General features: G+C 50.3%; 98 protein-coding genes, 1 tRNA gene and 1 pseudogene (1 of these 100 running past the window's edge). 56 read left to right on the top strand and 44 right to left on the bottom strand.

The features are described 5' to 3' along the window. From DU481_RS01890 to DU481_RS01865, 6 genes are all read left to right on the top strand, one after another. Positions 1-496, top strand: the final stretch of a protein-coding gene (locus DU481_RS01890) for a malate--CoA ligase subunit beta (protein WP_317531994.1). 683 nt of this gene lie to the left of the window's left edge; 496 of the gene's 1,179 nt are visible here — the last part of the coding sequence; its start codon lies off the left edge, out of view; it ends in the stop codon at positions 494-496. Between the two features lie 9 nt (positions 497-505). Further along, on the top strand, positions 506-1,393 hold the full coding sequence (gene sucD, locus DU481_RS01885) for a succinate--CoA ligase subunit alpha (protein WP_090314913.1): 888 nt from the start codon (positions 506-508) through the stop codon (positions 1,391-1,393). Positions 1,394-1,561: 168 nt separating this feature from the next. Then, positions 1,562-2,101, top strand: a complete 540-nt coding sequence (locus DU481_RS01880; RefSeq protein ID WP_350131860.1) for a hypothetical protein — start codon at positions 1,562-1,564, stop codon at positions 2,099-2,101. 141 nt (positions 2,102-2,242) lie between these two features. Beyond that, the gene (locus tag DU481_RS01875) at positions 2,243-2,773 is read left to right on the top strand and encodes an REP-associated tyrosine transposase (RefSeq protein ID WP_350131857.1); all 531 of its coding nucleotides are present in this window, start codon (positions 2,243-2,245) and stop codon (positions 2,771-2,773) included. 70 nt (positions 2,774-2,843) lie between these two features. Then, positions 2,844-3,278 carry a hypothetical protein gene (locus tag DU481_RS01870; protein WP_350131854.1) on the top strand — a complete coding sequence of 145 codons (435 nt, stop codon included), beginning with the start codon at positions 2,844-2,846 and terminating at the stop codon, positions 3,276-3,278. A gap of 228 nt (positions 3,279-3,506) precedes the next feature. After that, positions 3,507-4,124 carry a YqhA family protein gene (locus tag DU481_RS01865; RefSeq protein WP_350131852.1) on the top strand — a complete coding sequence of 206 codons (618 nt, stop codon included), beginning with the start codon at positions 3,507-3,509 and terminating at the stop codon, positions 4,122-4,124. A gap of 18 nt (positions 4,125-4,142) precedes the next feature. Here DU481_RS01865 and DU481_RS01860 read toward each other — a convergent pair whose 3' ends face one another. Then, positions 4,143-4,625 carry a CinA family protein gene (locus tag DU481_RS01860; protein ID WP_350131924.1) on the bottom strand — a complete coding sequence of 161 codons (483 nt, stop codon included), beginning with the start codon at positions 4,623-4,625 and terminating at the stop codon, positions 4,143-4,145. Positions 4,626-4,856: 231 nt separating this feature from the next. Between DU481_RS01860 and DU481_RS01855 the strand changes: the two genes are divergently transcribed. After that, positions 4,857-5,426, top strand: a complete 570-nt coding sequence (locus DU481_RS01855) for a hypothetical protein (protein ID WP_350131849.1) — start codon at positions 4,857-4,859, stop codon at positions 5,424-5,426. An 18-nt stretch (positions 5,427-5,444) separates the two neighbouring features. Here DU481_RS01855 and DU481_RS01850 read toward each other — a convergent pair whose 3' ends face one another. The 4 genes from DU481_RS01850 to DU481_RS01835 all read right to left on the bottom strand — a co-directional run bounded on the left by DU481_RS01850 (position 5,445) and on the right by DU481_RS01835 (position 10,677). Then, on the bottom strand, positions 5,445-6,263 hold the full coding sequence (locus tag DU481_RS01850) for an alpha/beta hydrolase (protein WP_350131846.1): 819 nt from the start codon (positions 6,261-6,263) through the stop codon (positions 5,445-5,447). 10 nt (positions 6,264-6,273) lie between these two features. Next, a complete protein-coding gene (locus tag DU481_RS01845; protein WP_350131843.1) occupies positions 6,274-6,786 on the bottom strand; it encodes a DUF2141 domain-containing protein in 513 nt (170 codons plus the stop codon). A gap of 70 nt (positions 6,787-6,856) precedes the next feature. Further along, on the bottom strand, positions 6,857-10,045 hold the full coding sequence (locus DU481_RS01840) for a DUF748 domain-containing protein (RefSeq protein ID WP_350131840.1): 3,189 nt from the start codon (positions 10,043-10,045) through the stop codon (positions 6,857-6,859). Between the two features lie 179 nt (positions 10,046-10,224). Further along, entirely contained in the window at positions 10,225-10,677 is a 453-nt protein-coding gene (locus tag DU481_RS01835; RefSeq protein ID WP_350131837.1) for an FKBP-type peptidyl-prolyl cis-trans isomerase, read from the bottom strand. Positions 10,678-10,848: 171 nt separating this feature from the next. Between DU481_RS01835 and DU481_RS01830 the strand changes: the two genes are divergently transcribed. The 4 genes from DU481_RS01830 to DU481_RS01815 all read left to right on the top strand — a co-directional run bounded on the left by DU481_RS01830 (position 10,849) and on the right by DU481_RS01815 (position 15,248). After that, positions 10,849-11,316 (top strand): YbaN family protein, encoded by a 468-nt coding sequence (locus tag DU481_RS01830; protein WP_350131834.1) that lies wholly within the window; start codon positions 10,849-10,851, stop codon positions 11,314-11,316. 306 nt (positions 11,317-11,622) lie between these two features. Then, positions 11,623-13,152 (top strand): methyl-accepting chemotaxis protein, encoded by a 1,530-nt coding sequence (locus DU481_RS01825; protein ID WP_350131831.1) that lies wholly within the window; start codon positions 11,623-11,625, stop codon positions 13,150-13,152. 245 nt (positions 13,153-13,397) lie between these two features. After that, a complete protein-coding gene (locus DU481_RS01820) occupies positions 13,398-13,757 on the top strand; it encodes a DUF3135 domain-containing protein (protein ID WP_350131828.1) in 360 nt (119 codons plus the stop codon). Positions 13,758-13,790: 33 nt separating this feature from the next. Then, positions 13,791-15,248 (top strand): DUF4139 domain-containing protein, encoded by a 1,458-nt coding sequence (locus tag DU481_RS01815; RefSeq protein ID WP_502889901.1) that lies wholly within the window; start codon positions 13,791-13,793, stop codon positions 15,246-15,248. A 45-nt stretch (positions 15,249-15,293) separates the two neighbouring features. On the opposite strand, the gene DU481_RS01810 is transcribed toward DU481_RS01815, so the two are convergent. The 11 genes from DU481_RS01810 to DU481_RS01760 all read right to left on the bottom strand — a co-directional run bounded on the left by DU481_RS01810 (position 15,294) and on the right by DU481_RS01760 (position 23,919). Next, positions 15,294-16,322 (bottom strand): VanZ family protein, encoded by a 1,029-nt coding sequence (locus DU481_RS01810; RefSeq protein WP_350131825.1) that lies wholly within the window; start codon positions 16,320-16,322, stop codon positions 15,294-15,296. 275 nt (positions 16,323-16,597) lie between these two features. Continuing rightward, positions 16,598-17,197 (bottom strand): DNA-deoxyinosine glycosylase, encoded by a 600-nt coding sequence (locus DU481_RS01805; protein WP_350131822.1) that lies wholly within the window; start codon positions 17,195-17,197, stop codon positions 16,598-16,600. Positions 17,198-17,212: 15 nt separating this feature from the next. Continuing rightward, a complete protein-coding gene (locus DU481_RS01800; RefSeq protein WP_350131820.1) occupies positions 17,213-17,938 on the bottom strand; it encodes a 2,3-bisphosphoglycerate-dependent phosphoglycerate mutase in 726 nt (241 codons plus the stop codon). Between the two features lie 4 nt (positions 17,939-17,942). Further along, positions 17,943-19,013 carry a fatty acid desaturase family protein gene (locus DU481_RS01795; protein WP_350131817.1) on the bottom strand — a complete coding sequence of 357 codons (1,071 nt, stop codon included), beginning with the start codon at positions 19,011-19,013 and terminating at the stop codon, positions 17,943-17,945. A gap of 20 nt (positions 19,014-19,033) precedes the next feature. After that, positions 19,034-19,486 (bottom strand): HIT domain-containing protein, encoded by a 453-nt coding sequence (locus DU481_RS01790; protein WP_350131814.1) that lies wholly within the window; start codon positions 19,484-19,486, stop codon positions 19,034-19,036. Then, positions 19,483-20,241, bottom strand: coding sequence for a phosphocholine cytidylyltransferase family protein (locus DU481_RS01785; protein WP_350131811.1), 759 nt, complete (start codon positions 20,239-20,241; stop codon positions 19,483-19,485). The genes DU481_RS01790 and DU481_RS01785 overlap by 4 nt, the downstream gene beginning before the upstream one ends. Positions 20,242-20,326: 85 nt before the next feature. After that, the gene (locus DU481_RS01780) at positions 20,327-21,484 is read right to left on the bottom strand and encodes a cysteine desulfurase family protein (RefSeq protein WP_350131808.1); all 1,158 of its coding nucleotides are present in this window, start codon (positions 21,482-21,484) and stop codon (positions 20,327-20,329) included. A 322-nt stretch (positions 21,485-21,806) separates the two neighbouring features. Then, entirely contained in the window at positions 21,807-22,466 is a 660-nt protein-coding gene (locus DU481_RS01775; protein WP_350131805.1) for a hypothetical protein, read from the bottom strand. Between the two features lie 157 nt (positions 22,467-22,623). After that, positions 22,624-22,938: an addiction module antidote protein gene (locus tag DU481_RS01770; RefSeq protein ID WP_350131802.1), complete on the bottom strand. Its 315-nt coding sequence runs from the start codon at positions 22,936-22,938 to the stop codon at positions 22,624-22,626. Beyond that, entirely contained in the window at positions 22,935-23,237 is a 303-nt protein-coding gene (locus DU481_RS01765; protein ID WP_350131799.1) for a type II toxin-antitoxin system RelE/ParE family toxin, read from the bottom strand. The genes DU481_RS01770 and DU481_RS01765 overlap by 4 nt, the downstream gene beginning before the upstream one ends. 64 nt (positions 23,238-23,301) lie before the next feature. Then, positions 23,302-23,919, bottom strand: a complete 618-nt coding sequence (locus DU481_RS01760) for a DNA-3-methyladenine glycosylase family protein (protein ID WP_350131796.1) — start codon at positions 23,917-23,919, stop codon at positions 23,302-23,304. Positions 23,920-24,235: 316 nt separating this feature from the next. Between DU481_RS01760 and mraZ the strand changes: the two genes are divergently transcribed. The 16 genes from mraZ to ftsZ all read left to right on the top strand — a co-directional run bounded on the left by mraZ (position 24,236) and on the right by ftsZ (position 41,951). Next, entirely contained in the window at positions 24,236-24,682 is a 447-nt protein-coding gene (gene mraZ, locus DU481_RS01755) for a division/cell wall cluster transcriptional repressor MraZ (RefSeq protein ID WP_121166635.1), read from the top strand. A gap of 21 nt (positions 24,683-24,703) precedes the next feature. Beyond that, on the top strand, positions 24,704-25,648 hold the full coding sequence (gene rsmH, locus DU481_RS01750) for a 16S rRNA (cytosine(1402)-N(4))-methyltransferase RsmH (RefSeq protein ID WP_350131792.1): 945 nt from the start codon (positions 24,704-24,706) through the stop codon (positions 25,646-25,648). A gap of 4 nt (positions 25,649-25,652) precedes the next feature. Next, complete coding sequence (gene ftsL / locus DU481_RS01745) at positions 25,653-25,955, top strand: cell division protein FtsL (protein ID WP_090315202.1); 303 nt, start codon at positions 25,653-25,655, stop codon at positions 25,953-25,955. Then, positions 25,952-27,676 carry a peptidoglycan D,D-transpeptidase FtsI family protein gene (locus DU481_RS01740; RefSeq protein ID WP_090315204.1) on the top strand — a complete coding sequence of 575 codons (1,725 nt, stop codon included), beginning with the start codon at positions 25,952-25,954 and terminating at the stop codon, positions 27,674-27,676. Before ftsL ends, DU481_RS01740 begins: the two co-directional genes overlap by 4 nt. Positions 27,677-27,681: 5 nt before the next feature. Further along, positions 27,682-29,229: a UDP-N-acetylmuramoyl-L-alanyl-D-glutamate--2,6-diaminopimelate ligase gene (locus DU481_RS01735; protein ID WP_350131788.1), complete on the top strand. Its 1,548-nt coding sequence runs from the start codon at positions 27,682-27,684 to the stop codon at positions 29,227-29,229. Next, positions 29,226-30,629 carry a UDP-N-acetylmuramoyl-tripeptide--D-alanyl-D-alanine ligase gene (locus DU481_RS01730; RefSeq protein WP_350131785.1) on the top strand — a complete coding sequence of 468 codons (1,404 nt, stop codon included), beginning with the start codon at positions 29,226-29,228 and terminating at the stop codon, positions 30,627-30,629. Before DU481_RS01735 ends, DU481_RS01730 begins: the two co-directional genes overlap by 4 nt. Next, complete coding sequence (mraY, locus tag DU481_RS01725; protein WP_350131782.1) at positions 30,620-31,705, top strand: phospho-N-acetylmuramoyl-pentapeptide-transferase; 1,086 nt, start codon at positions 30,620-30,622, stop codon at positions 31,703-31,705. The genes DU481_RS01730 and mraY overlap by 10 nt, the downstream gene beginning before the upstream one ends. After that, positions 31,702-33,117, top strand: a complete 1,416-nt coding sequence (gene murD, locus DU481_RS01720) for a UDP-N-acetylmuramoyl-L-alanine--D-glutamate ligase (protein WP_350131779.1) — start codon at positions 31,702-31,704, stop codon at positions 33,115-33,117. Before mraY ends, murD begins: the two co-directional genes overlap by 4 nt. A 3-nt stretch (positions 33,118-33,120) precedes the next feature. Continuing rightward, positions 33,121-34,281 carry a putative lipid II flippase FtsW gene (ftsW, locus tag DU481_RS01715; protein ID WP_350131777.1) on the top strand — a complete coding sequence of 387 codons (1,161 nt, stop codon included), beginning with the start codon at positions 33,121-33,123 and terminating at the stop codon, positions 34,279-34,281. Further along, a complete protein-coding gene (murG, locus tag DU481_RS01710; RefSeq protein ID WP_350131774.1) occupies positions 34,278-35,369 on the top strand; it encodes an undecaprenyldiphospho-muramoylpentapeptide beta-N-acetylglucosaminyltransferase in 1,092 nt (363 codons plus the stop codon). Before ftsW ends, murG begins: the two co-directional genes overlap by 4 nt. After that, positions 35,359-36,786 (top strand): UDP-N-acetylmuramate--L-alanine ligase, encoded by a 1,428-nt coding sequence (murC, locus tag DU481_RS01705; RefSeq protein ID WP_350131771.1) that lies wholly within the window; start codon positions 35,359-35,361, stop codon positions 36,784-36,786. The genes murG and murC overlap by 11 nt, the downstream gene beginning before the upstream one ends. 13 nt (positions 36,787-36,799) lie before the next feature. Further along, a complete protein-coding gene (gene murB, locus DU481_RS01700; RefSeq protein WP_350131769.1) occupies positions 36,800-37,789 on the top strand; it encodes a UDP-N-acetylmuramate dehydrogenase in 990 nt (329 codons plus the stop codon). Further along, positions 37,789-38,706: a D-alanine--D-alanine ligase gene (locus DU481_RS01695; RefSeq protein ID WP_350131766.1), complete on the top strand. Its 918-nt coding sequence runs from the start codon at positions 37,789-37,791 to the stop codon at positions 38,704-38,706. Before murB ends, DU481_RS01695 begins: the two co-directional genes overlap by 1 nt. Beyond that, positions 38,696-39,472: a cell division protein FtsQ/DivIB gene (locus DU481_RS01690; protein ID WP_350131764.1), complete on the top strand. Its 777-nt coding sequence runs from the start codon at positions 38,696-38,698 to the stop codon at positions 39,470-39,472. Before DU481_RS01695 ends, DU481_RS01690 begins: the two co-directional genes overlap by 11 nt. Before the next feature lie 20 nt (positions 39,473-39,492). Then, positions 39,493-40,731, top strand: a complete 1,239-nt coding sequence (gene ftsA / locus DU481_RS01685; RefSeq protein WP_350131761.1) for a cell division protein FtsA — start codon at positions 39,493-39,495, stop codon at positions 40,729-40,731. Between the two features lie 68 nt (positions 40,732-40,799). After that, complete coding sequence (gene ftsZ / locus DU481_RS01680) at positions 40,800-41,951, top strand: cell division protein FtsZ (protein ID WP_090315228.1); 1,152 nt, start codon at positions 40,800-40,802, stop codon at positions 41,949-41,951. Between the two features lie 558 nt (positions 41,952-42,509). On the opposite strand, the gene cphA is transcribed toward ftsZ, so the two are convergent. Both cphA and DU481_RS01670 read right to left on the bottom strand, forming a co-directional pair. Next, the gene (cphA, locus tag DU481_RS01675; protein WP_350131757.1) at positions 42,510-45,083 is read right to left on the bottom strand and encodes a cyanophycin synthetase; all 2,574 of its coding nucleotides are present in this window, start codon (positions 45,081-45,083) and stop codon (positions 42,510-42,512) included. Continuing rightward, on the bottom strand, positions 45,080-47,407 hold the full coding sequence (locus tag DU481_RS01670; RefSeq protein ID WP_350131754.1) for a cyanophycin synthetase: 2,328 nt from the start codon (positions 47,405-47,407) through the stop codon (positions 45,080-45,082). Before DU481_RS01670 ends, cphA begins: the two co-directional genes overlap by 4 nt. A 305-nt stretch (positions 47,408-47,712) precedes the next feature. Between DU481_RS01670 and DU481_RS01665 the strand changes: the two genes are divergently transcribed. The 12 genes and pseudogenes from DU481_RS01665 (at position 47,713) to DU481_RS01610 (ending at position 56,309) form a co-directional block, all read left to right on the top strand. Continuing rightward, complete coding sequence (locus DU481_RS01665; RefSeq protein WP_350131751.1) at positions 47,713-48,996, top strand: HlyC/CorC family transporter; 1,284 nt, start codon at positions 47,713-47,715, stop codon at positions 48,994-48,996. A gap of 127 nt (positions 48,997-49,123) precedes the next feature. Then, positions 49,124-49,200 (top strand) — tRNA-Arg (locus DU481_RS01660). A 168-nt stretch (positions 49,201-49,368) separates the two neighbouring features. Continuing rightward, a pseudogene (locus DU481_RS01655) lies at positions 49,369-49,437 on the top strand (TetR family transcriptional regulator); the annotation flags it as partial. 57 nt (positions 49,438-49,494) lie between these two features. Then, on the top strand, positions 49,495-49,878 hold the full coding sequence (locus DU481_RS01650; RefSeq protein ID WP_350131748.1) for a TetR family transcriptional regulator C-terminal domain-containing protein: 384 nt from the start codon (positions 49,495-49,497) through the stop codon (positions 49,876-49,878). 60 nt (positions 49,879-49,938) lie between these two features. Beyond that, positions 49,939-50,211 (top strand): DUF4242 domain-containing protein, encoded by a 273-nt coding sequence (locus DU481_RS01645; RefSeq protein WP_350131745.1) that lies wholly within the window; start codon positions 49,939-49,941, stop codon positions 50,209-50,211. 51 nt (positions 50,212-50,262) lie between these two features. Beyond that, positions 50,263-51,936, top strand: a complete 1,674-nt coding sequence (locus tag DU481_RS01640; protein WP_350131742.1) for a tetratricopeptide repeat protein — start codon at positions 50,263-50,265, stop codon at positions 51,934-51,936. 99 nt (positions 51,937-52,035) lie between these two features. Continuing rightward, positions 52,036-52,641, top strand: coding sequence for a riboflavin synthase (locus tag DU481_RS01635; RefSeq protein ID WP_350131739.1), 606 nt, complete (start codon positions 52,036-52,038; stop codon positions 52,639-52,641). A 15-nt stretch (positions 52,642-52,656) separates the two neighbouring features. Further along, positions 52,657-53,748 carry a bifunctional 3,4-dihydroxy-2-butanone-4-phosphate synthase/GTP cyclohydrolase II gene (gene ribBA, locus DU481_RS01630; protein WP_350131736.1) on the top strand — a complete coding sequence of 364 codons (1,092 nt, stop codon included), beginning with the start codon at positions 52,657-52,659 and terminating at the stop codon, positions 53,746-53,748. Positions 53,749-53,816: 68 nt separating this feature from the next. Continuing rightward, positions 53,817-54,299, top strand: a complete 483-nt coding sequence (gene ribH / locus DU481_RS01625; protein WP_350131733.1) for a 6,7-dimethyl-8-ribityllumazine synthase — start codon at positions 53,817-53,819, stop codon at positions 54,297-54,299. Next, positions 54,296-54,796, top strand: a complete 501-nt coding sequence (gene nusB / locus DU481_RS01620; RefSeq protein WP_350131730.1) for a transcription antitermination factor NusB — start codon at positions 54,296-54,298, stop codon at positions 54,794-54,796. The genes ribH and nusB overlap by 4 nt, the downstream gene beginning before the upstream one ends. 12 nt (positions 54,797-54,808) lie before the next feature. Then, positions 54,809-55,780: a thiamine-phosphate kinase gene (gene thiL, locus DU481_RS01615; RefSeq protein WP_350131727.1), complete on the top strand. Its 972-nt coding sequence runs from the start codon at positions 54,809-54,811 to the stop codon at positions 55,778-55,780. Then, entirely contained in the window at positions 55,761-56,309 is a 549-nt protein-coding gene (locus tag DU481_RS01610; RefSeq protein WP_350131724.1) for a phosphatidylglycerophosphatase A family protein, read from the top strand. The genes thiL and DU481_RS01610 overlap by 20 nt, the downstream gene beginning before the upstream one ends. Positions 56,310-56,457: 148 nt before the next feature. Here the strand turns inward: DU481_RS01610 and DU481_RS01605 are convergent, their stop codons facing one another. The 8 genes from DU481_RS01605 to DU481_RS01570 form a co-directional block, all read right to left on the bottom strand. Next, on the bottom strand, positions 56,458-56,658 hold the full coding sequence (locus tag DU481_RS01605; protein ID WP_107804532.1) for a YbdD/YjiX family protein: 201 nt from the start codon (positions 56,656-56,658) through the stop codon (positions 56,458-56,460). A gap of 12 nt (positions 56,659-56,670) precedes the next feature. After that, a complete protein-coding gene (locus tag DU481_RS01600; protein ID WP_350131721.1) occupies positions 56,671-58,746 on the bottom strand; it encodes a carbon starvation CstA family protein in 2,076 nt (691 codons plus the stop codon). A gap of 565 nt (positions 58,747-59,311) precedes the next feature. Then, positions 59,312-61,441: a hypothetical protein gene (locus DU481_RS01595; RefSeq protein ID WP_350131718.1), complete on the bottom strand. Its 2,130-nt coding sequence runs from the start codon at positions 61,439-61,441 to the stop codon at positions 59,312-59,314. Between the two features lie 214 nt (positions 61,442-61,655). Beyond that, a complete protein-coding gene (locus DU481_RS01590) occupies positions 61,656-62,936 on the bottom strand; it encodes a c-type cytochrome (protein WP_350131715.1) in 1,281 nt (426 codons plus the stop codon). Continuing rightward, entirely contained in the window at positions 62,933-63,652 is a 720-nt protein-coding gene (locus tag DU481_RS01585; protein WP_292665358.1) for a c-type cytochrome, read from the bottom strand. Before DU481_RS01585 ends, DU481_RS01590 begins: the two co-directional genes overlap by 4 nt. Positions 63,653-64,097: 445 nt before the next feature. Beyond that, complete coding sequence (locus DU481_RS01580) at positions 64,098-64,880, bottom strand: hypothetical protein (protein ID WP_350131712.1); 783 nt, start codon at positions 64,878-64,880, stop codon at positions 64,098-64,100. Positions 64,881-64,970: 90 nt separating this feature from the next. Then, on the bottom strand, positions 64,971-66,326 hold the full coding sequence (locus DU481_RS01575) for a dockerin type I domain-containing protein (RefSeq protein WP_350131709.1): 1,356 nt from the start codon (positions 66,324-66,326) through the stop codon (positions 64,971-64,973). A 40-nt stretch (positions 66,327-66,366) separates the two neighbouring features. Further along, the gene (locus DU481_RS01570; RefSeq protein WP_350131706.1) at positions 66,367-68,616 is read right to left on the bottom strand and encodes a TonB-dependent receptor; all 2,250 of its coding nucleotides are present in this window, start codon (positions 68,614-68,616) and stop codon (positions 66,367-66,369) included. 329 nt (positions 68,617-68,945) lie between these two features. Here DU481_RS01570 and zigA point away from each other — a divergent pair, with 329 nt between their 5' ends. The 3 genes from zigA (at position 68,946) to DU481_RS01555 (ending at position 71,895) form a co-directional block, all read left to right on the top strand. Continuing rightward, positions 68,946-70,148, top strand: a complete 1,203-nt coding sequence (zigA, locus tag DU481_RS01565) for a zinc metallochaperone GTPase ZigA (protein ID WP_350131703.1) — start codon at positions 68,946-68,948, stop codon at positions 70,146-70,148. A 123-nt stretch (positions 70,149-70,271) separates the two neighbouring features. After that, entirely contained in the window at positions 70,272-70,736 is a 465-nt protein-coding gene (locus DU481_RS01560; RefSeq protein WP_350131700.1) for a Fur family transcriptional regulator, read from the top strand. 40 nt (positions 70,737-70,776) lie between these two features. Then, a complete protein-coding gene (locus DU481_RS01555) occupies positions 70,777-71,895 on the top strand; it encodes a CobW family GTP-binding protein (RefSeq protein ID WP_350131697.1) in 1,119 nt (372 codons plus the stop codon). Here DU481_RS01555 and DU481_RS01550 read toward each other — a convergent pair. Then, positions 71,892-72,842 (bottom strand): histone deacetylase family protein, encoded by a 951-nt coding sequence (locus DU481_RS01550; RefSeq protein WP_350131695.1) that lies wholly within the window; start codon positions 72,840-72,842, stop codon positions 71,892-71,894. The genes DU481_RS01555 and DU481_RS01550 overlap by 4 nt on opposite strands. A 179-nt stretch (positions 72,843-73,021) precedes the next feature. Here DU481_RS01550 and DU481_RS01545 point away from each other — a divergent pair, with 179 nt between their 5' ends. Continuing rightward, a complete protein-coding gene (locus tag DU481_RS01545; RefSeq protein ID WP_350131692.1) occupies positions 73,022-74,068 on the top strand; it encodes a hypothetical protein in 1,047 nt (348 codons plus the stop codon). 61 nt (positions 74,069-74,129) lie between these two features. On the opposite strand, the gene DU481_RS01540 is transcribed toward DU481_RS01545, so the two are convergent. From DU481_RS01540 to DU481_RS01525, 4 genes are read right to left on the bottom strand one after another with little or no spacing between them, the layout of a single operon-like run. Further along, entirely contained in the window at positions 74,130-75,116 is a 987-nt protein-coding gene (locus DU481_RS01540; protein ID WP_350116611.1) for a calcium/sodium antiporter, read from the bottom strand. After that, positions 75,113-76,969, bottom strand: a complete 1,857-nt coding sequence (locus DU481_RS01535; RefSeq protein ID WP_350131689.1) for a universal stress protein — start codon at positions 76,967-76,969, stop codon at positions 75,113-75,115. Before DU481_RS01535 ends, DU481_RS01540 begins: the two co-directional genes overlap by 4 nt. A gap of 42 nt (positions 76,970-77,011) precedes the next feature. Further along, positions 77,012-79,744, bottom strand: a complete 2,733-nt coding sequence (locus tag DU481_RS01530) for a cation-translocating P-type ATPase (RefSeq protein WP_350131686.1) — start codon at positions 79,742-79,744, stop codon at positions 77,012-77,014. Between the two features lie 2 nt (positions 79,745-79,746). Continuing rightward, complete coding sequence (locus tag DU481_RS01525) at positions 79,747-79,929, bottom strand: hypothetical protein (RefSeq protein ID WP_350131683.1); 183 nt, start codon at positions 79,927-79,929, stop codon at positions 79,747-79,749. A gap of 428 nt (positions 79,930-80,357) precedes the next feature. Here DU481_RS01525 and DU481_RS01520 point away from each other — a divergent pair, with 428 nt between their 5' ends. Beyond that, positions 80,358-81,146 (top strand): YiiX/YebB-like N1pC/P60 family cysteine hydrolase, encoded by a 789-nt coding sequence (locus tag DU481_RS01520; RefSeq protein WP_121166694.1) that lies wholly within the window; start codon positions 80,358-80,360, stop codon positions 81,144-81,146. A 182-nt stretch (positions 81,147-81,328) separates the two neighbouring features. On the opposite strand, the gene DU481_RS01515 is transcribed toward DU481_RS01520, so the two are convergent. Next, positions 81,329-82,417, bottom strand: coding sequence for a calcium-binding protein (locus DU481_RS01515; protein ID WP_350131680.1), 1,089 nt, complete (start codon positions 82,415-82,417; stop codon positions 81,329-81,331). Between the two features lie 341 nt (positions 82,418-82,758). Here DU481_RS01515 and DU481_RS01510 point away from each other — a divergent pair, with 341 nt between their 5' ends. Next, entirely contained in the window at positions 82,759-86,559 is a 3,801-nt protein-coding gene (locus tag DU481_RS01510) for a bifunctional diguanylate cyclase/phosphodiesterase (protein WP_350131677.1), read from the top strand. A gap of 28 nt (positions 86,560-86,587) precedes the next feature. Here DU481_RS01510 and DU481_RS01505 read toward each other — a convergent pair whose 3' ends face one another. Next, positions 86,588-87,820 carry a multifunctional CCA addition/repair protein gene (locus DU481_RS01505; RefSeq protein WP_350131674.1) on the bottom strand — a complete coding sequence of 411 codons (1,233 nt, stop codon included), beginning with the start codon at positions 87,818-87,820 and terminating at the stop codon, positions 86,588-86,590. A gap of 3 nt (positions 87,821-87,823) precedes the next feature. Next, a complete protein-coding gene (locus tag DU481_RS01500) occupies positions 87,824-89,737 on the bottom strand; it encodes a lytic transglycosylase domain-containing protein (protein WP_350131671.1) in 1,914 nt (637 codons plus the stop codon). 44 nt (positions 89,738-89,781) lie between these two features. Here DU481_RS01500 and DU481_RS01495 point away from each other — a divergent pair, with 44 nt between their 5' ends. Continuing rightward, complete coding sequence (locus DU481_RS01495) at positions 89,782-89,946, top strand: hypothetical protein (RefSeq protein ID WP_350131668.1); 165 nt, start codon at positions 89,782-89,784, stop codon at positions 89,944-89,946. A gap of 20 nt (positions 89,947-89,966) precedes the next feature. On the opposite strand, the gene DU481_RS01490 is transcribed toward DU481_RS01495, so the two are convergent. The 3 genes from DU481_RS01490 to DU481_RS01480 form a co-directional block, all read right to left on the bottom strand. Further along, positions 89,967-90,422, bottom strand: a complete 456-nt coding sequence (locus DU481_RS01490; RefSeq protein ID WP_350131665.1) for a hypothetical protein — start codon at positions 90,420-90,422, stop codon at positions 89,967-89,969. Positions 90,423-90,532: 110 nt separating this feature from the next. Further along, the gene (locus tag DU481_RS01485; RefSeq protein WP_292665397.1) at positions 90,533-90,877 is read right to left on the bottom strand and encodes a HepT-like ribonuclease domain-containing protein; all 345 of its coding nucleotides are present in this window, start codon (positions 90,875-90,877) and stop codon (positions 90,533-90,535) included. Then, positions 90,870-91,163, bottom strand: a complete 294-nt coding sequence (locus tag DU481_RS01480) for a nucleotidyltransferase family protein (protein ID WP_350131662.1) — start codon at positions 91,161-91,163, stop codon at positions 90,870-90,872. Before DU481_RS01480 ends, DU481_RS01485 begins: the two co-directional genes overlap by 8 nt. A 109-nt stretch (positions 91,164-91,272) precedes the next feature. Between DU481_RS01480 and DU481_RS01475 the strand changes: the two genes are divergently transcribed. Continuing rightward, positions 91,273-91,518: a type II toxin-antitoxin system HicB family antitoxin gene (locus tag DU481_RS01475; protein WP_350131659.1), complete on the top strand. Its 246-nt coding sequence runs from the start codon at positions 91,273-91,275 to the stop codon at positions 91,516-91,518. Between the two features lie 63 nt (positions 91,519-91,581). Here DU481_RS01475 and DU481_RS01470 read toward each other — a convergent pair whose 3' ends face one another. The 6 genes from DU481_RS01470 to recA all read right to left on the bottom strand — a co-directional run bounded on the left by DU481_RS01470 (position 91,582) and on the right by recA (position 97,118). Continuing rightward, positions 91,582-92,103 (bottom strand): hypothetical protein, encoded by a 522-nt coding sequence (locus DU481_RS01470; RefSeq protein WP_350131656.1) that lies wholly within the window; start codon positions 92,101-92,103, stop codon positions 91,582-91,584. A gap of 205 nt (positions 92,104-92,308) precedes the next feature. Continuing rightward, a complete protein-coding gene (locus DU481_RS01465) occupies positions 92,309-92,641 on the bottom strand; it encodes a YceK/YidQ family lipoprotein (protein WP_350131654.1) in 333 nt (110 codons plus the stop codon). A 4-nt stretch (positions 92,642-92,645) separates the two neighbouring features. Then, on the bottom strand, positions 92,646-95,246 hold the full coding sequence (alaS, locus tag DU481_RS01460) for an alanine--tRNA ligase (protein WP_350131652.1): 2,601 nt from the start codon (positions 95,244-95,246) through the stop codon (positions 92,646-92,648). Further along, positions 95,243-95,608 (bottom strand): hypothetical protein, encoded by a 366-nt coding sequence (locus DU481_RS01455; protein WP_350131649.1) that lies wholly within the window; start codon positions 95,606-95,608, stop codon positions 95,243-95,245. Before DU481_RS01455 ends, alaS begins: the two co-directional genes overlap by 4 nt. Continuing rightward, complete coding sequence (gene recX / locus DU481_RS01450) at positions 95,605-96,063, bottom strand: recombination regulator RecX (RefSeq protein WP_350131646.1); 459 nt, start codon at positions 96,061-96,063, stop codon at positions 95,605-95,607. The genes DU481_RS01455 and recX overlap by 4 nt, the downstream gene beginning before the upstream one ends. A gap of 5 nt (positions 96,064-96,068) precedes the next feature. Then, a complete protein-coding gene (gene recA, locus DU481_RS01445; RefSeq protein ID WP_350131643.1) occupies positions 96,069-97,118 on the bottom strand; it encodes a recombinase RecA in 1,050 nt (349 codons plus the stop codon). Between the two features lie 216 nt (positions 97,119-97,334). Here recA and adk point away from each other — a divergent pair, with 216 nt between their 5' ends. The 9 genes from adk (at position 97,335) to DU481_RS01400 (ending at position 115,004) form a co-directional block, all read left to right on the top strand. Beyond that, positions 97,335-97,988, top strand: a complete 654-nt coding sequence (gene adk / locus DU481_RS01440; protein WP_350131920.1) for an adenylate kinase — start codon at positions 97,335-97,337, stop codon at positions 97,986-97,988. Positions 97,989-98,126: 138 nt separating this feature from the next. Then, positions 98,127-99,386: a 6-phosphofructokinase gene (locus DU481_RS01435; RefSeq protein ID WP_350131640.1), complete on the top strand. Its 1,260-nt coding sequence runs from the start codon at positions 98,127-98,129 to the stop codon at positions 99,384-99,386. Positions 99,387-99,609: 223 nt separating this feature from the next. Continuing rightward, complete coding sequence (locus DU481_RS01430; RefSeq protein ID WP_107803971.1) at positions 99,610-101,667, top strand: sodium-translocating pyrophosphatase; 2,058 nt, start codon at positions 99,610-99,612, stop codon at positions 101,665-101,667. A 395-nt stretch (positions 101,668-102,062) separates the two neighbouring features. Next, positions 102,063-108,524 (top strand): SDR family NAD(P)-dependent oxidoreductase, encoded by a 6,462-nt coding sequence (locus DU481_RS01425; protein ID WP_350131637.1) that lies wholly within the window; start codon positions 102,063-102,065, stop codon positions 108,522-108,524. Then, positions 108,517-109,851, top strand: a complete 1,335-nt coding sequence (locus DU481_RS01420; RefSeq protein WP_350131634.1) for an aminotransferase class I/II-fold pyridoxal phosphate-dependent enzyme — start codon at positions 108,517-108,519, stop codon at positions 109,849-109,851. The genes DU481_RS01425 and DU481_RS01420 overlap by 8 nt, the downstream gene beginning before the upstream one ends. A 66-nt stretch (positions 109,852-109,917) precedes the next feature. Continuing rightward, positions 109,918-112,242: an efflux RND transporter permease subunit gene (locus tag DU481_RS01415; protein WP_350131631.1), complete on the top strand. Its 2,325-nt coding sequence runs from the start codon at positions 109,918-109,920 to the stop codon at positions 112,240-112,242. Between the two features lie 34 nt (positions 112,243-112,276). Further along, positions 112,277-113,059 (top strand): outer membrane lipoprotein-sorting protein, encoded by a 783-nt coding sequence (locus DU481_RS01410; RefSeq protein ID WP_350131628.1) that lies wholly within the window; start codon positions 112,277-112,279, stop codon positions 113,057-113,059. A gap of 4 nt (positions 113,060-113,063) precedes the next feature. Continuing rightward, positions 113,064-114,302 carry a hypothetical protein gene (locus tag DU481_RS01405; protein ID WP_107803966.1) on the top strand — a complete coding sequence of 413 codons (1,239 nt, stop codon included), beginning with the start codon at positions 113,064-113,066 and terminating at the stop codon, positions 114,300-114,302. A gap of 9 nt (positions 114,303-114,311) precedes the next feature. Further along, on the top strand, positions 114,312-115,004 hold the full coding sequence (locus DU481_RS01400) for a 4'-phosphopantetheinyl transferase family protein (RefSeq protein ID WP_350131624.1): 693 nt from the start codon (positions 114,312-114,314) through the stop codon (positions 115,002-115,004). 200 nt (positions 115,005-115,204) lie between these two features. Here DU481_RS01400 and DU481_RS01395 read toward each other — a convergent pair whose 3' ends face one another. Next, a complete protein-coding gene (locus DU481_RS01395; protein WP_350131918.1) occupies positions 115,205-115,327 on the bottom strand; it encodes a hypothetical protein in 123 nt (40 codons plus the stop codon). Positions 115,328-115,343 lie beyond the last annotated feature (16 nt).

Genomic DNA, 115,343 nt, shown 5'->3' with positions numbered 1-115,343 from the left:
AATCGCCGAACTGCGCGACAACACGCAAGTCGATCATCGCGAAGTCGCAGCGGCTGAAGCCGGTTTGAGTTACGTCGGTCTGGATGGCGACATCGGCTGTATGATCAACGGCGCCGGTCTGGCGATGGCGACGATGGATATGATCAAACTGGCCGGTGGCGAACCCGCCAACTTCCTCGATGTCGGCGGCGGCGCATCCGCCGAGCGCACCGAGAAAGCATTCCGTCTGGTGCTTGCCGATGCCAACGTCAAAGCGATGCTGGTGAATATTTTCGCCGGGATTAACCGCTGCGACTGGATCGCCGAAGGCGTGGTGCAAGCCGTCAGAAACATCAATATGAAAATCCCACTGGTGGTTCGCTTGTCCGGTACCAACGTAGAAGAAGGCCGCCGCATCATTGCGAACAGCGGCCTGCCGATCATCACCGCCGAAACGTTAGCGGAAGCCGCGGAAAAAGTCGTCCGCGCCCGCAACGAAGTCGCCGCAAAAGCCTAGGAGTATAAAGTGGCCATATTAATCAACGAAAAAACACGCATCATCGTGCAAGGTTTTACCGGCAGAATCGGTACTTTTCACGCGCAAGAAATGATCGACTACGGCTCCAACGTGGTCGGCGGTGTCACGCCCGGTAAAGGCGGACAAACGCATCTGGGGTTGCCGGTATTCAATACGGTTAAGGAAGCGGTCGAGCAAGCCGGTGCGGAAGCCAGCATCGTGTTCGTGCCGCCCGCATTTGCGGCGGATTCGATCATGGAAGCCGCCGACGCCGGGATCAAATACTGTGTCTCGATCACCGATGGTATCCCGACGCAAGACATGATGACGGTGAAGAATTTCCTGCGCCGTTTCCCGAAAGAAGACCGCATGCTGCTGACCGGCCCGAACTGTGCCGGAACCATCAGCCCGGGCCGCGCCATGCTTGGCATTATGCCCGGCCATATTTACATTCGCGGCAATATTGGCGTAGTGGGCCGCTCCGGCACCTTGGGCTATGAAGCTGCCGACCAAATGCGCGCACTCGGCATTGGCATTTCCACCTCGGTTGGTATCGGCGGAGACCCGATTCCCGGCAGCTCGCACCGCGACATTCTGGAGCGGCTCGAACAAGACCCGGAAACCAAAGTAGCGTTGATGATCGGCGAAATCGGCGGCCCGCAAGAAGTCGAAGCTGGTCGATTTGCCAAGGAAAACATGAGTAAGCCGCTGGTCGCTTACATCGCTGGCTTAACAGCACCGGAAGGCCGCCGCATGGGCCACGCCGGTGCGATTATCTCGTCCGCCGGTGAAAGCGCCGCCGAAAAAGTCGCGATGCTGAAAGAACTCGGCGTCACCATCTGCCCTACTCCATCGCTGATGGGACAAACGGTCGCGGAAGTGCTGGCGAAGCTGTAATTCTGTAATTGTAGTTGTTGTTAAAATAAAAACCCGGGGACTGGTGTTTCCGGGTTTTTTATTGTCGCTAATGAAAATTTCGGTGTCATTGACAACCGAATTGGATTTTATTTTTCATGTAAGATATTGCGTCATTTCGGACGTATAATTCTAGTTAGGCCTTTGGGGATGAATGTGGACCTTTCTGCGCTGAAGGATTGGTTGGTTCCAGTCTCGACGTTTGTAACTCTAATAACCGCCTCGGTGGGTGGCTGGATGTCGTTGCGTGAGTATCGACTCAAAGTTCAAGCCGAAACACGCCTCGCTAAGAGCACGGAGCTTGAGGCCGACGTGAAGTTGCTCAAGCTATTCACCGAAATCATGAACATCGCCCATGCGCGGGGCCAAACGCAGTTGTCCGAGAAGGTGATCGAGAAAGTTTTGTCACCTGAAACCATGAAAGAACTCGGGCTTACTGTAGCCACTCTACGTCCAGCACTTGAGAGTTCGGTAATTTCACACCCTGTAGGCGTCGCGGCCCAGGACGCGGCGATTGCCGCTATTTGGGCATTGGGTATCAAACATGAGATCTTGCGGCCCGTCGCGATTCAGGCGCTTACTTCGCTGAGCGGATTCAAGGAAAAGGTTGCGCGGCCTTATCTTGACGACTTGAAATCCAAATACAGTGGTAAAGCGCTCGCCAGTGCAGAGCACGAGAAGAAGGCCTAACAGCGGCATGCAGCCGACGCCGACGAGCGGCGCGGCTGCATGCCGAACGTTAGAAGAATTAACCACATAGCCCAGTAGGATGTGCCGACTGCAAGGAGGCGCATCGATCAAGAAACGTTTCAGAACAGGAAAACAAACGCAATGACGGAATACCGGCGCGCCTATGTCCTTGGAGGCTGTTGGTTTTTTACGGTCAATCTTGCCGAGCACAAGAACAACCGCCTGTTAGCCGAAAAAATCGATTTACTGCGTGGCGCATTTGAATATACCAAACAGCGCCACCCTTTTCGCATGGATGCCGTCGTTATTTTACCGGATCACTTACACTGTATCTGGACGCTGCCGCAGGACGATGTGGATTTTTCAACCCGGTGGAATCTGTTGAAAGGCTATTTTTCCCGTCACATCGCCACAGGAGAGAGAATTTCCGTCAGCCGGAAATCCCGCCGGGAAAGAGGAATATGGCAACGCCGATTCTGGGAACATCTTTTACGTGACCAAAATGATTTTAACCGGCACGTCGATTATATTCATTGGAATCCTGTGAAGCATGGCTGGGCAAAAAGCGTCAGCGATTGGCCTTATTCCAGTTTTCATCGTTATGTTGAACAAGGTGTCTATCCCGAGCATTGGGGGGATCACGAAGGTTATGATATTGAAGGGCTTGAGTGATTTGTTCGATGCGCCTCCTTCGGTCGGCACATCCTACGTTAACTAGAAAATAACTATGTGGCGATATCTTTTGATTAAATTAATCTTTCCTGCTCTGTTGGTAGCGAATATCGCTATTGCACAAGAAAGTGCAAGTGACTGCCGGGCCTCGGATGAGGAATTTGTCAGTCAGCTTTCCACGATGAACGACTGGGAAACGATTTATAGTGTGTACAGAGTCAATCTTCCGTGTTTTCCAGATGACGGAATGTATGCCCAGGGGTATTCGGATGTTATCGTCCGGGCATTCGCAACCCAATGGGAGGATATCAAGACTTTATATACTCTCGCATCACGCGACCCTGAATTTCGGGTTTTTGTTTTTCGGCATATCAATGCCACTACCGATCCCATAGAACTTGAACAAGCGCTATCGAATGCGGAGAGCAAATGCCCTGCGGGTATCGATACTCTGTGCGAGGAGGTTGCGAAGCAGGCATCAGCGGCTCTGGAGGAAATGTTATGAGAAGATACACACTTCTCATTCCTTAGAACGAAAATACCTGGTTTCTCGTTTCCCAAGATCATTACACCCAACTACCCAGCTAGTAAAACTGGTTACCTATTGGCATCCAGGCTATTGAAATTTAGGGCTTGCAACACCAAATTCCTAGGACAATTTCTATAAAAAAGCCGGATTTTTTTAACCGCCGCTGTGCTATTCTTGCGGCATTTTTTTACAGCATAAGAAGATATGGAACAAAAAGATAACACTCGGAAAACATCGGCGCGGGGAATTCCCGCCATTGCGCATTTTCTTTTCTTCACCCGTTGGTTGCAGCTGCCTTTATATCTGGGATTGGTGTTGGCGCAGTGCGTATATGTGTTTCACTTTTGGGTTGAGTTAACCGATCTGATCGGCGCGGTGATGGGAAACAAAAATGCGCTGGAACATATCCTCGATACCGTTACGATCAAGGGTGCGGACAGACCGGCCAAGTTGACCGAAACCGCCATCATGCTGGTTGTACTCGGTTTGATCGATGTGGTGATGATTTCGAATCTGCTGATCATGGTCATTATCGGCGGGTATGAGACTTTCGTCTCACGCATGAATCTGGAAGGACATCCAGATCAGCCGGAGTGGTTGTCGCATGTCAATGCGTCGGTGTTGAAAGTGAAACTGGCCACGGCGATCATCGGCATTTCGTCGATTCATTTGCTGAAAACGTTCATCAATGCCAGCGCGTACGACGAAAAAACGCTGCTGGCGCAAACCGGTATTCATATGGCGTTTTTGTTTTCGGCGCTTGCCATCGCCTATTGCGACCGCATTATTACGCAAACCAGTCTACAATCGGACGATCACTGATCGCAACCGTTTACTGTCTCAGGCTACAGCCGTTGCATTGTCCAATATCCGCAAGATACCCTGTAACGCTGTAGCCACAGCCTGACGCCGGACGGCTTCGCGGTCGCCGCTAAAATAACACGTTTCTTGTTGTACTAAGCCATCCTGAGCCGCCCAGGCGAAGCACACCATGCCGACCGGTTTGATGGCTGTGCCGCCGTCCGGCCCGGCAATTCCAGTAATCGCTACACTGATCTGTGCATGACTGCGGTTGAGCGCGCCGATGGCCATTTCCTGCGCGGTTTGCGGGGATACCGCGCCGTATTGATCCAAAGTGGTTTGTTGTACGCCCAGCATTTCGCATTTGGCGGTATTGCTGTAGGTGATATATCCGCGTTCATACCAAGCCGAGCTGCCGGACACCACCGTGACCGCTTGCCCTACCCAGCCGCCGGTGCAGGATTCAGCGGTTACCAGAATCCAGCCGCGTTGAGCGAGGTTCTGCCCTGTTTTTACCGCCAGGTCATAAATATTGTGTTCAATATCAGAAATTTTCGGCTCCGGAATCGTACGTTACGGAAAAACAGAGCAATTTGCCGGTGATGATTATAGGTGAAGCGAATCGTTTTTAGGCATTGATTTATTTTTTACTTTTTTACGGCGAGTGCAGTACTATTCAGTCAAAAGTGTTTCCTGATAAGCTGGACGGTAAAAGGGTCGCTTCCATTTCAATCATGACTAAGAGGTATGCAGATGCGAAATTTTTTACTGGCAGTAATGATTTCAGTTATTCCGGTACCGGTATTGGCAAGTGATGTCGGGGTTACCATCAGCATCGGCCAGCCCGGGTTTTATGGTCAGATCACCTTGGGTAATCATTATCCGGTGCCGCAATTGATTTATCCGAACCCTGTTTTGGCCATTCCTCCCGCTGTCGCGGTTCAACAGCAGCCGGTTTATCTGTACGTGCCACCCGGCCATGCCAAACGGTGGGACAAATACTGTCATCGTTACAATGCCTGCTATCAACCGGTCTATTTTGTGCAACGGAACTGGTACAACGATGTTTATCTGCCGCATTATCAGAGCCAGCAGATGTATCCAAACAGACAATACGATAATCCGGGCCGCCATGATGAGGGGCGCGATTCGGATCGTTACCGCGACCGCTACGATGAATCACGCCGCTATCCGCAGGAAAATTCTCAAGGCCGGCACGGTGATCGCGATCACCCGGGCCGTGGAGATCACAAGAATCACGATAAGGATGATCGCGGAAATCGCGGCAAGAAAGATCATGATCGCGGGAATCAAAGAGATTAAGGAAGTGGAGCACCTACCCTAGCGTAAATGTTCATCCATAAAAGCGCCCAAGGTTCTTTTCCACGCCGGTTGCATAAAAATGAAGCCGGTATTATGACTGCCTTCCAGCGGTAGAAATTGCTTCGGTTCCGGTGCCGTTTGGAACAGCCGCTCACCATGATGAAATGGAACAATGTCATCCTGCGGGCTGTGCGCGATGAAAACCGGGCAGGATACCGACTGTAGCGATGCCAGCGTGTTGTATGCAAAGCGGCTGATCCATCGCACCGGCAGGAACGGGTAAATTTCTCCAGCCAGTTCGGGAACCGAGGTAAAGGTTGATGCCAACACCAGCAAACCGGGTCTTTCTCGGGCTGCCAGCCACGCTGCTACCGCGCCGCCGAGCGATTCACCAAACAGGACGATCCGTTCAAGCGCAATCCCCTTGGTTGCCGTCAAATAATGCCAAGCCGCTTGCGCATCCAGATACGTGCCGGATTCCGATGGCGTGCCGCTGCTCTGGCCATAACCGCGATAATCGAACAACAGTGTGTTATAACCCAGCCGCTTGAACATCGTCAGGTAATTGATGCGATGCGAGATATTACCGGCGTTGCCGTGGAAAAACAGCACCGTGCCTTTGGCGTCCGGCACGGGCATCCACCAGCCCTGCAATGTTTCGCCGTCGCTGGTTGGGATGTTGACGGCGCTGTAATCCAGCCCGACTGCGCCGGGGGTATTACCGAGCTGTTTTTCCGGGAAATAAACCAGGCGGGATTGACCAAAATACACCAGCAAAACAATCACTACATACGCGACAACCAGCGCGATCAGCAGATTGAGCAGCATACGCGGCATGACACGCGCACTAAGGCTGCTGCAGCTTGATCACGATATCCGCGCCGAGCTTGCCGGTGGTAAATGCGGAATCGCTGAATCTGGGAAAACCGGCAGGTTGCTCAGGATTGTTCGATAAACCAAAAGGTTCGAGCGGTAACAAATTCCAGTTCTTTTTTAATTTCCGGTCACCGTCCAAGTCCTGATAAACCGCCACGGCATAAGTGCCGGCCTGTTTAAGATTGATGCAAGCGGTTTGCTGCCCTGCGGCTGCCGGAATGCGCACTTTGCGTTTGCGCCCTTTTTTGGAGAGAAAATGATCCGGGTCATCGTACAACTCGATGTTTAAAGCACCACCGGCTATTACATTTTTTACCGTCACCCTGACTTGGGCGGTGCGTGCATTGCAGGCGTCAGGAGCATCTTGCGGATTGATACTGAGTGTTCCGGCGGATTGGGATGGCGTTGTGATCAGCAAGCCCAGCGTGAGGATGAGCAATGGACCGGACAGTTTTGCAAAAAATAGCGGGATCAGGTTTTTCATTGGGTCAGAATAAGTGATGGTTATCAAAGCGGGTTAATCGGATGCGGTTGTATGGACATTGCGCGAACGCTTATTTCAATGAAAACTCAGCCTTGCTGCCTTTCTTTTCAGCACCCTCGCCGGTTTCATGGATACCGACGACAAAAATGCGCTCACTGGAAATCTCGCCATTCTCGACCAGCCAGTTGCGCGCAGCGGTGGCGCGGTTTTCTGCCAGCGCTTGCAAGTCGCTATCGGTAACTGTGAGATGGTTCAGAATGAGTTGTTCCATTTCAGCGCTGGGAAGGCTCTTGGCCAATCCGATGGCGTTCTTGGGTTTGTCGAAAGATTCTTTTTTGTAGACAATTTCAAGGTATTTGTTGTAATCCTGCGGAGTCAATTTGATATCCGCGATGGCGCCGCTGGCGATGCCTTTTTTGGTATCCTCGGCCAATTTCTGCGCTTTGACTTTGTTTTGCAACATGGCCAGCTTGAGTCCTTCGTGATCCGCATCCGGATCGACACGGCCGGAAATTTCCAGTTGCAGCGATGAGCGGTCTTTTAAAATCCCGGCCAAGGTTTCCAGGCGCTGCGCGGATTCGGTCTCGATATCCGCGAAACCGGGTGTAAAGGAAATCTCGGATAATTCTTCACCACCTTCAAACACCGAACCAAGCAATGCGAAAGGCGAAGTGATAGCCTTGGAGATCATGTTGATAAACGCTGAAAAGACAATGTCGCCCAGATTGAAGTCGGGATCGTCGATGGAGCCCTTGAGCGGCAAATGAAGATTGATTTCCCCGCGGCGATTCTTAAGCAGCGAGATGGCGAGATCGAGCGGGAGCGATACTGCATTTTCACTTTCGACTTTCTCGCCGAGGGTGAATTGATCGAGAAAGATCTTGTTATCCGCTGTCAATGCCCCATTCTCGATCTGATAATTGACGTCAGCCGACAGTTTTCCCTTCTCGATTTCATAACCGATATATTTTCCCGAATAAGGGCTAAATGGCGGCAGATCGATACCTTTAACCTGCGCAACGATATCCAGCGGCAATTCGGCGCTGAACGGATCGACGGTTCCTTGGATATGTAAAGGCGCGGTCTTGCTGACCATGCCGCGAATATCGACTTTTCCTGATTTACCCGGATAGAGCGGACCAATCTGGCCGGTAAGCGCAGTCAGCTTGGCGCGGTAATTCGGTTTAATAAACCGGTCGTTGAAATCGATGTTGCCTTGTTGCAGGTAAATCTTGCCGATATGCACCGGTGTTTCGCTTTTTGCCCCGGTTGCGCCAAGATCCTTGGATGCCGCTGCGGTAATCGAGGCGACCGGTTCCGACGGTTTTCCGGTTTGAATGATTTGTTTCAGATTGAGCGTGCCATCCGGCTGGATGATCATGCGCGCAAAGAAATCGCTCAAATACAGTGTGTTGATATCCACCAGCAGCGGATCATTGGTGTAGTTGAGGCGGCCGATTTCCAGTTTTTTCCAACGCAGTAAATCATAGGCATTTTTGCTATCGAAGATATTGAAATTGCCCAGTTTTCCTTCACCGCTCAATTGAATTTTTAACGGATCGCCGCTGGCTTTGAAATTTCCCGCGAAAGAAATGTCTCCGCTGGTGAGCAGCGCGGTGAGTTTGTCGCCCAGCCAGCCTTGCAGCGATACCAGATCGACGGCATTGAGATTCAACAGCAAGTCCGCTGACAGCGGTGACCAAGCCAGCGCGCCGCTGGCTTTGATGCTGCCGTGTTGGTTGACTTGTCCTTGTAACGTGAGTTGCAGCGGCTCCACGCCGTCAAGATCGATGTCTTCCAACGCCAAATCTAGTGAATCGATAACCATCGGAGTGACTTTCGTGAGCGACAGATCTTCATAGCGCAGCTTGGCCGATTTGAATTGGATGCTTTTGATGTGCGGCACCCAAGGCTTACCGGCAGAGGATTTTTTCTCGCTGCTGCCATTATCCGCGCGCGCGAGTTTCTGCTGCTGCGGTTCTTTTCCGGCTGTTTGGGTAGCGTTGGCAGGACGGGCGGGTTTTCTGCCAGGAATCGGAATCAGCACCCGCTCTGCCGGTGCGCTCACGGAAGATTCAAACAATCGGGAAAGATCGAGATTTCCCTGCGCATCGCGGCGTAATGTCGTGTTAAATCCGTCCAGTGTAATGGTGCCCAAGGCAATTTTTTGTGCCGTGGTATTGATGGTGATATCAGGAATGGCCAATTTGGCGAGCGATAGCGCCGGTTCTTTTTCGCCATCGCGCGTCAGTGCGGCTTGGTCGATATGGAGTTTTATCCGCGAAGGTTGCTTTCCGGTCGGGTCGGCTTTGGTCAGCGCGATATTCAAATGTTTCAATTGCGCCTGATAAGGTGCAGCTACGGCACTATTCTTAAGGGTGAGCTGTCGCAGCGAAGTAGCGCCGGTCACTTCTATTTGCGGTTCTTTATCCGCTTCCTGGGTGAAAGAGAGATTCAGGTTACTGTCGTAAAAACCGGAAAGCAGACGAATTCCTTCCGGCAAAGTGACATAGCGGCCAAAGCGGGTTAAATCCGCATTATCCAGCTTAAAAGTCAGCGTTGCTTCCTGAGTGGCGGCAAAAGGACGCAATTTACCGTCCAGTGATAAAAGCGCGCCGTTAATTTTCGCGCTGAAATGCGGCGCTATCCAGTCGTTTTGCGTACCGCCGGTATTGGCGATGATTGGAATGCTGAAATTGATTTCACTGATGCTGTGCTCGGCATTTTCGTGCTGATCGATAAATTCAACGCGCCCGCCTTGAATAGCGATATTGCTGATTGAAAAAGGAATAACGGTTTTATTTGCAGTATCTTCCGGTTCCGCCGGTTGATTGAACCGTTCCAGCAAATCGGAGATATTCAACTGATCTTTGCTTTTCCGCACCAGATGCAGTTGCGGTTCTGCCAGGGTGATGGACGAAACCACAGCAGCGCGTTGCTTGAGCGATTCCAAACTGAGACCAATGTGCAGCGTGTTGAAGGAAAAAAGAGCCGTGTTCGCTTCAGCGTTATCCGTTTTCTCGTCAATGCGGAAACCCTGTATGTTCAACTCGAGCGTGCTCGGTTTTAGTTCAATCGATGCAACCGTTACCGGGCGTTGCAGAATTTCTGACAAGCGGATCTCGAGCTGGGATTTGGCATAGCCGGGCAACCAATATGTGCCAAGCGCAGCGAATACGGCAATCAGAACCGCAATCACGCCGAGGGTAATGCCCAGCCGTTTGTATCGAATAACACGTTGCTGCGAGGTCGGAGTCATAGCGATGCCCTGTCAATTTCTACAGCGAGTTAGCGAAGTGCTCAAAACATTTTAGATGGATATGGTGTTGATGATATAAATTTCTAACCGGGGGTAAATTGAGCTGCTCAGAAACTATTGCAGAATTAATCTGATCGCTCAATTTACGAAATTTACCGGAACCGGATAAGCGGCTTATGTTAATGATGCGCGCCTGCTTTCAGACTGATGAGCTCGACGTCAAATATCAAGGTTGCATCCGGGGGAATGACGTTGCCAGCACCGCGCGAGCCATAAGCCATTGAGGACGGAATAATGAGAGTGCGCTGCCCGCCGACTTTCATGCCTTGAACACCTTGATCCCAGCCTTTGATCACACGTCCAGCACCGAGCATGAAAGAAAAATGTTCCTTACGATCATAGGAGCTATCGAATTTCTTGCCTTTTTTGTCGGGCGCGCTTTCATCGTAGAGCCAGCCGGTATAATGTACGCTGACGGTTTTTCCAATTTCCGCTTCTTCGCCGTTGCCTGTTTTGGTATCGATTTTTTGAAACGCGGGACCATCGGACGATGCAGCGAAGACAGTCTGGGGCAGCAGTGTCAGTGCCAGCAGAACGAAACTTAAGTGAAATAGTGTTTTAATAGTACGCATGGTTTCCTCGAGAATAAATAAAATCCGGCTAATTTTAGCAATTAACGCTTGCATATTATAACTGGTAACATCAATTCTTTTTATCACTGGCTACTTGAAGGGATCGTTTTTACCAGGGTTTGATCAAAGCACATAGTGTGCAGTATTTTTACGGTAACAGCTTTTTTCTTTATGACATCCAATATGCACTTACCCGAACAACGTGAAACCCGCGGGAACGAGCAGCCGTTAGCGGAGCAACAAGCAGCCGATTTATTATGCCTGCATGATTCGCCTGTGGTGCGCGCCATGTATCTTGGCGCTGGCTTTGTGGCGTTATTTCTGGCCGTATTAGGGGCAATTTTGCCGGTATTACCAACGACGCCGTTTGTGTTACTGGCGGCGGCCTGTTTCGCACGCGGCTCCGAGCACTTTCATCGTAAATTGCTGGAAAACCGGATTGCCGGACCGATCATTCGTGAATGGACGCTCTATCGCAGTATTCCGCAGCGTGTTAAACGCTGGGTATATTTTTTGATGACATTGTCATTTGGCAGTTCAATTCTGATTGTGCCTGAACTATGGCAGAAAATAATGTTGGTTGTAATCGGCAGCATATTGGCCTTTTATATTTGGCGGATTCCGGTTAGAAAGGTCTGAATTGCAATGATGGGGTTCTAAATTTAAGATTTTATTTAAGTATTAAATGCTTGCCATCAATTTCCTCATCATGGGTGAATTTTCCTACATTGCTTAATCATTATTCGCACGATTAAGATTTCCTGAAATCAAAATATTCAGCAACGCTCACCGGCGATATAAATAAATCTCAATAAAATGATCATGGCGTATTAATACATTGTTAAATATGTGGTTTTCTGATATTTGTTGATATAACAAATCGAGCTAAAGTTATATCAATTATATCCGTAAGAAAACTCTTACTTATTTCAATGAGCGGATGCAATGAGAATTAATGAACCCGTTACCCAACGTGATATGGGAATGAATAATGATTGTGAAATAATTTCTACGACAAATTTAAAGGGAGCGCTCACTTCGGCTAATGAAGACTTTATCCGGATGAGCGGTTATACGTGGGAAGAACTCGAACATAAGAATCATAATATCATCCGCCATCCCGACGTGCCGCCGGAAGCGTATGCAATGTTATGGGAGTCGTTGAAAGCCGGTAATCCCTGGATGGGCATGGTTAAAAACCGTAACAAAAATGGCGATCACTATTGGGTGGACGCCTTTGCCAGCCCGCTCTACGAAGAAGGCAATATTGTCGGTTATCAGTCAGTCAGGGTAAAACCTGAGAAAGTTTGGGTTGAGCGCGCGGAAGCTTTGTACGCAAGTATTATGGCAAAAAAATCGCCCGACGATAAACGGCGCTCTAAGCTTGATAAAGTAAAACTTACACGATTTCCTATTAGCTTCACTGGAAAAATGGCGCTAATCGTATCAAGCATTTTTGCGCTTGTTTTTAGCGGCCTAGCCGTGGCGGAACAAATTTCATTACTTTCCGCTTTGTCCGGTGTTCTTGCCGGTAGCATGGTTAGCACGGCCGTCATCTATCAAATGTTAAGCGTATTGCGCAACTTGGCAGAAAAATCCGAGAAAGTTGCGAATGATCCATTGGCACGCTTTGTGTATACCGGAAGAAGTGACGAGTTCGGTCAGCTTGAATATGTGCAGATTTTTCTGAATGCAAAACTTCGCACCGCGATTGGCCGGGTTAAAGAATCTACTACCGTTCTGGAAGATGTTGCAGATGAATTAGCCAGTAGTAGCGTTGATTTATCAAGCCGCACCGAAAACCAAGCATCGAGTCTTGAAGAAACGGCATCCAGCATGGAAGAAATCACTTCTACCGTGCAGCAAAATGCAAGTAACGCTAAACAAGCCAATCTTCTGGTGCAGGAAGCGCGCAAACAAGCCGAGAAAAGTGGCTCTGTAGTTTCGAGCACAATGCAAGCGATGTCGCAAATTAACGAAAGCAGCAAGAAAATTGCCGACATTACCAATGTTATTGACGAAATTGCATTCCAGACCAATTTGCTGGCGCTAAATGCGGCAGTGGAAGCTGCCCGTGCCGGGGAACAGGGGCGCGGATTTGCGGTAGTAGCCAACGAAGTACGCAGTCTGGCTGGCCGCAGCGCCGAATCAGCGAAGCAAATCAAGGAGCTGATTAACGATAGCGTTACCAAAGTGGAAAATGGTACTCAGCTGGTAAATCAATCGGCTGATTCGTTAAAAATGATCACCGAGAGTGTCAGAAAGATTTCCGATATCGTCGGTGAAATTTCTCAGTCATCTGAAGAACAATCGAACGGAATAGAACAAGTTAATCAGGCGATCATGCAAATTGATCAAGTAACCCAGCAAAATGGGCAGCTGGTAGAGAAATTGACATCGTCTACTGGCGCCATGTCGCAAAAAGTCAAAATGCTTGCCGTTCTGGCAAATCAGTTCAAAATCGAAAGTAAGTAGATTATCACTACCCCAAAAAGCCGGAATTGATGCGCAGCTGATTCCGGCTTTTTTATTGATTACAGGAAAATAACTCCGCGTGGGATTTGACTGAGCGCTATAGCTCCTGAATCCAAATTTTTTGTCCGTAGCATCAGGATATAATTGGATCAGAGCGTGAAACAATGCATTTTAGTTGCCACAATTTGCATTGATTGTCAGCACATCACTCATCCGCTCTGATATCAAAGTGCTAAAATATTTTCATGGATGAAAAAGACAAAATACCGGATTTTGATTTTGACCACTGGTCCAGGATTGCTCGCGAGGAACCGGAGAAGTTTGAAGCCATGCGCCAGGACATGATCAATGAATTGATTGCACAAGCACCGGCTCATCTCAAACCGCGCATGACCGGCCTGCAATGGCAAGTCGATCAAATTCGCAAGCAGGCTGGCAACCCGATGGCCGCTTGTTTACAGATTTCGCAGAAAATGTGGGCCAATGTGCTTGGAGAAACGGGTTTGTTCAAAGCGCTTCAGGAACCTAAAGAAATACTGCATACTTTGGAACAAGCTCCCGCCGGTAAAGTCTTGTCGTTTGAACGGCCTAAGTCCGGCAAGTAAACCCGCTTTAAGCTTCTTCAAGAGGGGAATTCAATGCGTACAACGCGCCGCGCTTTTTATCCTGTGCTATTAATTGCAAGCTGCATTCTATCGTTTGGTCAGGGTGCGGTCATGGCCGGTTCTGACGAACGGCTGAGCACGCTGAATGATCAGAAAGCGGTGGCAGTAACTATCTATAACAATGACTTAGCACTGATAAAAGATGTGCGGAATGTTTCCTTGGCCAAGGGTGATTTTAATCTGGCCTGGCGCGATGTCAGCGCGCTTATGCGGCCTGAAACGGCCTTGTTAAGGAGTGTCACCAATCCGGGTAGCATTACAATTGCCGAGCAAAACTTCAATTTCGATTTGCTTACGCCGCAAAGCCTGCTGAATAAATACGTCGGTCAAACAGTGTCGGTCGTTAAAATCAATCCGGCTACCGGTGTTGAAAGCAAAGAGAGCGCATTGGTGCTGGCCGCTACTGAGGGTGTGGTGCTCAAAATGGCCGATCGTATTGAAACCGGACTGCCGGGCCGTATCACCTTTGAGAATGTGCCCGGCAACTTGCGTGATCGTCCCACGCTAGTGATTGAGGGAATTCACCATGGCCACACAGCGCAAGCGTTGGAGCTGAGTTATTTGACCGGCGGTCTGGCTTGGAAAGCGGACTATGTCGCTGAACTGAATGATGCGGATGATCAACTGGATTTATCCGGCTGGGTAACGCTGACGAATACCAGTGGTACTCGTTATGTCAATGCGAAACTGCAATTGGTGGCCGGTGATATCAACCGGGTGCAGCAAGAATTCGCGGCACCGGTAGCGATGAGAGCCAAAATGGCGGCGGATAGCGCTGTCGAGCCGATGCGCCAGGAATCGCTCATGGAATATCATCTCTATAACCTGGATAGGTTAACGACGATTGCCGAGAATCAAACCAAACAAGTCGCGCTACTGAATGCCTCCGGCGTGCCAGCCCGAAAAGAGCTGGTGCTGTCGGGCAGCGATTATTACTACGCTTCCGGTTATGGTGATCTGGGACAGAAACTGAAAGTGAGCGTGTTCATGCAGTTTGATAATAAAGAATCGGCCCGGTTAGGCATACCGCTGCCCAAAGGTATTTTACGCGCCTACAAACGTGATAAAGCCGGAAACGCTCAGTTCGTCGGTGAAGATCGCATAGATCACACACCGAAGAACGAGATCGTGCGGGTAAAGCTGGGACAGTCTTTTGATGTCACCGCGGATAAAAAACAAACCGATTTTAAGCAATTAAGCACCGGGAACAATGGCATTAACCGTTTTGAAAGCGCTTACGAAATTACGCTCAAAAATGCCAAAAAGGAAATGGCTACGGTCACTGTGCAAGAACCCATACCAGGTGACTGGAAAATAATCGAAGAAAGCCAGCCGCACCATAAACCAGCCAGTAACACGGCCGTATGGCAAGTGGCTATTCCAGCGGAAAGCGCAGTTACGCTGAAGTATCGCGTCCAGGTCAGGTTCTGATGACGGGTTTTTAACGGTTAAAAATTTTCCGCTGTGCAAGAATCATCATGCAGCGGCTTTGTTTTCATGTTGATTTGAAACAAAAGCCCTGATCAAAATCATACCGGCCACTCCTCCCGCCGCATCAATAAAGAAGTCGCTCACTAACGGAGTTCGCCCTTCAATATACAGTTGCGCGATTTCTGTGCCACCAGCCAGCAGAAGAATAATCGTCATTGTTTGCAGGATGGGCTCTTTTTTCATCATCACGCTGAGAATTAGACCGAACAGGAAAAAGAAACCGAGATGCCAGACTTTGGATAAATCCCAAGGAATGACTGTTTTAAATGATTCACTTTCGGCATCGATTTGAATTTTAACTTCGTTGGAGATCTGGTTCTTCATATCGCCCGGCAGGGTTGTCCCGGCGATGATGGCGATAAAGGCGGAAACCAGCAGGAAGCGGGCGAGAATGTTTTTCTGGTCCATGAACAGAAATGAACCGGTAAACAGCAGGAAATATCCGCCCCAAGCCAACAGAATGATATCGCGAACCCATTTATAATCCGGATTTTCGTAAGCTGGATAAACCCGCAAATTTTTAATCTGCAACGAGCCGGTGGATTGGCTCAATTGTGCGGTCAGCTGGATGTTTTGGATTCCGGATGCGATGGTGAAAGCCTTGCGGTAATTTTTCCAGTCATGGCTTCCTGTCAGGGCAACCGCCGTGTGAGGCAGATCCCAGCGGTCTTTCTTGCCATCATTTTGTGCCAATAGAAGCCGGGCGGAGTTCCAGGGTTTTATGCCCGCGATCACATTTGCGCACCGCATATCAGCGGATACTAATAAGACAGTGCCGGGTTTTACCATTGGAAGATGCTGGAGCGCGCTGGTACCGGTTTTGGCATCGCTGGAAAACAGGCTCAAGCCATTTTCCGTGACTTCGACCCGGCTGCTTTCCGTGGTCCGGAACTTCCAATCGGCGGTCTGAAGCTCGGGACCAATTTGCACATACTGTTCAAATCTGGCGTGGGATATCAGGGTGGCAATGGCCAGCAGTATGAATAAAAAGCAATTTGTTTTGAACAAAGGCATACGTCAGCCCGCTGTGCGCAGCCGGATAGAAAGATCCAATCCGCTTCCGTATTCAGGAAAAGAGATCAAAAACTTGTTCCTTCGTATCGCCGGATCATTCCGTGCGGGCTTTGTTTTGCATCGCATGTCTAAGATAAGGCGGTTTTCGCCATCAACCGCTATGGATTCTAAAAATACTGAACCATCAAGCTAACGTATCCAGCGGCAAAGATAACGAGGACAATGACAATGAGTTTTTTCATCGCGTGCATTCCTTTCAGTCGAATATTGATTAATCATTTTTGTTCCGTGCTACCAGTGCATAAGTAAAACGCATCCCGGGCTTCGCCGTCAAGCGTCTGCTTTATTTTTGGCATGGGATGGCAGGAACGCAATGCTGAGCCAATCGTTTCGTGCCAGATTCCGCATTTATCGTCAAATGATAAACGGGCATTGGCTGGGCTGGTGGAAGGCAACCGTGAGAGTTTGAGCAATCCCAAGTTATGGGCGGGCAATACATAGCGTTTAAAACAAGCCTCCGCCGTTCCGCCGTTAAAAAATACCTGTGTGATGGCGCGGTGTGTAGAAAAAAAGGACTGGAAGTCATTGCTGATTTGCGTACCAGTTTCAATCATTGAATCCAGGCTGCCGTTGCGCTTGCACGATTTGAGCACATCCCACAGCGCAATCGGCGATGATCGCAGCGCGGCAATTTTTTCCTGATACGAAGCTTCCGCATTGATTTGTAGCAGTTGCGCCATGATCGGCCAAAAAGCATTGCGGCGGTGGGCGTAATATTGTTTGGCGGCTAAAGATGCTTCGCCCGGCATGCTGCCGAGGATTAGAATTTTCGCTTCGCTGCCGGCGATGGGAGGAAAACTATAAACAGTCGGCATGCCTTTTGCAGCCGGTTAGTCGACGTAATAATGCCGCACGGCGTGACCTTGCTGATCCAGTTCGTAAACCAGCGGGCGGCCGGTAGCCAATCTTGTTTTCATGGCTTGCCCGGAGGTGAGATGCTCCAACAGCATCGTGACTACGCGCAAGGTATTGCGATGGGAAACTATCAGGATACGTTTTCCGTGCTGAATTTCCGGTTGAATGGTTTCTTCCCAATAGGGTTTTACCCGCGCCAGGGTGTTTTGCATGCTTTCTCCGAGCGGCAGCTCATTTTTATCGATACCGGCGTAACCCGGTAGATTGCCGGGAAAGCGGGGATCGTGCGCATCCAGATACGGCGGTGTTGCATCAAATTTGATCTGGCAACCCAGAATTGGCCAGATACCGAACTTCTTGATGGCTGGCCAGCGTTCCATGCCTTCCAGCGCTCCGTAATGACGTTCGTTCAAACGCCAGCTTTCATGCACCGGTAGATCCAGTTGCATGGCGGAGAGCACGATCCGCGCGGTGGTTTTTGCGCGCTGCAAGGCGGAGGTAAAACATAGGTCAAAGGTAAGACCGGCCTGTTTTAGCAAATAAGCGGCTTGTTCCGCTTCCTGCTCGCCTTTGGCGCTCAACGGAATATCGCTCCAGCCGGTGAATTTCTTGTCGCGATTCCAGATGCTTTGGCCGTGCCGCAGCAAAACAAGCTGGGTGATGTGCTGTTGGGCGTTTTGTACCGTTGGGATGGCTTTCACAGCATTAGCCGTTTTGTTGCGGTGATGTTTTGGCGGCTTCGGAGGATTCGTGCCAAATTTGTTTGAGTGCTGGCCATAAACCGCTGCGGATGGTTTTGATGTATTGCGAATTATCGGTCAGGTTATTGACCAAGCGGCGCTGCGCTTTACCGAGGTTGTGATACGGCATGCTCATGAACAAGTGATGCGTAGCGTGAAAACGCAAACCGACCGGCGCCCATAACGGCGTGATCAGAACATTACCGGGAATATTGACCGAATCCAGGTATTGCTCGGCCAATGTCATTTTGCGATCGCCTGGATTGCGGTAAGCATGCGCCGCCAATGTGCGCAGCGAATTGAGAATGAAAACGGCCACTGCGGTGAGGTACCACAACACCAGCAACGAATAAGGAAGCACACCCAATACAACTAGTGCAATGACGCTTGCGCCGAACAGGAAAGCACCAAGTTCTTGCTGGCGCCAATTGAGATCGTTGCGGACCGCATCCGGCGCGCGCCGGTAAGTGGGGTCAATCGTCAATGATGATGCGCGTTCCCAGACGATTTTGCGCAATGGCGGAATCAGATACGAAACCGGCATCAACAGCACGAAGCGCGCCGCCAGTACAATTGGAATCAAAAAAGACAGCAACACATAAACCACCATTTCCGCCGGTTTATGCGTCGCAAACGGCAGGTACTCGCCATCTGCGCTGGTGCCGTACACATCCGGTTTGTGATGGTCGTTATGCACGCCATCGTAGGTGAACGACGGAATCATGAACGGAATGCCGCAGATGATATTCCACACCAGACGGAAGTTCTTGAATGTACCTTTCTTTAAATGCGCTAGCTCATGCACAAAAATCGCCGAGCGATACAAGGCGAGTACAGCGACGATGAATCCGCCCAGTTGCCAGAGCGAGAAAAACGGTGAAAACAGCGCGGTAAAAAAAGCCGCCCAGCCCAGCGTGATATGAAATAAGAAATCCGTCCAATAAATCCACGGATTCGGCGTCATCAGGTCGCGTACCAGATGATGCGCTTCACGCAGAGGAAATTCTTTGATGTAAGGGGCTTTTTCTTCGGTCACGTGTCGTCTCGCTTTTTCGCTTAAGACCAGCAGGATTGAAGGTGATTCATGATGTGCTGATTTATAGCCGCATCGGTGATGTTGACTTGACCCAGGTTCGGCATGGCGGGCCAGCCCGCGTCGATAAATTCCATCCCGGCGAACGGCTTTGGTTGTGCATAACGTGGAATCACATGAAAGTGCACATCGGGATCGACCATCATCAGCATCAAATAATTGATTTTGTCATAGTGAAAGGCTTTTGCCAGTGCCGATTCAATTTGCCCGGTGATGCTGTGCAGTTCCGCGAAGCTGGCCGGACTCAGCTGCGAAAAGGCCTGTGCCGGTTCATGCGCGGCTAGAACCAGCGCGCCCAGTGTCGCTTGGGCCGGGCGCAACAGCACCGACCAGTATTGAAACGAACGGATAATCGTTTGCGGCGCGCCAAACTTGCGCATGGTGGCATTCAGCTCCAGCTCGGGGGTGCTGATCATGATGCGCTCTCGTCAAAGATGATACCGGCTCTGGCCAAATCCTCGATAAAATCGATTTCACACCAGCGAAATCCGTTGATCGAGCAGGAGTTCACCCAATGTTCTTTGGCCAGACGATCGATAATCGACAAATACCACGATTTCAGCTCCGCCGGATGACGCAACGCTTCTTCCACAGCTTGGCGGAATAGTGGCGCACCGTTGCCGCGAAAATAAATCAGCCCGATGGATTCCGCGTTGACTTGATGCGGCGGAACGATTTTGCTCACTTGCTGCACCCAGCCATCGGCGTTCAATTGCACTTTCATATCGTCGGCGTCGTAGCTATCCTTAAAATCCACGCTCAGTGTAATGGGCGCGGATTCTGAATTCAAGACTTTATCCAGCAACGCGGTTTCGATCACGGTATCGCCGTTCAATATCAAAAAATCGCTATCCATTTCGGTGCGCGCAATCCAGCAGCTTGCCAGATTGTCCGCTACTTCGTAAAAGGGATTGAACAGGATTTTGATCTTGGGATGATGCGCGTACCGTTGTTGCAGTAACTCCCCAATCTGCGCCACCTGGAAACCGGTGATAATGGTGACCTCTTCGACACCGGCCGCAAGCAAGGCGTCGATTTGCCAAGCCAGCACGGGTTTGCCAGCAACCGGCAACAGGCATTTCGGGGTGTTCTCGGTCAGCGGCAGTAAGCGCCGTCCCTGTCCTGCGCTCAGGATGATGGCTTTGACTGGCTTTGTGGTTTGATTCGTCATAAATGAATGGATTTAGGCAGCTTGGTATACAAAGCGATAATAGCGACGCTGCATTGTAACCAAGTTTGGATTTAGCGAGGTGTTTTTAGAAGGAGAGACTGTTGATCTGGCGCAATTCTGCAACAATGCGTTGCGTGGCGCGCAAAAAATCGTCCACTTGTTGAAGTGTGTTGTCACGGCCCAGACTGACACGCACCGCGCAGCGCGCGAGCATCGGATCAATTTGCATTGCCGCCAGCACATGACTTTGCCCCGGATTCACGCTGGAGCACGCCGCCCCGGCGGCAACGGCAAAACCAGCTTTGTCCAATTTAACCACCAGCGTATCGCCCTCGATATCCGGCAGCGCGAAATAACAGGTATTCGGAATGCGCGCCGCTTGTCCGCCGAAAATCGCCGCGCCCATGCCGGTCAACCCGGTTTCCAGCCGATCACGCAACTTGGCAACGTGCTGCGCGGTTTCCGCTAAGCGCGCGACGGCCAATTCGCACGCCACACCAAATCCCACAATCGCAGGCACATTCTCGGTGCCGGAACGCAAGCCGTTTTCATGTCCGCCGCCATATATCAATGGCTTCAACAGCAAGCGCTTGTCGACGATCAATGCCGCCGCGCCTTTCGGGCCGTAAATTTTATGCGCGGATAACGTCATCGCATGGACTTTCAGCGCAGTGAAATCGACCGGAATTTTACCCAATCCCTGAATCGCGTCGGTATGCACGTAAGCGCCATGCGAACGCGCCAGCTCGGCAATGGCGGTAACATCCTGGATCACGCCGGTTTCGTTATTCGCCAGCATCACCGATACCAATCCCGGTTTATTGGTTTGCATCGCCGCAGCGGCAGCCGCCACATCGGCTTGCCCATCCGCATTGATCGCCAATTGCTGCAACGGCCAAGGATCGCAACCGCGTCGCGCAATCGCCTGCGCCGGTTTTAGCACGCACGGATGCTCAATCGCGCTGATGAACAGATTCCCCGGCTTCAAGCTATCCACCGCGCCACGCACAAACAGATTATTCGCTTCCGAGCCACCGCTGGTGAAAACCACCTGCACCGGCTGCACCCCAACCGCCTCCGCCACCTGCTTGCGCGCCTTATCGATTGCCCGCCGGGCAACGATGCCGTAACCGTGACGGCTCGACGCATTGCCAAATTCCTGCTGGAAATACGGCAACATGGCTTCTAAAACAGCGTCGTCGACGCGGGTGGTGGCATTGTGGTCGAAGTAAATGGGTTCCATGAATCTCGTGGGTGGTCAGTTGAAAAAGAATCGTATGATAAACCTAATAGGCCGTTCCGAAATGTTTTCGAGGAAGCAGGTGCAAGGTAAAACAAGCAGTGCAAGTTAACAACTGTAGGGATATTTCTTACTGCAAAATGTTTACATCTTTAATACGGGATTAAAAATTGTAGTGGGATAAACAAAAATCTCAGCGTGCTTTTGATTTCTGCTTTTGAGCGGTAAAGTCAGCTATGTCAAGATGTGACCCTCTAGTCTGCTCGCAACAAGCTACGCTTATTGGTGTCCGCTTGACTAACCAGTTAGCCCGAGGATCGGTGAATTACTGAACATGTTGCGACTTGGCGACCTCTGGGAGGTTGCCAAGAATAGAGCGAAATTTGTTTTCAAGCTGTCGACGTGCTTCAGGAATATCGTTCTTAATCGCTTGCCAATTCTTCAACCAAGCTTCTTGTTTTTGTTTGGCTGAATCGTTGCTAAGTTTTGCGTCATTGTAACTAGCCCAAACACTAAACTCAATTACAAGGCTGCGCGTTTCTCGAAGCAACTTGTCTAATGATTCGCACAAATCTTCATCGAAGTAGATTTTGTGCTGGTCAAAGTAGCGAAAGGCATCAACAAGCTTGTTCATGGCGCTTGCGTGCTTTTCTTTCATGCTCGGTTCACCCACCCATCCAATCGGAGACAGGAAGCTTTCTGCCGCCCAAAGCGCCTCTACGATTAGGCCATAAAGCTTTGCGATTGTTTCGGCGCGGCGTTCATGAAGCCTCGAAAACCTAACCTGATGTTCAATAGATCTAATTTGTAGTTGGTTCTTAAGGCGCTCAATCTCCGCATCAGACTTGGCCTTGAGATCGCTTTCAAACTTCTTTGTGTCTCGTGTGAGCACTTTCTCGAATAGCGACTTCGCGACAAAAGCAAGTACTGCAAGCAGTGCTGTGTTGCCCCCGATTGCTAGAAGGATAGATTGCCAGATTTCCATAGTGTGAATGGTCTAACTAAAATTGGATAGATAGCTAAAAAAGCAAGCTATCTGCATAAATTCGTTAATTTTTATAGACAAATTTTTAACCGAACTCCTTCAATGTGCCACTGGCAGAGCAATCAGATCTGGATCATCCATTAACCCCAGAAGCGATCTATTGATCCGATGCCGAGGTTGCCGTTGCGTGAAGTTTGATGCCTAGTGCATGGATAACCTTCAAGATTGTATCAAAGCTGGGGTTACGCTCCCCTGAGAGCGCTTTGTACAGACTTTCGCGTGACAAGCCGGAATCGCGCGCTATTTGCGACATGCCTTGGGCGCGTGCGATGTTACCCAATGCCCGGGCAATGAAGGCTGCGTCGTCACCGGCTTCTTCAAAGCATGCTTCGAGATAAGCGGCCATTTCCTCAGGGGTTCTCATATGTTCGGCAACATCGAATGGTGTCGTATGTAGTTTGCTATCGGTCATTTGTTTTCCTGTAAGTCACGCATCAAGCGCAGAGCGGTTTTGATGTCGTTCGATTGGCTGTGTTTATCGCCGCCCGCCAGTAAAATAATCAATTTATTTCCAAAAGACTTGAAATACACCCGGTAGCCTGGGCCATAGTCAATTCGCATTTCGGAAACGCCTTCGCCAATCGGTTTGACATCACCGGGGTTGCCCATTGCCAGACGTTCAATTCGTACCAGGATGCGCGATCTGGCTCGAATATCGTGCAAGCCGTTCAGCCAATCAACAAATATCCCGGTTTTTCTTATTTCCAGCATCGGCTAAGTGTATCTATCTGGCTACAGTGCGTCAACACAATAAGAAACTTAAAATATCAAAGTATCAATACGCCACCGGCAACGGATCAAGGCTGCGCCATAAGTACCACGTGGCGACCGAGCGCCACGGCTGCCACGGTTTGGCCAGTTCGAGCATAATTTTTTTATCGACCGGTTGTTTATCGAGGTAGTGCAGGCTCATGGCGCGTTGCAGGCCGATGTCGTCGAGCGGCAGCACATCCGGGCGATGCAGGTGGAAAATCAGGAACATTTCCGCCGTCCAGCGACCGATACCTTTGACTTGTACTAATTGCTTGATGACGGCTTCGTCATTCATTTCCCCCCACGCGGTTTCGCTCAAATCCTCTTCGCGGAAGTGCCGCGATAAATCTTGCAGGTAGGTGACTTTCCTCGCGGACAAGCCGCATGTTCTCAATAAATCCTGTTCGGCCGCCGCGATGGTATGCGGGGTGATGTCCGGGATTGCGCCGATCACTTTTTGCCAGACGCTTTCGGCGGCTTTGACGGAGATTTGCTGCCCGACGATCGAGCGCGCCAGCGTCGTGAATGCGCAGCCGCGAGAGATCAATGTGGCATCGGGAAACTGCCTGATCAATTGGTGCATGACGGGATCGCATGCCGCCAATTCTTGTGTGGCTTGTGTCCAGTATTGGGGTGTCATTGCGAGGTTAAAGTGGGAAATTAAAGCCGTGCAGTGTGCAGTTTTTTGCCGGTGTAAACAAGCCTGCCTGAATTCATTTCTTCAGCAGAATTGACAGTTCACATTTCATTTTTCTTCTATCTATCTTATTTATTTGAACATTTTGCTGCCCATTTGATGGCAATCCGCATCACGTTTAAGTCTTTGTCATATAACTATAAAAACCCAATTACTTGCTTGACTAACAGGGATTTTTTGATTAAAGTGGGAAGTGGTGGGAAAATGTGGGAAAATTTGGTGAGCCTCGATGGATTTTCCCTTAATTTGAGGAGACAGCATGTTTCGTGGCGTCACGCAACTTAGTCTTGATGCAAAAGGTAGGCTTGCGATACCCGCAAGATACCGTAGCGAGCTGATGTCTACCTGCTCAGGGCATTTGATCGTCACTGTCGATCCTTCAAAGTGTTTATTGATTTATCCTCAGCCAGCCTGGGAACCGATAGAACAAAAACTCAATAATCTTTCTAGTTTTGATTCGAAGACCCGCAATTTGCAGCGGCTGCTGGTGGGTAATGCCAGTGATGTCGAGATGGATGCTGCTGGCCGCATTTTGCTGCCGCCGCCGCTGCGCCTTTTTGCCGGGTTATCCAAGGATGTGGTTTTGGTTGGCCAGGGGGCTAAGTTTGAATTGTGGGATGAAGTGCAATGGAATTTACAAATTGAAGATGCGCTGGCTTTCAAGGATGGCGATATGCCGCCTGAGCTGGATGGCTTCACGCTGTAATTGAAGCGGTAACAGCGATTCATGCACATTTCGGTGTTGTTGCACGAAGCGGTCGATGCATTGGCCATCAAACCGGAAGGTGTGTATGTGGATGCAACGTTTGGACGTGGTGGCCATAGCCGTTTGATTTTGTCGCGATTGGGTGAGCAAGGCCGGTTAGTCGCCATGGATCGAGATCCGGACGCGGTGATGTCGGGCCAAGCGATTGTGGATAAACGGTTTTGCATCCGGCATGGCAGTTTCTCGCATATGCAGCGCATATTGCAGCAGCTGGACGTTGCCAAGGTTGACGGGATTTTGCTGGATTTGGGCGTGTCGTCGCCGCAGCTGGAGGAAATTTCACGCGGTTTCAGCTTTCGCGCCGATGGGCCGCTCGACATGCGCATGGATACAACGAAGGGTCAAACGGCGGCGGAGTGGCTGGCGACAGTCGCAGAAGATCAACTGGGATGGGTGATCAAGGAATATGGCGAAGAACGGTTTGCTCGGCAGATTGCAAGAGCGATTATTGTGGCAAGAACGCGGCAGCCTATTGTTACCACATCACAACTTGCCGAGATTGTCGCAACGGTTTTGCGTTCGCGGCAGCGCCAGCGGGAAATTGTCCGGCATCCGGCGACGCGCACTTTTCAGGCGATACGGATCTATCTCAACCAGGAGCTTGAGGAATTGTCGCTCGTTTTGCCGCAGTGTGTGGAGTTGTTGAATCCGGGCGGAAGGTTGGTGGTGATCAGTTTTCACTCTTTGGAGGATCGCATGGTCAAACTATTTATGCGCAAGGCTGCCAGCATGGACGAACTACCTCGTGGCATCCCGCTGCAAGAAAAGGATCTGCTGCGGTTCAGCAATCAAACGTTGCGCGTGATCGGCCGGGCAGTGCGTCCGGGAGAACAAGAAGTGGCGGGAAATGTGCGCGCCAGGAGTGCGGTGATGCGTGTGGCTGAAAGAGTAACCATAAACGGGTAACAGAATGTTCAAACTGAACATTTTTCTAGTTTTTATATTGATCGCGAGCGCGCTGGGCGTGGTGACCTCGCAGCACATGGTGCGCAAACTGTTTATGGCGCTGGAAAATGAAAAAGGAATCGAGCGCAAGCTGGATGTGGAATGGGGAAGATTGCAACTGGAACAAAGCACATTAATCATGCACGGGCGGATCGAGCAGATTGCCAAGGACCGGTTGAATATGACCGTGCCCGCTGCTTCCAGCATACAAATTGTATCCATTAACGATGCAGAAAAACGCTTGAACACGGAAGGGTTAAAACCATGATTAAACCCGAAGTACGGCAAATCAAACTATCAGCGTGGCGCTCACGGCTGTTGTTTGGTTTCCTGGCGCTCGGTTTGATTGGTTTGGCGGGACGTGCGGCTTACTTGCAGGGAATGAATCATGATTTTCTGCAGGAAAAAGGAGAATCGCGCTATAGCCGCATAGTGGAAATGAACGCCGATCGCGGCATGATTACCGACCGCAATGGCCATATTCTGGCGATCAGTTCGCCGGTTGCCTCCGTTTACGCCGATCCGAAAGTGATCGATATCAAGCCGGAGCAATTGAAGCAATTAGCCGGTTTGCTCGAGATGGACAGTACCGAGATCAATGCTCGCATCAGCCGGGAAAACAGCCGGTTTGTTTATTTGAAACGGCAAGTAGTGCCGGATATCGCCGAAAAGATCATGAAATTGAAGATCAAAGGCATCTATTTCGCCAGCGAATCCAAACGTTACTATCCGGAAAGTGAATTTGCCGCGCATGTGCTCGGTTTTACCGATATTAACGACGAAGGCCAGGAAGGCGTGGAACGCGGCTGGCAGGATAAGCTGGCGGGTGAGTTGGGACGGCGCCGTGTGCTCAAGGATAACAAAGGACAGATCATCGAGGATGTGGAAAACATCCGTGCGCCAAAGCCGGGCGAAGATTTGGTGTTGTCGATCGATAGAAGAATTCAGTATCGCGCCCACGCGGAATTAAAAGAAGCGGTGCTGGCCAATAACGCCAAAGCGGGCAGCATCGTTGTGCTGGACGCGCAAACCGGTGAGATTCTGGCCTTGACCAATTTACCGGCGTACAACCCGAACCGACGATCATCGATTACCAATGAACGGCTGCGTAACCGGGCGCTGATTGATACGTTCGAACCGGGATCAACGTTAAAGCCATTTACCGTGGCGATTGCGATGGAGATCGGCAAAGTCAACGCCAATACGGTGCTGCAAACCGCGCCGGGAATGTGGCAAGTGGGCAGAAAAACCATTCGCGATGTCAGCAACAAAGGCGAGCTGACGGTTGCGCAAATCATTCAGCAGTCAAGCAACGTCGGAACGGCAAAAATCGCACTGTCGCTCGAATCGCAAACGATGTGGGAGATGTTTAACCGTTCCGGATTTGGCGCATTGACGAATTCCGGTTTTCCCGGTGAAGCCAGCGGCATTTTGCGGCCTTACAACAAATGGCGTCCGATCGAACAAGCCACCATGTCGTACGGTCATGGTATATCCACTAGCTTGATGCAATTGGCGCGCGCTTACACGATTTTTGCCAGCGGCGGCGAATTAAAACCGATCTCGCTCTTGAAACAAAACATGCCGGTCATGGGGCAACGCGTCATCTCGCGCGATACCGCACAAGCGATGAACCGTATGCTGGAAATGGCGACCAAGCCCGGCGGCACGGCGCCGCTAGCGCAAATCAGCGGGTATCGCGTGGCCGGTAAAACGGGGACGGCGCATAAACTGATCGATGGTCAATATGCCAATAAGCGCTATATCTCCACGTTTGTCGGCTATGCGCCAGCATCGAATCCGCGTCTGATCATCGCCGTGATGATTGATGAGCCTTCCGCCGGAAAATATTTCGGCGGCGCCGTGGCAGCGCCGGTGTTCAGTAAAGTCATGTCCGGCGCTTTACGCATCCTGAATATTCCGCCCGATGCGCCGGCCAATAATGTCGTTACCTTTACCGCAACCCCTGAAATGGGTGATGAAGGATGACTGCGATGACGATCAAGAAAAAAACATCTCAGTTATTTGATTATCATCGTTTGGATGAGCTGGGTGTTCCGATTAAAAACCTGGTCACGGATAGCCGCCAGATAAAGCCCGGCGATACATTCCTGGCCTACGCCGGTGATATCACCGATGGGCGCAAATTTATCCCGCAAGCCATTGCTGCGGGCGCCAATGCGGTTCTGTGGGATCCGCAGAATTTCACGTGGAACCACGAATGGCGGATTCCGGCATTGGCCATCGATGAACTGAAGGCTAAAGCGGGACTGATTGCTAGTTATGTTTATGATCAGCCATCGGAGAAATTATGGATGGTCGGAATTACCGGTACCAATGGCAAAACATCGTGCAGTCACTGGTATGCGCAAGCGATGACGAGTCTGGGCAAGAAGACAGCCATTCTGGGAACGCTGGGAAATGGTTTTTGCGGCGCGTTGGAAGCGGCGGGGAATACAACGCCCGATGCCGCGGTGCTGCAACGTTCGCTGGCACAATTTGTTGAACAGGGTGCGCATGGCGTCGCGATGGAAGTATCCTCGCACGGTCTGGTGCAGGGGCGGGTTAACGGCACCACATTTGCGATTGCCGTGCTGACCAATGTGTCGCGCGACCATCTGGATTATCACTTGGATATGGATGCTTACGCCGAAGCCAAGGCGCGCCTGTTTTTCTGGCCCGGATTGCGGTATGCGGTTGTCAACATGGACGATGTGCTGGGTGTCGAGCTATCGCGGCAGCTCGCCAACAAATCCATCACCTTCATCGGCTATGGATTTCACTATCCGGAAGAACGCTATGCCAGGCAACTCAAAATGGTCTACGGATCCAATTTAAAAGTTGATCTTCATGGTCTGGAGTTTGATATTGAATTTGAGGATAATCACGAACATTTGAGAATTGGCTTGCTGGGTAAATTTAATGCATCAAACTTGCTGGCTGTCGTGGCGGCTATGCTGGCAAGCGGAATCCGATTGCCGGACGCAGTCCGGGCGCTTCACAGTGTGCAACCCATTCCGGGCCGGATGGAAAAATACGAAGGGATTGACCAGCCGATTGTTATCGTCGATTACGCCCATACCCCCGATGCGTTGGAGAAAGTGCTGTGCACGTCACGCGAGCTTTTGCGCAGTGCACAATCGAAGAAACGGACATCCGGACGGAATGCGCGGCTGTTTTGCGTTATTGGTTGCGGCGGCGACCGGGATGTCGGCAAGCGCGCGATGGTGGGTGAAGTTGCTACGCGATTGGCGGACGAAGTCATTTTTACCAGCGATAATCCGCGTTCGGAAGATCCTTTGAGCATCATTAAAGATATTACAGCAGGCGCGGGTGCAGACAATTACCAGATTGAGAGCGACCGGGCGCTGGCTATATATCAGGCCATCGCCAATGCGCAGCACAACGACATCGTGCTGATTGCAGGTAAAGGTCATGAAAAGTATCAGGAAATAAAAGGCCGGAAAATTCCTTTCAGCGATGCCGACATTGTGCAGCAGGTGCTGAAAGATTTAGCCAGGAAAGTGCGGGTGCAATCATGATGACGATCCGGGAAGCCGCGCAAGTATTGCAAGCCGGATGGAACGGACAAGACGGGTTATTTACCGGAGTAAGCACGGATAGCCGCACGCTCAAGCCAGGCGATTTATTTGTGGCGTTAACCGGCGAGAGATTCGATGGCAGTGAATTTGTTCTGAGCGCTAAGGAAAAAGGCGCCGCCGCCGCGCTGGTTCCGCAAGCGACTGGGGAAAACGCTTTATCCGCCGGGATTCCATTGCTGCGCGTGCAAGATACGCGCTTAAGCCTCGGGCAATTGGCTGCGAATTGGCGCAACCGTTTTACGCTGCCGCTCATCGCCGTGACCGGCAGCAATGGCAAGACTACGGTTAAGGAAATGATCGCCGCGATATTGCGTCAAGCAACCGCAGGCGGTGAAGTCACAATGAATGCGCCAGCGGAACGGATTCTGGCCACCGAAGGGAATCTGAATAACGATATCGGTGTGCCGCTGATGTTGCTGCGTTTACGGCAACAGCATCGTTATGCGGTGATTGAGATGGGTATGAATCATGTGGGCGAGATCGGTTACCTGACTCAGCTGGCGAAACCGGGTGTTGCCGTCATTACCAATGCTGGTGCTGCGCATATCGAGGGACTAGGTTCCGTTGAAACGGTTGCACGCGCTAAGGCGGAAATATTTGCCGGATTGGATCAGCAGGGAACGGCTGTGATCAATGCGGACGATCGCTATGCTGCTTTATGGCGGGAATGCGCTGGTGCGCGCAAGATTGTCGATTTTGGTTTGCGCGAAAAAGCAGCTGTGAGTGCCGAGTATCAGGCTGACCGGTTGAGCAACAGAATTCAGTTGAAATTGCCGGATGGCATTGTGGAGGTTAAGTTACAGGCGCCCGGGGTGCATAACGTCTATAACGCTTTGGCAGCGGCGACAGCGGCTATCGCAGCGGGTATCGGGAAAGCATCGATTGCCGCTGGACTCGAATCGTTTGAGGGTGTGAAGGGACGATTGCAGAAAAAATCCGGTTTGCACCATGCGCAGCTGATTGATGATACCTACAACGCCAATCCGGAATCCGTGCGCGCCGCTCTCGCGGTACTGGCTGCCACGACAGGAAAAAAAATACTGGTGCTCGGCGACATGGGCGAATTGGGTAAATCAGCCATTGATCTGCATCGCACGATCGGGCGTGATGCGCGCAATGCCGGATTGGATCAATTATTCACGCTGGGTGAGTTGAGCGCTTACGCAGCCGAAGAATTCGGCAAGGGCGCGCGGCATTTCAACGATATCGATGAATTGCTGCATGCGACGGAAAGCTTGCTGGCGGATGATGTGACGCTGCTGGTGAAAGGGTCGCGCTTTATGCGCATGGAGCGGGTGGTGCGGCAACTGGAACAACCGGTGGAGCCATCATGCTGCTAACCCTCTCACAGTGGTTGGCTCAAGACATCCGCGCTTTCAATGTATTTAGCTATATTACCTTGCGCACCGTGATGGCCACGCTGACTGCATTAGTGATTTCCTTCATGATCGGCCCGGTGATGATCCGTAAACTGACGGCTTATAAAATCGGACAATCGGTGCGCGATGATGGTCCGCAAACGCACCTCGTCAAAGTTGGTACACCCACGATGGGCGGCGCTTTGATTCTGATGGCGATTGTTTTGACCACGTTGCTGTGGTCAGATTTGAGCAACCGCTATATCTGGGTAGTGCTGGCAACCACGCTGGGATTCGGCGTGATCGGCTGGGTCGATGACTATCGCAAAGTGGTTTACCGCAATCCGAAAGGATTGTCCGCGCGCGCCAAGTTTTTCTGGCAGTCGCTAATCGCGCTGGCGGTTGCGATGTATCTGGCATCGATCGCGGAAATCCCGGCGCAAACCGACATGATCGTGCCCTTCTTCAAGGAAGTGGCGATTCCGTTGGGTGTAACGGGTTTTGTCGTACTGACTTATTTTGTCATTGTTGGCACCAGCAATGCAGTCAATCTTACCGATGGTTTGGACGGTTTGGCCATTATGCCGACCGTCATGATCAGCAGCGCGCTGGCGATTTTTGCCTACGCCGCCGGGCACGTGGTATTCGCCAAGTATCTCGGCATCCCTTATATCCCCAATGCTGGGGAGCTGGCGGTGTTTTGCGGCGCCATGGCCGGTGCCGGACTTGCATTTTTGTGGTTTAACGCTTATCCCGCCGAGGTTTTCATGGGAGATGTCGGTGCTTTGGCGCTGGGTGCGGCATTGGGAATCGTCACTGTCATTGTACGGCAGGAGATTGTGCTGGTGATTATGGGCGGTGTTTTTGTCGTGGAAGCGCTGTCCGTGATGTTGCAGGTGGCATCATTTAAGCTGCTGGGCAAGCGGGTATTCCGCATGGCGCCATTACATCATCATTTTGAATTAAAAGGCTGGAAAGAAAATCAGGTGGTGGTCCGGTTCTGGATCATCACCTTTATTTTAGTATTGGTTGGATTATCGACATTAAAATTACGATGAATTTGCAAGATAAAACAGTTCTAGTGCTGGGGATGGGTGAGACCGGCTTGTCCATGGTGAAATGGCTGCTACGTCAGGGTGCCACGGTGCGCGCTGCGGATAGCCGTTCCGAGCCGCCCAACTGGCAGCAAATCACCGCCGGGTTTCCATCCGTGCAGCTGCATAAAGGCAAATTCACAGCATCCATTTTTAACGATATCGATATGATCGCCATCAGCCCCGGCGTTCCGCTGGCTGATCCGTGCGTGCAGCAAGCAGTGCAACGCGGCGTGCCGGTCATTGGCGATATGGTGCTTTTTTCCTGGGCGCTGGAGCAAAGCAACCGGCCCAAACCGAAAGTTGTCGCGATCTCCGGATCGAATGGAAAAACCACAGTCACGGCGATGACCGGCGCGATGTTGAAGAAATCCGGCTGGAATGTGGAAGTGGCGGGAAATATCGGCCCCGCCGTGCTGAATGCGCTGATGCAGCGGATCGACGCAGGTGATTGGCCGCAGGCTTGGGTTCTGGAAACATCCAGTTTTCAATTGGAAACGACGCACAATTTGAATGCGGATGTGGCGACCGTGTTAAATCTGAGCGAAGACCATCTGGATCGCTATACCGGCATGCGCGATTACGCAACCGCCAAAGCCAGAGTGTTTCTGCATGAGAAAGCTGGTAAAGGCATACAAGTGCTCAACCGGAACGATCCCGGTGTCTGCGCTATGGCACTACCGGACAGAAAACAAATTACCTTTGGCGTCGATGAGCCGCCCAGCCATGCCGATTTCGGTCTCATGCACGATGGAGACGATTTGTGGTTGATGGAAGGCGATGTGCAATTAATGAAAACTTCCGAACTGGTTGTCAGCGGCTTGCATAACGCGGTCAATGCGCTGGCGGCATTAGCCATGTGCCGCGCCCTGGGTGTGGCCATCGATCCGCTTTTGACCGCGTTGCGCGAATTTCGCGGCTTGCCGCATCGCATGGAAAAAGTCGCTGCGTTCAACGGCGTTACTTTCTTTGATGATTCCAAAAGCACCAATGTGGGCGCCACCGTGGCTGCACTGAGCGGCATGAAGCAAAACGTCATATTAATCGCCGGTGGCGACGGCAAGGGACAGGATTTCTCGTATCTGCGGGAAGCGGTTGCCAATAACGCCCGCGCCGTGGTGTTGATTGGCCGGGATGCAAACATAATTGCGAATGAATTGAAAGACTGCGGCGTGCCGTTGCATTTTGCTGTGACCATGGAAGAAGCCATGCAGAAGAGTTTCTTGCTGGCGCAATCCGGCGATGTGGTGTTGCTTTCACCGGCATGCGCCAGTTTCGATATGTTCAGAAACTATATTCACCGCGCGGAAGTATTTGTTGCGGCCGTCAAAGATATGGAAAACAAATTTTTCAGTTTTGGACAGAAAAAACATTAACCGATGATTTACCAGGCAAACAATCAGAAACCAAGAATGACGGCCGATTTTGACCAGGCGCTGGTATGGTCGGCTTTGCTGTTGCTGAGTATTGGTTTGGTAATGATTTATTCTGCCTCGATAGCCATTGCCGAAGCGCAATTTGGCCCCAACCGGGCCGGCCATTACTTGTTGCGCCATAGTGCCTATCTGGGTGTCGGGTTGTTGCTGGGATTGATCGCTTTTCAAGTGCCGATGCAGATGTGGCAGAAATACGTAACTTATCTGCTCATGACCAGCATTCTACTGTTGGTATTGGTACTGATTCCGGGTATCGGACATGAAGTGAACGGTAGTCAGCGCTGGATTTCGCTGTATGTAGTGAATATCCAGCCGTCCGAGTTCATGAAGTTTTGCATGGTGTTGTATGCCGCGGACTACGTCAACCGCAAGGCAGCCGACCTGAATTCTTTCTTCAAGGGGTTTGTGCCGATCGCGGTCGTATTATCCATCGTGGGCGCTTTATTGCTGCTCGAACCGGATTTCGGCGCTTTCTTCGTGGTAGCCGCGCTGGCGATGTCGATTTTATTTCTCGGCGGTGTCAGTTTGAAAATATTCGTCAGCCTGATCGCTATCCTGGCGTTTGGTTTGTATGAGTTGATTTTGAGTTCGCCGTACCGGTTGAATCGCGTGGTTGCTTTTATGGATCCTTGGGCCGATCCGTATGGCAAAGGTTATCAGCTCAGTCATGCACTGATTGCATTCGGACGCGGCGAGTGGCTTGGTGTCGGCTTGGGCGGCAGTGTCGAGAAATTGTTCTATCTGCCCGAAGCGCACACCGATTTCTTACTGTCGGTGCTGGCCGAAGAACTGGGTTTTGCCGGTGTGGCTACCGTGATCGTATTGTTTATCTGGCTCATTACCCGCGCTTTTGTCATCGGCCGCTTGGCGGCCAAATTGGGCAGTCCTTTCTCGGCGCTGGTGGCACAGGGAATCGGCATGTGGATCGGGGTGCAGGCGCTGATCAACATGGGCGTCAATATGGGTGTCTTGCCCACCAAGGGTTTAACGTTGCCGCTGCTCAGTTTTGGCGGTAGCAGCATTACAACGATTTGCATCGCGCTGGCGGTTCTGCTGCGCATCGATTGGGAAAACCGGCAGCGGCTGCGAGGGCTGAACGTATGAGCGCGCACACCATTTTAATAATGGCAGGTGGTACCGGCGGGCACGTGTTTCCGGGTTTGGCGGTGGCTGATTACCTGCGGCAAGCCGGTTGGCGCGTGGTTTGGCTGGGAACCGAAGACGGCATGGAATTAAAACTGGTGCCGCAACGAGGCTATGAAACTGAAATAATCAGTTTTTCCGGATTGCGGGGTAAGCGGTTGGTCACGTGGCTGCTATTGCCGCTGCGTTTGCTCAAGGCATTCTGGCAGAGCCTGCGGATTATTCAGCGGGTAAAACCGGATGTAGTTCTCGGCATGGGCGGTTATCCGGCTTTTCCGGGCGGCATGATGGCATCGCTGCTCAACAAGCCATTGGTGATTCATGAACAGAATTCGGTCGCAGGGTTAACCAATAAAATCCTGGCGAAGCTGGCGGATAAGATTTTTCTCGGTTTTCCCGGAGCTATCAGGAGCGATCAGGATAAAACGGTTTGTTCCGGTAATCCGGTGCGATCAGAAATTGCGCATATAGAAGTGCCGGAGAAACGTTTCCAGGAACGGCAAGGCAAGTTGAATGTGCTCGTTGTGGGCGGCAGCTTGGGGGCGCAAGTTTTGAATACTGTAGTACCGCAAGCGCTTAAATTACTGCCGGAGAATGTGCGCCCGGCAGTGGTGCATCAAACGGGGGCAGCGCAAATGGAAACGGTTAAAGCGGCCTATCAAGCACTGCAATTGGATGGCGAGGTGACAGCGTTTATCGACGATATGGCCAAACGCTACGCGGACTGCGATGTGGTGTTGTGCCGTGCCGGTGCGCTGACCGTAGCGGAATTAAGCGCGGCCGGTGTCGCCAGCATCCTGGTGCCGTATCCGCATGCCGTCGACGATCATCAAACCGGCAATGCGCAATTTCTTTCCCGCCACGGTGCTGCTGTGCTGTTGCCGCAGCATGAATTGACCGCGCAAAAGCTGGCGGATTTATTGACGGATTTAACCCGGGAAAAATTGCTCGGCATGGCGATGGCTGCGCGCAGCCAGGCAAAACCGGAAGCAACCCGGATCGTAGCTGAAGGCTGTATCGAATTGAGCGGAGCACTGCATGAAGCATAAAGTCAAACATATCCATTTTGTCGGCATCGGCGGCGCGGGCATGAGCGGTATCGCCGAGGTTTTTGTCAACCTGGGGTATCAGGTCAGCGGTTCTGACTTGATGAGTAATCCGGTGACGCAGCGTTTGGCCAAGCTCGGCATCAAGGTTTATGCGGGGCATGCCAGCGAGCAAATTGCCGGAGCGGATGTCGTCGTTACTTCCACGGCGGTGAAACCCGACAATCCGGAAGTGATTGCCGCTAAAAATAAAAATATTCCCGTTGTGCCGCGCGCCATGATGCTGGCGGAATTGCTGCGCCTGCGCAGCGGCATTGCGATTGCCGGCACGCACGGCAAAACCACCACCACCAGTTTAATTGCCAGCATTCTGGCGGCGGCAGATATGGATCCGACGTTTGTCATTGGTGGAAAACTGGAAGCAGCGGGCTGTCATGCCAAACTGGGCAGTGGTGAATTCATCGTTGTCGAGGCGGATGAATCGGATGCTTCATTTTTGTATTTGCAGCCGATGCTCGCGGTCGTGACGAACATCGATGCGGATCATATGGAAACCTACGGGCATGACTTCAGCCGGTTGAAGCAAACTTTTGTCGATTTCGTGCAGCATTTACCTTTTTACGGCATGGCAGTGGTTTGTATGGATGATGCCAATATCCGCGAAGTCATGCCGTCGATTACCAAACCGATCACCACGTACGGCCTGTCCGAAGAGGCGCAAGTGCGCGCCATCGATATCCGGCAAGATCATCACCGGATGAGATTTACTGCCGTGGTCGGTGTGAACGGCTCCGCCCGCAAACTGGATATCACGCTGAATCTGCCCGGTTTACATAACATTCAGAATGCCCTGGCGGCGATTGCGGTTGCGAATGAAATTGGCGTGCCGGATAGCGCGATCGTCAAAGCGCTGTCGGAATTCAAAGGGGTAGAAAGGCGCTTCCAGCAGTACGGTGATATCCGCTTAAGCGGACAAAAAAGTTTTACGCTGGTGGATGATTATGGACATCATCCGGCGGAAATGGAAGCGACCATCAAAGCAGCGCGCGGCGCGTTCCCAGGCCGCCGCTTGGTAGTGGTTTTTCAGCCGCATCGCTACACGCGCACCCGGGATGTCTTCGAGGATTTCACCCGTGTTTTATCTCAGGTAGACGTGTTGCTGCTCACGGAAGTTTATCCCGCGGGTGAAGAGCCGATTGTCGCGGCGGATAGCAAATCGCTGGCGCGCTCCATCCGGGTGCAGGGCAAAGTGGAGCCGATTTATATCGAGGAAGTGGATGACTTGCCGGCCGCGATACTGGATATCGCGCAGGACGGCGATGTTGTGCTGGTGATGGGCGCGGGTTCGGTAGCCAGAGTGGCGCCGCACATTGCGCAAATGGGAAAAAAGCTGACCGTGGTTAATGGCTATGAATGCTGAGGATTGATGAGACATGACCGCTTTACCGCAAAATACGAGATTTGCCATGCCAGTAACCGATCAAACAACCGGTGAGACAGGCGTGACCGCATTGCGGGGCGAAATGCGCGTCGATGAACCGATGAGCAAACATACAACCTGGCGGGCGGGCGGTTATGCGGATCGTTATTTCCAACCGGCGGATCTGGACGATTGGGCGGATTTTCTGCGTGCATCGCCGCACGAAGTCATTCATGTGATTGGGCTGGGCAGCAATTTGCTGGTCAGAGACGGCGGGCTGCGCGGCACGGTGGTGGCGTTGCATGCACGCTTAAACGACTTGCGCTTGATCGAGCAGAATCAATCCGGCGGACTCATCTACGCGAGCGCAGGTGTGGCCTGCGCCAAGGTAGCGCGGTTTGCCGCAAAACATCATCTGGCTGGTGCGGAGTTTCTGGCCGGAATACCGGGCACGGTAGGCGGCGCGCTGGCGATGAATGCCGGATGCTACGGCTCGGAAACTTGGGAAATCGTGGCGCAAGTGCAGATCATCCAACGCAACGGAGAAATCGTAATGCGCCAGCCCGGCGAGTACGCGATTGCTTATCGCAGTGTGAAACGGCAAAGCGAACCGGCTGGTACGATAGCAGCGGAATGGTTTACCGGCGCCTATTTCCGTTTGGTGCAAGGCGATCAGACGCAATCGCGGCAACGCATCAAGGAGTTGCTGGCGCAGCGGGTAGCCAGTCAACCGCTCAATATGCCGAATGCCGGTTCGGTATTTCGCAATCCGCCGGGAGATTACGCGGCGCGTTTGATCGAAGCGTGCGGCTTGAAGGGATGCCACATTGGCGGCGCGATGGTGTCGCCCAAACATGCCAATTTTATCGTCAATACGGGTAATGCCAGTGCGGCGGATATTGAAGCCTTAATCATGATGGTGCAAAGCAGGGTTAAAAAAGCAACAGGGATAGCATTGATTCAGGAAGTCCGGATCATCGGCGATGCCAGGAGGCTGACGTAATGGCCGCGCATCAATTCGGCAAAGTTGCGGTTCTGCTGGGCGGCCGGTCGGCCGAGCGGGAAATATCGCTGCAAAGCGGACAGGCTGTGCTGGATGCGTTACTGCGCAGCGGCGTCGATGCGTATCCTTTCGATCCGGCGGAACACGCATTGGAAAAACTGCTGCAACAAGGTTTCGATAAAGCTTTTATCGCACTGCACGGCCGTTTTGGCGAGGATGGCACCATTCAAGGCGCGCTGGAATTAATGGGATTACCGTATACCGGCAGCGGCGTAATGGCCAGTGCATTGGCGATGGATAAATGGCGCACCAAATTGATCTGGCAGGCAGCCGGTATCCAATCCCCGCGCTACGTATTGCTGCAAGCGGATAGCGATTTTGAACAAGTCGCCGAAACGTTGGGTTTACCGCTGATCGTCAAACCGGCGCGCGAGGGTTCAACCATTGGTTTGACTAAAGTGAAGCGCGCCGAGGATTTGGCGCAAGCGTATCAACTGGCCGCTCAGCATGATGCGCTGGTGCTCGCGGAAGAATTTATTGCCGGTAAGGAATTGACCGTGGCGATTCTGGGTGAAACGCCGCTGCCGGTGGTGCGGATTGAAATTGCGGGTGAGCTTTACGACTATGAAGCCAAGTATTTCTCGAATGAGACAAAATACTTTTGCCCGAGCGGTTTACCGGCGGAATTGGAGGCGGCGATCCAGCGGCAGGCATTACAGGCTTACCAAGTGCTGGGGTGCCAGGGTTGGGGAAGGGTCGATTTGATCTTGAGTGAAACCAATCAGTTTTATTTCCTCGAAGCCAATACTTCGCCCGGAATGACCAGCCATAGTTTGGTGCCGATGGCGGCAAGAACAGCCGGAATCCCGTTTGAGGATCTGGTTTTGAGAATATTGGATCTGGCTCATGTGGAATAACCATCACGCCTTGAATTTGTTATCCAAAATATTGCTCACTTTGGTGGCGATGGCGGTGCTGTATGCGATCAGTTTGCAACTCATCCAGCCGCCGCTGTTCCCCATCAAAGAAATTAATGTGCAAGTCATATATGGGAAAGAGAAAAATAAGGCCGAGTTACAGCATGTGGCGCGCGAGCAAATTGAACAGCTGGTCAGGGATGAAATTGCAGGAAATTTTATTTCGGTAAATCTCACTGAAGTGCGCGAAGCTTTTGTAAAATTACCCTGGGTGCGTGAGGCCAGAGTGAAAAGAGAGTGGCCGCATGGTTTGAATGTGATACTGGAAGAGCATCAAGCATTGGCTTATTGGGGCAGTCATGCCTTGGTCAATACTTACGGTGAGGTGTTCCGGGTGACGGTTGATGCTGATTTGCCGGTGTTTACCGGCCCCAACGAGGCTAGCGCGCATGAAGTGGCGCAGCAATTCCGGCGTTTTAACAAAATACTGAAGCCATTGCAGCAGCATATCGCGGAAATAAGCCTGACACCGCGCTATGCCTGGCGTTTGCAGTTAAATACCGGAACGATTCTGGAATTGGGGCGAAATGAAATTGAAGAGAGATTGGTTCGTTATGTTTCAGTATATAACCACAGTATTGCGCGGTTAAATCAGCAAGAACCATTGGCATATGTTGATTTACGTTATCCCAATGGTTTTGCCATCCGCATGCCTGAAGTGATGCAACAAGTACCACGTAAATCCGGCGCGAGGAGAGAAACGTGAGACCACGGAGATGGGATTAAATGAATAAAGCTCGAGAGAATAGAAATTTGATTGTCGGTCTTGATATTGGCACGTCGAAAATTGTTGCCATTGTCGCCGAGGTGATTCCGGAAGGCGGTTTTGAAGTGATCGGTTTGGGCAGCCATCCATCGCGCGGATTGAAAAAAGGTGTTGTGGCCAATATCGAGACGACGGTGAATGCGATTCAGCGTGCGCTGGAAGAGGCGGAACTGATGGCGGATTGCAAGATAAATGAAGTGTATACCGGCATCGCTGGCAGCCATATCAAGGGTTTTAATTCGGATGGCATGGTGCCTATCAAAGATAAGGAAGTCACCGAAAAAGATGTCGAGCGCGTCATGGAAGCCGCCAAAGCCGTGAATATTCCCGCCGATCAGCAGATCCTGCACATCCTGAATCAGGAATTCATTATTGACGGCCAGGAAGATGTGCGCGAGCCGGTGGGGATGAGCGGCATACGGCTGGAAGTGAAAGTGCATATTGTCACGGGCGCGGTCTCCGCGGCGCAGAATATCGTCAAGTGTGTGCATCGTTGCGGTTTGGAGGTGCGCGATTTGATATTGCAGCCGCTGGCTTCGGCAATGGCCGTGTTATCCGATGACGAAAAAGATCTGGGTGTCTGTTTGGTGGATATCGGTGGCGGAACAACGGATATTGCCGTGTTCACGCATGGCGCCATCCGCCATACCGCCGTGATTCCGATCGCGGGGGATCAAATCACCAATGACATTGCGATGGCCTTACGCACGCCAACCAAAAGCGCGGAAGACATCAAGTGCCGCTACGGTTGCGCATTGAGAAGTCTCGCCGACACACGCGAGATGGTGGAAGTGCCGGATGTGGGTAACCGCGGATCGCGCCAGCTTTCCATACAAACATTGGCGGAAGTGATAGAGCCTCGTGCCGAGGAACTCTATTCCTTGGTGCAAGCGGAATTGCGCCGCAGCGGATTTGAAGAATTGCTGTCATCGGGCATCGTGATCACGGGCGGATCGGCTTCGTTACGCGGCATGGTGGAATTGGGCGAGGAAATCTTTCACATGCCGGTCAGATTGGGTTTGCCGAATTATCATGGCAATTTAAAAGACGTGATTCATACACCGCGCTATTCGACGGGAATCGGTTTAATTTTGGCGGGTATCGAACAGTTGCAGCATCAGCATGGTTCAAGATTACAAGGAGGCTCTGCCAAGCAGATTTTCTCCAGAATGAAGGGGTGGTTTCAAAGAAATTTTTAATACGAAATTTCACGGGTTGTATTAGCAGTCAGGCGGCTTTAATTTCAATGTACTAAAGGAGAAACAATATGTTCGAAATCATGAATAACGAAACTCAAGAGGCAGTCATCAAAGTTGTCGGCGTTGGTGGGTGCGGCAGCAATGCTGTGGATCATATGATCCAAAACGGCATGCAAGGCGTTGAGTTCATCAGTATGAATACTGATGCCCAGGCATTGAAAAGCAATAAAGCGCCGACCGTACTGCAACTGGGTACGGGTATTACCAAAGGATTGGGCGCGGGCGCGAATCCTGAAATCGGCCGGGAAGCTGCGCTGGAAGATCGCGACCGTATTGCAGAATTGATTCAAGGCGCGGATATGTTGTTTATCACCGCTGGCATGGGTGGCGGTACAGGTACCGGTGCTGCGCCGGTGGTTGCGCAGGTCGCTAAAGAAATGGGCATTTTAACGGTGGCTGTGGTCAGCAAGCCATTTGCTTTCGAAGGCAAACGTCTGGCGGCTGCCAAGGCGGGAATGGAAGCATTGTCACAACATGTGGATTCGCTCATTGTGATTCCTAACGATAAGCTGATGATGGTGTTAGGCAACGATATTTCCATGCTGGATGCATTTAAAGCTGCCAATGACGTACTGTATGGCGCAGTAGCGGGTATCGCCGAAGTGATTAATTGCCCGGGTCTGGTCAACGTTGATTTTGCCGACGTTAGAACCGTGATGTCGGAAATGGGCATGGCGATGATGGGCTCAGCAGTCGCAATGGGTGTTGATCGTGCCCGGGTTGCAGCCGAACGCGCGGTATCAAGCCCGCTGCTCGAGGATATCTCCTTGTCCGGAGCGCGCGGCATTCTAGTCAATATCACCGCCAGTTCATCGCTGAAAATGCGCGAAGTGCATGAAGTGATGAGCACTATTAAAGATATGACCGCCGAGGATGCAACGATTATTGTCGGTACCGTCATTGATGAAAATATGGCCGATAATCTCCGCGTTACCATGGTGGCTACCGGACTTGGCAGCTTGGTCAGTCAAAGCCAAAATTCTCCGTTAACCGTGGTGCATACACGCACCGGTACCGACGACAGGGATTCTGTTTTTTCTACTGAAGAACCGGCCGTGATGCGTACAGGTAGAAGAAGTAACGCCACCGTTGCAGCGATGCGTCAATCAGGCGTTGATCCAATGGATATACCCGCTTTCTTGAGAAGACAAGCCGATTAATCAGATTTAATTTCTCAAGATTTAATTTTCCACATCTTTGGGAGTGAGAAATTGGAAATCAGAGAATTAAAGAAAGCAATGAATACCCCGCCGTATAAGGTGGGGTATTCAATCCGGCAAGTCTGTTGCGATAGTCAAGTTATAGGATAGCTTTAGATATACATTAGATTCTCAGAAGGAGAAGGTTGTGCTGGATTTTGTGGGATAGCTTAATAAAGCCGGATACCGGTTCCGGTTTGTAACGCCTAGTTACTTTGCTTGTCTCGCCAATTACCGTCATTCGACCGCACAATAGAGAAAATGCTATATTTTGCTGTGATATGGCAAGAATCGTAACCGTGCCGCGTACTTTGCCACCATTCGCCACTTGATAGCAGGTGACAAGCTTGCCGGTTAGTTGTCAATGCATAAGTATTCAGTGCGAATAATTCATTATCGCTCTTGATTTTTGAGCTTGTGGTAAGGATCGCGATAGCGTATGAGCGTTATTTATTCAAGATTCAACATTCAACATCACATGAAATTTCATAACGCTCACATCTAAAAAGTTGAGCCCGATTATCCCAATGCAATACGGTTATTAATCTGTCCCAGTGATTGCTCAACTTGATCGACCAGAATAAGACATAACTCACCATCCTGCAGATTGGACAAAGCCGCATCAATGGCAATCGCTTCTCCAACGATTTCGCTGACTTTTTGCGTGCGCTTGGCATTACCCAAACCTTCGCGCAATAAAGACAATACTTCTCCATCCGCACGACCGCGTTGACATTGATCCTGATACAGCACCACCTCATCAAATGCATCACCGAGGATTCGTGTCTGTTGACGAATATCCTCATCACGCCGGTCGCCTGCCGCACTGATGACGACTGAACGTTTCTTTGACGGAATATTATCAATTGCGCTGACCAAGGCTTGGATCGCATCCGGATTATGTCCGTAGTCGGCAATCAAGGTTGCATTGCGGTAATTAAAGAGATTAAAACGGCCCGGTGCAGTTTGCGTATTGCTGACAAAACTAGCGACACCGTCATGAATAACTGCCCATTCCAGGCCAAGTGCCCAGCCAGCCCCAATAGCAGCCATCACATTCTCAATTTGAAAATTGATACTACCGTTCTTCGTCAATGGGATTTCGTTTAACGGGATGCGGTATTCAACAGTTTCACTCGCAGCGACAATGCAGCTGCTTTCCATATAGATAACACGTTTGTGCTGCGCGCGATGCATAGCTAACACCGGGTGATGGCGGTCTTGAGCAAAGAAAATAACCGAGCTGGGGCAATGTTCAGCCATGCTGGCAACCAGCGGATCAGCCGCATTAAGCACCGCATAACCGGTTTTGGGCGCTACATTCTGCACAATAATCCGCTTAACCACAGCCAACTCTTCTGCTGTATTGATATAAGCCATACCAAGATGATCACCCATGCCAATATTGGTTACAACGGCAACATCACAACGATCAAATCCCAAGCCTTCGCGTAACAAACCGCCTCGCGCGGTTTCTAACACGGCAGCATCGACATCGGGATGAAAAAGAATGTTTCTTGCACTCTTCGGTCCGCTGCAATCTCCGGTATCCATGCACTGCTCGTCGACATAAACACCATCAGTGCAAGTAACACCAACGCGTTTCTGATCTCTCTGCAGAACATTGGCAATCAGACGAGTTGTCGTTGTTTTACCGTTGGTGCCGGTCACGGCGATCACGGGAATGCGCGCATTCTCTCCTTGGGGAAACATGTAATCAATAATGGCCTCGCCCACTGCGCGGCCTTTCCCATATGATGGCTGCAAGTGCATCCGCAAACCGGGCGCTGCATTTACCTCAATAACGCCGCCTCCTTGGTCTTCTAAAGAGCTCATGACATTGTCGCAAACCACATCAACACCGCAAATATCCAGCCCTACCACTTTTGCGGCAGCAATTACGCGTGCCGCTAATTCGGGATGTATATCGTCGGTCACATCAGTCGCCGTGCCCCCGGTTGATAAATTGGCATTCTTGCGTAACACAACGCGCATTCCTTTCACCGGAATCGATTCGGCTGTCAATCCTTGCGCAGCTAAATGTGCGATGGATATCTCATCCAGATGTATCTTGGTTAATGAGGTGACATGACCTTCGCCGCGCATGGGATCACGATTGATTTGCTCCACCAATTCATAAATGCTTTGCACGCCGTCGCCAATGACTTGCGGCGGTTCGCGCCGCGCGGCAGCAACCAATTTATTGCCGACAACCAGCATGCGGTAATCATGTCCGGGGATATAGCGTTCTACCAGAACATTATCACTGATTTCGGCTGCAATCAGATACGCCGCTTTGACTTGTTCAGCGGTGACAAGATTAACAGTGACACCTTTGCCTTGGTTACTATCCAGAGGTTTTATCACGACAGGCACACCAATCTCGCAGGCGGCTAACCAAGCATCCTCAACATCATTCACCTCTCGGCCGAGCGGTACCGGTATGCCGGCGGCATGCAGTAAAGTTTTCGTTAATTCCTTATCTTGCACAATCGATTCTGCGACTGCACTGGTACGATCGCTCTCGGATGCTTGAATACGGCGCTGCTTACTGCCCCAGCCAAACTGCACCAGACTGCCTTCAGTCAAGCGGCGAAACGGAATGCCGCGCGCAACCGCTGCTTGTACAATGGCTCCCGTGCTCGGGCCCAGACGGATATCTTCATTGAGTTCGCGCAAGCGATGCAGCGCATCCGATAAATCAAATGCGCTATCATCAATAGCCGAGGTACATAAAGCTTGCGCCAGCTCAAAAGCCAGTAAACCAACTTTTTCTTCGCTGTATCCTACGATAACGCGATAGGTATTGGCTTCCGGTGTTTGTACCGTGCGGCTGAATGTAACCGGGCAACCTGCCTGAACTTGCAATCCTAGCGTTGCAAATTCAAGAACATGGGCCATGGTGACGGCTTCATGATGCCCGGCGGGCTGGAGTAAAGAAATCTCAGGAAAACGCTCACGTAACCGTGCTTCAAAGCCGGGAATGGTATCAATACTATTTTCAGAGCCGCTACAAAAAACGGTAGCTTCAATCGAAGTATGCTGACTCCATAAATTGGGTCCGCGCAAAGCGCGTATGCGTAAAACTTTCATAACTTAATTCCTTGCGTTTGTAATTCTAGAAGATTCTGATTTTCAGGTTTGTACTTCTCTTGACTGAAACCAAATGTCTCGATTCCAACACGTATAAGATTCGGTTCAATCCCTAATGCCCAGGCAGCACCCACTGCCGCTAATATATTCTCGATTGCCTGCGCGCTTTGCGCTCCATGCTCTGACGCTATCTTACGCAGATTGATCAGTACCAATTCATTTGAACCCGATACAAGTACGACTCTGCCATTGCGTACTATCACAGCGCGTTTGCCCTGAGTAGGCCCGGTTCCGCTTGCGCAATGTTGCTTAATCACCGATAGCTCCGGTTCGATGCTGAAATAAATAACTTCACCGTGACAAAGCTCGGACATTTCAACCAGCATTTCATCGTTAGCATTGAGGATTGCTGCGCCGACCGGCAGTTTTATTTCTTTTTCCACATCGTCAATGGCCGCAGCGGTCGGTGTCACCATATCGACTTGCGAACGGAGCACTGTATAAATCTGTTTATGTGTTTCAATCCCGTGACGGCCAAAATGGTGCTCGGGATCAATATTGGTGATTACACCCACCTGGCAACTATCGTATGCCAGCCCTTCATTCAATAGCACATCAAAACCATTCTCAAAAACAGCAGCTTCAACTGTCGGGTTGAGTAATGTGCGATTAGCTGCCGCCCAATTGGCGCTGTTGTTTTTATCAATTTGCCGATAGTCCAGATACAGTCCATCGCTGCAAGCCAAACCGGTTTGCTTGCCGGACAGAACAAGCAATCTGGCAATAAGGTAAGCAACCGATGTTTTGCCATAACTTCCGGAAATTCCTACAATGGGAATACGGCCGTTTTCCTGGCCTGGAAATAAGTGATCTACAATCGCTTTTCCGACGGGCCGGGGTTTACCAACCGCGGGTTTAATATGCATCAGCAAGCTTGGGCCTGCATTGACTTCAACAATGGCACCACCTTGCTCATTCAACGGACGTGAAATATCGCTGGTGACCAAATCAATGCCGGCAATATCCAAACCGATGACGCGCGCTGCAAGTGATGCAATAGACGCCGTCGACGGATGAACCTGATCGGTTACATCAAACGCATGATTACCATTCCTTTGAATCAAAACCTTAATGCCGGCTGGCACGACGGAATCACGATGATACCCTTGGTGAGCGATTTCCATCTGTGCCGCGCTATCCAACCGGATTAAATTGAGTGGATGATCTTCTGTCGACCCCCGTCTTGGATCAGAATTAATTTGAGAGTCTATTAACTCGGCAATAGTTGAGACACCATCCCCCACGACTGATACTGAATCACCGCGCGTTGCCGCTATGAGGCGTCCACCGACAATCAACAAACGATGTTCGGTTCCGGAAATATAGCGCTCAACCAGTACCTCCGTTCCTTCTCGTAACGCCATGCGGTAAGCCGACTCGATTTCTTCACGCTGGCTTAACTCAATAAAAACGCCACGTCCATGATTTCCATCGCAGGGTTTTATAACAACCGGCATGCCAATATCATTTGCCGCTTCCCATGCAGCCTCGGCACTCTCGACAATACGACCTTCCGGAACAGGAATGCCGCAGGATTGCAGCAATGATTTTGTCAGATCCTTATCGCGGGAAATACCCTCAGCGATGGCGGATGTCCGGTCTGTCTCAGCCGTCCAAATGTGACGGCAGCGTGCGCCATGGCCCAATTGCACAAGATTTCCTTTTGCAATAAGACGAGTGGCCGGAATATTACGTGCCATTGCGGCATCTACAATGCATGCTGTGGAAGGCCCGAGCCAAAGCGAATCGACCAAATCACGAAGACGCTGGATTGCTCCCTTAACATCATAAGAGGGGTTGTCGGATTGCTGAAAATTCATGGCCGCCAAAACCAATTCACGTGCGGAATATAAAGCGGCTGTGGTGATTTCCGCTTGCCAGGCGCTTAATGCAACTTTATAAACACCGCGTACCGAAGTTTCACGCGCACGGCCAAAGCCACCGCGCATGCCGGCCAGGTTCTGGAGCTCCAGTGTGACATGCTCAAGAATGTGGCATGGCCACGTACCGTCCTTGACGCGGCGTAAAAAACCGCCGCGCTCTTCATAGCTGCAACGGTGCTCTATCAGAGACGGTAACCATTCGGATAAGCGCTCATAAAAACCTGGAATCTTATCGGAAGGAAAATCTTCCAGTTCACCAATATCCACGGTTGCTTCCAAAGCGGGATAATAAGTCCACATGTTGGGACCATTTAGGTGTTTGATTTCAAGAAATTTGATATCTTTAGTACTATTGCAGCCTAAATTTAAGGAGTCAGACATGGCATTTGAATCGGTAAGAAGAGATGCTATTAACGTTACTCAAATTGATAGGTTTACAAAAAACAAAACAATTTTTACAAACGTCATCTAGGCTACTCTCAAGGAAATTAGAGTATAACTGATTAAGTTAATTATGAATCAATTGGATGAGAGTAAAATTTAATATTTTGAATGAAGTAACCGGCATAAAATAATTATTGATTATTCGTCTCATGGTTCTTTTGGTTGACAAAAGTTTGCATAGATTCAGAATATGTAATGTTTTTATAATTCTCATTACTTGTTACAGGTGACTTTTGGAAGATATGCCGTTGCACATCATGCTGATTGCATTGGTGTTTTTGTTGATCTTGTCAGGCTTTTTTTCCCTCTCTGAAACCAGTATGATGGCGATTAACCGCTATCGCTTACGGCATCTTGCCAAGCAAGGCCATCGCGGCGCCCGGCTGACCATAAAGCTGCTCGATCATACAGACCGTTTACTGGGTGTCATTCTCCTCGGCAACAATTTACTGAACACCGCTTCCGCAACTTTGGTCGCCATTATTGTTGCGACTTTGTTTGCTCACGATGATTTTGCTTTGTTTATGGGAACAATCGCTGTGACCTTTGCTATTCTGGTATTCAGCGAGATCACCCCGAAAGTCATCGCTGCCGCTTATCCTGAACGGATTGCGTTAGCCGCCAGCTATGTATTGACACCATTGCTGATTATTTTCTATCCCATTGTATGGTTCGTTAATTTATTCGTTAGCGGATTATTAATCCTGTTCCGGTTAAAGCCGCAAAAAGGTAGCCTGGAACAGAAGATCAGCACGGAAGAACTGAAAACACTGGTGCTGGAAGGCGGACATTTTATACAGCACAAGCATCAAAGCATGCTATTGAACTTGTTTGACCTGGAAACGATCACCGTTGACGATGTCATCGTGCCGCGCAGCCAGATCGAAGCGATAGACCTGAATGCGGATGACGAAATTATTCATACGCAATTGCTGACTTGCCACCATACCCGCCTGCCGCTATACCGCGAGCGCCTGGATAATATTGTCGGCATCGTTCATGTGCGCAAGGTATTGAATCAAATGCAGGGAGGAAAAATAACCGCGGCTACGCTTGAAAAAGTCATGCGCGAGCCTTATTTCATTCCTGCCGGAACATCCTTATTTTCGCAACTGCAATTATTCCAGGAAAACCAGAAAAGAGTCGGGTTGGTCGTTGATGAATATGGCGAATGGCTGGGACTGGTTACACTGGAAGACATTGTGGAGGAAATCATCGGTGAATTCACCACGCAAGCACCTAATCTGGCCAGTACTTTCTCGAAGCAGGAAGATGGCAGTTTTATTGTTGAAGGCAGCACCTTATTGCGCGAATTAAACCGCAAGCTGGGCTTTCAATTCCCGTTGGACGGACCGAAGACTTTAAATGGTTTGATCTTGGAGTATTTCGAGGATATTCCGGAGGCTGGAACCGGTCTTAGCATTGCCGGTTATCCGATGGAAGTGATTCAAACTAAAAACCGGGTGGTAAAAACTGTTAAAATCTTTCCTGTCGCTGCAGCGGTCGAGATAAAGCATGCTGAGTAGTTAAAAAGACAAAACGGGTTATTCCTATAGCGCAATCCCTGCAAAGGTCATTAAACCGGGTTGGACGGAAATAACAAAAGCGGTTATCCTTGCGCCGCAATTGTAACTTGAAGATTTTTTCATCAAAGCGCCCATAGCTCAGCTGGATAGAGTACCGCCCTCCGAAGGCGGGGGTCGCACGTTCGAATCGTGTTGGGCGCGCCATCCATCCGTAAATCACTTGCTAATCGATAGTAATGGTTTTTTTTATTTGATCTTTGAGACAACCGGTCGTATCATTTAGGTATGCCAAAACCCAATAAAAAAGAATTCAATCGAGAAAGCCTCTTGAACCAGGGTGTTGTCTTTTTCATGAACTAAGGCTATCACGGCACCGGTTTACAGGAAATTCTTGATGCGGTTAATGTTCCCAAAGGTTCTTTTTATAACTACTTTAGCAGCAAAGAAGAATTTGGTGCGGCAGTCATCCAGCATTATATCGAGCCGTTCATTTCACGGTTGTCCCTGCATCTTCAGCAATCCGGTTCTGATGCATTGGGGGCTATCCGGCGCTATTTTGACGAGCTGATTGTGGAACTTGAAGAAAACAAGTTTAAAGGCGGCTGCTTGCTAGGCAGCCTCATGGGAGAAATCGGCAGCACCAGCGACGTATGTCAGCAATCCCTGCAATCCGCCATCGCACGATATCGCGATTTATTACAATCCGGCCTGGCTCAAGCGCAGCAACAAGGATCGGTCAGAACGGACAAAACGCCAGAGGAAATGGCTGATTTATTGATTAATACGTGGCAAGGTGCGCTGTTGCGGATGCAAATAGAAAAGTCGTCCGCGCCGGTCAAGCAATGTTGTCACGATTTACTGAATGATTTTTTTATACGGTAGTTATTTTTTTGGCATTAAGAAATACGACCGGTCGTTTTTAATGAAAATTAAAGGAGAAATATGCCTAAATACATTATCGAACGTGAAATCCCCGGAGCAGGTTCGCTCACGCCCCAAGACCTTCAAGCCATTTCGCAAAAATCCTGCGCTATTCTGAACAACATGGGATCAAGCATCCAATGGCTGGAAAGTTACGTGACCGATGACAAAGTGTATTGCCTCTATATTGCACCGGACGAGGCCGCTATTCGAACACACGCGGAACAGGGCGATTTCCCTGTCACCCGCGTTGCGCAAGTTCGATCCGTGATCGATCCCACCACGGCTGAATAGCCTCGAAAATTTTCTGTTAACCTGATCATCAACTTTTTTACGGAGGCAGTCATGCACCCTCGAGTTATTGTTTCCCTCTTTTTGATCGCAGCTCTGGACATTGCGACTCCTGCCACCTCATGGGCCACCGCTGAAAAACCCAGCAACCAATCCCCCGCGGAAGAACGCTCTGCGCCCCGGCTGCAAAACCTCGGCAAGCACGCTTTTCCGGTCAGTACCAGCAATCCATTAGCGCAGCAATACATCAATCAAGGGATCAATCTCGCCTATGGCTTCAACCATGCCGAGGCTCGTCAGGCATTCCGCGAAGCAGCCCGGCTGGATCCCGGCCTTGCGATGGCGTACTGGGGACAGGCGCTGGTGTTAGGCCCGAACATTAACGCCATGATGGAGCCGAATGAAGAGCCCCAGGCGCTGGAAATCATGCAACAGGCAAAATCTCTGATGACACGGGCTACCGAGAAGGAGCAGGCGCTTATCAACGCCCTTGAAAAACGCTACTCCGGCAAAGCCGAGCACAGAACCACCAATGATCAAGCTTATGCGGCAGCGATGCGCGACGTGCACCGGCGTTTTCTGGATGATCCGGACATTGCTATGCTGTATGTCGAATCGATGATGGATCTGCGGCCGTGGGGTTATTGGATGCTCGACGGTGTTCCTTATGAAGGCACCGCCGAAATCGTCGCGCTGACAGAAGACGTACTGCGGCGTTACCCGGAACACCCCGGCGCCTTGCATATGCATATTCACCTGATAGAGCCGACATCGACGCCGGAACGCGCCGAGAAATCGGCTGATACGCTCCTTCAATTAATGCCGGAAGCAGGACATATGATCCACATGGCATCGCATATCTACCAACGCGTCGGGCGCTACGCAGATTCGATCAAGAGCAATCAAATGGCAATCGCCGCGGACGAATCCTACATCGCGCAAGATCATGCCCACGGCTTATATCCGATGGTTTACTACCCGCACAATATTCACTTTCTGTGGTTTGCGGCGACATCGGATGGACAAAGCCAGCTTGCCATCGAATCGGCCGAAGAGACCGCCCGGAAAATCGATGACGACGTGCTGAAAGCGCTTCCACTGACCGCAGTTTTTCGCGTGACACCGTATTGGGCGCTGGCGAGATTCGGGCGTTGGCAGGAAATTCTTGACCTAGCTCCGCCGCCATCGATCAATGCTTTTCTAACGGGCAGCTGGCATTATGTGCGCGGCCTCGCACTAGTGGTCACGAAGCAGTTACTACAAGCCGAGCAGGAACTCGCGGCGCTGCGCAAAATCATGGCGGATCCCCAATTAGACCACCCATTATTGTCGAAAAATACCTCGAGCACCGTGCTTCGCATCGCTCCGGAAGTGCTTGCAGGCGAAATCGCGGCCGCGCAAGGGCAGTACGAGCAGGCTATTGCGTATCTTGAAAAGGCGGTGCGGCTGGAAGATGCGCTGACCTATACCGAACCGGCCGAATTTCATCTGTCTCCTCGGTTGGCATTGGGCGCGATTCTGCTGGAATCGGGACAACCAGCCCAGGCGGAAACGGTGTATTGGGAAGACCTGCGTCGTAATCGCAATAATGGCTGGGCACTGTATGGCCTGATGCAGGCCATGCGCGCGCAAAAAAAGGACGATCAAGCAGCCCTGATCGAAGCGCGCTTCAAAAAAGCCTGGGAACGTGCCGATGTGACGCTGACCGCATCCCGTTTCGGGCGCTAGTTCAGGTAATCAGCGCGAAGCTGCCATCCGGGCAGGTTCTTATCAACGGGTAATGTTAAACTATGCTCTTTATTGGATGATGCCACCTGGAAATTTGAATTGTTTACCGGAATCATAGAAGCTGTGGGTACCATCGCCAGTATCCAGCCTTGCACCGATAAAGGTCATGGCGGTTTATCACTGACCATTTCCACGCAACGATTGGATCTGGACGATGTCATGCCGGGCGATAGTATTGCAGTGAATGGCGTTTGTCTGACGGTAACCACGCTGACAAACGATTCGTTTGCAGCCGATGTTTCCGAAGAAACATTGAATTGCACCATTGGATTGGATCAACCTGCCGCGCACGTGAACCTGGAAAAAGCCATGCGTTTATCCGACCGTTTGGGGGGACATTTGGTCAGCGGACATGTGGATGCTGTTGGCACTGTGGTGAAGTTTGAACCTGCTGGTGAAAGCTTTGTATTGGTCATTCAGGCGCCGGAATCCATAATGCGGTTTTTAACGCATAAGGGTTCGATTACCGTCAATGGTGTCAGTCTGACGGTTAACCGGATTGAAGGCAATGTGTTTTCAGTCAATCTCATTCCGCATACGTTGGTGATGACGAATCTGAAAGAACTTGTCCCTGGCATGCTGGTAAATCTGGAAACTGATATGCTGGCCCGCTATGTGGCAAGATTATTAAATATTGAAGGCTAGCCGGAGTAGACAGATATGAGTATCAGTGCCATCCAAGACATCATTGCCGATCTCAAGATGGGCAAAATGGTCATCCTGGTGGATGAAGAAGATCGCGAGAATGAAGGCGATCTGGTGCTCGCCGCGGATTTTGTGTCGCCGGAAGCGATCAATTTCATGGCGACGCATGGGCGCGGCTTGATTTGCCTGACCTTGACCGAGGAACGCTGTCACCAGCTGGATTTGCCCTTGATGGTATCGGCCAATCGCGCGCCGCTGGGAACCAACTTCACACTCTCCATCGAAGCCGCCAGCGGTGTTACGACCGGCATTTCCGCAGCGGATCGCGCACGAACTGTCCAGGTTGCCGTCAAGCCCGATGCCAAGCCGCAAGACATTGTGCAACCGGGACATATCTTTCCGCTGATGGCGCAAAAAGGCGGTGTATTGGTGCGCGCCGGACATACCGAAGCCGGTTGCGATTTGGCCAGGATGGCCGGTTTAACCGCGGCATCGGTAATTTGTGAGATTCTGAAAGAAGACGGCAGTATGGCGCGGTTGCCTGATCTGATGGTCTTCGCGCAGAAGCATCAACTCAAAATCGGCGCCATTGCGGATTTGATTCAATACCGCAGCCAAACCGAAAGCTTGGTTACGCGTGTCGCGCAACGCACTATTCAAACGCTGCACGGCGAGTTCCTGCTGGCGGCTTACCGCGATGAAATTGCCAACACCGCCCATTTGGCCTTGGTCAAAGGCGAAATCAATCCGGCGGTCGAGACATTGGTACGGGTGCATGAACCGTTATCGGTAGTTGATTTGCTCGACATTCATGACAATACGCATTCTTGGAATATTCATGACGCGATGAAATTGATCGCCGAAGCAGGACAAGGCGTTATCGTGCTGCTGCACCGGAAAGAAAGCCCGGCAAAACTGATTGAACGTGTACAATCGCAGGACACACATGTTTCCAGCTCGCTCAAACCGGATTTACGCGACCATGGTATTGGTGCGCAAATATTGAAAGACCTCAACGTAGGAAAAATGCGGTTAATGGCAACACCCAGAAAAATGCCCAGCATGACCGGATTTGGTCTGGAAGTAACGCGTTATGTGGAAAAATAAAAACCATGATTCTCCATTCCCGGCGATCACACTACTATTGCGATTAATTAACATTACAGGAGCCGGATATGCCGTACTATGATGAAATACTTGAATTTGAGCCCAATCTGGATGGATCAGATTTGCGCATCGGCATTGTCATGAGCCGCTTTAACATCGATATCGGCGAAGGTCTGCTTGGTGCTTGTACAGCGGAACTCAAAAAAAATGGCGTGCTGGATTCCAATGTCCTGATTACGACGGTTCCAGGTGCATTGGAAATTCCATTGACGCTGAAAAGAATGGCCATGTCCGATCAATTCGATGCGCTGATTGCTTTAGGTGCTGTGATTCGCGGCGACACGTATCATTTTGAAGTAGTCGCCAACGAGTCGGCGCGCGGCATCCTCATGGTGCAGTTGGAAGCAGAAATTCCTGTGGCTAATGGTGTATTGACCACCGATGACGAGGACCAGGCGATTGCCCGGATGAGCACCAAGGGCACGGAGTCCGCGCAGGTTGCGCTGGAGATGGCCAATTTGCATATTAAAATTGATGAAATCGATTTATGAACAGCGCCGTGACAGAAACTGACCCATCCATCGGCAGCAAAACGGAAAAATACAAAAGCCGCCGCCGGATAGCGCGTGAATTTGTTGTGCAGGGTATCTATCAATGGCAAGTGGCTGGCGGTACGGCCAGCTTTATCGAGCAGCAGTTACGCGAATCCGACGAATTCAAACATGTCGACGACAAGCATTTTGTGCATGTGCTGCATGGCGTGGTACAGCATGCCGAGGAATTGGAAAAAATAATCCAGCCGCATTTGGATCGCACTTTGAAAGAACTCAGTCCGGTCGAGTCGGCGATTTTGTTGCTCAGCACTTTTGAGTTGATTCATCACCCGGAAATCCCCTACCGCGCCATCATCAACGAAGCCATTGAACTGGCCAGAACCTACGGCGGCAGTGACGGCTATAAGTATGTCAATGGCGTGCTGGACAAACTGGCCATTCAGCTGCGCGCCGTTGAAATATCGGCTCCCAGACCGGTAAAAACCCGCCTTTAGTATCACACCCGCGTGGCCTCGGAATTCGATATCATCCGCCGCTATTTCAAGCGGCCTGTAACGAATGCAATACTCGGAACCGGTGACGATGCGGCACTGATCAGTGTACCGGCCGGAGCCGAATTGGCGATATCGACCGATACGCTGGTCAGCGGCAGGCATTTCTTCGCCGATGCAGATCCTTACCGGCTCGGCTACAAATCCCTAGCGGTTAATCTGTCCGATATGGCCGCCATGGGCGCAAAACCGCGCTGGGCATTACTAGCGCTGACACTGCCGGAAGAGTTAGTCAACCAGAATACAGCATGGTTAGCAGAATTCAGTCAAGGCTTTTTCACGCTCGCTGACCGCTATCATGTCGAATTGATCGGTGGCGATACCACCGCCGGTCCATTAAATATCGGCATACAGATCATCGGTGAGGTTGCAGCCGGGAAAGCGTTACGCCGCAGTGGCGCGCAACCGGACGATGACATCTGGGTTTCCGGCAAGCTGGGCGATGCCGCGTTGGCGCTGCGCCATGAATTACAACAGATCACCTTGGAGCCTGAAGAAACCGCCCAATGTCTGCCGTCGTTATTGACGCCGGTAGCTAGGGTCGAGTTAGGGCAGCGCCTGATCGGCCTGGCGCATAGCGCCATCGACATCTCCGATGGTTTGGCAGCGGATTTGGGGCATATTCTGGCTGCCTCAGGAAAAGCCGCTTGTATTAATATAGTTGATATACCTTGTTCAGCAGTATTAAAAAAATACCGGCAGCAAGCAATTGCAATCGATTGTCTGCTGGCGGGCGGGGATGATTACGAGTTATGCTTCACGGCAGCTAAAACAAACCGCCGGGAAATTGAAAAGCTGTCCGCTGAATTAACCCTCCCGCTCACCCGTATTGGCGAAATTTATTCCGGCGCGGGATTGACGGTAAAAGACGCACAAGGCAATGCAATGACATTGGATAGCAAAGGATATGACCACTTCAACGCCTGAAACTCACGATTCACCCAGTTCTACAGCGCCGCAATTCCAGCCGAATGCGGATTTTGTCTACAGCCATGCCGCCCCTTTCATTGCATTCTCCGGCGGTGCAGGGCTCAGTCCGTTTGCTCCCGGCACGGTGGGAACACTCGCCGCCTTTCCGCTATTCTGGTTATTCAATCATTATCTGAATCCGGTTTATTTTCTCTTGCTGATCGACATCATGTTTATTGTCGGCATCTGGGCGTGCGGTCTTTGCGGCAAAGCGCTGGGTGATCCGGATCATGGCGGCATGGTCTGGGATGAAACCGTAGCCTTTCTGCTGGTGCTGTATTTCACCCCCGATCATTGGGCCTGGCAATTGGCGGCATTCGCATTGTTTCGCCTGTTTGATATCGCCAAACCCCAACCGATTCGCTATTACGATCAACATCTGCAAGGCGGGTTTGGCGTCATGTTCGATGATATGGTGGCCGCTTTCTTTACGCTACTGTGTTTAGCCGGATGGAAAGCCTGGGTTTTGTCCGAAACCTATTTCTAGCAGACCGTTGGAGAATGATCTACGTTGTCGCTACGGCGTTAAAAACAGGCTAAAAATGCTCGTTTATCACGCATAAACTACACTTTCTCGCCTGTACTTGCCTGGTTCGGCCGCCTCAAAAAAATTTTTCAACGGCCCGCTGACTGGATCAACAACACCGGTTTAATCTGCCTTTCCCCCCGTAGCGTGCTTCCTGACGTTCACGGAAGAACTCTTCATAGGTCATGATGGCCCGATCAGGGTGAGTGCTTTTCATATGATCGACATAGGTACTGTATTCAGGCATGCCGACCATTAATCGCAGGCTTTGTGTGAAATGGCGCAAAGTGAGGGTAATTTTGTTATACATGTTAAATCTCCATTATTTGTTTTCATTCGCCGCATAAACGGGCAATAACTCAAACGGCGCTTCCTGAGCCGTCGGATGGTGAACGATGCGTGCTTGCAGCACGGTCCGGATGCCAAACACCAACATGCTGATCAACACCGCCATGAATAGACCGGCCAGCGAAGTGTTGACGTAATCATTGAAAATCACCTGCTGCATCTGCTCGATGGACTTGGCCGGTGCTAATACGATGCCTTGCGCCACCGCTTCCTGGTATTTCTCCGCATGGGCGAGAAACCCGATGCGCGGATTATCGTGGAAAATCTTTTGCCACGCCGCTGTCAGCGTGCAGACGCTGACCCACACTAACGGAATGGAGGTCACCCAAGCAAAGCGATCCTGCTTCATCTTGAACAGCACGCAGGTCGCCAGAATCAATGCGATCCCCGCCAGCATTTGGTTCGCAATACCGAACAATGGCCACAGCGTATTAATACCCCCCAGCGGATCGATAACCCCTTGGTACAGAAAGTATCCCCAACCAGCGACGCAAAGACCGGTGGCAACCAGACTGGCAACGACTGAATCGGTGCGTTTCATGGCAGGAACAAATGATCCCAGTAAATCCTGCAACATGAAACGTCCGGCGCGTGTTCCGGCATCAACAGCGGTCAGAATGAACAATGCTTCAAACAAAATCGCAAAGTGATACCAGAAAGCCATCATCGCTGTGCCACCGATGACTTCCGACAAAATCTGCGCCATGCCGACCGCCAGTGTCGGCGCGCCGCCGGTACGTGAAATGATGCTATGTTCGCCGACATTTTGCGCAGTTTGGTGAATCATTTCCGGCGTTACATAAAATCCCCATTGGGTGATCGTTTGCGTTGCCGATTCCGCAGTGGTGCCGATGATGGCCGCCGGACTGTTCATGGCGAAATAAATGCCGGGCTCCAAGGTTGCCGCAGCAACCAGCGCCATGATGGCAACGAACGACTCCATCAGCATCGCGCCGTAACCGATGAAACGCGCATCGGCTTCCGACGAAATCATCTTAGGCGTGGTGCCTGAAGCAATTAATGAGTGAAAACCGGAAATTGCGCCACAGGCCACGGTGACAAACAGGAAAGGAAACAAATCGCCCGACCAGACCGGGCCGGAGCCATCGATAAACTGTGTCAATGCCGGCATTTTCAGTTCTGGCGAAATTACAATAACGCCGATCGCCAAGCCCACGATGGTGCCGATTTTCAGAAACGTCGATAAATAATCGCGCGGCGCGAGCAGTAGCCAGACCGGCAGAACCGCAGCAATAAAGCCATAGCCGATCAATAGCCAGGTCAATTGCTCGCCGCTCAACGTGAACATCGCACCCCACTCAGGATCTTCCTGCACATATTGCCCGGCAACGATAGACAACATGAGCAGCACAAAACCAATGATCGACACTTCACCGATAGCACAAGGACGGAAATAACGTGCGTAAATCCCCATGAACAAAGCAATCGGTATAGTCGCCGCTACCGTAAATGTGCCCCACGGCGATTCGGCCAGTGCCTTGACTACGATCAAGGACAGTACTGCCAGCAAAATGAGCATGATGAAAAACGTGCCGAACATGGCAATCATGCCGGGTAACTGTCCCAGCTCGGATTTGATCAAATCCCCGAGCGAGCGGCCATTGCGCCGCGTGGAAATGAACAGCACGATAAAATCCTGCACCGCACCGGCGAATACCACACCGGCCAAAAGCCACAGCATGCCCGGCAAATAACCCATCTGCGCCGCCAGAATCGGCCCCACCAGAGGACCTGCCCCGGCAATCGCCGCGAAATGATGCCCGAACAGCACATATTTATTGGTTGGCACATGATCAAGGCCGTCGTTATGCTTATACGCCGGTGTCATGCGTCTTTCATCCAGCTTTAACACCCGGTTCGCGATGAACAAACTGTAAAAACGGAAAGCGATAAGGTAAACGCACACCGCCGCGATAACAATCCAGATGGCGCCGATCGATTCACCGCGATTCAGGGCAATGACGGCGATAGCGGAAGCCCCGGCGAGCGATAGGGCTATCCAGACAAGATATTTTATTAACTGATTCATAAAGGTTCCTAATAGAAAAACTGTTCTTATTTTACTGAGAATTGTGAAACCGCGTCATTCTGATCGAATGTGACCGCTATTTCCTTAAAATTGTAAGAACTATCATTATCTTAAGATGCTGGTGCTTTGTCAGAAATTGACTGGCTTGGGTTAAGTTGTTATTTCTTGCTTAACCGGTTGTGACACAAACAGATAAAAGTAATGGAAGCACCATCAAAGCATAATTTGCTGTTATCACGGGCACGCTCCAAAAGTTTTGTGCCTACGATTATCCGGATTGCACTTTTAAATGCTAGAGGGGAAAGTCACACTAACTTAGATGAAATATTTGAATTAAGAGGAAAGTGAGTCGAACAGATTCCAGCGCTCCAGATTAGAGGTTGCTGAAATTAAGAGTTTTTTATTTTAGATTCTGCTTGTTAAGATCGGGATTACCACATCTAAAAAATTGTATCCGATCGAAAAGAACTGATCTGCACTGCACAACCGATAAAACAGACATTTTGCTAATTCCGATTAGCACCGATCACAATATATTCGGAATAAATAACAAACATTCTCTCTTCTATCCAAGAGAATGATAGTGCGCGGGATCAAAGACGATACCCGTTTCCTGTAATCCGACCAGATTAATATTGGCCAGATTGTGCGAAAGCCCTGCTGCGTAAACACCCAACTCACCTGCGGTGTATTTGCCTAAATCGGGATCATTAATGATTGACCGTACTTGATCTGCTGTAGGAGCAGAACCTGCAACGTTGTTCCACAGAAGCGCCACGACTTCCTCGGGCGTTTTTGCACCGGCAGCTCCTATGGCCAGAGCGGCGAGATCTTCATAGCTTGTATCATTGTCGAGATAGTGAAGTCCAATTGCAACATATCCTTTATTAGAAACACTTTCGGCTCCGAAAACGGCTCCAATCAATTTTGCAACCTTGCCAGCAGACCCATCCAGGTCAAGCGCTAGGCCTACGTCAGTGAAGATTAATCGCTCAATACTTTGAAGTGTATCTGTCCCATCACTGCCAGGTGCTAATTTCTGGTCGATTACTTTTAGCTTATCGGCTAAGTTCAATTGAATCACGTAAGTAGGCAAGGGGCCGCTGTATGAAGCTGTATCGATTCCACCGCCGCCGATTATGACATCGTCTCCAGCCCCTCCCAAAATCACATCATCTCCCTCCAGCGCATAGATTCGATCCGCTCCAGCTCCTGCATCTATTCTATCCGAATACTGTTTCTCAACACCTCTTAGGCCGACGATTACATCATCTCCCGAGCCAGACGAAACTTTGGGGTTAGAAAGATTATTAAGTTCATAGTACGATATTTTTTCATCTTTTTTTAGTTCTGATGTGTACCAAGTTTGCCACATAATGATGAGGTCATTGGATGATCGATCTTCTATCAGTCTGCCCGAAGTATCAATCTGTGGTTTGGGCATATAGATCACTTGGTCAAATGATCCGTGCAGATCAAGATCGAGACTGGCGAGAGAGCTAATAAATTGAGCCTGATCTGCTTGATCCAAGACTGCATTATACCCACCTCTTGCCACCTCGCCCAAGGCTGGGTCTGTCATTATTTGGTTCATCTTAATTACAGTTTCCCCTAGGTGATCAAGGTTTGGTGTCAGGTAATCTGCCGCTGTTAGGTAAGAGGCACCTTTAACCGGTACACCATTTTTATCGACAAGATCATTTGTTTTTAGAGCCCAGTGTAAAAACTCATGAAACACCTTGTGTTCAAGCGAAAATTTCTGAAGTGATCCATCAAGAGCTATGTAATACAATGGATCAAAATTAACGGTAATGTAGTGATGTATAGGATCACTCCAATTTGCCGTTGTAGCACCCGCATAGAGAGTCAAATTTTTACCTGAGGAGAAAAAATCATAAATTATTTCTCGACCGAGATCAGATTTATTGTAAATTTTGGTAAATGCACTTTTAATATTGTCTATCTCTGTTCCGTTAAGTTCTTCCGGGGAAAATTTTGGATTTAACGCATCACCAATACTTATATCAAAATCAACTTGATTGTCTAAAGCTTGTTGAATAAAAGTCGGATTAGGATTTTCTCGACCGTCTGGTTCAATACCCGAGCCATCAAGCTCGATCGTTTTATCCAAAAATTGCAATTTCTCAACATTAATATGTATCACGTTTGAAAAAGAATAGCGGTAAGATTCTGGTGCGCTGCTGAGTGCAGTAATTCGTGCCACACCGCTCAAGTAATTGATGCTGAAGTCGCTGCTGTTGGCAAAATACACAACGGTATCAATTCCAGCGCCACCATCAATCTTACTAGCAGAGCGACCATAATTCTCAATCGTATCGTTTCCACTTGTACCGAGAACCTCGCCCACAAAAGTTGACTTTAAAATTATGTTGTTAACAGGTGAGGTCAGTTCAATCGTTCTGTCTAAGAATTGCAATTTCTCAACATTGAGAAACCGTATCGGAGGATGGCCATAAGTATAAAAATCTGGTGCGCTGCTGAGTCCAATAACTCGTACCACACCACTTAAATCAATAACATTAAAAGAGCTAGAATTGCCAAAGAAAATCGCCGTATCAATACCGCTTCCCCCATTTATCACTTCTCCACTTCTGGCGCCCAAGAAAGTTTCGACGTCAATGGTGTCGTTACCACTGGTATCTTTGCCATAAGTGCTGTCTGTTATTAGAGCCATTTATTTTCCTTAATATAAAACTTGTTATCGGTTACAGTCTATAGTGTTAAAGCACTATTACTTGACGTGATTTACCGATACAACGAAAAATATCTTGCTGCTGCAATTTATAGTCTGCCCTTATATCGAGATGATGCGATCTTGTGAATATTTCACGGCATTACGTTGATTTGCTGCTTAATAATTGAAAAGTCTCTGGGAACACCGGAGCGGCTCAGAATTCGCTGCCCCGGCTGTTATCGACGTCTTCCGGACTTACCAGACTGCCGCGATTTCCCCATGCATTCCTGATATAAGACACTACTTGGGCAATCTCAGTATCGCGAATGAAATGCTGATACGGTGGCATGCCATGGGGTCTTGGATTACCAGCCGTGGCGGGAGGATATCCGCCATACAGCACGTTGCGGATGGTGTTCAGCGGGGGGCTCATGGTCACATTGCGGTTTCCAGCCAGCGGAGGATATATTTTCGGTATACCTTCGCCTGATTGACCGTGACAGTCCTGACAGTGTTTTTCATATACTTCTTGCCCGAGTGCTAGATACTGGCGCATCTGTTCCGGCATTTTGCGAGCTTTCCGGGGTGCTTTGACGTCGCCTTTCTTCTCGCCCAGGGATTGAAGGTAAACCGCTATCGAACGGATATCATAGTCCGACAGATATTGCAGACTTTGCCGGACAATCGTGGCCATAGAGCCGGAAGTTACAGCATGGCTGTTTATCCCGGTGGACAGCAGTTCGACAATATCCTCGACCGGCCATTCACTCACTCCAGCTTCCAGCGGGGATATCAACGAGGGTGCATACCAGTAGGAGCCCATGATTTTACCGCCCGTCAGCTGATCGTCCTGGCTTGCTCCCCATACATTACGCGGAGTATGGCAGGCGTTGCAGTGTCCGAGCCCCTGAACCAGATAATTACCTCGGTTCCACTCATCGCTTTTCGATTTGTCCGGCTGATAGACGCCTTCATTGAAATACCACTTCCGCCAAAGATACAGGAGCGCCTGATTATCGTAAGGTGGATTGATCTTGTGCGGGGGATTGGTTTGTGCGACGGGCGGCAGTGAACGCAAATAGGCGAAGATTGCATCGGCGTCCGGCCGGGTAACTTTGGTGTATTCGGTATACGGAAAAGCCGGGTACAAATTACGGCCATCCTTCGATTTTCCGTAATGTAGCGCCTGCCAGAAATCCTCGCCGCTCCAGCCGCCAATCCCTGTTTCTTTATCCGGCGTGATATTCGGTGTGACGAATTGACCGAAAGGCGTATTCAGCTTGCGGCCGCCCGCGTAGGGCTCGCCACCGCGCGTGGTATGACACCCCATGCAGTTGCCTGCCCGGGCGAGATACTCTCCGCGCTGGACCTGTTCCGTATCGGAGTTAGTCAGCGGCTGAGCCGATGCCACTTGCACCAGGGACAGCAAACCGCTTGCAACGCAAACAATGATCCGTCGTATGCTCGTCAATCTTGCTCCGCTTAAATTTCTCATCGTGTCACCTCCTTCCCGGACAAAATAGTCCGGCAACGCTGCGCCAATTCCGGAGTAAGTGCATCCGCTCCGGCGGATTGCCCCGATACTGGCAGCCCGGGCAGCCATTGCACCAGCGCATTAACTTCTTCCTGAGTCAGTTTCTTGGCTATTTCCGACATGCAATCCGGTATCTGCCCGCGCATGATTCCGCCATTGCGCCAGCCGCCGAATTGCGCCGCCAGATAGGCATGCGGTAAGCCCAGCAGGCCGGGAATGGCCGGTTGCACGCCCATCAGTTTTTCGCCATGACAAGCACCGCATGCCGGAAGATCGCGTTCGGGGTCGCCGGAATACATCAGTGTTTCCACGGATTTGATTTCATCCGGCGTCAGTGCGGGCACTACCGGCTCCAGATAAGCGTAGGGCTGGGCAGCAAAATAATCCGCGATTTCCCGCATGTATTCATCCGACATGTTTTCGAGCAAAATGGCCATCGGCTGATAATAGCGCCGCCCATCACGAAAATTACGCAATTGATTAAAGAGATAACCAGCCGGTTTGCCTGCAATACGCGGGAAATAGGCATCCCGGTCTATCCGGTCTGCATCTCTGTGGCAGATGATGCAGGGTTTTACCCGCTCCTCGAGGGTATCGGATAGTCCGGATGATGACGGCTCGGCAGCACTTGCCAGGCCGGGAATCATCGCTAACAAGATAAAAGCAAAAAACTTCATTGACGTGGGTCCATGAAAAAAATTAAAACACCGGTAAATCTTCAGAATGCATTTCTGAAGTTCCGTATTGACGTCAAGCTGTCTTGTGGAACGAGCGGTAAAACTGTCAACCATTCCAGCAGCCGACGTGCAGAATTTTGGTACAGTATTGCAGTGTATATCACTACCTGCAATCCAGACAACCGGGTGATATCCCTCCAGAAAACCTGGGGATACGCTGAGAAACTACTATGTCCGCGGATGCTGCCTTGAAATCAAATTGAAAACGTTTATTGATCACTCGCAAACGGTATGCTTTTTCTTCTGATTCTGCCTAGCCTGATCATCGCGCTACCTTTGCGGTTTGAGGTGACCGAGCGGCCACCTCTTGCTGCACTTGTCATCCGGCTGAGAACGCGTTCTTGACGCTATTTGGGGTTCTCTAAGCGGAAGTTAAGGGTATCTTTCATTCCTTGGTGGCGGGAATTTCCTGAACATCAATCAGTTCAAATTTGTTATCACCAAGATGTTTGAGTTTTGCTTGGTAATATGAGCCCAGTGCTTTGACTCGTTGGATAGTTAACATTCCTGTTTCCGCGACGAAAACGGAGTTGTCTCTCAGGTCTGCAGCTGCCGAGACTGCCAATTCAAACTTATCTTGCGCAAGCCCGCGATTAAAAACGATTGCGATAGGAGATGCGGCAATAGCAACCGAAGTATCGCTGTTGGCTTTAGATTCGAATAATTTGAGTTCGATGCGATATGCGCCGGTACTGCCGCCCAACGTGTTGGATGCATTGAGAATTGACATTTCCAAGTGATCGTGCAATCCGCCGTCGCTGCCAATTTTCCCGATTACTCCCGGAGTACTGCTTGTGCCATCGGCGCGATACGAAATGATATTGTCAAGCGCGTCGGTGATCTCGATCCGCTCTCCGTTTGGCATTGCCGAACTCCATTCGGTGCCATTCCAGAATAACAATTTGCCGACAGGCTGAAAACGCAGCCAGTTGCCAGGGGTAAATGCGCCTTTTTCTATGTGAACATCAAACCCTGGCTCATCTGTTGCATATAATCCTCCACCGATATCACCAAAATCGGGCTCGAATAAATTGCTGTTAACGAATATTTCCGCACCGATTTTCCAAGGTTGTATGTCACCTTCGTGATGATGTTCAACCGCGCTAGCGGATGAAAAGAACCAGCTAGCAACTAAAGTTACGAACCCAATAAGTATTTTTTTAAACATGATCAAGCCCCTTAAATTTTTTAAATTACTGTTTTGATTGATACTTGCTGCAAAATGAATTTTGTCGTTATCCTCCTGGAAAAATCAGCCTTACTTAAAAATTGTGTCAATTTCTTCAAAGTATTCCAGCCGGAACTTCGAATCCCCTATGTTGCGCAGGATTGCCCTATAATTTTTTTCGTTGATATAAACCGAAGGGACTTCCAGAATTGCCGTCTCAATGTCGTAATGTGCAGGTACGGCATAGCGTGATATATCCAACTGCGCCGAATTCAGTTCGAATAAATTGTTATCCTTTAACTGCAACTGCGCCCGATAATGCAAATTACCTACTTGAACATCGTTCAAATCCAATAGGCTGTTCTTTTCATCGTAGACCGCTGCCACATTCAAAACTGTGGCGGGAGCCAAGACCGGAATGTTGCACAGCCTCAGCGTGCATAATTGTTTAGCCAGAAATGCGTCGGTGCGATTAATAACACCGTCACGATTGACATCGAGCATGACATTGCTGGATCGCACCGGCTCATTGTTTTGTGCGGCTAGTAAAATCAACGCTACATCGAGTCGATCTACATCGCCATCGAAGTCAACATCACCAGGAATGGATACAGGAATGACTGGTTGCGGTGGGTCCGGATCAGGCGCTATGATGCCGCCAGTAAGCGCTAACAATGCTGCGGCGAATTCATCTTCACGCAAGCCTGCGTTGAATAAAATGAAAAACGGCGCTGAAGGAAAGTAACGGGCATTGGAGATAAGTTGCATTTCGATGAGATAAGCGCCTACGGGACCGCCTATTTCACCTTTCTGGTTTTCCAGGAAAAAACTCAGATGCGTGTGCAATACGCCGTTGCTTCCCGTAATATCGACAACCAGCTCCGGATTGCCCAAGATGCCATTGGCAGAAAAAATGGTGCTGCCGTCACTACCGAAGATTCCATCGCTGAAACATATTAACTGACCGGCACATTGGGATAGATCGTTGATTATGTCAGCGCTTGCTTCCAGTCCGCCAAACAGTCTGATTTGTGTGCCTTCGGGCGGTTTTCCCCAAGAAGATAAAACCGGATCCCAGTATTTGAGTGCTCCCAGCGCGCGGTAACTCAGCAATTCATTCGGTAGCAATGCATTTTGAATCGACTGGAATCCTGGGTTTTTAGTTTTGAAATCCCCGCCCGGTAGATCTTGAAAATCGGCTGGAAAAATCAGTTTCCCGGTAACAGCTTCTATCGGCAATGTTCCCGCCGGTAAATGCAATACCTCGGCTAATCCGTCCAGATCGCAACCTACCGCGCCGGGTGTACGGCAATAGCCTGTAAACAGAGCATTGCCTTGTCCCCAGACTTCAACATCCAGATGCACGGCAAAAGCTTGCCGGCCGGATAGTAAAACAATGAAGAGTAGATAAAAGCAAAGATAAGTTTTACCGGCTGATGTTTTCAATATAACGATTCCATGTCGAGATTCGGGATAGCAGCCAGTTTTAGAATGTGGCGCGCGCGCCCAAGATGAAACTTCGTCCCGGTTCCGGTGCAAAATTTCGCAAAAAAGAAACCGAATTACGTATTTCCTCGTTCAGCAGATTGTGCCCTTTGGCGAATAGCCACAAATTGCCCCATTTGCTCGTTGTGATTTGATAATCTGCCGTTGCGATCAACAAATGGTAGCTATCAGTGGGTGTTTCGTTTTTTCCCGGATAATGCTGCGCTTCGGCTCGGGTATATCGTACTGCGGTATTCCAGGTGGAGTTGCCGTAGCCCAGTTCAGCGCCGTAACGAAGTGGAGGCATACGCGGCACATCATCGCGGTCGCCAGTGACAAAACGGCCGCGGACATAATCGGAAAATAAAGTGAGCAGCAAATTGCCTTGGGGCATCTGATAAAGTGTTGCGTCAATCCTGGATTCGAAGCCGATGAACTCAGCATGCCGTTGATCATAGGCGAGGATCGATACACATTCCGCATCACTGACACAGCGCTGACGGATCACCTCGTTGTCAATTTCATACACCAAACCGGTATTTCGCAGGTAGATAAAATCGTCAGTGCGGTTGTAGTAACCGTTAGCTCGCGCGCTGATACTTCCGGACTTCCATTCAATTCCTAAATCGGCCATATTTACAGTCTCATTCTTGAGCTGCACATTGCCAATTTCAAAACTACGAGTCGACAAATGCGGGCCGAGTGCCAGTAGTTCCTGGATATCCGGAGGACGCTTGCCGCGATTTAATGTCAGCGTTAATACGGTATCTGTCCGCGGACTCCATTGCAGTGCTGAGGAAGCAGACAGTGACTGGTAGTCAAGTGAGCCGGGTAACGGCACTGGCGGCAGGGCGCTACCGCGTAATCTCAATTCGTTTACACTGGGGTCGATATGCGTGTGTTCAAAGCGGAGTCCGCCGCGCAAGATCCAATTATTCCAGGCGTAATCTTGCGTCGTGTATAAGCCCAAAGACTGTTGCTTGGTACGAGGTGCAAATGTTTCTACACCCAGCGCGGAAAAATTGCGATGTATCCAGTGTGCGCCAAAGGTGCCGGTTAGATTCGGAAACGCATGATGACGTACTTCAACACGCCCTTCACCGGTATCGTTTTTGAACTTTGTGAAAGGGGACCCGCCTTCCATCTCAGTATGCCCGTAGTCGACCAAGCCATAGCGGAAACTAACACTTTCGATGCCGCGTGCTGGCTCGTACCATTCAGACTTAAAGTCATAGCGGGTTTGCCGCATATTAAGGCGAATATTGGGAAACAACGCTTGGGGACCGAAGATATCTTCGAATCCTCTCAAATCATTGAGTTTCGGCAGGATTGTTTCCAATCCATTCAGGTGATTGGGGTCCAGATGATGACTGCCTTTAGGTACTCCATAGCGATTATCCGTGTGGCTGACCGCCATACCCGCCATGATGTTATGGCCAAGCCATGATATGCCGGCAAAACCGCCGATTCCTCTGCTATCGGTATTGGGGATTGTGCCACTAACATTTTGTATCTCTGACAGACCGAATTGTTGTTCTACCAAAGCTGCGTCAATTGCTTTTCCTGGAATTTGAGTATCACCCCGTTTGCGAAAGAATCCCCCTAAATTGAATGCCAGCCGGTCTTTTCCCAGATTCAATTTGAAGGCCGAATTTGTGCCGTCTCCGTTAGTGTCATAGCGGCTTTCAACAGAGCCGCTGATGGGTTTCGTGGTTCGCTTTCCGGGTATGCGATGATCGTTGACGTCCACAATACCGCCGATTGCGTTGCCGCCATAACGAACGATTTCCGGGCCTCGCATGATTCTGATTTCTTCGGCAAATAAGGGATCAATCGCTACGGCATGATCCGGGCTTAAGCTGGTGGCATCATGAGTGCCAATACCGTTTTGTAAAATGCGCACTCGCGATCCGGTTAAGCCACGGATCACCGGAATACCCACTCCTGGGCCAAAAGAGGCATTGCTAACACCGAGTTCCTCGTTTAAGGTCTGACCCAGTGTATTACCTTGCTGCAGGCGTAGAGAACGGCCTTTCAGTGTACTGGTATTGGGCTGAGAGGATTCATCCGGTGTAACACCGATAATATTTATCGGTGTCATTTGAACAGCGGAATTCTGCTCGTTGGCTCCGGGCCTAACTTTGATTGCTGTCGAATCCCCGGCTACTTGTTCCGCTATTACTTCGTCCATTGCACTCATCGTCATTGCCAAAATCATGCTGGCCGCTATTTGCCGCGCGAAAAGGAACATACTGAACTGTCTGTTGGCATTTGAAGCATTTTTACGATTAACCACTCGTTATTAAACCCGCTTAATTTTTGCGAATGCATGCTGGTCACTGTAATTTTTAATGGATTCATCGATTATTAATTTCAGTAATCTATTCAATTTTGTAAAAGCGCACTTCAAACCAAATCTTAAAAAAAGGCCGTTGCAAGTTACTGCTATGGCACCAATTCCTGATTGAGCCGTGCCGGAAATTGACGGATCCTTAATGGCTAGAAAAAGATTATATTGTGTTACCTTTTTGATATGTTATATCATAACAAATATCAATTCTACTAATTTAAATCAAACTGATGCCAACTGATCGATTACCGGTGACTGTGCTTTCCGGGTTTCTGGGTGCGGGTAAAACGACCGTATTGAGTCATATTCTGAATAACAGGCAAAAACTGCGTGTTGCGGTTATTGTGAATGATATGAGTGAAATCAATATTGATGCCTCCATCATCGAGAAAGAAATTTCATTTAACCGCGCAGAAGAAAAACTCATTGAGATGAGCAATGGCTGCATTTGCTGTACGTTGCGCGAAGATTTGCTCATTGAAGTACGGCGGTTAGCCATCGAGAAAAAGTTCGATTATCTGGTCATTGAATCTACAGGTATATCCGAACCGTTACCGATTGCGGAAACATTTACATTCGCTGACGAAAAGGGAATCAGCCTATCCGATATCGCCTGGCTCGATACGATGGTAACGGTTGTGGATGCGGTTAATTTCATGAAGGATTTTGAAGAAGCGAAAATGCTTCAGGAGACAGGGGAAAGCCTGGGAGAAGATGATGAGCGCAGTGTCGCTGATCTCCTGATTGATCAAGTGGAATTCTGTGATGTCATTCTGATCAATAAAATTGATTTGATCAGTCCGGGTGAGTTAATTCAACTCCAGGGTATCTTGCGCAGCTTGAATACTGAAGCTGAAGTTATTGCCATCCAAGATGGCCGAGTTGAATTGCACAAGCTTTTAAATACCGGGAAATTCAGTTTTGAGCATGCCCAACAAGCCCCCGGCTGTTTAAAGGAGATGCGCGGCGAACATATACCTGAAACGGAAGAGTACGGCATCAGCAGTTTTGTTTACACAGCCAGGAAACCATTCGATCCACAACGATTCTACGATTTTATCCATCAACCTTGGTCAGAAGGAAAATTACTCCGGTCGAAGGGATATTTCTGGCTGGCAACCCGGCCTGACTATGCGGGGCAGTGGAATCAAGCCGGTGGCATCGCGCACCATGGTTATGTCGGTATGTTTTGGAAAGCTGTGCCTAGGAATGAATGGCCAGACGATGAAGATTATTTGAAATCGATACTGGAGAAATGGGAAGAGCCGCATGGAGACCGGCGGCAAGAATTGGTTTTTATCGGTCAGAATATTGATCAACAAGGAATATGCCAATGGCTGGATGAATGTTTAGTGACCGATGAAGAATCGCAAGCAGGAGAGAAATATTGGTTAACCTTGGAAGATCCATTTCCTGCGTGGAGTGATCAATAAGAATGGCTTTGATTCTCAACTGAATTTATGGATCTGCACATAGAATTTCTCTAGCGTGATATGCTTTTACCGGTTAATCACTAGCAGTATTTCTGATCATTCCGAATACTGAAATTCTTAAAAATGTCAGTCGATATCGAACAAATCATCAAAAAATCACGGGAAGTTTGTGCGTCGGCAGGAACAAAATTAACCCACAAACGAAAGAATGTGCTCATGGTGTTGTTGGCTTCTGCTACGCCGCTTTCGGCTTATGAAATCGTGGATCGATATAAAACGCAATTCCAGGAATCGTTACCGGTGATGTCCGTTTATCGCATGCTGGATTTCCTGATTCAGGAAAAACTGGTTCATAAACTGGAAACTGCCGGCCAATATATGTCGTGTGCGCACATTGCATGCGATCATCAGCATGAGACACCGCAATTTCTGATCTGTGACCGCTGCGGCAGTGTCAAGGAAGTCGGCATCAAGAAGCGCATCATCGAGGAGCTTGAGCGTAGCATTCAAAGCACCGGTTTTATATTGGCACAAAAACAGCTGGAACTGCATGGAGTTTGTGAGCATTGCCAAAGCAATCCAGCGTGAACGGTGCCTCGTGGCTTGCTACTCAGCTTGTTGAAGGACTGTGGATACTGTAAAAAAATCATCGCCGATTCCGGTTTCGCTGCTGACTGGTTTTTTAGGCAGCGACAAAACTACGGTGTTAAATCATTTGGTTCAGCAGCCACTCTTCAGACGAACCCTGGTTGTGATTAACGAATTTGGTGCAATCAGCCTGGACCATTTACTGGTTGCGCACAGCAATGAAACGTTGGTCATGGAAGTGGGAGATGGTTGTATCTGCTGCGCGATGCGCGGTGATTTGGCCAAGGTGCTTAAAGATATCACCTGGCGTTTTTCCCGCAATGGGGTACGCAACTACGACCGGGTGATCATCGAAGCTACCGGATTGGCTGATCCGACTCCGATTTTACATACCTTAATGACGAATAAAAAAATTACCGCGCATTATCGCTTGGATGCGGTTGTCACTACCATCGATTGTATCCATGCGATGGATACACTGGATCACCATCCCGAAGCCGTAAAGCAAGCTGCGGTAGCAGACCGGATTATTTTGACCAAAAGTGATTTGATCGATGAACAGCAACGCCGTACGTTGCAACAGCGCTTGGCGATTCTGAATCCCGCCGCCATACAATTACTGGCTGTCAACGGTCAGGTGGATGGGCCATCGGTATTCAGTGCTAACTTATTTTCGATAGATCAAAAAACGCCGGATGTTGTCAGGTGGCTGAATGCGGAAGCGTTTGCCGGAAATCCTTCAAGCCGATACAAATCTGTGCGGCATGGTGCGGCGCAAACTTTGTATTCTTCCAATAGATCCATTGTTAAACAACCGGATATTAATCGCCATGATGATCATATTTTGTCTTATTGTTTTACTTTTGACGAACCGATCGATCCCGAATCGTTTGAGGGGTGGCTGGATTTTCTGATGGCGGTCAACGGCGCGGATATTTTGCGCATCAAAGGGATAGTGAATATGAAGAATCGTGCCGGTCCGATAGTTATTCATGGGGTTCAGCATATTTTTCATCCTCCGGTGGAATTGGTCGGATGGCCATCGGATGACCGGCGCACTCGCATTGTATTCATCACCCGGAATGTCCCTCGTTCCGTGATCGAGGATACATTTTCCGCGTTGACCGGATGCGCGGTATTACCTACAAACACCCATTAGCGGTTTGCGCTAACGGAAGGGGTATTTTTTGCTTGTAATGCCTGAATATGCGCGACCGCGCAACGTGCTAATGCCTTTAGATCGTACCCGCCTTCCAACGCCGAAACAATGCGGCCGTGTGTATATTGATCAGCGATGACTTTGATCTGCCGCGTGATCCAGACATAGTCTTCGTCTTCAAGTAGCAGCTGCGCCATATCGTCGTCGCGATGCGCATCGAATCCGGCGGAGACGAAAATCATCTCCGGTTTGAAGCGATCGAGTGCTGGTAACCAGTGATCGGTGACGGCTTGACGGAATGCCGCGCCGTTGCAGCCGCGCGGCAGCGGTACGTTGATCATACGCTCAGTGGCGCTGTTTGCGCCGCTGTAGGGATAAAAGGGGTGCTGAAACGTCGAGCACAGCATGACGTGCGGGTTGTCGCGGAAAATCTCCTCGCTGCCGTTGCCGTGGTGCACGTCAAAATCCAGAATCGCAATGCGCTGCAGATGATGCTGTTCAATGGCATGCGCCACTCCGACCGCGATATTGTTGAACAGGCAGAATCCCATGGCGCGGTCCGATTCCGCATGATGACCGGGCGGACGGACGGCGCAGAATGCATTGTTGACGGTACCGGCCAGAACCAGATCGGTGGCCAGTACAACCGCGCCCGCTGCGTGTAACGCGGCGCTGAGAGAAAAAGGATTCATCGCGGTATCCGCATCCAAGGCAATCAAACCGGTTGCCGGAGCAGCCTGACGGATGCTTTCAATATATTCCTGAGTATGCACGCGCGCCAATTGTTCCGTCGTGGCCAGCGGAGCCTCGTAGCGCTGCAATTGCGCCAGCAACCCGGTGGCTTTCAGCTCATTTTCAATGACGGTTAAGCGCTGCGGGCACTCCGGATGGGCCATGCCCATGTCATGCTTGAGACAATCCGGATGTGTAATATATGCTGTTTGCACGCTATTCCTTGTTACGTTGAAATTCGATGTCGAGCGGAATCCTGGGTTATGCCGGCAGGTACTGAAAGCCAAAGTTTATACAATCGAACGGCTATACCATGATAAATTATCACTATCCTGAATAATAGCTGTTATCTGTTACGTTTAATTGCATTTTTTCGTCATATGGGGAGTCGTTGATGAATGAGTTTATTGCCAAAATATTGAAGTTTGTTTCGTTTGAATCGCTGATGGAAAGAGGCTGGCTGGAAATTGCGCAAATTTTAATGCCGATTTTCCTTTTGGCTCTGGTATTTCTCGGATTGAGTTTCTATATCCAGCACAAACGCTGGAAAACGGCGGCGTCTATTGTGTGCGCTCTTCTGGCACTGGTTTATTTGCCGTACGAGTTTTATCGTCAGTCGATGGTATCCGCGAGAGCGAATGCCAATGTCAGCGAGATTCAGGGCAATTTGCAGAGTTATCTCGATTCGGCCAACTTATCGCACGCCAAGGGGATAGCGGATAAGGAAGCGGCTGCGAGTATTCTGGATGAGATGATTCATGGTCTGAATCAGGAGAAGAAAAAAGAGCTGGTGCTGATTTCCTGGTTGGTTGCGGAAAATGAAAAGTATGCGCTGAATCAGATTGACAGCAAGCAGAAATCGCTCGGCGATGACATAAAATCCAACTTGGCTGCGGCAAAAGTTGAAATTATCGACTCACGTCCGCCGGTCGATAAAATTTCCGACTCTATCGTTAAAAAACTGGATGATGACGTCAAAGTTTTAATTGAAAGAAAAATGCTGGGATTCAAGCAGGAAATCGATAGTTCACTGGATGGCTTTAAGGAAAGCATCAATACCTTCGTGCAGGGAGAGCTCAATAATTACCAAACAAGGTTAGCAGGCATTACGCAGCAGAATGTCGATGAATTAAAAAATTATTCCAGCAGAGCGAATCATGCATTTGCCGAGCAAGTCAATAAAATCAATCAGGTTTCGTTGAAAAAACTGGATGCGACCAAAGAAAGCATAGAGGGTGTTGGTGCTGCTTCAGATACAAATTTGAAGCATATCGCACAGCAGGTCAAGCAGCTGTCGGCTTCGCTCGAGACCGCGCAGAAAAAGAACGATATTTTGTTTGAATATAACGAATGCATGCGAACGAAGGGGGTGTTGGATCTGGGTGGAAAAGGCGAGCAATGCAAATCAAAGTATCAGCAGGATTTATCTGGTTTGAAATAGTCAATTGCTGCCGGTCTGATGGCAGTTATTTGAGATAACCATCAGACCGTGTCGGCCATCGTCATGTGCGCAGCATGACCAGCATGGTCAGATAGAAGATGTACGCAGTTACAAAAACAATCCCTTCATTGCGCGATACCATCCGCTCGCTGCGGAATACCGGCAGGCAAGCAACGGCGACGATTGCCGCTAGCGGCAAATCGATCCATAAAATATCATCCTCAACGCCGATTCCACTAGGGGCGGCTAGCGTAGTCAAACCCAGGATCACCAGAATGTTGTAGATACTACTGCCGATCAAGTTGCCAACCGCCACGTCCCGGTCATTCCGGTAAGTGGCTACGAGTGTCGTTACCAGTTCCGGCGCGGATGTGCCGATGGCAACGATTGTCAATCCGATGAAAGCATCGGAGACGCCGTAAGTCTTGGCAATGTTCACCGCCCCCGCGACCAGCAAATCCGCACCCAATACTGTTAGCGCCATACCTGTGAACAATAGCAATGACTGTAGAGCATATTGCGGATACCGATGTGCTTTGGGAATGGGCTTCTCACCAAATTCCTCCGAAAATTCCTTCTTGGTTGCGGCACTTTCCTTGCGGCTTTCTTTGATCAGCAAGATTGTATAAAACACCGCCGCAAATACCAGCAACATACCTTCGATCCGGGACAGAACGCCGTCAAGCGACAGCATAATCAAAATGAAAGCCGAGCCGATCATCACCGGCACATCGAGTTTGATACTCAGAAGCCGGATTGGCAGCGGGCGGATAACCGCACTCAGGCCCAGTATAAACAAAATGTTGAGGATATTGGTGCCAGCGATATTGCCGACCGCCAGCGAACCTTTATCCTCCGCGACCGCCGTGATGCCGACCGCCAGCTCGGGGGTGCTGGTTCCGATCGAAACGATGGTCAAGCCGATAACGATCGGACTGATACCGAGCATTGCGGCCACCCGGGTAGCGCTGCGCAGCAGCATCTCGGCTCCCAGGACGATGATTGTCAAGCCGCCGAGGAAGATGATGACCGGATGTAATTGGATCATCCGCTTTGCTTATCCGCTGCGGGAACCACGAGTACATCCGAAGAAATCCATTGCAAAACCCGGTTAAGGGAATTTTTGAACAATGTATCGAACAAACCGGTGTTTTCACTGGAACCCATCACGACCAGATCAATCGCGTGCCGGCGGACATACCGGGTGAGTGAAGTTTCCAATGCTTCGTCCACCGGTACGATGTGCCTGATTCGTAACCGGGGGATGCCGCTGCCGGTGACGAACCGCTCACAACGTTCATGAACTGCGGAACTGGCAAGTTTTAACGCTGCGCTTTCCGGCGCGGAACCCATCGCTTTGGGACGCTCATGTGCGTAAAACACATCCACGGCGGATTGCGGGAACCACTGCGCGGCGGCAAGCAATGCGGCACTGGAATTCCGGGATAAGTCGGTGACGGCGACAATATTGCGATATGGCCCATGGACACGATTGCGGACGATCAGCAGCGGCTGCTCCAATGTCTGCGACAATTTCTCGACAGTGGATCCTAGCAGAAAACGCCCGAGCGGTTCGTCCCGCGCTACGCCGGTTATCACTAATCCCGCGCCGGTTTGCCTGGCAACGAGGGTGATCGAATCCGCAGGCGCAGCTGAGCGGACCAACCGGATGTCGGCGCGCGATCCCATGTTCGCCAGATCCTGGTTTAACTGATGACGCGCATCGTGTTGCAAATCAAACGATTGATCGCCTGCGGCCCATGCCAGGATTTGATCCGGCGCGTCGGGAACATCGAAGACATTGAGCGCTGTCAGATGCGACTGCCAAGCCTGCGCCAGCTGGATAGACCGGTCGAGCGCGCGGTCGCAGCGCGGGCTTAGATCGGTTGCCAGCAGCAAATGCGCTGGCGGCGGGAAGGACGGTGAGGGGGGCGCATCTTTTTCCGTGCCCGGTTCGCCGGAAATGCGGCCGCCGGTTTGTATTCCGCCGAGCGTTGCCAATTCCGGAGAACGTGCATCGACGCTTACCAAGAGATCCGTTGGCGCTTCGTCCAACACTCGTTTTGTGACGCTTCCCAGCAATAATTCTTCGGTAACGTGCGTGCCATGCTTGCCCATAACGATCAGATCGCAATCTTGACGTTCGGCTTGATTGAGGATGGCGCGCGTGGCGTCGCCGCACTCCACCTGTGCGTGATACTGAACTTCCGTCAAGCCTGCATTCCGGGCCAGCTCGTGCAGTAAATGCAACGCTTTCCTGCAGGCTTCGTGCCGGTAGCGTTTAATGTCATCTTGGGTGACGCCGGCGTAATTCAACAACCCTTCGAACGGCACGTCGAAGGCATGGAACAGCACGATACCGGCATCAGGAGCGATCTCACGGGTTATCCGGAGAGCAAGTTCCGAGGCCGGCGAAAAATCGATCGCCAGTAAAGCTTTCTTGTACGAGCCGTGGACGCCGGTTTTCACAATCAATACCGGGCAATGGCATTTGCGCAGCAGATGCGAGGCGGTCGAGCCAATTAGAAGCCGGCGCAATGCGTTATCCCCGCGGGAACCGGCAATGACAAGATCCGCGCTCGTTGAGGCGGCGCAAGCCGGAATCGCCGCAGTGGGCAATCCCTCCTCGACTAGAATTTCAGCAGTTACTCCGCGGTTGCGGGAAGTATCGGAAATGATCGAGTGCAATTCATTACGCTGCTTATCGACCAGTTTGCTCGTGACGGTGGCAGCCTGGTCTCCGATAAGATCCTGCAGCGAACCCAAAGCGTTCAGCCCGAGAGCATGCATGACCGTGCAGCGGGCCGAGGTTATTCGGGAAATATCGAAGCCTCGTTCGATGGCTTGCAAGGATGGGGATGACAAATCCGTTGCAACAAAGACATGGTTAATCAGTTTCATTAATAGCGCTCCTTTGCGTATGGAATATATGCAACCGGCTTTTCACAAACGGTCGATTCTGGCGATACGCAGGAAAGTTTTTTCCGCTTCAACGCACAGGAACAATAGTAAGCCCAAGCTGAGTATAGCCGCCCAGGAATGAATATCGAGCGCGACACTTTTGAAAAGATGATGCATCGGTGCTGTGTAGGTAAAGGCGAGTTGCAGTACGATCAGAATACCAGACACCAGCAGAACCACCGGGTTGCCGCGTAGCGTTTCCAGTCTGAATGCGTGCGCCGTAAAATGACGGACATTGAATAGGTAAAACAGTTCGCACACCACAATCATATTGACTGCGGCGGTGCGTGCCGTCTCGAGGCTGCTGCCGCGTTGCAATTCCCAATTGAAGATAGCGAATGTCGCGGCTACCATCAAAACGATCACAAACAGAATCCGCAACCCGAGCGCTTGTGTGATCAAGGGCTCGCCGGGTGGGCGTGGCGCAAGCGTCATGACACCCCGCTCCGCCGGTTCAAATGCCAAAGCCAATGCCAGCGTGACCGACGTGACCGTGTTTACCCATAGGATCTGACCGGCGGTTACCGGTAGCGGCAAACCAGCAAAGATCGCCAGCAGAATGACACCGGCTTCGCCGCCATTGGTAGGCAACATGTGCATCAGCGATTTCTTGATATTGTCGTAAACCACGCGGCCTTCGCGGATAGCGCTGGCAATCGTGGCGAAGTTGTCATCCGTCAAAACCAGATCGGATGCTTCGCGGGCAGCATCGGTGCCTTTTTGACCCATGGCGACTCCTATGTCAGCCGCCTTCAATGCCGGCGCGTCGTTTACACCGTCTCCGGTCATTGCCACGAGATGGCCTTGCGACTGCAAGGCGGTGATCAGCCGCAGTTTATGCTCCGGTGTGGCGCGGGCAAAGATGTCGGTGGTGAGCGCATGTTCACGTAACGCGCTGTCATCCAGGTTTTCGATCGCATCACCCGTCAGGGTTCGTCCGGAAACCAGGCCGAGCTGGCTGCCGATCGCCGCCGCCGTGATCGCATGATCGCCAGTCACCATCTTGACCCTCACACCCGCCGAGTGGCATTCGGCGACTGCTGCAATCGCTTCTTCCCGGGGCGGATCAATGATGCCCACCAGCCCCAACAACTCAAAGCGAGGCGCGATGTCGCTGACTTCAATGTCTTGCCGGTTCTCTAACCATTGCGCTTGGGCGAGCGCTAACACCCGTTCACCTGCTTGAGCAGCGCGGGTGACGGCGGCTTCCCAGTAATCGCGATCGATAGCAGTGCCGCCGGATTGCGTTTTACAGAGCGAGAAGACGCGTTCCGGCGCGCCTTTCAAAAACAATAGGTGGCGTCCGCCGTGATCGTGATTCAACGTGACCATGTACTGACGCTCGGATTCGAACGGAATCGCGTCGACGCGAGGCCACTGCGGCGCAGCGCCGGACGGTTCCATGCCCGCTTTGTGAGCCAGCGTCATCAAGGCGCCTTCCGTCGGATCGCCGGTCAGCGTCCAGTTGTCGGCGAAATCATGATGAATCCGGGCGTCGTTGCAAAGCAGCGCGCATCGCGCCAAATCCTCGAATCCGGCAATGGCTGCCGGGTCGATACTGACGCCGTTGATGTGAAAACCGCCGTCCGGCGCATATCCGGCGCCTGACACCGTTATCTCGCAACCGGCAAATACCAGCCGGACGGCGGTCATTTCATTCCGGGTCAGCGTACCGGTTTTGTCGGTGCAGATCACCGAAACCGAGCCGAGGGTTTCGACTGCCGGCAGACGTCTGACAATGGTTTTCTTGCGCGCCATGACCCGGGTGCCGATCGCCAGCACGATTGTCACGATGGCCGGCATACCTTCGGGAATCGCGGCGACTGCCAGTCCGACAACTGCGAGAAACAAATCGAACAATGGAAGTTGAGCGATGTAATAACCGTACAATAGCGTTACTGTCGCGACCCCCAAAATGAAAGCAGTGATTTGCCGGGCGAACTGATCCAGCCGTCGTGTCAGCGGTGTCACCAGGCTTTTGACATCGCTGACCATCGCACCGATGCGTCCGATTTCCGTAAGCACGCCGGTAGCGACAACGATGCCTTGCGCTTGGCCATAGCTTACCAGCGTCCCGGAATAGCACATATTGGTCCGGTCCGCCAGATTGGCTTGCTGGGATACGGCGGCCGATTCCTTCTCGACCGGTGCCGATTCGCCCGTGAGAGCGGATTCGATGACTTGCAGATTCCGTGTATGAATCAGGCGCAAGTCAGCGGGAATTTTGTCGCCCGATTCCAGCAACACCAGATCGCCGGGAACCAGTTGTGCCGCATCGATGTGCTGGCGCTCGCCGTCGCGCACGACCGCGGCGCGTGCCGCCAGCATACCGCGGACTGCATCGAGCGCCCGCTCAGCCTTACCTTCCTGGACGAATCCGATGACGGCGTTAATGACGACAACGCCAAGAATGACCAGCGCATCGACCAATCCGCCTAATGCAAGGGTAACCGATCCAGCCAGCAGCAGAACGTAGATCAGCGGATTGTGAAACTGCAAAAGGAATCTAAGCCACGCGGCCCGGCGGACCGGTTCCGGCAGACAGTTCTCGCCGAAATCGCTCAAGCGCTGAGCGGCCTCTTGCGCCGTCAACCCCGATTGCTTGGAAGTTTTCCAGAGGGCGGCGATTTCATCGGGCGGCAATGCATGCCATGCCAATCCGTGGAGGCTTTTGCCGGTTGATTTTTCATCGTGTTTCGCTGCGTCATTTTCCATCGTTATGTTGATTCCTCACCGTTAGTACATGGAACCTCGATCAAGGCGCGGGAAACCCAATCCGTATTGTAATCCTCATCCGGCGTGGAATAGCGCTCGCGCATTGGGCAATCAGCGGAGCGAGCGGCCGTATCGGGTAAGTTTGCGGCAACAACGGTGGCAATCGTGTTCAAATCATGAAACATAAGCGCTTGTGTGATGGAAGTGCCGGCTAAAATAAAACGCTATGGTGCAGGGTTTATGCTTGCGGGTAATTTCCTGCCAAGACGGAAATACGCGAAAATTTTACTGGCAATCACTGGTAGAGTAAACCTTGGTGTGGCAATGATTCATTTAATCAATTAATTCCGAATGATAATCTCTCATCGCTGCAGGGATCGGTGTTGTTCTGACAATAAATGCTCATCAAACGGAATTGTAGCTGACGGACTCAATCAGTTGCTGTTGATGTTGCAAAGCTGATGTGGCGGTTAATCAATGGTTTAACATTATGATATTCAACAAAATCATATTTTTATGCCTGCGTAAGCCAGCCGCCGCTCATGCAAAGCTCTTTAGAGTTGATTTAATTGATGCTATGTTTCGAAAATAAATAACGATGTAAGGAAATCGCATGGGGCAGGTGACTGAAATTGTAGGCCGCGGGCTGGCGCACTTCTTAACCAAGCCGGTTCGGCAGAGTGTTCAGGTGGCGACGATCAGTCAGGAAAAACTGGCAGCCACTTTGCAGCCCGGCGACGTGCTATTGGTGGAGGGGGATACTCGCGTCAGCGTAGCCATCAAATACCTTACGCAATCTACTTGGTCGCATGCCGCGCTGTACATTGGTAACGTGCTGCCGCATAGCGCGCCCTGGCAGTTGCCCCAGGTATTGATAGAAGCTGATTTGAAGGAAGGTGTGCGCGCGATAACACTCGCTCACTATGCGCAAATGCATACCCGGATTTGCCGTCCTGTCGGTTTGAACGATGAGGATCGCAAGCGTGTGGTGGATTTTGTTATTGCGCGCATCGGCCAGCACTATGATCTCAAGCATATTTTCGATCTTTTGCGCTATTTGCTGCCGACAATGCCGGTTCCGACACGGTTCCGCAGACGTATGTTAGCCCTCGGCAGTGGAGATCCGACACGAGCGATCTGTTCGACGCTGATCGCGCAAGCGTTTGAATCGGTGCGCTATCCGATATTGCCGGAGATTCAACGTACCTGGTCGGATGATCCGAGGAATACCGATTGCTACGCGGATATCTACCACATTCGTCATTATAGTTTGTACACCCCGCGCGATTTCGACATTTCGCCCTACTTCGACATTATTAAGCCGGTGATTGAGAATGGTTTTGACTACCGCTCGCTGGCTTGGAGCGACAAAAAGAAACCCGGCTGTGAACCGGCGGAATGACAGTAATTCATCAAGAGTGCGGTATTGATATCATGAAAAAATTGCTTACTATCGGTTTGCTCGGTAGCTTTTTTGTTCCATGTGTGCGGCGGCTGTAGGATTGCAATGCCGAATTACAGGGTAATCCTGCGCGTTACCCCGCTACTTTGAAAAACCAAGACAAAGCTTGATTCGCCGAGCGATTAAGTAAACTCCACCCCGGTTTGCTGCAATCCGATTAAATCGATGTTCGTGGCATTCACCTCGGAATTGGCCGCAATTTCAAGGAGCTGCGCCTGCGATAACGTGCCGCCGCTGCCTGTGAGCAATCCGGTATATAGGTTGTGGTCTTCGGCTGACGGTGCGCTACCGGTAACGTTTTGGTACACCGTATCCACAAACGTGTCATTATCCGGATTACCCAGCACACCGATCACCAGCTGTGAAACTTGCAACATGCTTTGACCGGAATCAAACAAACCAAGCCCTATGCCGACATAGTCCGGGTGCGCCTGAATGGTTGGTGCATCGAATACCGCGCCGATCAGTCTGACCGTGTTGCTGGCAGCTTGGTCATCATTGAGGTCGATCGCAATTTTTTGATCAGCAAATTGAAAACGTTCGATGCCGGTGAGCGTATCGTTACTTTCCGTCCCGGAAACAGTCATTCCCAAACTTGTGCTGAGAACGGTGTAATTCGCACGGTTGCTGCTATAGACCGCAGTGTCGGCCCCCAAACCGCTATTCAGCGTGTCATTGCCTTCCAAGCCATTCAACGTATCGTTTCCACCGGCTGCAAGAATAAAATCATCCCCGGATGTACCCATCAAATTGTCAGAGTCATCAGTGCCGAAGAACACATTGGCAGGTACAGTACCGGTATCGCCGGAAAAATTAGCGGGGGAATTAGTCCCCGTCGAACCATCCCGGTTGAGTGACTTTATGCCATCGACCGGTAATCCAGCATAAGTTATCGTACCGCCAAACATTCCGGGAAAAGAGACGGTGCCGCTGCCGGTAAACAAAAAGCCATTCGGCATGATGTAATCAGGTGTGATTAAACCCAGCGCTGAAAATCCTTGCGTTGCAACCAATACGGACTTGTTCAGGGTTGTCTCGCTGGGAAGGTTCGTTGGGAAAGTATACGTGTGGGTGGCGGCGCCACTGGTCGAGGTGATCGTATGTCCGGCCCACTCGTCCTGATCGTCGGCATCTCCTGTAAATTCGATGAATTGAACGGTTCCGTCAGCATTGGAATACACTTCATTCATGTGAAATATGTGGAATGTCATTTTCTTCTCCCTCGCTTAAGTTGGAATATGGCAGCTAATCCATTGAAACTGCTGACATGATATAGCGATAAGCGGAAATGAAAAACAGTATCTGCAGGATATTGAGTCACTCCAGGGTGAGCGGATGCATCGTGAAATAGCATCAAATAATCCGATTAAAAATACTTTTTCCGGTTGCTGCGTGCAATGGAATTTCGTTTTAATCTTCAATGTGATAATCTTATCGTGCGATATGAAAACCAGCGCACGTTCACCGGCCTCAAATTCCTGAATTCATATATTATGTTTTCATATTCCAGGATAGTGCTTTAGCTTATTAAATCAGCCAACCTCCCTTGGATATGGAACAACAACGCGTAGAAAAATCATTATTTTTACTGGCCACGCAAATATTACTGCTGGCATCGCTGTATTTCGCCGGTGGAAAAGCAGGATTAACCGCACCTTATGTCGGTTCAAGTATCACCTTGTTTTGGCCGCCTTCCGGAATTGCTCTGGCGGCACTGTTGCTATGGGGACTGCCCTGCTGGCCGGGTATATTCCTGGGTGCGCTTGTCACAAACCTGTCTATCGGTGATCTCACCCCGCCCGTTGCTTTGGCAATCGCTTTAGGCAATACCGCAGGTCCGGTATTGGGGGCATTGTTGCTCAGAAAAGTGATGGGCTTTCAAAACAGCTTTATACGCGGGCGCGATGTAACGACCTTCTTGCTGATCGGGCCAGGAAGTATGCTGCTGACCGCCAGTATCGGTGTTTTTGCGTTGTATGCCGGCGGTGGGATGCTGTCACTTGATGTGCTCTCCCGCGCTTGGGTCGGCTGGTGGCTTGGAGATACTGTGGGTGTTCTGGTGTTCACGCCATTCCTGTTGTTCCTGATGAATCTCCGGCGAACCCTGGTATCGCCGTCACAGATCAAACTGGAATTTATTATAGTGCTGGGCAGTTGTGTTTGCCTGACGTGGTTGATATTCGGCGGTATTACGGCCATCAGCCAGCTCATGCTGCCGCTGGCTTTCCTGGTTTTTCCCCCTTTGATATGGGCGGGTTTACGTTTAAATGCATTAGAAACTTTCATTGTGGTTCTGGCGATTGCCTCGATTGCTGTCATGGGCACGGCGAAAGGGTTTGGTCCTTTCTCCAGAGGGGATTTCCAGCTTGATCAATTAGTGTTATGTGTTTTTGTTGCAACGATTACGCTCATCGCTTTTATGATGATCGGTATCCAGGCGAATCAGCGCCAGGCGGAGCAGCAATTACAGGATAGTGAATCACGTTTGCGTCTGGCGCTGGCGGCGGCAAATCAGGGGTTGTACGATTTGAATGTACAAACAGGGGAAGCGGTAGTCAGTCTGGAATATGCCCGTATGCTGGGTTATGATCCACGATCTTTTGTGGAAACGAATACGCGCTGGCTGGAACGCATGTATCCGGCGGACCGGGAGGCCGTTTACCAAGTTTACAGCGACTACATCGGTGGTTTACGCGAAGATTACCGGGTGGAATTCCGGCAACTTACGCAGCAAGGTGAGTGGAAGTGGATACTCTCGCTGGGAAAAATCGTTGAATGGAATCAGCAGGGCCAGCCGCTGCGTATGCTCGGTACGCATACGGATATCAGTGAACAAAAGCGCGCGGAAGAAGAAATCAACCAAGCCAGGAACTTGTTGCGCACGGTCATCGATGCCACGCCCGATTGGATTTTTGTAAAAGACAAACAGCATCGCTTTTTATTGGTGAACCAGGCTTTTGCAGATGGTGTGGGGCTTAAACAGGAAGATTTGCTAGGCAGACCGGATACCGATTTCTGGCCGGGCTATATCTGTTATGGCGATCCGGCTCGAAATATCCGCGGATTTCACGCCGATGATGACGAAGCATTTTCCGGCAAGCGCATCCGTAATCCGGCTGATCAAGCTACCCTCGGCAATGGGCAATCCCGCTGGTTTGATACCATCAAATTACCGTTGCGTGGCAGTCACAATGAAGTCATCGGCATCGTAGGATTTGCGCACGATATCACCGAGCAGCGCAGTATTGAATCGAAATACCGCACACTGATCGAACAAATCCCGGCCGTTACTTATACCGCTGCCATGGATCCCGATGTCCGCACCGTTTTCGTGAGTCCGCAACTCGAATCTCAGCTTGGTTTTAGCGTGCAAGAGTGGCTCGATAATCCGCAACTGTGGATACGGCAAATTCACGCGGATGACCGGGAGCGGATTGTGTCCGCTCTGTCGATCAGTCTGAAGGATGGCGCGGCGTATCATGCGGAATACCGGATTCATAAGCAGGATGGCGGTATTGCCTGGGTACGGGATGACGCGGTCTGGTTGAAAGACGAGGATGGGAAGCCGGTGTTGTTGCAAGGCGTGATGCTGGATATTACGCACCAACGAAAAGCGGAAGAAGAATTAAGCACGGCTTTGGAAGAATTGAAAGTGTCCGAGCGCCATCAACGGGAATTGCGTGTGCTGGCAGAACGGGAACAAAGCCGCATGGGTGCATTACTGTCCGCCATGGATATGGGCATTTTGTTTGAAGACAATGAACATCGGGTGGAGTATGTCAATCCGGCATTCTTGCGGATGTGGGGTATCGGCGAGCACGAGAACTTATTGAATAAGCCGGCCAGGACTATCCTCGATAGCTCCGGCGAGCGTTTTGCGCAACCCAGTCACGCTTCCAAGCACGTGCTGAATGCGCTGGATACGCATGAAATCAGCGAGCGCTGCGAACTTGAGTTGAATAACGGACGGACGCTCACTCAATTATCGTATCCCGTGAATGACATCGAGGGGCGGATTATCGGGCGTTTATGGATTTACGAGGATATTACGCTAGAGCGGCAAACCGCGCAGCAGCTGCTGTATCTGGCGGAGCGCGATCCGTTGACCGGTTTGTATAATCGCCACCGATTCCAGGAAGAACTGAATAATCTGATCGCCACTGCATTACGCAACCGGCAGAAATTTGCGCTACTGTATTTTGATCTGGATGATTTCAAATATATTAATGATACTTTCGGGCACAAAGCCGGTGATACCGTTCTGGTCCGGACAGCGGGCGAGATTTCCAGCATTGTGCGGCAGATCGAAGTGTTTGCCCGCTTGGGGGGCGATGAATTTGCCATTCTGAGCCATCTGCAACCGGATGACGATTTGAGTATCCTCCCGGCCCGGATTGTAACCTCCATCTCATCGATCCCGCTGCATTTCCGTGACACCAACATCCGTCTGACAACCAGCGTCGGTGTCGCTATTTTCCCTGAGCACGGCGAAACAGCCGAAGATTTGGTGGCGCATGCGGATGCGGCGATGTATCAAGCCAAGAATCAGGGCAAGAATACCTGGGCTGTCTACGATCCTCAACGTGATTCTTCGGAAGCCATGATGCACCGGCTGACTTGGTATAACCGGATTGCCCAGGCGCTGGAGCAGAATCTTTTTGAAGTTCATTTCCAGGGTGTCTACGAAACCGCTCACAATGCACTGACTCATTTAGAGATTCTCGTCCGGATGCGCGATGTGAATGAACCGGCCCATTTGATCATGCCCGGTCAATTTATTCCCATTGCGGAAAAAAATGGCCAGATTGTCACGATCGACCGCTGGGTGATCAAACGCAGTATCGAACTGCTCAGTGAAGATCTGGACATGCCGCCCGTCGCGATCAATATTTCCGGCCGGACGTTTGACGATCCGGCGATTCCCCAGTACATCCGTAATCTGTTAAGCGAACTGCACGTGGATCCGGGGCGCCTTATCATCGAACTGACCGAAACGGCGGCGGTGTCAGACATACAAGATGCGCAACGCTTCATCGAGGCGGTTCACCAAGCCGGTTGTTGTGTTTGTCTGGATGATTTTGGCAGCGGTTTTTCGACGTTCGGTTATCTGAAATACCTGGGGGTGGAGATCCTTAAAATCGACGGGTTATTTATCCGCGATCTTCCGAATAACCGCGACAATCAGATTTTTGTCAAAGCCATGGTGGAAGTCGCGCGCGGGCTTGGCAAGTTAACCGTGGCGGAATTCGTTGAAGACGCCGCTACGCTGAGTATGGTGAAAAATCTGGGAGTCGATCTTGCGCAAGGCTATTATTTTGGCCGCCCGAGCGCGCAAGTTCCCGTTAAATCTTGATATCAGAATTCAGTCACGGCTTGGCTTTTTAGCCGATTTCAGCGCTTATTCTGGCGATACGCGTTTCGCGCACACGTGCATTAATGGCCGCGGGCAATGCCGTGGCATCCAGGATACGCTGGCTCAATTCGGCGGCAATGGCGCCAGCATCGACGCTTCTGGCCGCAGCGTATGCTTGCTGGAACCGTTCGGCTTGAACATAAGGTTTGGTGGCATAGCCGGGGCGGCCGTGAAAATCGCACGCGCAAGCCTGCAAAAATTCTTCGAACCGATCGGGCTTGCGGTAGGCATCGACCGCTTGCAGCATATCCGCCAGCGTGGACGGTTTCAGTTCTGCGGCGCGATGCACGTCGCCATGGTAACGGGCGACCAGTAAAGCCAGATCACGGGCATCCTTAGGTACCCGGATGCGTTCGCATACATTTTTCGTCAATTCGATGCTGCGCGCCTCGTGACCGATATGACGCGGCCATTCCTCGGGTGGCGTTGTGCCTTTGCCCAGATCATGCATCAACGTGGCAAAGCGCACTGGCAACGAATAGTCTTGCGCCGCAGCGTAATCGATCGCCAGCATGATATGCACGCCGGTATCGATTTCCGGATGTGCGTGCGCCGGTTGCGGAACGCCGAACAGCACATCGACTTCCGGCATGATGCGCGATAATGCGCCGCATTCGCGCAACATGTGGAACATCCGGGACGGATTATTCTCCATCAAACCGCGCGACAGCTCCTGCCAAACGCGCTCCGGCACCAGCGCGTCCACTTCGCCGTTATGCACCATGTCGCTCATTAAGGTGAGTGTCTCTGGGGCAGCGTGAAAATTGAAACGCGCGGCAAACCGTGCTGCACGCAGAATGCGTACAGGGTCTTCGGAAAACGCGGGGCTGATATGACGCAGGATACCGGCTTCCAAGTCGGCTACACCGTTAAAAGGATCGATGATGTTGCCTTCTTCGTCCTTGGCAATCGAATTGATGGTCAAATCGCGCCGTGCCAGATCTTCCTGCAACGTGACCTGCGGTGAAGTGAATACTTCAAATCCTTTGTAGCCGCGCGAAATTTTCCGTTCCGTACGTGCCAGGGCATATTGTTCATGCGTTTGCGGATGTAGGAAAACCGGAAAATCCTTGCCGACTGGACGATAACCGAGCTGTTCCATTTCCTCGGGCGAAGCGCCGACGACGACATAATCATGATCTTTGACCGGCAATCCCAGCAGTTCATCGCGAACCGAGCCGCCCACGAGGTAAGTTTTCACGGGTTATTTCGCCCTGACAACACCCAGGCGCTCCTTGAGTGTCGGTGCGTCTGGACCGTGATCGAGCACTTTGGCGTAATACATCGAATTTTTCAAAACCTTTTTAACGTAATCGCGCGTTTCGTTAAAAGGGATCGTCTCGGCGTAAATCGCGCCTTCCAGCGGCATGGTATTGTCACGCCAGCGTCTGGCGCGTCCGGGTCCGGCGTTATACGCCGCGGAAGCCAGCAGCGGCTGATTGTCCAACGTGCCGAGCACGTGCTTGAGATAATAGGTGCCTAGCTGCAAATTGGTATTCACGTCGACGACCAGATGCTGGCGGAAATTCTGTATGCCCAATTGCTTGGCCACCCACTCGGCGGTGGCGGGCATCAATTGCATCAAACCGGCTGCTCCGACGTGCGATTTGATATCCGCAATGAAGCGGCTTTCCTGTCGGATCAAGCCGTATACCCAAGCTTCGTCCAATTCGTGTTGCCGCAGAACTTTTTTGAGGGTTTCACGGTGCGGCGATAAAAAGCGCAAACTGAAGTCGTGCTGCGCGACGGTACGGTTGGCGGTGTTGATCGCACGGTCATATAGACCTTGGCGGCGGGCGACTTCCGCCGCAGCCAGCAACTCGGCATCGCTGAAGTTGCGGATGGTCCAGCTCCATTCCCGCAGCGCTTCGGTGCGCAAATTCATGCGCGAGAAAGCCAATGCACGTTGCAGACCGGGGTTACGTTCCATGGCGGATACTTCCGCGTTACTGACGCGGTAAGTTTTGTCCGCGATGGTCAGAATGGTGCCTAGTTCTTCTCTGGCCAGCTGACCATAAAAACTGTGTTCGTTACTGAGCGGAATAAAAATGTCGTTGGCATCCTGTGTTCTGCCTTTGGTTTTTAACGCACGCGCTTTCCAGTAGCGCCAGGTATCGATTTGCTGTTCGGCGGGCGACATCCGTTCGATGGTTTTCAGTACCTCATCCCACTGGGCGGCGCGCAAAGCCGCGCGTACCTGCCACGCCAGTACGGTATCCGAGGGCGGATAATACGGCGTCATGTTTTGCGCTTCCCGGAACCAGTCCAAAGCACGCAAATCATGCCGCATGGCGGCGCGATGTCCGAGTCTTCCGAGGAAATAAGAACGATCGGATGCGGTCAGCTGATCCTTAACTTTCAACCATTGCACATACGCCGGGTTGGTATCGTTGCGCAGCACGCGTAACAGAGCGAACAAGACAATTTCGCGGTCACTGCGCGTTTTGATTTTTCTTTTCAGGGTTTCCAGGTAACGCTGCGGATTCTTCGCGGCATTATTCAACTCGGTGCTGTTCAGCGCTTCAAGGCTGGGTAAATAGCGGTTTGCATGCGTGGCCACGCCGGTTTGGTTTTCTTCCAATGCCAAGCGGATTCGCGTCCAAATATCTTCGACTTTGATCTGACCGCTGGATATGAGTGTCTGGAAAACGGGTGTGCAGCTATCCGGCAGACTGGCTGGTGTAAACCATAGCGCGCGGGCTTCGGGCAACACTGTACGGTCGTTGGTATTCAGGCGGCGCTGATAGTAATAGCACAATAATTCATTATCTTTATTCACCAGCAGCGGATATTCGGCGTCAAAAAGCGCCCATTGCTGATTCTTACCCAGCATTTTGAGCCAGTCGCCGCGCATCCGGTCTGCAACCAGAGCGCCGTCGTAACGCGACAGGAAATAGCGGATATTCGCGTTATCGGTGGTGCGGAGCAGCATGCGTTGCTGGTAGTAATCCACATAAGGCCATAGCACATGGCGTTGCAACCGCGCGGCGGATTCATCGAGGCGCTTGGCATTGCCCGACTGGAATGCTTCCCGTGCAGTTAAGAAATCAGCATCCTGGCTGGCTGATAACGTTCCCCAATAAGCTAAAAGGATTAGTCCAACAAGATAATTTCTCATAGCTTTTAACCGGATAAACTCAAGGAAGGGTAGTTAAGAAACGGATGACAACTATTTTACAACGAATCAAGCTGGAAGAGCATTGCAAAGTACCGCTGCGGGATGGATGCAAGGATGCGCACGTGGAACGGGGATATGTTCCGGTCTGGCAAATCCTTCCGCCAGAAGCCAATAAACAGTCTTGCTCTGCAAGCGGCGCAAGACCCTGACGGGCTTCCTGCCTTATGGGTTATTTATTCACAGTACAGCGGTTCTCAATATCCGCCATGATGGCATCGGCGTAACTGAGGTCTGACTTCACGATGGCGCCAAAGTAGGGATGCCGGTAGAGATCGGTAAAGTCGCGCATGAGATCGCACCAGTCTTCCAGCACAATGAACTCGTTGCTCCTGAGATGGTACGAGCTGATGCGCGGTTCAAGGAATGCCAGCGCCCATTGATTGACGCGCTCAATATCCGCGGGACTGAAATTCTGCGTGTCGTTGCGCTTTGCCCGGGCTACCAGATCCGCAAGTTCTTGCTCCGATGCAACCGCCAGATGCGCTTGACTGATTAACCCCGCGAGCGATAGCTGATGCGCAATCTGAATCGCCTCGCGGTTCTGTTGCAGCTCAAATACCACCAGCACCATACCCGCTACCACGGCGAGGTTGGTGACAATCGTGATCAGTCGTTCAAATTTCATTGGTATTCTTGATTGTTATTCTGCATCCAGTTTTTTCGGTATTTTTTGCCAGCGACGCTTATAGCTTGCTGTGCCATGGGATAGCTTCCATAACGCTTTTTTGTTTCTGGTTATTTTAGACTGTTACCGATAAGGCGTAACTGCATTATCAAGGCAGGAACATCGTCTTTAATGATGCTCCATAGGGTATCGTTATCAATTCCGAGATAACCGTGAATAAGCCGGTTGCGTGTTGCAATTACCTGCCGCCAAGGCACTGCACCGAAGGTTTTTTGTATTTCAACCGGTATATGCGTTGCGGCTTCTCCGATAAGTTCGAGATTTCGCACCGTCGCATCATAATTCAAACCCGAAGCCACAAACGCTGCTTGATCCAATCCTTCCGTATAAATCAGTACCTTTTCCGCAAAGCCAATCATATCATCGAGATAAAACCGCCATTCGCGTTCAGACATCAATCGCTTCCCTCTCAATAAAGGGCTTTAATTCTGGGCGCAATGCTTTCTCAGTGACCAAATCGACCGGACGCCCTAGTTGATCTTCCAGCAGAAATTGCACGCCAAAATATTTCTTCGATGTCGCCGGTCCATCAAAAGCGATCACAATATCGATATCGCTATTTTCTTTTGCCTCATCGCGCGCAGTAGAGCCGAACAGAACCAAGCGCGTTACGCCGAAACGTTCGATCAAATCAGGTTTAAGCTGACGTAGAGTGTCGAGAACTTGCTGGCGGTTCATCATGTTGTGTGATCAGAATTGACATTATCGGAATGCCGCTATGCTACCGCATTGTCAACAAAATTTGCGAAATAACAGCATGCTGAAGCAAGCAAAACTCAAGGAATGAATCATGCGTTATGCAATCGTTGTTGAAAAAGCAGGAAATAACTATTCAGCTTATGTTCCGGATTTACCGGGATGCATTGCAACCGGATCGACCGTTGAAGAGACGGAACGGGAAATTCGCACAGCCTTCGAGCTGTATATCGCAAGAATGATGGAAGATGGTTTACCGATACCTCAACCAACCAGCATCGTTCAATACATCGAAGTTTCCGCCGTATGCGATTTTATCGCATACGGCGGAACGCCCTGACGGGCTTACGGATTAGTCGCACAAGTTTGTACGAAAAAAATTAATTCTGATTATTTTGAGTAATTATATTTTTCTAAGTGCTGCAAATTTTTCACCTGCTTTTTGCTTTATCGCGGATACTTCACTTGTGATTTCTTCGGTTGATATATCGCTGCTAATGAATGAACTGAATTTTTCTACAATCCATCCGCATTGCAATTCATCCGTGCTCGCCACATCAAATCCAAGTCGTTTAGCTTTAAAACATGCGAGGCTATAGCTTTCTGCGCACTCGTTGGCGCGATGTTGAGCGCTTTTAACAGATTCAAAAAATTCCATTTTTAGCCATAAATCTATTTTGTTTTTTTCTTCAATCGGCTTGTCAGATGATTCTTTCACAATTTCTTTTGCCTTCTGAAAGTTTTTCACAACTTTCATATTGGAGGCTACGAGAAGCTCAAACCTATCCTCCATGTTTAGAATGGATTCAAGCTCTAGGCTGTGCCTTTGCTGCCTTCTCCATTGAAAAAACTGATATCCAGCAAATAAGAAGGCAATTACAGAAGTAATGTTTGCCAAATAGCTAAATAGTTCTGCGTATTCCATAGCAATCCTTTTGTGGCTAACGTAATGTATAAGACATTATGTCTGTCGCAATAATCTTGCGAGTAATGTTGCATATCATCATATTGCATTAGCGAGGTAGGTTGGACTACCGAAGAAAGCCCAACATCAAACAGCGTTAAAACAAAAATATCTCATCGTGATGAACGATAAATGTTGGGCTTCCCTTGTCAGCTCACCCTACAAACTATTGCAGATAAATCGAACCATCGTTAATTTGCCCAAAAATGGTATAAGGCAAAGCAACCGTATCCAATGCACCGGATAGCGCCAGATCAATGAATATGAGCTCTGGTATCGACCCAAACCACAGTGCCGTCCGTGAAGGTTTCCCGCGTAGAATGCACATATCGTAAGCAACCCCACTATAAACTCGAGGTGTCGCCTCACAGGAAGTTCTGGCTTGCTTAAGATCGTACCTTGCTACCGAATCACCTCGGATTACTGTATTGACAGTACCGCATCCGAAGAGAAAGAGCGCGGCCAAGCAGACACATTTATTTCTGAATTGATTTCTCACTTGCTTAATTTAATTTCTTGCTGACCCAGTCCACTACGCTGGTAAGCGCCGCAGGCAGATGCTCTGGTTGCGTTCCCCCCGCTTGAGCCATGTCCGGCCGTCCGCCGCCTTTGCCGCCGACTTGCTGGGCGACGAAGTTGGCCAGTTCGCCGGCTTTGACTTTGCTGGTGAGGTCGGTGCTAACACCGGCGATCAGCGTGACTTTGCCGTCGGCGACGGTACTGAGCACAATCGCGCAGGATTTGAGTTTGCCTTTCAGTTGATCGAGTGTTTCGCGCAGGGTTTTGGCGTCGGCGTTTTCCAGGTTGGCGGCAAGCACTTTGACGCCGTTGATGTCTTGCGCTTGCGATGCTAGATCATTACTTTGAGAGCCAGCAAGCTTCGTTTTCAGTGTGGACAACTCTTTCTCGAGTACTTTTTTGTCTTGTTGCAAATGATGCACAGCCATTGGTATCGCACCACCTTGGCGTAAAGGAACTTTTAGCATTGCCGCGCTTGCTCTTCGATCATCTTCCAAAGTTTCTACATAATGCAATGCACGATCTCCCGTGCAGGCCTCAATACGTCGTACTCCTGCTGCCACACCACTCTCGGAAACGATCTTGAACAATCCAATATCGCCAGTACGCTTTACATGAGTTCCTCCACACAATTCACGCGAAGAGCCAATATCTAGCACGCGTACTTCGTCACCATATTTCTCACCGAAAAGCATCATCGCACCAGATTTTTGTGCCTCCCTAATCGCCATTATGCGTGCCTGACACTCGGTATTGATTAAGATCTCTTCATTAACCTTTTTTTCCACCATACGAATTTGATGCTCAGTCATCGGTTCGTTATGTGAGAAATCGAAACGCGTTCTCTCATGATCCACCAATGAACCTTTCTGCTGTACATGATCACCCAATACCTCCCGTAGTGCTTTGTGCATCAGATGCGTAGCAGAGTGATTGCGTGTAGTTCGGATGCGCGCCAATGGATCAACTTCAGCCAGTACTTTATCGCCAACGATCATACGCCCACTACTCAAAACACCCTTGTGACCAAAAACACTTGCTTGAATTTTTTGCGTATTTGTTACATTAAACGCGCCATTGCCGACTAGCAGCTTCCCGCAATCACCAGCCTGCCCGCCGGATTCAGCGTAGAACGGCGTTTGGTCGAGCACCACCACGGCTTCGTCACCGGCTTCGACGAAATTGACCGCGCTGCCTTGTTTGTAGATCGCCAATACCTGCCCTTCGTGCTGCAACGTATCGTAACCGTAGAACGTGGTTTGGCTGCCGGTGTATTCGATGCCTTCCTGCATGGTGAATTTGTTCGCGGCGCGTGCTTGTTCGCGCTGACGCGCCATGGCTTGTTCGAATCCTTCCTGGTCAACCGTGATGCCGCGTTCGCGGGCAATGTCGGCGGTCAGATCAATCGGGAAACCGAACGTATCGTACAGTCGGAACGCGGTTTCACCGTCGAGCACTTTGATTTTCTGGCTGAGTGCGGTTTCCAGAATTTGCATACCATTTTCCAGCGTCTCCGCGAAGCGCTCCTCTTCTTGCAGCAATACCGCAGCGACGCGTTTTTTGGCGGCGGTCAGTTCCGGATACGCTTGTCCCATCACTTGGCTCAAATCTTCCACGAGTTGATGAAAGAAGGGTTGTTTTTGTCCTAATTGGTAACCGTGACGGATGGCGCGGCGGATGATGCGGCGCAGCACGTAACCGCGGCCTTCGCTGCCCGGAATGACGCCATCGGTAATCAAAAACGAACAGGCGCGGATATGATCGGCGATCACTTTGAGCGAATTGTCGGCGAGATTGCCGGTGCCGGTTGCCCGTGCCGCCGCTTTGATCAAGCTTTGAAACAGATCGATGTCGTAATTGCTGTGCACATGCTGCATGACGGCGGAAATGCGTTCCAGTCCCATGCCGGTATCGACTGATGGTTTTGGCAACGGGTGCAGTGTTCCGGCGCTGTCGCGGTTGTACTGCATGAACACCAGATTCCAGATCTCGATGTAGCGGTCGCCATCGGCGTCAGGAGAGCCGGGCGGGCCGCCTGCCACGTCCGGGCCGTGGTCGTAAAAAATCTCGGAACAGGGGCCGCACGGGCCGGTATCGCCCATTTGCCAGAAGTTGTCCGTGGTGGCGATGCGCACCACGCGGGACGGTTCTACGCCGACTTCGTTCAACCAGATATCGGCAGCTTCGTCGTCTTCGGCGTAAACCGTGACCCATAATTTCTCGCGTGGGATATTGAGCGTTCCTGTTAGAAAATCCCAGGCGAACAAAATGGCGTTGCGCTTGAAGTAATCGCCGAAACTGAAATTACCGAGCATCTCGAAGAAGGTGTGATGCCGCGCGGTATAACCGACATTTTCCAGGTCGTTGTGCTTGCCGCCTGCGCGTACGCAGCGCTGCGAACTGGCGGCGCGCACGTAAGGGCGTTTATCCTGGCCTAAAAATACATCCTTGAATTGCACCATGCCGGCGTTGGTGAACAACAACGTCGGATCATTGCCGGGCACTAATGGACTGGAGGCGATGACGGTGTGACCGTGGGATTCGAAAAATTCAAGAAACTTTTGTCTAATTTCGCTGCTTTTCATATTTTTTGCTGTTGCTCGTATCGTTCTAGTTCAGTGACCGTTAAACCCAACGCATCGCCCTTGACGATGGCGAGGCTTTTAACTTTAGCCCGGATGGTGATTTCTTCATTCATTTTAGGGAGATCGAATTCGGTGAGTACGGTAATCTCGCCGCTGCTGTCTTCCAGCACGTAGGATTTTAGGTTGACCAGCGGTAAGCGCGTGGGATTTTTCGGGATGCCTTTTAGTTTGACTTCCTGGCCGTCAAAATTGACCGGTGCCGCATTGATTTCTTTGATCGGTGTGATCTCACCAGCAAGAGCTGGGTAGCCGGTTGTGAGAATTGCCAGCATTAACATCATGTGCGCAAGCCATTTTTTCATGTGCTTTCCTCGCTAGCGTGTGATAAGACTTGTTGTATTATTTCCATGGAAAAACCTCTGTTCATCATGAATCGCGTTTGTTTGCCGCGTTCTTCCCGTGTGGCGGGCGGATGGTCGAATTTCTTCCGCCAGATGTTTAATGCAGCCTCCAGCTCGGTTTTCTTGAGTGCTGGCAGGATACCGTCAATCAAATGATCGTCGATACCCTTGGTTTTTAATTCATGAACAATGCGCTGGCTGCCGAAACGGGAGCGGCGCGTCCGGGCGACTTGTTCAACCATGCGCTGCTCGGAAAGAAAACCTTGTTGCTCCAGTTTGTCGAGTACCGCCGTCAGCGTTTCCGTTGCAAGGGAATCCTTGTGCGCGGCAAGTTTTTGCTCCAATTCCCGGCGTGAATATTCGCGTTGCGCCAAATAGCGCAGTGCGCGTATTTCGATGGGAGAGCGTGTATCCATGACAGTTATTTTTCTTTTTCGATTTTTTCTTTCTCGGCTATTTCTTTGACCGGTTTGGCATAATCGGCAATGCCGACGATGGCTCTAATTTTTTGTTCGATTTCATGGGCCATTTCCTTGTGTTCCTTTAGATAATCGCGCACATTATCCTTGCCCTGGCCGATTTTCTCGCCTTGATACGCATACCAGGCACCCGATTTGTCGATCAGTTTATGCAATACGCCCAGCTCGATGATTTCGCTTTCACGCGAAATGCCTTCGCCGTAGAGGATATCGAAGTCGGCCTGTTTGAACGGTGGCGCGACTTTATTTTTAACCACTTTGACGCGTGTTTCGTTACCGATGGTTTCTTCGCCTTTTTTGATCGATCCGGTGCGGCGGATGTCCAGACGTACAGAGGCGTAGAATTTCAGCGCGTTACCGCCAGTTGTCGTTTCCGGATTGCCGAACATGACACCGATTTTCATACGGATCTGGTTGATGAAGATGACCATGGTGTTGCTGCGTTTGATATTAGCGGTCAGTTTGCGCAATGCTTGCGACATCAGCCGGGCTTGCAATCCCATTTGCGGATCGCCCATATCGCCTTCGATTTCCGCGCGCGGTGTCAGCGCCGCGACGGAATCCACCACGATGATATCGACCGAGCCGGAACGTACCAGCATATCGGCGATTTCTAGTGCTTGCTCGCCGTTATCCGGCTGCGATATCAGCAGTTCTTTAACATTGACGCCGATTTTCTGCGCATATTGCGGATCCAGTGCGTGTTCGGCATCGATAAAAGCGGCTGTCCCGCCCATTTTCTGCATTTCGGCAATGACTTGCAGGGTCAGCGTGGTTTTGCCGGATGATTCAGGTCCGTAAATCTCGATGATCCGCCCGCGCGGCAATCCGCCGACACCCAAGGCGATATCGAGTCCCAACGAGCCGGTCGAGACGACTTGTATGTCATAAGCGACATCGTTGGCGCCCAGCCGCATGATGGAACCTTTGCCAAATTGTTTTTCGATCTGGGCTAGCGCAGCGTCAAGCGCCTTACTTCTGTTTTCATCCATTTTTTTTCCTGTTAAAAGACAATCAAATTATCGCATAACCTGTATTGCGCCGACGTAACTTGTGATGAAGTTGTTGGGTTGGGTCAAAATTAGCATAGTAAAAAACTCGAGTATCCGGCTTGCCTGCGATATAATTGCATAATGTCGTTGAAGTGGCAGACATAAATGCGTCACCGCTTTCAGTAAATTTTAATTGGTAACAGAGGGAGAATAGCTATCCGAGTCATTTTATTAGGCGGTCCTGGTGCCGGAAAAGGTACTCAGGCCAATTATATTAAGGAACATTTTGGTGTTCCGCAAATTTCTACCGGCGATATGCTGCGTAGCGCTGTGAAAGCAGGAACGGAATTGGGCGTCATGGCAAAAAAAATAATGGACGCTGGTGGATTGGTTTCAGACGACATTATCATCAATCTGGTCAAGGAACGTATCACGCAACCCGATTGTTCAAGCGGTTTCCTGTTTGACGGTTTTCCGCGTACGATTCCGCAAGCCGACGCCATGAAGGCGGCCGGTGTGCCGATTGATTTCGTTGTTGAAATTGATGTTGACGATGCAGAGATTGTTAAGCGCATGTCGGGTCGTAGAGTGCATCCCGCATCCGGACGGACGTATCATGTGAATTTTAATCCACCTAAAACCCATGATCAGGATGATGTGACAGGTGAGCCGTTGATACAACGCGATGACGATAAGGAAGAAACGGTCCGTAAACGTTTGCAAGTCTATCATGAGCAAACTGAGCCATTGGTTGAGTACTATTCAAAATGGTCGGCGCATGGCGGGAAAGATGCGCCCCGCTATATCAAAGTAGCTGGCATAGGCACGGTTGAAGAGATACGTGATTCGATTTTCGCAGCATTGAAATAAGTTTTAGCCAGCCTCTTTTTTGATTCACAGCATGAATTCAAGACTCGGGACGCGGCAAGCCGCGCCTGAGTTTTTGTGCGTATAGATTCAGTAGAATGAAAATAGCTTGCTTACGATTTGATTAATCAGGAGAAAAATATGGCAATTAAAAATGCATTTTATGCCCAATCCGGTGGCGTTACCGCAGTCATTAACGCTTCCGCAGCGGGTGTTCTGGAAACGGCGCGGCAGCATACCGATAAAATTGGCAATGTGTATGCCGGCCGCAATGGAATTATCGGCGCGCTGACCGAAGATTTGATCGATACCAATGCCGATTCGGCAGCGGCGATTGCTGCGCTGCGTTACACCCCATCGGGTGCTTTTGGTTCCTGCCGTTATAAATTAAAAAGCCTGGAACAAAACCGCCGCGAATATGAGCGCTTGATCGAGGTTTTTAAAGCGCATAATATCGGCTACTTTTTTTACAATGGCGGTGGTGATTCCGCCGATACTTGCCTGAAAGTCTCACAATTATCAGGCACCTTGGGCTACCCCATTCAAGCGATTCATGTGCCTAAAACCGTCGATAACGATTTGCCGATCACGGATTGTTGCCCGGGTTTTGGTTCGGTGGCTAAATATATCGCAGTGTCCACCCGTGAAGCCAGCTTTGACGTAGCCAGCATGTCCAAGACTTCCACCAAAGTTTTTGTACTGGAAGTCATGGGACGTCACGCAGGCTGGATTGCAGCGGCTGGTGGCTTGGCTTCAAGCCCGGATTGCGAGATTCCAATCGTCATTCTGTTTCCGGAAGTTACTTTCGATAAAGAAAAGTTTCTTGCCAAGGTAGACCGGTATGTTAAGGAATATGGTTACTGTTCGGTCGTGGTGTCGGAAGGTGTCAAAGGTGGCGACGGCAATTTCCTGTCTGATCAAGGACTGCGCGATGCGTTTGGTCATGCGCAACTCGGCGGTGTTGCTCCGGTAGTCGCGAATATCATCAAAGACGGTTTGGGTCTGAAATACCATTGGGGCGTTGCCGATTATCTGCAGCGCGCAGCGCGTCACGTCGCTTCCAAAACTGACGTTGAGCAAGCCTATGCAATGGGTAAAGCTGCCGTGGAATATGCACTGGCAGGACATAATTCGGTAATGCCGACGATTGTCCGTGAATCCAGCGCACCGTATAAGTGGTCGGTCGGTATGGCGCAGCTTTCCAGCGTGGCCAATGTTGAAAAAATGATGCCAGCTGATTTTATCACTGAAGATGGTTTCGGCATCAGCCCAGCCTGCCGTGAATACTTGGCGCCGTTGATCGAAGGGGAAGACTATCCGCCGTACAAAAATGGTTTGCCGGATTATGTGCGGCTGAAGAATGTTGCAGTTGCTAAGAAATTGGGTGAATTCAAATTATAATAATGGGGTATCAGCAATTCGATCAGTGTTGTAATGAAGTCATACACCACTGATTTGGTTGTTAAGTAATCGTATATTCAAAAAAATTTGATGCATTCAAGTAGTAAGAACGGATAAAATACGCCCTGATTTTTTATTCAAGACAAGTGGTTAAGAGTGCGGGATTAATTAGATCAGAATTTCGCATGCAATTTTTATGGTCTGACTTTAATTGGAGTTCTCTATGGCTAGTGGTTTCGTTATCGCAATTTTTAGTGCGATTGTAGCCCTGATATTCAGTGGTATATGGATTAAGGGTATTTTTGAGCAATCTACAGGCAACCAGCGGATGCAGGAAATTGCCAAGGCGATTCAAGAAGGCGCCTCTGCATATCTGAAGCGTCAATATATGACGATCGGTATGGTGGGTGCAGTTTTGTTTTTTGCGCTTTGGATAGCGTTAGGTTGGGATACGGCGATAGGTTTCGCTTTAGGTGCTATTCTCTCCGGTGCCGCTGGCTTCCTGGGAATGACTGTATCAGTTCAATCGAATGTGCGTACTGCTCAAGCTGCAACTATCGGATTGAATGAAGCACTGGCGATTGCTTTCCGCGGCGGCGCGGTTACGGGAATGCTGGTTGTTGGTCTAGGCTTGCTGGGTGTGGCCGGATACTGCGCGATGTTGTTTAACGGCGCTAATCCCGATCAAGCCGTAAGCGACATCATCAAACCATTGGTTGGTTTTGCATTCGGCGGATCACTGATTTCTATTTTTGCCCGTTTGGGTGGCGGTATTTTCACCAAAGGTGCAGACGTTGGCGCGGATCTGGTGGGTAAAGTTGAAGCCGGTATTCCAGAGGATGATCCTCGCAATCCAGCCGTTATTGCCGACAATGTGGGCGATAACGTAGGTGATTGTGCTGGGATGGCTGCCGATCTGTTCGAAACCTATGCCGTTACGATCATCGCTACGATGATACTGGGCGCACTGCTGTTTTCAGCAAATGCTCTCGATGCGGTAATTTATCCGCTAATGCTGGGCGCGGTTTCTATCGTTGCATCGATTATCGGTTGTTACTACGTTAAGATGCGTGAAGGCGGTAAGATTATGAATGCGCTGTACCGCGGATTGGCAGTTGCTGGCGGTATCGCATTACTTGCTTATCTTCCTGTTACCGTTTGGTTCATGAGCGGTATGTCGCTTGATGTCGATGGCACGGAAATCGCAGGTGGTATGCTGGTGATGCGAGTATTCCTGGCGGCAGCGATCGGGTTGGTATTAACCGGCCTCATGGTTGTCATCACCGAATACTACACATCGACTGATTTTCAGCCGGTTCAACATGTTGCCGAAGCATCAACGACTGGTCATGCAACCAACATCATTGCCGGTTTGGGTGTTTCAATGCGCGCCACCGCAGCTCCGGTTCTCGCTGTTTGTATCAGTATTCTTCTGGCTTATGCACTGGCGGGCTTATACGGTATTGCGATCGCTGCGACATCGATGTTATCGATGACCGGTATCATTGTTGCACTGGATGCATACGGCCCGATCACCGATAACGCAGGTGGTATTGCGGAAATGTCGGAAATGCCGGATTCAGTCCGCGCCATTACCGATCCATTGGATGCTGTTGGTAACACGACCAAAGCAGTGACCAAAGGGTATGCGATTGGCTCAGCAGGTTTGGCAGCGTTGGTGCTGTTTGCCGATTATACGCATGCGCTGGAGCATGCCGGGCACGCGATCACCTTCGATTTATCAAATCACATGGTGATTATTGGTCTGTTTATCGGCGGTATGATTCCTTACTTATTCGGTGCGATGTCGATGGAAGCTGTCGGACGTGCTGCCGGATCGGTAGTGATTGAAGTGCGCCGCCAGTTCAAGGAAATCCCCGGCATCATGGAAGGTACTGCTAAGCCAGATTACTCGCGTGCAGTGGATATGCTGACGAAAGCCGCGATCAAGGAAATGATGATTCCTTCACTGTTACCGGTACTGATTCCGCTGCTAGTCGGTGTTATTCTCGGACCGCAAGCTCTGGGCGGTGTATTGATGGGTTCCATCGTAACCGGCTTGTTCGTGGCTATTTCCATGACCACCGGTGGCGGTGCATGGGATAACGCTAAGAAATATATCGAAGATGGTCATTTCGGTGGCAAGGGTAGCGAAGCTCATAAAGCATCCGTGACAGGCGATACCGTGGGCGATCCTTATAAAGATACCGCGGGTCCTGCAATCAATCCATTGATTAAGATTATTAACATTGTGGCATTGCTGATAATTCCACTGCTGTAATAGCCGTAATCAAGTAATAACTTAAAAAGCACATCAGTTTACTGGTGTGCTTTTTTTATGACTCAATTCCCTCCTTTTAAGAAAACTCCGGCTGGAAAACGGCAGCCTGAGAACTCAGCAACTACCCTGCAACACAATAGAGTTTCGCGACTCCACTTTGAATGGATTTATGGAAGTTACGCTTCCTTGAGTAATCCGTTTATTAATCAATAATCTTTGCTGCAAATAATCGCTCTGGGTTAAGAAAGATGAGCTCACAGTGATTTTTCTCACAGCCTGAATTTCTCTCGATCACTATCATTCCGTCAACACAGTTCTTGTGCTGGTGTAATTACACAGGGGCGATTTTTATTTCTATTACCCATGACGATTCCCGTTTAAAGGAGAGAATTCAGATGAAACGCACTTTACCTAAATCGACTGATATGGAGCCAATCGCATTGGTCGGAATTGGTTGCCGTTTTCCTGGTGGAATAAGCGATACAAAAAGTTTCTGGGAGTTACTGGTCAGCAAAAAAGACGGTATTGTTGAAATTCCGGCTGAGCGTTGGAATTTACAACGCTTCTACGATCCGGAGCCTAATAAACCCGGAAAAATTTATGTGCGGCAAGGCGGCTTCCTGCAACAACGCGTTGATGCATTCGATGCGTTGTTTTTTGGCATTGCTCCACGCGAAGCGGAATGCATGGACCCACAGCAGCGCTTACTGCTGGAGACAAGCTGGGAAGCACTGGAAGACGCCGGTATACCGCCAGATTCTTTAGCGGGCAGCAATACCGGTGTATTCATCGGTGCATTTACTCTTGACCATCAACTGACCCAGATGGGAAGCGGGAACAGGGATTTGATTGGTGCGCATACCGCAATCGGATCCACCATGACGATCCTCTCCAATCGTATCTCTTATGTCTTGGACTTGCGCGGTCCGAGCATGAGTGTCGATACGGCGTGCTCATCTTCTCTGGTTTCGGCACATTTGGCTTGCCAAGCGATTTGGAATGGTGAGTGCGATTTGGCTATGGCTGGCGGTGTCAATATCATGACTCGCCCTGAATATCCGGTGGCTATGTGCAAAGGCGGATTCCTTGCAAAAGATGGGCGCAGTAAAAGCTTTGATGCGCGCGCCGATGGCTATGGCCGAGGCGAGGGATCCGGTGTCGTCGTACTGAAACGCTTATCTGCTGCAATAGCGGACGGCGACAATGTTTATGCCGTGATACGGGGCACCGGTGTGAATCAGGACGGCCATACCAATGGAATCACCGTGCCCAATCCGGAATCACAAGCGGCACTGATTCGTAATGTGTGCACCAGATATAACCTTGATCCCAAACAAGTTCAGTATATCGAAGCGCATGGAACCGGCACACCCGTAGGCGATCCGCTCGAAGCGAAAGCGCTGGGTTCAGTCATCGGCCTGGATAGAAAACCGGATGAACGTTGTTTGGTGGGTTCGATAAAAGCAAATATCGGGCATACTGAGGCGGCTGCCGGTGTGGCGGGCCTGATTAAAGCTTCGCTCTGCTTATCGCACCGGCTTGTTCCGCCGCAAGCAAATCTTGAAACACCGAATCCTGATATTCCGTTTGAATCGCTTGGATTACGGTTACCTGAGAAGCTGGAGAAACTTGCTCCAGGTGTTGATCGTGTTTTAGCTTGCATTAATTCATTCGGTTACGGTGGAACGAATGCGCATGTGATTTTGGAAAATGCGCCGAAATTGACTCGTACGCGTAAAGCGAAAAGTGTGACTGGCAAACAGTATGTTTTGCCGCTATCGGCCCGTAGCGAAGAAGCGCTTAAGAATCTGGCGCGTTCCTGGTTTAACCGTTTATCGGAAAATACTGCGGAGTCTCTCGATGATCTTTGCTATTCAGCGGCATGCCGCCGCAGTCACCATTCTCTCCGCGTTGCTTTTACCGGAAGCTCCAAACGTGAACTATGCGAGCAAATCGAATTGTTCATTGAGCAAGGCAACGGTGAATGGCTGGCATCAGGTCAAGCACTGAATAAAGAGCAATCTCAACCGGTTTTCGTATTCACCGGCATGGGGCCACAGTGGTGGGCGATGGGTAGGGAGTTGTATCAGCAAGAACCAGTATTCCGTGACGAAGTTGATCAATGCGATGCGGTTTTTAAGAAAATCGCCGGCTGGTCTATTCTTGATGAGATGCTGGCCGATGAGCCGGTGTCCCATATGAGCGATACTACGATCGCGCAAACCTCAAATTTTGTCATTCAAACAGGCTTGGTTGCGCTATGGCGCTCGTTGGGTGTTGAACCGGCAGCAATTGTCGGCCACAGCGTCGGCGAAGTGACCGCAGCCTACGTTGCCGGTGTGCTGACTTTGGAAGAAGCGATTAAGGTCAGTTACCATCGCAGCCAAATTCAGAAAAAGGCATCCGGACTGGGCAAGATGCTTGCCGTGGGCTTGGGGGCGGAACAATGCGCCGATTTGCTGAAACTGACCGAAGGCAAAGTTTCGATAGCAGCGATCAATAGCCCGACAACAGTGACTCTGGCAGGCGACGCGGAAAGCCTTGAAGCGATTGCTACCTACTTGACAACAATCGGAGAGTTTAATCGTTTCCTGCAAGTAGAAGTTCCATATCACAGTCATTATATGGAGGACTTAAAACCCGAAGTGCGGGAAAAACTGGCTGATTTGAAACCTGCGCTTCCTGCGTTGACATTGTATTCGACCGTAACGGGAGATCTCGTTACCGAGGTGGCCTATGATGCGAAATACTGGTGCGACAATATTCGTGAGCCGGTTTATTTCGCCAAAGCACTGGAAAGCTTATTGCGCGATGGTTATCGCGTATTTCTTGAGGTGGGGCCCCACCCGGTTTTGTCGACGGCGATAAAAGAATGCTGCCGCATGCAAAATATCGCACCGGTGACGTTTGCGTCGATGAAACGCGGCATACCTGAAAAACGGACTGTGCAGCTTGCTTTGGCCGGTTTGTATACCGCTGGATGTGCCATCGACTGGCCGCGGCTTTTTGCTGCAAACTCACGTTACGTCAAGATTCCAAGTTATCCGTGGCAACGTGAGGTTTATTGGCGTGAAGAGGAAAATTCCTTAACAGATCGAACGGGGTTGCCTGCTCATCCGTTGCTGGATCATCGCTTGTCGGATCCCCGTCCAACTTGGCAGTATCAGTTAAATCATCAGTATTTGCCTTATCTTAAAGATCACCAAGTGGATGGCTTAGTCGTCATGCCTGGTGCGGCGTATGTTGAAGCCGGTTTGGCGCTGTATGCGGAATTATTCGGGAGCAATAGCTGCACATTAGCCAATTTGCAGTTTCACCAGGCATTGCTTCTGGGATCGGACCAAGATCCCGATCCGGTGGTGCATGTTACTTATGACCCGGATACCAAGGAATATGCCTTTTTTAGCCGGGAGCAGAAAAATCATCTAGATTGGCAGCTGCATTCCCTGTGTCAGCTAGCGGATACCCCTGCTGCGGCATCACCAGCTGAAAGTCTTGCCGAAATCTCGGCGCGTTGTAACGATCAAGTGAACATTTCCGAGTTGTATGCCAGTTTGAAACAGCGTGGATTGGATTACGGTCCTTGCTTCCGGACAATTACGGAATTGCAGCGCAAAGGCGCTGAAGTTCTGGCGCGAATTGCATTGCATCCCGATCTGGAAAGGGATTTTGCTGCTTACCTTTTGCATCCCACTCTACTGGACGGGTGCTTCCAGTCGCTGATCGCGTGCATGGATGGTGATGATCATTTTTATATGCCGATTGCGATCAGAAAGCTGACATTTCTCCAACCGGTCACTAAACAATTGTGGTGCCACGGCAGTTTGAGCGAATTCAGTGCCGAAGGTATCGAGGGAAATCTGAGTTTATACGATGATCAAGGCCGTCTTTGCGTTCAGCTGGAAGGATTGCAATGCCGCGCGCTGGCGTCGCAACAAGAAAAACAAGTTGATCAGGTTAGCCGGTTGGCTTATGTATGGGATTGGCAGCAGCAAAATCTGAATTTAAGCAATACCCCAAGAAAAGGCACATGGCTGGTATTCAGCAGCGACAATGCGCTATCCGAACAAGTTTGCATGGCATTGGAAAACGATAATGTAAATCGTGTCATTCCGGTTGATACACGTTATGTTTATCAGCAACAAAATGCCGTGATCCAAACACTGGATAACAGTCAGTTAGCGCGCGCCAAAGCTGTGCTGCAAATCGCAAAGCAACACGATTGTGTTGGCATTGCTTATTTATGGGGATTGCAGGCAGGCGCGGAGCCAAATGATCCGGCAGGTATCGGTCAAGCTTGCGTGGCCATGCAGATCATGCAGTTACTCAACGAGGTGTTTCAGCAAAATAGTCCACGTTTGTATTTTGTGACACAAGGCGTCCAAGCGGTCAAAGATACCGATGCAATCAAATATCTGGCTCAGTCCCCATTAGTTGGATTTGCCAGGGTTGCGCTGAATGAATTTCCAGGATTCCATTCTTCATTGATTGATCTGGATGAATCGAGCGGTGCCAATCAGGCCGATCAGCTCAGATTGGAGCTGCTGACAAACAGCGATGAAGATGATGTTGCATTTCGGGACCGGGAACGATATGTCCATCGTTTGATACATAGAGATGCCGATTCTTCGCCAGAAGAAATGTCTCAGCAGGCGACAGTCACCGCATCCAAAGTGGAAGCATTTCGTCTGGCTTGGGCGAACGAGCCGGTGTTTACGGAAATTACCCGATCAGTCGCATTAAAAGCCGACGAAGTCGAAATTGAACTGGATCATATTGACTTGGCCGGATTGAGTCGGGAGTTCGTGCAGGGTGAAAAGCTACCGGCTTATTTTGCCACCGGCATTATCCGCAAAGTTGGCGAGGCGGTAACAGAATGGCGCGAGGGCGAGCAAGTTGCCGCGGTATGCAAAGGCATGCCGGCATCGCATAGTCTTGTGAAGAAAGATCAAATCTTTTCACTGACTCAGTTGGCGGGCATTGCTAAAACCGGCATCGTCAATGTCATGTCATCCGTAATTCCTGCGTATTATTCGCTAAGCCATGTTGCCCGTGTTAAACCGGGTGAGATTGTTCTCATCGACGCAGACTTAGGCGATGGCACGCTATGTTTCCATCGTGTTGCCCTTTGGCTGGGTGCCAATCCCGTACTCTATAGTGTAAACGACGAGCGTTTGCATGCCTTGGAAGCGCTGAGCGAGGTAGCAGTTTTTGATGCCCGGGAATCGGGTCTCGCAGGAATACTGTCAGCCGCATTCGATGTTTTTGCCGTCAGAGCATGGGTGCATTCGCACAGCAGCAGCCACAGCGTGCTGAAAAATATTGCGCGCCAAGCCAATGCGCACGAGGTTATTGCCGATCAACCCCAAGAGGGCGCGGGAACGGCAGCGGAGTCAATACAGCGTGGCGGTAATGCCTATGTCGGCGCCTTGGCGCTTGCGCTTTCCGCACCGCTTCTATTCAACAAGCTCTTGACTGAACTGGGAACGTATATCCGCAAATATCCAATGGATGCCGCGGAGGTCAGCAGTGTTTCCGGGGAAGCCATGCTGGAAGCTTTGCGGTCTGCTTCTCAAACGGATGGACTGCATTCAGTTGTGCTATCGCTCGAGAACCGGGAGAAGATTCCCGTCCAAGTAACCCGGAAAGAACCATCGTTTGTCGATCCTGCGGCTTCCTATCTGATCACGGGCGGTTTCGGCGGCTTTGGATTGGAAGTCGCATATTGGCTGGTTAAACAAGGCGCGAAACACTTGATCCTGGTGGGCAGACGCGGTGCCGCCGGGGAAGCCGCGCAGAACGCTATGAAACAATTGCATGGTAAGGGGGTGAACGTCTTGGCCGCCGCGGCTGATATTGCAGATGCTCAGCAAGTGTCACGTCTTTTGACACAAATTGACGAAGCAATGCCGCCGCTGAAAGGTGTGTTTCATGGCGCCGCGGTACTTGATGATGCGCCTATTCTGGACTTAACTCCGCAACGCATGGCTGCGGTGATGCAGGCGAAGGCTTTGAGTGCGTGGCATCTGCATCAATTGACGCAAAATCATTCGCTCGATTTCTTTGTCATGTGTTCATCGGTGTCCGCACTGATCGGTAATGGCCGGCAAGCCAATTATGCGGCGGCGAATACCTTCCTGGATGCGCTGTCTTGGCACCGGCAAGCCCTCGGATTTCCGTCCACGGCGATCAATTGGGGGGCGATCAATACCGGCATGGCTGTGGATAGCGAAGAAGTGAAGAGACATCTGGCGCTGATGGGGATGAATACGCTCCCGGCCAAACAAGCGCTGGAATGCTGGAAATTCCTGCACGATAAAAAAGTTGCTCAGTACGGATTAATGGATGTGAGCTGGCCCCGTTGGCAGGAGTTTGAGCCAACGGGCGGGCAATCGCTGCGTTTCCGGCATCTTGCCAATGTTGTTGCAAATGCGGCGGCTGCCACTTCACTGGCTAAGGAAATAAGTGTGTTATCGCCAGAAGAACAGCAGGTCAGACTGGAGGATTTATTGAATGATCTGGTCGCAAAAACACTGCGTCTGCCGCGCAACAAAATTAATGCCCAAGCATCGCTTTCCCAAATGGGAATCGATTCTCTGATGGCCGCCGAACTGCAAGCTGAAATCAATCAAGCTTTAGGGGTGAGGATTTCTACATTGGAATTGATGCGAGGGCAAAACCTCGAGCATCTTGCCCGGCTTCTGGCGGATAAAGCCAATCTATCGGCGGTGCCCGCCACAATGGCCAATCACAATCACGGTGGTGAATCATCCGAATTGATAGAACGGTTATCCGAACAGGATGTAACGATACTACTTAATCAATTGCTCGCTGAAGGGGAGACTGTTAATGAATAAGGTAAAAGATTTATCCGATGCGGAGAAACGGCAGTTATTGAAGCAGCTGCTTGCACGCAACGAGAAAAAAACGGAACGCGTATTAAATCCGGTCAAGAGTGCCGGATCAGGGGATGACCCAACCAGTTTTAATGATTTCGCAGGTTTCAAGATGCTGCAGGAGCAGGCGGAAATCTTCCAGACGTTGGCGTTAAAGAATCCCTATTTCTGCGTGCATGAAGGTATTAGCGATCATGTGACCGATTTTGAAGGGAAAAAATACATTAATTATTCCGGTTATAACTACCTCGGTTTGTCCGGTCACCCGGAAGTATCGGCAGCGGCTAAAAATGCTATTGATCAATATGGCACCTCCGTATCGGCAAGCCGTATCGTATCCGGTGAGATCCCGCTGCATGCCGAACTGGAACAAGCGCTTGCAGAGATTCATGATACCGAGGCTGCGGTTGCTTTGGTGAGCGGCTATGCAACGAATGTATCGGTCATTAGCCATTTGTTCGGGCCGAAGGATTTGATTGTGCACGATGCATTGATTCATAACAGCGTGATCACCGGGTGCATCTTGTCCGGTGCCAAGCGCTTGGCTTTTCCGCATAACGATTGGAACGCGCTGGATCAAATGCTGCAAGAGAACCGTCGCGAGCATGAGCGAGTGCTGATCATCATCGAAGGCGTGTACAGCATGGACGGGGATATTGCGGACTTGCCGCGTTTTATCGAAATCAAGAAACAGCATCAATGCTTGTTGATGGTGGACGAAGCGCATGCTGCAGGTGTAATCGGCCCGCGTGGTTACGGCTCGCACGATCACTTTGGCATCAAGGGCTCTGAAGTGGATATTTGGATGGGTACTTTGAGTAAATCATTCGCCAGTTGCGGTGGTTATATTTGCGGTACCAAAGCATTAATCGACAATATCAAATATAACGCCGCCGGCGCCATTCTGTTCAGTGTGGGAATTTCTCCAGCCAATACCGCGGCGGCTCTGGCTGCTGCACGAATCATGCAACGTGAGCCGGAGCGCGCGGCCCGGCTCAGAGCAAACTCGGAACTGTTTATTGAACGTGCCAGGGAAAATCAGCTGGATACCGGCGATGCTTCCGGAACCGGTGTTATCCCGATTATTACAGGTAATTCGGTACTGTGTTTGAAGTTGGGACAGTATTTATCCGACCGGGGCATCTACGTGCACCCCATTCTTTATCCGGCCGTTCCGGAATCGGCCGCGAGATTACGCTTTTTCATTACTTGCAACCTGACCGGAGAAGAAGTGATTTACACAGTGGATACTTTGGCAGCCGCGATGCGGACGCTAAAAGCGGACTGAGCTTTGCTGTAACTCATATTTTCTGATTTTTAAACCCATTGCTTCAATTATAGAGAGGATAAGACAATGATTCATCGATACACCGGATGGGTTGTGAACGCGCGGTGGTACATCCTGATTCTAATAGCCGGATTAGTCGTCATGGCTGGATACGGCATCAAGGATTTGCAATTCAAGTCGGATTACCGGATGTTTTTCAGCGACGATAACCCGCAACTGACCGCGCTGGAAAATCTGCAAAAAACCTATACACGGGATGACAACGTATTGCTGGTATTAACACCGGCCAAGGGGGATGTGTTCTCGCCGGAAATACTTACGATTGCGCAACAGTTGACCAAGGATCTCTGGCAAACACCCTATTCAACGCGCGTCGATTCGCTGGTTAATTTTCAGTATAGCCATGCGAACGGTGATGATGTGACCGTGGAAGATTTGGTCGGGGATATCACGCAACTGACGCCCGAAGATCTGACGCGGATTAAATTGTACGCCCTGCAAGAGCCTTTGCTGGTTAACCGCTTGGTATCTCCCAACGCCAAAGTCATGGGTTTCAATGTCGTGATCCTGCGACCAGGCATTAATCAGGATTCCGAAACGGTTGAAGTGACGCAATATGTAAGGAAATTGGCTGATTCGCTGCGGGCTGAGCATCCTGATCTGGATGTGCGGATTACCGGTTCCATCCTCATGGATACCGCATTCGCTGAATCTTCCGAATTGGATATGCGCACCCTGACGCCTGCCATGCTGACGATTATCGCGGTTGCTTTGTGGTTCTTCCTGAGATCATTCTGGGGCATGGTCACGGTACTTCTCATGATGACGCTTGCTGTCATTGCCACAGTCGGCATGACAGGGTGGCTGGGCATTGCATTTTCCCCTTCGAGTATTCCTGCGCCGACTATTTTGTTGACGTTAGTGGTAGCTAATTCCGTTCATTTATTGACGAGTTTTTACAAATCGGTGAATTATGGTGTGAATCCTCACGAGGCGATTGGAAATAGTATTGCCAAGAACTTTAAAGCCATTGTGTTTTGTAATTTTACGACGGTCATCGGTTTTCTCACCATGAATTCCAGTGAATCGCCACCGTTTCGTGATTTGGGAAATATTACGGCCATGGGGGTTGTGATTACTTTCTTCTTATCGATTGTATTGCAACCGGCTTTGATGGCAATTTTTCCCGCTGATGGACGTCCGCGATGGGGTAGTAACGAAGGATGGAAGAAATTCGCACATTTTGTTATCAACTATCGCCATTACTGCCTAATCGGCATGACAATCGCCGTTATCGCCCTAGCCACTGGCATCCGCTTAAATACGCTGGATGATGAATATGTGAAGTATTTTGATCCTTCCGTCGAATTCCGGCGCGATACCGATTACACATCGGATCATCTCACCGGCATCTACCGGATTGATTATTCATTGGAGAAAAACAATGGAGATAGAATCAGCGATCCGGATTTTTTGCAGCGCGTCGATGCATTCGTGCAATGGTATCGCCAGCAACCGGAAGTCACGCATGTATTTGCGGTTACCGATATTTTCAAACGCTTGAATCAGAATATGCATAGTGATGATCCGGCCTGGTATCGCCTCCCGGAAACCGCTGAAATGAGCGCACAATTTCTACTGCTGTATGAGATGTCGCTGCCATACGGCTTGGATCTGAACGATCGCATCAATGTCAACAAATCGGCGACGAGGGTGTCGGTAACATTGCACAGCATATCGAGTCAGCAAGTGCTGGACCTGGAGGCGCGCGCGCAAGCATGGCTTAAGGTCAATGCGCCTAATTTTGCAAGACATGAAGGAACCGGCATCACGTTGCTGTTTGCGCACATCGGGCAACGTAATATCGCAAGCATGATCAATGGTTTGTTACTGGCTGCGGTCATCATTGCGCTGACACTGATCGCCGTGTTGCGCTCTGCGACACTGGGTTTGCTAAGCCTTGTTCCTAACGTGATTCCATCCATCATGGTGTTCGGTGTATGGGGAATGCTGGTGGGACAGATTGGCATGGCTTCTTCTGTCGTCGTCGCCATGACTCTCGGTATTCTGGTGGACGATACGGTGCATTTTCTGACGCAATATCAGTATGCGCGTAATCAAAAGGGATTGCTGCCCGAAGCTGCGGTGGAATACGCGTTCTCACAGATTGGCAATGCATTGTGGGTGACATCCTTTATCTTAATTCTCGGTTTTGCCATATTTGCGCTCTCCAGCTTTAAGATCAATCAGGAAATGGGAATGTTAACAACGCTGATATTTGCCGTGGGATTGCTGGCGGATTTCGTACTGCTCCCGCCTATTCTGTTGTTTATCGAGGGTTTTAAAAAATCAGCCAAAGCAAGTTCGTTAGTCGAGAAAAAAGCAGTTTGAATAATTCATTCACTTATTACACAGGAGTACAGAAATGAAACTTAAAAGCTTAATATGCGGTGTTCTGTTGATGGCGGCTTATCCCGCCTTGGCGCAAACCGATGAAGAAAAAGGATATGCGATCCAAGCAGAGGCAAACCGGCGCGATAATGGTTATATTGATAGCATGCACGATGCGGTAATGACCTTAAAGAATGCGCAAGGTGAAGTCAGCACGCGCGAGTTTGTTGTGAAGACATTAGAAGTTGCAGACGATGGCGATAAAGAAATGGGTATATTCCATTCTCCCGCTGATGTGAAAGGTACCGCTGTATTAACCTTTTCTCACGGCACCAAACCGGATGACCAGTGGATTTATCTGCCATCGCTGAAACGCGTGAAACGGGTTGCAACCGTCAATAAATCAGGTCCCTTCGTTGGCAGTGAATTCGCGTTTGAGGATATTTCGTCGTGGGAACTGGATAAATACCGGTATCGCTATCTTCGTGATGAAGAAATCGATGGCAACGATTGTTTCGTGGTTGAGAACTACCCGGTTTATGAATATTCGGGCTATACAAAGCAAATCGAATGGTTGGATAAAAAGATGTACCAGCCGCGTAAGATCGAGTTTTATGACAGAAAAGGCGCACTGCTGAAAACACTGACATTCAGCGACTATAATCAATATTTGGATCGCTATTGGCGCGCAGGTAAATTACAAATGGACAATGTGCAGAACGGTAAAAGTACTGAACTGCTGCGCAAAAATTATCGATTCAAAAATAATTTTAGTGACAGAGATTTCACTGAAAACGCGCTTAAAAACGTGAGATAACAGCATGATTGCAAAAGTTGCGCGATATATTCTATTTTCACTTTGGACCGTAGCGTTAGCAACTTTTGCACAGGCCGCTGATTTCTCAGGAAAGGCAGCTGTAGATACCCGATTTTTCACCGAACCGCCGATATTTGCACAGCAAAAAGATGGCGTGGCTTACCCTTCAGTGATGATACAACCGGAATTTCGTCATGACTGGGGATCGGGGAATAACCGCTTAACGGTTATTCCCTTTGCACGCTACGATAGCTTGGACAAACATCGTACGCACTGGGATGTCCGCGAGTTCAGCTGGCTGCATATGCAGAAGAACTGGGATTTACTCGTGGGTGTGGGCAAAGTGTTCTGGGGCACCACTGAATCCAGGCAACTCGTCGATATCATCAATCAATCCGACTTGATTGAGAAATTCAGCGGTGAAGAGAAACTCGGTCAACCGATGATGAATCTTAATTTGCCGACTGACTACGGTCATTTCAGCCTGTTTTACCTGCCGTATTTCCGCGAACGGACTTTTCCATCCTCCAATGGCCGTTTTTTATTTGATCCCCCCGTCCGTAATAGCGAAGGTAAATTGGATGGATTCAGTCATTGGCAACCCAGTTTCGCGGGCAGATGGAGTAAAACTTTTGGCGATTGGGATGTTGGCGTAGCCCATTTCTGGGGCGTGGGCCGTGAGCCGAGATTGGTCCCCTCATTCGGACAAGGGTTTACGCATCCGCCGACCGGGTTGGTCCCAATTTATGACTTGATCCATCAAACCAGTATCGATGTTCAAGGTGTATTGGGTAATTGGATCTGGAAAGCAGAGGCGATTACCCGGTCGGGCCAAGGAGACCGGTTTGCGGCAGCAGTGGTGGGATTTGAATACACGAAATACGGTGTTTTCGGCGGGAGCAAGGATGTCGGTTTTTTGCTGGAGTATCTGTATGACGGTCGGAGTTCGTTTGCACCGCCAACTCCATTTAATAACGATATTTTCTCCGGAATACGTGTTGTTTTTAACGATCCGCAGAATACCGAGTTTCTCTTTACCAATACGGTTGATCTAAACACACAAGCCACCATACTGGGTTTTAATGCCAGCCGCCGGTTGGGTGAAAAATGGAAGATTGAGCTCGAATCGCGATTTTTCGCCAATATATCTGCAACAAAAAATCCATTTGCGCCTCCCAAGGAGATTTTAACGGGTATGCGTAATGACGATTATATTCAGCTTAGAGTTGTACGGCACTTCTAGGAGCATGAAGTGGCGGGCAAAATTTGTGGTACAGCACCAGTCTATGCGTCATTGGATGCAATTTTTTCTGACACATCATTTAGTTTCTTCTCCTGTATTGAAGTAAAAAACACCGATGTGCTTTATGCGGAAGAAAAAGCGTTGATGATGAAACAAGGCTTCAGCCAGCTAACGGATTTCTGTAAAGGCCGTTATTGCGCGCATCAGGCATTGGAGAAAATAGGCTATTACGCTTTTCCAATATTGCGCGATGAATATGGCGCACCCATTTGGCCCGAGGGAATAACCGGCAGCATCAGTCATAGTGGTGATGCCGCTGCCGCCGTTGTTGCTCGCAAAACAAATATCCAGGGTATCGGCCTAGATCTGCAAAAACGCGAAATATTTCCTTCCGCGGTTTTATCGGTTCTTTTCCACGATGATGAAGTAGCCTCATTTTTAAGTATTCCTTCAGACTTAGCAGATTTATATGCTTATGCGATTTTCTCGGCAAAAGAGAGTGCTATCAAATGCTTTTATGCCACACGTCAATATCTCGCGCATTTGAACGAGATTGTGATTGCAATGGATTGGATAAACGGGACGTTCAGCGCATTCATTCCGGCAACTCATAATCCTAAGTCATTCACTTCTGATCTCGAACTGATGGGACGGGTGGGTTTTGACGAGCGTTTTGTTTTTTCTGCAGCGTGGCTAATATAACAGGGTATTTTTAGAAAGCCTTGTTACGGATGAGGCAGCCAACGGGTGCTTCATTGACAATTGGAATCCCTATCACACTTATTTAAAGTTTCCCGGTTGTTATATCGATTAAAAGAATCAAATCATTGAGAATTCAGGAATATTTTCAATGTGAATGTGATTTTTCTCACTGAAGATTATCTCCTAAGATGTAAGAAACCTCAGGGTTGTTTACAGATAGGTTGATTGAAATAAGCGTTGAGTATTTCATAAGGGGTGGCATTATTCAAACTCTTATGAGGCTTAACGGTATTGTAGAAGTTAATGAAACGGAGAAGCTGAATGCGTCGATCGGCGCAG

The organism is Nitrosomonas sp., from assembly GCF_040240425.1.
Lineage (GTDB): Bacteria > Pseudomonadota > Gammaproteobacteria > Burkholderiales > Nitrosomonadaceae > Nitrosomonas.
The sequence above is the reverse complement of the archived record's forward strand: the minus strand, read 5'-3'. Positions and strand labels throughout refer to the sequence as shown.

What these genes read in the sequence shown, in the direction of transcription:
- DU481_RS01880 (WP_350131860.1), top strand. Translation starts at nt 1,562, where the DNA reads ATGAATGTGGACCTTTCTGCGCTGAAGGATTGGTTGGTTCCAGTCTCG.
- DU481_RS01875 (WP_350131857.1), top strand. Translation starts at nt 2,243, where the DNA reads ATGACGGAATACCGGCGCGCCTATGTCCTTGGAGGCTGTTGGTTTTTT.
- DU481_RS01865 (WP_350131852.1), top strand. Translation starts at nt 3,507, where the DNA reads ATGGAACAAAAAGATAACACTCGGAAAACATCGGCGCGGGGAATTCCC.
- DU481_RS01855 (WP_350131849.1), top strand. Translation starts at nt 4,857, where the DNA reads ATGCGAAATTTTTTACTGGCAGTAATGATTTCAGTTATTCCGGTACCG.
- DU481_RS01850 (WP_350131846.1), bottom strand. Translation starts at nt 6,263, where the DNA reads ATGCCGCGTATGCTGCTCAATCTGCTGATCGCGCTGGTTGTCGCGTAT.
- DU481_RS01845 (WP_350131843.1), bottom strand. Translation starts at nt 6,786, where the DNA reads ATGAAAAACCTGATCCCGCTATTTTTTGCAAAACTGTCCGGTCCATTG.
- DU481_RS01840 (WP_350131840.1), bottom strand. Translation starts at nt 10,045, where the DNA reads ATGACTCCGACCTCGCAGCAACGTGTTATTCGATACAAACGGCTGGGC.
- DU481_RS01835 (WP_350131837.1), bottom strand. Translation starts at nt 10,677, where the DNA reads ATGCGTACTATTAAAACACTATTTCACTTAAGTTTCGTTCTGCTGGCA.
- DU481_RS01830 (WP_350131834.1), top strand. Translation starts at nt 10,849, where the DNA reads ATGACATCCAATATGCACTTACCCGAACAACGTGAAACCCGCGGGAAC.
- DU481_RS01825 (WP_350131831.1), top strand. Translation starts at nt 11,623, where the DNA reads ATGAGAATTAATGAACCCGTTACCCAACGTGATATGGGAATGAATAAT.
- DU481_RS01820 (WP_350131828.1), top strand. Translation starts at nt 13,398, where the DNA reads ATGGATGAAAAAGACAAAATACCGGATTTTGATTTTGACCACTGGTCC.
- DU481_RS01815 (WP_502889901.1), top strand. Translation starts at nt 13,791, where the DNA reads ATGCGTACAACGCGCCGCGCTTTTTATCCTGTGCTATTAATTGCAAGC.
- DU481_RS01810 (WP_350131825.1), bottom strand. Translation starts at nt 16,322, where the DNA reads ATGCCTTTGTTCAAAACAAATTGCTTTTTATTCATACTGCTGGCCATT.
- DU481_RS01805 (WP_350131822.1), bottom strand. Translation starts at nt 17,197, where the DNA reads ATGCCGACTGTTTATAGTTTTCCTCCCATCGCCGGCAGCGAAGCGAAA.
- DU481_RS01790 (WP_350131814.1), bottom strand. Translation starts at nt 19,486, where the DNA reads ATGATCAGCACCCCCGAGCTGGAGCTGAATGCCACCATGCGCAAGTTT.
- DU481_RS01785 (WP_350131811.1), bottom strand. Translation starts at nt 20,241, where the DNA reads ATGACGAATCAAACCACAAAGCCAGTCAAAGCCATCATCCTGAGCGCA.
- DU481_RS01780 (WP_350131808.1), bottom strand. Translation starts at nt 21,484, where the DNA reads ATGGAACCCATTTACTTCGACCACAATGCCACCACCCGCGTCGACGAC.
- DU481_RS01775 (WP_350131805.1), bottom strand. Translation starts at nt 22,466, where the DNA reads ATGGAAATCTGGCAATCTATCCTTCTAGCAATCGGGGGCAACACAGCA.
- DU481_RS01770 (WP_350131802.1), bottom strand. Translation starts at nt 22,938, where the DNA reads ATGACCGATAGCAAACTACATACGACACCATTCGATGTTGCCGAACAT.
- DU481_RS01765 (WP_350131799.1), bottom strand. Translation starts at nt 23,237, where the DNA reads ATGCTGGAAATAAGAAAAACCGGGATATTTGTTGATTGGCTGAACGGC.
- DU481_RS01760 (WP_350131796.1), bottom strand. Translation starts at nt 23,919, where the DNA reads ATGACACCCCAATACTGGACACAAGCCACACAAGAATTGGCGGCATGC.
- mraZ (WP_121166635.1), top strand. Translation starts at nt 24,236, where the DNA reads ATGTTTCGTGGCGTCACGCAACTTAGTCTTGATGCAAAAGGTAGGCTT.
- rsmH (WP_350131792.1), top strand. Translation starts at nt 24,704, where the DNA reads ATGCACATTTCGGTGTTGTTGCACGAAGCGGTCGATGCATTGGCCATC.
- ftsL (WP_090315202.1), top strand. Translation starts at nt 25,653, where the DNA reads ATGTTCAAACTGAACATTTTTCTAGTTTTTATATTGATCGCGAGCGCG.
- DU481_RS01740 (WP_090315204.1), top strand. Translation starts at nt 25,952, where the DNA reads ATGATTAAACCCGAAGTACGGCAAATCAAACTATCAGCGTGGCGCTCA.
- DU481_RS01735 (WP_350131788.1), top strand. Translation starts at nt 27,682, where the DNA reads ATGACGATCAAGAAAAAAACATCTCAGTTATTTGATTATCATCGTTTG.
- DU481_RS01730 (WP_350131785.1), top strand. Translation starts at nt 29,226, where the DNA reads ATGATGACGATCCGGGAAGCCGCGCAAGTATTGCAAGCCGGATGGAAC.
- mraY (WP_350131782.1), top strand. Translation starts at nt 30,620, where the DNA reads ATGCTGCTAACCCTCTCACAGTGGTTGGCTCAAGACATCCGCGCTTTC.
- murD (WP_350131779.1), top strand. Translation starts at nt 31,702, where the DNA reads ATGAATTTGCAAGATAAAACAGTTCTAGTGCTGGGGATGGGTGAGACC.
- ftsW (WP_350131777.1), top strand. Translation starts at nt 33,121, where the DNA reads ATGATTTACCAGGCAAACAATCAGAAACCAAGAATGACGGCCGATTTT.
- murG (WP_350131774.1), top strand. Translation starts at nt 34,278, where the DNA reads ATGAGCGCGCACACCATTTTAATAATGGCAGGTGGTACCGGCGGGCAC.
- murC (WP_350131771.1), top strand. Translation starts at nt 35,359, where the DNA reads ATGAAGCATAAAGTCAAACATATCCATTTTGTCGGCATCGGCGGCGCG.
- murB (WP_350131769.1), top strand. Translation starts at nt 36,800, where the DNA reads ATGACCGCTTTACCGCAAAATACGAGATTTGCCATGCCAGTAACCGAT.
- DU481_RS01695 (WP_350131766.1), top strand. Translation starts at nt 37,789, where the DNA reads ATGGCCGCGCATCAATTCGGCAAAGTTGCGGTTCTGCTGGGCGGCCGG.
- DU481_RS01690 (WP_350131764.1), top strand. Translation starts at nt 38,696, where the DNA reads ATGTGGAATAACCATCACGCCTTGAATTTGTTATCCAAAATATTGCTC.
- ftsA (WP_350131761.1), top strand. Translation starts at nt 39,493, where the DNA reads ATGAATAAAGCTCGAGAGAATAGAAATTTGATTGTCGGTCTTGATATT.
- ftsZ (WP_090315228.1), top strand. Translation starts at nt 40,800, where the DNA reads ATGTTCGAAATCATGAATAACGAAACTCAAGAGGCAGTCATCAAAGTT.
- cphA (WP_350131757.1), bottom strand. Translation starts at nt 45,083, where the DNA reads ATGAAAGTTTTACGCATACGCGCTTTGCGCGGACCCAATTTATGGAGT.
- DU481_RS01670 (WP_350131754.1), bottom strand. Translation starts at nt 47,407, where the DNA reads ATGTCTGACTCCTTAAATTTAGGCTGCAATAGTACTAAAGATATCAAA.
- DU481_RS01665 (WP_350131751.1), top strand. Translation starts at nt 47,713, where the DNA reads ATGCCGTTGCACATCATGCTGATTGCATTGGTGTTTTTGTTGATCTTG.
- DU481_RS01645 (WP_350131745.1), top strand. Translation starts at nt 49,939, where the DNA reads ATGCCTAAATACATTATCGAACGTGAAATCCCCGGAGCAGGTTCGCTC.
- DU481_RS01640 (WP_350131742.1), top strand. Translation starts at nt 50,263, where the DNA reads ATGCACCCTCGAGTTATTGTTTCCCTCTTTTTGATCGCAGCTCTGGAC.
- ribBA (WP_350131736.1), top strand. Translation starts at nt 52,657, where the DNA reads ATGAGTATCAGTGCCATCCAAGACATCATTGCCGATCTCAAGATGGGC.
- ribH (WP_350131733.1), top strand. Translation starts at nt 53,817, where the DNA reads ATGCCGTACTATGATGAAATACTTGAATTTGAGCCCAATCTGGATGGA.
- nusB (WP_350131730.1), top strand. Translation starts at nt 54,296, where the DNA reads ATGAACAGCGCCGTGACAGAAACTGACCCATCCATCGGCAGCAAAACG.
- DU481_RS01610 (WP_350131724.1), top strand. Translation starts at nt 55,761, where the DNA reads ATGACCACTTCAACGCCTGAAACTCACGATTCACCCAGTTCTACAGCG.
- DU481_RS01605 (WP_107804532.1), bottom strand. Translation starts at nt 56,658, where the DNA reads ATGTATAACAAAATTACCCTCACTTTGCGCCATTTCACACAAAGCCTG.
- DU481_RS01600 (WP_350131721.1), bottom strand. Translation starts at nt 58,746, where the DNA reads ATGAATCAGTTAATAAAATATCTTGTCTGGATAGCCCTATCGCTCGCC.
- DU481_RS01595 (WP_350131718.1), bottom strand. Translation starts at nt 61,441, where the DNA reads ATGGCTCTAATAACAGACAGCACTTATGGCAAAGATACCAGTGGTAAC.
- DU481_RS01590 (WP_350131715.1), bottom strand. Translation starts at nt 62,936, where the DNA reads ATGAGAAATTTAAGCGGAGCAAGATTGACGAGCATACGACGGATCATT.
- DU481_RS01585 (WP_292665358.1), bottom strand. Translation starts at nt 63,652, where the DNA reads ATGAAGTTTTTTGCTTTTATCTTGTTAGCGATGATTCCCGGCCTGGCA.
- DU481_RS01580 (WP_350131712.1), bottom strand. Translation starts at nt 64,880, where the DNA reads ATGTTTAAAAAAATACTTATTGGGTTCGTAACTTTAGTTGCTAGCTGG.
- DU481_RS01570 (WP_350131706.1), bottom strand. Translation starts at nt 68,616, where the DNA reads ATGTTCCTTTTCGCGCGGCAAATAGCGGCCAGCATGATTTTGGCAATG.
- zigA (WP_350131703.1), top strand. Translation starts at nt 68,946, where the DNA reads ATGCCAACTGATCGATTACCGGTGACTGTGCTTTCCGGGTTTCTGGGT.
- DU481_RS01560 (WP_350131700.1), top strand. Translation starts at nt 70,272, where the DNA reads ATGTCAGTCGATATCGAACAAATCATCAAAAAATCACGGGAAGTTTGT.
- DU481_RS01545 (WP_350131692.1), top strand. Translation starts at nt 73,022, where the DNA reads ATGAATGAGTTTATTGCCAAAATATTGAAGTTTGTTTCGTTTGAATCG.
- DU481_RS01540 (WP_350116611.1), bottom strand. Translation starts at nt 75,116, where the DNA reads ATGATCCAATTACATCCGGTCATCATCTTCCTCGGCGGCTTGACAATC.
- DU481_RS01535 (WP_350131689.1), bottom strand. Translation starts at nt 76,969, where the DNA reads ATGAAACTGATTAACCATGTCTTTGTTGCAACGGATTTGTCATCCCCA.
- DU481_RS01530 (WP_350131686.1), bottom strand. Translation starts at nt 79,744, where the DNA reads ATGGAAAATGACGCAGCGAAACACGATGAAAAATCAACCGGCAAAAGC.
- DU481_RS01525 (WP_350131683.1), bottom strand. Translation starts at nt 79,929, where the DNA reads ATGTTTCATGATTTGAACACGATTGCCACCGTTGTTGCCGCAAACTTA.
- DU481_RS01520 (WP_121166694.1), top strand. Translation starts at nt 80,358, where the DNA reads ATGGGGCAGGTGACTGAAATTGTAGGCCGCGGGCTGGCGCACTTCTTA.
- DU481_RS01515 (WP_350131680.1), bottom strand. Translation starts at nt 82,417, where the DNA reads ATGACATTCCACATATTTCACATGAATGAAGTGTATTCCAATGCTGAC.
- DU481_RS01510 (WP_350131677.1), top strand. Translation starts at nt 82,759, where the DNA reads ATGGAACAACAACGCGTAGAAAAATCATTATTTTTACTGGCCACGCAA.
- DU481_RS01500 (WP_350131671.1), bottom strand. Translation starts at nt 89,737, where the DNA reads ATGAGAAATTATCTTGTTGGACTAATCCTTTTAGCTTATTGGGGAACG.
- DU481_RS01495 (WP_350131668.1), top strand. Translation starts at nt 89,782, where the DNA reads ATGACAACTATTTTACAACGAATCAAGCTGGAAGAGCATTGCAAAGTA.
- DU481_RS01490 (WP_350131665.1), bottom strand. Translation starts at nt 90,422, where the DNA reads ATGAAATTTGAACGACTGATCACGATTGTCACCAACCTCGCCGTGGTA.
- DU481_RS01485 (WP_292665397.1), bottom strand. Translation starts at nt 90,877, where the DNA reads ATGTCTGAACGCGAATGGCGGTTTTATCTCGATGATATGATTGGCTTT.
- DU481_RS01480 (WP_350131662.1), bottom strand. Translation starts at nt 91,163, where the DNA reads ATGATGAACCGCCAGCAAGTTCTCGACACTCTACGTCAGCTTAAACCT.
- DU481_RS01475 (WP_350131659.1), top strand. Translation starts at nt 91,273, where the DNA reads ATGCGTTATGCAATCGTTGTTGAAAAAGCAGGAAATAACTATTCAGCT.
- DU481_RS01470 (WP_350131656.1), bottom strand. Translation starts at nt 92,103, where the DNA reads ATGGAATACGCAGAACTATTTAGCTATTTGGCAAACATTACTTCTGTA.
- alaS (WP_350131652.1), bottom strand. Translation starts at nt 95,246, where the DNA reads ATGAAAAGCAGCGAAATTAGACAAAAGTTTCTTGAATTTTTCGAATCC.
- DU481_RS01455 (WP_350131649.1), bottom strand. Translation starts at nt 95,608, where the DNA reads ATGAAAAAATGGCTTGCGCACATGATGTTAATGCTGGCAATTCTCACA.
- recX (WP_350131646.1), bottom strand. Translation starts at nt 96,063, where the DNA reads ATGGATACACGCTCTCCCATCGAAATACGCGCACTGCGCTATTTGGCG.
- recA (WP_350131643.1), bottom strand. Translation starts at nt 97,118, where the DNA reads ATGGATGAAAACAGAAGTAAGGCGCTTGACGCTGCGCTAGCCCAGATC.
- DU481_RS01435 (WP_350131640.1), top strand. Translation starts at nt 98,127, where the DNA reads ATGGCAATTAAAAATGCATTTTATGCCCAATCCGGTGGCGTTACCGCA.
- DU481_RS01430 (WP_107803971.1), top strand. Translation starts at nt 99,610, where the DNA reads ATGGCTAGTGGTTTCGTTATCGCAATTTTTAGTGCGATTGTAGCCCTG.
- DU481_RS01425 (WP_350131637.1), top strand. Translation starts at nt 102,063, where the DNA reads ATGAAACGCACTTTACCTAAATCGACTGATATGGAGCCAATCGCATTG.
- DU481_RS01420 (WP_350131634.1), top strand. Translation starts at nt 108,517, where the DNA reads ATGAATAAGGTAAAAGATTTATCCGATGCGGAGAAACGGCAGTTATTG.
- DU481_RS01415 (WP_350131631.1), top strand. Translation starts at nt 109,918, where the DNA reads ATGATTCATCGATACACCGGATGGGTTGTGAACGCGCGGTGGTACATC.
- DU481_RS01410 (WP_350131628.1), top strand. Translation starts at nt 112,277, where the DNA reads ATGAAACTTAAAAGCTTAATATGCGGTGTTCTGTTGATGGCGGCTTAT.
- DU481_RS01405 (WP_107803966.1), top strand. Translation starts at nt 113,064, where the DNA reads ATGATTGCAAAAGTTGCGCGATATATTCTATTTTCACTTTGGACCGTA.